58 protein-coding genes, 3 pseudogenes and 1 riboswitch (1 of these 62 only partly in view) are annotated in these 91,046 nt (G+C 72.7%); of the genes and pseudogenes, 27 read left to right on the top strand and 34 right to left on the bottom strand.

Translation table 11 applies throughout. The annotated features are described in order from the left end of the window. From EES43_RS21470 to EES43_RS21440, 7 genes are all read right to left on the bottom strand, one after another. On the bottom strand, positions 1-741 hold a 741-nt coding region (locus EES43_RS21470), incomplete at its 3' end, for an ABC transporter ATP-binding protein (RefSeq protein WP_241192492.1). Between the two features lie 6 nt (positions 742-747). Beyond that, positions 748-1,710 (bottom strand): ABC transporter permease, encoded by a 963-nt coding sequence (locus EES43_RS21465; protein WP_124270218.1) that lies wholly within the window; start codon positions 1,708-1,710, stop codon positions 748-750. Between the two features lies 1 nt (position 1,711). After that, positions 1,712-2,716: an ABC transporter permease gene (locus tag EES43_RS21460; protein WP_124270217.1), complete on the bottom strand. Its 1,005-nt coding sequence runs from the start codon at positions 2,714-2,716 to the stop codon at positions 1,712-1,714. Positions 2,717-2,800: 84 nt separating this feature from the next. Further along, positions 2,801-4,471 (bottom strand): ABC transporter substrate-binding protein, encoded by a 1,671-nt coding sequence (locus tag EES43_RS21455; protein ID WP_124270216.1) that lies wholly within the window; start codon positions 4,469-4,471, stop codon positions 2,801-2,803. A gap of 213 nt (positions 4,472-4,684) precedes the next feature. Then, on the bottom strand, positions 4,685-5,413 hold the full coding sequence (locus tag EES43_RS21450; protein WP_124272095.1) for an enhanced serine sensitivity protein SseB C-terminal domain-containing protein: 729 nt from the start codon (positions 5,411-5,413) through the stop codon (positions 4,685-4,687). A gap of 241 nt (positions 5,414-5,654) precedes the next feature. Continuing rightward, a complete protein-coding gene (locus tag EES43_RS21445) occupies positions 5,655-6,425 on the bottom strand; it encodes an enhanced serine sensitivity protein SseB (protein WP_124270215.1) in 771 nt (256 codons plus the stop codon). Positions 6,426-6,510: 85 nt separating this feature from the next. Further along, entirely contained in the window at positions 6,511-7,185 is a 675-nt protein-coding gene (locus tag EES43_RS21440) for an AAA family ATPase (protein ID WP_124270214.1), read from the bottom strand. Positions 7,186-7,346: 161 nt separating this feature from the next. Continuing rightward, positions 7,347-7,444, top strand: a riboswitch (glycine riboswitch). Positions 7,445-7,607: 163 nt separating this feature from the next. On the opposite strand from EES43_RS21440, the gene gcvT reads away from it, so the two are divergent. From gcvT to EES43_RS21420, 4 genes are all read left to right on the top strand, one after another. After that, positions 7,608-8,723 (top strand): glycine cleavage system aminomethyltransferase GcvT, encoded by a 1,116-nt coding sequence (gcvT, locus tag EES43_RS21435; RefSeq protein ID WP_124270213.1) that lies wholly within the window; start codon positions 7,608-7,610, stop codon positions 8,721-8,723. Between the two features lie 101 nt (positions 8,724-8,824). Then, the gene (gcvH, locus tag EES43_RS21430; RefSeq protein WP_124270212.1) at positions 8,825-9,202 is read left to right on the top strand and encodes a glycine cleavage system protein GcvH; all 378 of its coding nucleotides are present in this window, start codon (positions 8,825-8,827) and stop codon (positions 9,200-9,202) included. A gap of 19 nt (positions 9,203-9,221) precedes the next feature. Next, a complete protein-coding gene (gene glyA, locus EES43_RS21425) occupies positions 9,222-10,481 on the top strand; it encodes a serine hydroxymethyltransferase (RefSeq protein ID WP_124270211.1) in 1,260 nt (419 codons plus the stop codon). Positions 10,482-10,644: 163 nt separating this feature from the next. Continuing rightward, entirely contained in the window at positions 10,645-12,030 is a 1,386-nt protein-coding gene (locus EES43_RS21420) for an L-serine ammonia-lyase (RefSeq protein ID WP_124270210.1), read from the top strand. A gap of 51 nt (positions 12,031-12,081) precedes the next feature. On the opposite strand, the gene EES43_RS21415 is transcribed toward EES43_RS21420, so the two are convergent. Continuing rightward, positions 12,082-12,960, bottom strand: coding sequence for a glycosyltransferase family 2 protein (locus EES43_RS21415; RefSeq protein WP_124270209.1), 879 nt, complete (start codon positions 12,958-12,960; stop codon positions 12,082-12,084). Beyond that, complete coding sequence (locus EES43_RS21410; protein ID WP_241192491.1) at positions 12,957-13,424, bottom strand: phosphorylase family protein; 468 nt, start codon at positions 13,422-13,424, stop codon at positions 12,957-12,959. The genes EES43_RS21415 and EES43_RS21410 overlap by 4 nt, the downstream gene beginning before the upstream one ends. Positions 13,425-13,476: 52 nt before the next feature. On the opposite strand from EES43_RS21410, the pseudogene EES43_RS30730 reads away from it, so the two are divergent. Further along, positions 13,477-14,655 (top strand): annotated as a pseudogene (locus tag EES43_RS30730) (dihydrofolate reductase family protein). 179 nt (positions 14,656-14,834) lie between these two features. Here EES43_RS30730 and EES43_RS21395 read toward each other — a convergent pair. The 6 genes from EES43_RS21395 to EES43_RS21370 all read right to left on the bottom strand — a co-directional run bounded on the left by EES43_RS21395 (position 14,835) and on the right by EES43_RS21370 (position 22,262). Then, positions 14,835-16,196 (bottom strand): DoxX family protein, encoded by a 1,362-nt coding sequence (locus tag EES43_RS21395; protein WP_124270205.1) that lies wholly within the window; start codon positions 16,194-16,196, stop codon positions 14,835-14,837. A 38-nt stretch (positions 16,197-16,234) separates the two neighbouring features. After that, positions 16,235-16,948: a class I SAM-dependent methyltransferase gene (locus EES43_RS21390; RefSeq protein WP_206430098.1), complete on the bottom strand. Its 714-nt coding sequence runs from the start codon at positions 16,946-16,948 to the stop codon at positions 16,235-16,237. A gap of 65 nt (positions 16,949-17,013) precedes the next feature. Next, entirely contained in the window at positions 17,014-17,832 is an 819-nt protein-coding gene (locus tag EES43_RS21385) for an ABC transporter permease (protein ID WP_124270204.1), read from the bottom strand. Then, positions 17,829-18,815: an ATP-binding cassette domain-containing protein gene (locus EES43_RS21380; protein WP_124270203.1), complete on the bottom strand. Its 987-nt coding sequence runs from the start codon at positions 18,813-18,815 to the stop codon at positions 17,829-17,831. The genes EES43_RS21385 and EES43_RS21380 overlap by 4 nt, the downstream gene beginning before the upstream one ends. Positions 18,816-18,851: 36 nt before the next feature. Beyond that, positions 18,852-19,790, bottom strand: coding sequence for an FAD-dependent oxidoreductase (locus tag EES43_RS21375; RefSeq protein WP_124270202.1), 939 nt, complete (start codon positions 19,788-19,790; stop codon positions 18,852-18,854). A gap of 93 nt (positions 19,791-19,883) precedes the next feature. Further along, a complete protein-coding gene (locus tag EES43_RS21370) occupies positions 19,884-22,262 on the bottom strand; it encodes an ATP-binding cassette domain-containing protein (RefSeq protein WP_124272093.1) in 2,379 nt (792 codons plus the stop codon). Positions 22,263-22,420: 158 nt separating this feature from the next. Between EES43_RS21370 and EES43_RS21365 the strand changes: the two genes are divergently transcribed. The 3 genes from EES43_RS21365 (at position 22,421) to EES43_RS21355 (ending at position 26,306) form a co-directional block, all read left to right on the top strand. Then, on the top strand, positions 22,421-23,200 hold the full coding sequence (locus EES43_RS21365) for a TioE family transcriptional regulator (protein WP_124270201.1): 780 nt from the start codon (positions 22,421-22,423) through the stop codon (positions 23,198-23,200). 36 nt (positions 23,201-23,236) lie between these two features. After that, complete coding sequence (locus tag EES43_RS21360; RefSeq protein WP_124270200.1) at positions 23,237-24,421, top strand: erythromycin esterase family protein; 1,185 nt, start codon at positions 23,237-23,239, stop codon at positions 24,419-24,421. Positions 24,422-24,542: 121 nt separating this feature from the next. After that, positions 24,543-26,306, top strand: a complete 1,764-nt coding sequence (locus tag EES43_RS21355) for a non-ribosomal peptide synthetase (RefSeq protein WP_241192490.1) — start codon at positions 24,543-24,545, stop codon at positions 26,304-26,306. Between the two features lie 6 nt (positions 26,307-26,312). Here EES43_RS21355 and EES43_RS21350 read toward each other — a convergent pair whose 3' ends face one another. Then, positions 26,313-27,500 (bottom strand): cytochrome P450, encoded by a 1,188-nt coding sequence (locus tag EES43_RS21350; RefSeq protein ID WP_124270198.1) that lies wholly within the window; start codon positions 27,498-27,500, stop codon positions 26,313-26,315. Between the two features lie 63 nt (positions 27,501-27,563). Here EES43_RS21350 and EES43_RS21345 point away from each other — a divergent pair, with 63 nt between their 5' ends. After that, positions 27,564-28,382, top strand: coding sequence for a tryptophan 2,3-dioxygenase family protein (locus tag EES43_RS21345; protein WP_124270197.1), 819 nt, complete (start codon positions 27,564-27,566; stop codon positions 28,380-28,382). Between the two features lie 53 nt (positions 28,383-28,435). On the opposite strand, the gene EES43_RS21340 is transcribed toward EES43_RS21345, so the two are convergent. The 8 genes from EES43_RS21340 to EES43_RS21305 all read right to left on the bottom strand — a co-directional run bounded on the left by EES43_RS21340 (position 28,436) and on the right by EES43_RS21305 (position 50,485). Further along, complete coding sequence (locus tag EES43_RS21340) at positions 28,436-28,846, bottom strand: winged helix-turn-helix domain-containing protein (RefSeq protein ID WP_206430097.1); 411 nt, start codon at positions 28,844-28,846, stop codon at positions 28,436-28,438. Between the two features lie 280 nt (positions 28,847-29,126). After that, positions 29,127-29,339 carry an MbtH family protein gene (locus tag EES43_RS21335; protein WP_124270195.1) on the bottom strand — a complete coding sequence of 71 codons (213 nt, stop codon included), beginning with the start codon at positions 29,337-29,339 and terminating at the stop codon, positions 29,127-29,129. Positions 29,340-29,382: 43 nt separating this feature from the next. Next, the gene (locus EES43_RS21330; RefSeq protein WP_124270194.1) at positions 29,383-38,799 is read right to left on the bottom strand and encodes a non-ribosomal peptide synthetase; all 9,417 of its coding nucleotides are present in this window, start codon (positions 38,797-38,799) and stop codon (positions 29,383-29,385) included. A gap of 8 nt (positions 38,800-38,807) precedes the next feature. Beyond that, complete coding sequence (locus EES43_RS21325; protein ID WP_164493218.1) at positions 38,808-46,634, bottom strand: non-ribosomal peptide synthetase; 7,827 nt, start codon at positions 46,632-46,634, stop codon at positions 38,808-38,810. Positions 46,635-46,911: 277 nt separating this feature from the next. Next, the gene (locus EES43_RS21320) at positions 46,912-47,256 is read right to left on the bottom strand and encodes an antibiotic biosynthesis monooxygenase family protein (protein WP_124270192.1); all 345 of its coding nucleotides are present in this window, start codon (positions 47,254-47,256) and stop codon (positions 46,912-46,914) included. Beyond that, positions 47,247-48,623: an FAD-dependent oxidoreductase gene (locus EES43_RS21315; protein WP_124270191.1), complete on the bottom strand. Its 1,377-nt coding sequence runs from the start codon at positions 48,621-48,623 to the stop codon at positions 47,247-47,249. Before EES43_RS21315 ends, EES43_RS21320 begins: the two co-directional genes overlap by 10 nt. 74 nt (positions 48,624-48,697) lie before the next feature. Then, complete coding sequence (locus EES43_RS21310) at positions 48,698-49,732, bottom strand: isocitrate/isopropylmalate dehydrogenase family protein (protein WP_124270190.1); 1,035 nt, start codon at positions 49,730-49,732, stop codon at positions 48,698-48,700. Between the two features lie 6 nt (positions 49,733-49,738). After that, the gene (locus EES43_RS21305) at positions 49,739-50,485 is read right to left on the bottom strand and encodes a thioesterase II family protein (RefSeq protein WP_164493217.1); all 747 of its coding nucleotides are present in this window, start codon (positions 50,483-50,485) and stop codon (positions 49,739-49,741) included. A gap of 221 nt (positions 50,486-50,706) precedes the next feature. On the opposite strand from EES43_RS21305, the gene EES43_RS21300 reads away from it, so the two are divergent. From EES43_RS21300 to EES43_RS21275, 6 genes and pseudogenes are all read left to right on the top strand, one after another. Continuing rightward, positions 50,707-52,293, top strand: a complete 1,587-nt coding sequence (locus EES43_RS21300) for a (2,3-dihydroxybenzoyl)adenylate synthase (protein ID WP_124270188.1) — start codon at positions 50,707-50,709, stop codon at positions 52,291-52,293. A 94-nt stretch (positions 52,294-52,387) separates the two neighbouring features. Beyond that, positions 52,388-53,136: pseudogene (locus EES43_RS21295) on the top strand (lyase family protein); the annotation flags it as partial. 23 nt (positions 53,137-53,159) lie between these two features. Then, the gene (locus EES43_RS21290; RefSeq protein ID WP_124270187.1) at positions 53,160-53,357 is read left to right on the top strand and encodes a hypothetical protein; all 198 of its coding nucleotides are present in this window, start codon (positions 53,160-53,162) and stop codon (positions 53,355-53,357) included. 533 nt (positions 53,358-53,890) lie between these two features. Continuing rightward, complete coding sequence (locus EES43_RS21285) at positions 53,891-54,868, top strand: terpene synthase family protein (RefSeq protein WP_124270186.1); 978 nt, start codon at positions 53,891-53,893, stop codon at positions 54,866-54,868. 194 nt (positions 54,869-55,062) lie between these two features. Then, a pseudogene (locus tag EES43_RS31490) lies at positions 55,063-55,359 on the top strand (N-acetylmuramoyl-L-alanine amidase); the annotation flags it as partial. A 22-nt stretch (positions 55,360-55,381) separates the two neighbouring features. After that, positions 55,382-56,845, top strand: a complete 1,464-nt coding sequence (locus EES43_RS21275; RefSeq protein ID WP_124270185.1) for a carboxylesterase/lipase family protein — start codon at positions 55,382-55,384, stop codon at positions 56,843-56,845. Here EES43_RS21275 and EES43_RS21270 read toward each other — a convergent pair. From EES43_RS21270 to EES43_RS21245, 6 genes are all read right to left on the bottom strand, one after another. Further along, entirely contained in the window at positions 56,842-57,894 is a 1,053-nt protein-coding gene (locus tag EES43_RS21270) for a CopD family protein (RefSeq protein WP_124270184.1), read from the bottom strand. The genes EES43_RS21275 and EES43_RS21270 overlap by 4 nt on opposite strands. Before the next feature lie 134 nt (positions 57,895-58,028). After that, on the bottom strand, positions 58,029-58,244 hold the full coding sequence (locus EES43_RS21265) for an EF-hand domain-containing protein (protein WP_124270183.1): 216 nt from the start codon (positions 58,242-58,244) through the stop codon (positions 58,029-58,031). 99 nt (positions 58,245-58,343) lie between these two features. Next, positions 58,344-58,859, bottom strand: coding sequence for an ATP-binding protein (locus EES43_RS21260; RefSeq protein ID WP_124270182.1), 516 nt, complete (start codon positions 58,857-58,859; stop codon positions 58,344-58,346). A gap of 260 nt (positions 58,860-59,119) precedes the next feature. After that, on the bottom strand, positions 59,120-59,887 hold the full coding sequence (locus tag EES43_RS21255; RefSeq protein WP_124270181.1) for an enoyl-CoA hydratase/isomerase family protein: 768 nt from the start codon (positions 59,885-59,887) through the stop codon (positions 59,120-59,122). A gap of 98 nt (positions 59,888-59,985) precedes the next feature. Further along, a complete protein-coding gene (locus EES43_RS21250; RefSeq protein ID WP_124270180.1) occupies positions 59,986-61,230 on the bottom strand; it encodes a L,D-transpeptidase in 1,245 nt (414 codons plus the stop codon). Between the two features lie 228 nt (positions 61,231-61,458). Continuing rightward, positions 61,459-62,700 carry a L,D-transpeptidase gene (locus EES43_RS21245; RefSeq protein ID WP_124270179.1) on the bottom strand — a complete coding sequence of 414 codons (1,242 nt, stop codon included), beginning with the start codon at positions 62,698-62,700 and terminating at the stop codon, positions 61,459-61,461. Between the two features lie 154 nt (positions 62,701-62,854). On the opposite strand from EES43_RS21245, the gene glgX reads away from it, so the two are divergent. The 3 genes from glgX to EES43_RS21230 all read left to right on the top strand — a co-directional run bounded on the left by glgX (position 62,855) and on the right by EES43_RS21230 (position 68,975). Further along, the gene (gene glgX / locus EES43_RS21240) at positions 62,855-65,128 is read left to right on the top strand and encodes a glycogen debranching protein GlgX (RefSeq protein ID WP_124270178.1); all 2,274 of its coding nucleotides are present in this window, start codon (positions 62,855-62,857) and stop codon (positions 65,126-65,128) included. A gap of 101 nt (positions 65,129-65,229) precedes the next feature. Further along, complete coding sequence (locus EES43_RS21235) at positions 65,230-67,101, top strand: ABC transporter ATP-binding protein (RefSeq protein WP_241192489.1); 1,872 nt, start codon at positions 65,230-65,232, stop codon at positions 67,099-67,101. Then, on the top strand, positions 67,098-68,975 hold the full coding sequence (locus tag EES43_RS21230; protein ID WP_124270177.1) for an ABC transporter ATP-binding protein: 1,878 nt from the start codon (positions 67,098-67,100) through the stop codon (positions 68,973-68,975). The genes EES43_RS21235 and EES43_RS21230 overlap by 4 nt, the downstream gene beginning before the upstream one ends. 48 nt (positions 68,976-69,023) lie before the next feature. Here the strand turns inward: EES43_RS21230 and EES43_RS21225 are convergent, their stop codons facing one another. Beyond that, the gene (locus tag EES43_RS21225) at positions 69,024-69,851 is read right to left on the bottom strand and encodes an alpha/beta fold hydrolase (protein WP_124270176.1); all 828 of its coding nucleotides are present in this window, start codon (positions 69,849-69,851) and stop codon (positions 69,024-69,026) included. A 561-nt stretch (positions 69,852-70,412) separates the two neighbouring features. Between EES43_RS21225 and EES43_RS21220 the strand changes: the two genes are divergently transcribed. Then, positions 70,413-72,452: a M4 family metallopeptidase gene (locus EES43_RS21220; RefSeq protein ID WP_124270175.1), complete on the top strand. Its 2,040-nt coding sequence runs from the start codon at positions 70,413-70,415 to the stop codon at positions 72,450-72,452. Positions 72,453-72,557: 105 nt separating this feature from the next. On the opposite strand, the gene glgP is transcribed toward EES43_RS21220, so the two are convergent. Further along, positions 72,558-75,257: an alpha-glucan family phosphorylase gene (gene glgP / locus EES43_RS21215; RefSeq protein WP_124270174.1), complete on the bottom strand. Its 2,700-nt coding sequence runs from the start codon at positions 75,255-75,257 to the stop codon at positions 72,558-72,560. A gap of 679 nt (positions 75,258-75,936) precedes the next feature. On the opposite strand from glgP, the gene EES43_RS21210 reads away from it, so the two are divergent. From EES43_RS21210 to glgB, 4 genes are all read left to right on the top strand, one after another. Further along, positions 75,937-77,955, top strand: a complete 2,019-nt coding sequence (locus EES43_RS21210) for an alpha-1,4-glucan--maltose-1-phosphate maltosyltransferase (RefSeq protein WP_124270173.1) — start codon at positions 75,937-75,939, stop codon at positions 77,953-77,955. Then, the gene (gene treS, locus EES43_RS21205; RefSeq protein WP_124270172.1) at positions 77,952-79,658 is read left to right on the top strand and encodes a maltose alpha-D-glucosyltransferase; all 1,707 of its coding nucleotides are present in this window, start codon (positions 77,952-77,954) and stop codon (positions 79,656-79,658) included. The genes EES43_RS21210 and treS overlap by 4 nt, the downstream gene beginning before the upstream one ends. 198 nt (positions 79,659-79,856) lie before the next feature. After that, positions 79,857-81,281 carry a maltokinase N-terminal cap-like domain-containing protein gene (locus EES43_RS21200; RefSeq protein ID WP_124270171.1) on the top strand — a complete coding sequence of 475 codons (1,425 nt, stop codon included), beginning with the start codon at positions 79,857-79,859 and terminating at the stop codon, positions 81,279-81,281. 72 nt (positions 81,282-81,353) lie between these two features. Beyond that, entirely contained in the window at positions 81,354-83,801 is a 2,448-nt protein-coding gene (gene glgB, locus EES43_RS21195; RefSeq protein ID WP_124270170.1) for a 1,4-alpha-glucan branching enzyme, read from the top strand. 81 nt (positions 83,802-83,882) lie between these two features. On the opposite strand, the gene EES43_RS21190 is transcribed toward glgB, so the two are convergent. After that, positions 83,883-85,241, bottom strand: coding sequence for a cation:dicarboxylate symporter family transporter (locus EES43_RS21190; protein WP_124270169.1), 1,359 nt, complete (start codon positions 85,239-85,241; stop codon positions 83,883-83,885). Positions 85,242-85,399: 158 nt separating this feature from the next. Between EES43_RS21190 and EES43_RS21185 the strand changes: the two genes are divergently transcribed. From EES43_RS21185 to EES43_RS21175, 3 genes are all read left to right on the top strand, one after another. After that, positions 85,400-87,079, top strand: a complete 1,680-nt coding sequence (locus EES43_RS21185) for a sensor histidine kinase (protein WP_124270168.1) — start codon at positions 85,400-85,402, stop codon at positions 87,077-87,079. Then, complete coding sequence (locus EES43_RS21180; protein ID WP_124270167.1) at positions 87,076-87,750, top strand: response regulator; 675 nt, start codon at positions 87,076-87,078, stop codon at positions 87,748-87,750. Before EES43_RS21185 ends, EES43_RS21180 begins: the two co-directional genes overlap by 4 nt. A gap of 263 nt (positions 87,751-88,013) precedes the next feature. Then, positions 88,014-88,637, top strand: a complete 624-nt coding sequence (locus EES43_RS21175) for a helix-turn-helix domain-containing protein (protein ID WP_124272092.1) — start codon at positions 88,014-88,016, stop codon at positions 88,635-88,637. Positions 88,638-88,691: 54 nt separating this feature from the next. Here the strand turns inward: EES43_RS21175 and EES43_RS21170 are convergent, their stop codons facing one another. After that, entirely contained in the window at positions 88,692-89,717 is a 1,026-nt protein-coding gene (locus EES43_RS21170) for an ATP-dependent 6-phosphofructokinase (protein ID WP_124270166.1), read from the bottom strand. Positions 89,718-90,125: 408 nt separating this feature from the next. Between EES43_RS21170 and pta the strand changes: the two genes are divergently transcribed. Further along, positions 90,126-91,046 carry the 5' end (the start) of a phosphate acetyltransferase gene (gene pta, locus EES43_RS21165; protein WP_124270165.1) on the top strand. Its footprint extends 1,161 nt past the window's final position, so 921 of the gene's 2,082 nt are visible here — the first part of the coding sequence; the start codon lies at positions 90,126-90,128; its stop codon lies beyond the right edge, outside the window.

Raw genomic sequence — 91,046 nt, 5'->3', positions numbered from 1 at the left:
GGTGGGGTGGGCGAACAGCTCGCGGCGGCCCGCCGACTCCACCGCCCGCCCCGCGTAGAGGACGTTGACCTGGTCGCAGAGGCCGGCCACGACGCCGAGGTCGTGGGTGATCATCAGGAGCGCGGTGCCCTCCTGGTCGACCAGTTCCTTCAGGAGTTCCAGGATCTGGGCCTGGATGGTCACGTCCAGCGCGGTGGTCGGCTCGTCGGCGATCAGCAGCCGGGGGGCGCAGGCCACGGCCATGGCGATCAGGGCGCGCTGGCGCATGCCGCCGGAGAGCTGGTGCGGGTACTCCTTGAGCCGCCGGGTCGGGTCGGGGATGCCGACCCGGTCCAGCAGTGCGGCGGCCTCCTTGCGGGCGCTCTCGCCCTTGAGGCCGCGGTGGCGCTGGAGGATCTCGATGACCTGGACGCCGATCGGGACGACCGGGTTCAGCGAGGACAGCGGGTCCTGGAAGATCATGGCCAGGTGGCGGCCCCGCAGGTCGCGGAGTTTGCGCTGGTTCATGGTCAGCAGGTTCTGGCCGTCGAACTCGGCACGTCCGCCGATCCGTACGCCCTTGGAGGGCAGCAGGCCCATCAGGGCGAGCGAGGTCACGGACTTGCCGCACCCCGACTCGCCGACCAGGCCGACGACCTGGCCCTGGTCGACGTCGAAGGAGACGCCGTCCACAGCCGTGGAGTCCTTGCGTCCGCGCGCGGTGAAAGTGACGCTCAGTTCGTCAACAGAGAGCAGTGGCATGGGACTTCAGCCTCGCAGCTTCGGGTCGAGGGCTTCGCGCATGGCCTCGCCGAGCAGGGTGAAGCCAAGGGCCGTGATGACGATCCCGATGGCCGGGTAGGCGGACATCATCGGCTCGTTGTCGAAGAAGCGCTGTGCCTGGGAGAGCATGACGCCCCACTCGGGCACGGCCGGATCGGGGTTGCCCAGGCCCAGGTAGGACAGCGCCGCGGCCTCGATGATCGCGGTGGCGAGGCTGAGGGTGGCCTGGACGATCACGGGGCTCAGGGAGTTCGGCAGGATCTGGGTGAGCACGATCCGCTTGCGCCGGATGCCGACCGCCTTGGCGGCGAGCACGTAGTCGGCGCCGCCCTGGACGAGCATCGAACCCCGCAGCAGGCGGGCGAAGACGGGGATCTGGACGACACCGACGGCGATCATCACGGTGGTCAGCGACTGTCCGAGCACCGCGGCGATGGAGACGGCCAGCAGCAGGGACGGCAGCGACAGCATGATGTCGGTGACGCGCATGATCACGGTGTCGACGCGCTGGCCGGCCTTGCCGCCGAGGGTGGCGGCGGCGCCCGAGAGCACCCCGATCACGGCGCCGACGACCAGGCCGATGAGCATGGAGACCACGCCGACGAGCAGGGTCTGCCGCGCGCCGACCAGCCAGCGGGAGAACATGTCCCGGCCCAGGTGGTCCAGGCCGAACCAGTTCTCGCCGCGCATGCCGACGAACTTGCCCTGGTTGGGGAAGACCTCGCTGCGCCAGTTCTGCGCGGTGGGGGCGTGCGGCGCCAGCCACGGTCCGACGATCGCGACGAGCACGAACACGGCGATGATGACCGCGCCGATGACGGCCATCTTGCTGGCCCGCATCCGGCGGAACGCCTCCCGCCACAGGCTGGTGCCCGCGACGGTCTCGCTGCTCTGGGTCAGCTCGGCGAGGCGGTCGATCTTGTCTGCTTTGTTGGTCAGGATCGTCACGTCAGTGCACCCGCACTCTCGGGTCGATGATGCTGTACGCGAGGTCGACCAGGAGGTTGATGAGCACGTACACCATCGCGATGAAGAGAATGAAACCGACGAGGACCGGGTAGTCGCGGCCGTCGATCGCGGTACGGATGAAGGAGCCGATACCGCCGAAGTCGAAGACGGATTCGGTGAGCACCGCGCCGGAGAGCAGGCTTCCGGTGAGCAGGCCGACCGCGGTGATCACCGGCAGCAGGGCGTTGCGCAGCACGTGCCGGCCGCGCACGGTCCGCTTGTCCAGGCCCTTGGACTCGGCGGTGCGGATGTAGTCCTCGCCGAGCACTTCCAGGACGCTGGCGCGGGTCATGCGGACGATGACGGCGAGCGGGATGGAGGCCAGGGCGACGGAGGGCAGGATCAGATGCGTGATCGCGTCCCAGCTCGCGTCGAACTCACCGGTGAGCAGGCCGTCCAGGACGGCGAATCCGGTGACGTCGGTGGCGTCGATCCCGGTGGTGAGCCGGCCCTGGCTCGGGAACCAGCCGAGCTGCACGGAGAAGATCCCGCGCAGCAGCATGGCCAGGAAGAAGACCGGGATGCAGATGCCGAGCAGCGATCCGGAGACGGAGGCGACGTCCAGCCAGCCGCCGCGGTGCTTGGCGGCCAGGTAGCCCATCGGGATGCCGACGACCACCGCGATGAGGATCGCGGCGACGCTGAGTTCCACCGTGGCCGGGAAGCGCAGGGCGAACTCGTCCCACACCGGCTGCCCGGTCTGGGTGGAGGTTCCGAGGTCCAGCTCGAAGATGCGCTTGAGGAAGCGCCAGTACTGGACGTGGACCGGCTCGTCGAGGCCCAGTGCCCGGTTGATTCTCGCCACTTCGGCTTCGGTCGCCCGCTCGCCCAGGATCGCTGAGGCGGGTCCGCCGGGCAGCCGGTTCAGCCACAGGAAGAGCAGAACCGACAGGCCGAGCAGGGTGGGAATGAGCTGGAGAAGTCTTCTGACGACGAGTCGCAGCACCCCGCATGCCCCTTTCTCACGTGCGTAACGCGGGTCCGCCCGGCCACGTGGTCGCTGTGGCCGGGCGGTCCCGCTGATGTGCGTTTACTTGAAGGAGACCTCGGCGAAGTTCTCCTGCGTCAGCGGGGAGACCTTCGGCGGGTTGACGTTCTTGGCGAACGCGATGGCCGGCGGGGACGAGGAGATCGGCACGCCGGGGACGTACTCCATGATCGTCTCGTTGGCCTTCTTGTACGCCTCGGTGCGGCCGGCGGGGTCGGTGACCTTGGACGCGGCGTTCACCGAGTCGAAGACCTTCTTGTCCTTGAAGCCCCACTGCTTGTCCGGCCCGGCGAACCAGGTGCCGATGAAGTTGTAGCCGTCGTTGAAGTCACCCGTCCAGCCGAGCATGTGCAGGGCACAGGACCCGGCCTCGGTGGCGTCCAGGTAGTCCGGGGCCCACTTCATGGCCTTCGGGACGACGGTGATGCCGGCCTTCTCCAGGTCGGCCTTCATCAGCTCGAACATGTCCTGCGGAGCGGGCATGTACGGCCGGGTGACCTCGGTGGGGTAGCAGAAGTCGAGCTTCAGCTTCTCCTCACCGGCGTCCTTGAGGAGGCCCTTGGCCTTGGCGGTGTCGAACGGGTACGTCTTCACCTTGTCCGAGAAGCCGGCGACCGTGTCGGGCATGAACTGGGTCGCGGCCTTGCCGCCCTCGGGCAGCTGGGTCTTGACCAGGTTGTCGCGGTCGATGGCGTGCGTGATCGCCTCGCGGACCTCCCGCTTCTTCAGCGCCGGGTTGGCCGACTGGCTCATGCCCAGGTAGAAGATGTTGAAGACGTCACGGGTCGGGACCTCGTAACCCTGCTTCTCCAGCGTCGTCACGTCGGCCGGCGCGACCAGGTCGTAGCCGTCGATGTCACCGGCCTGCAGCGCCTGGCGGCGGGTCTCCTCGGTGGAGATGGTCCGGAAGACCAGGTTCTTCACCTTGGCCTTGGCGCCCCAGTAGTCGTCGAAGCGTTCCAGGGAGACTTCCTTGTTGCCCTTGTTCCACTTCACGATCCGGTACGGGCCGGTGCCGGCGACCGTGCCGGCCTCCTGGCTGTACTTGGGGTACGTGATGGCGTCGCCCTTGGCGGACGCGTTCTGCTTCGCGTACTCCTTGAGGGCCTTCGGCGAGTGGATCGCGAGGGCCTGGAGCGAGAAGCCGCCGGGCAGGTTCGCCGAGGGCTCGTTGACCTCGATGACGGCCGTGTTGTCGTCCTTGGCGGTGCAGGACTTGTAGTTCGCCTTGGGCGTCTCCGAGTCCTCGTTCTTCGCGAACCCGCCCATGATGGACTGCCAGTAGTACGAGACCGCGCTGGACTGGTAGGTGCCCTTCCAGTTGAACCAGTAGTCGTAGTTCGCGCAGACCGCGGCGGCGTTGAACGCCTCGCCGTCGTGGAACTTCACGCCCTGGCGCAGGTTGAACGTCCAGACCTTGCCGGCCTCGTCGCTCGACCACTTCTCGGCGAGACCGCCGACCAGCTTGCTGCCGCCGGGCTCGTGCTCCAGCAGCGCCTCGAACGCCTGACGGGTGACCCGGAAGGTCTCGCCGTCACTCGCGAGGGCCGGGTCGAGGGAACCCGGGTCACCGGCACCGGCGAAGACGAAGGTGTCCTTGTCGCCCCCCTTGGAGCCGGCTTCGTCCCGCTCGCTGGAACAGCCCGTGGCGATCAGACCGACAGCGACGGCTGCCGTGATCGCCCGGACTGACCGGGACTTGATAATTCGCATGGGTCCACCCCTGGTTCGCCATGTAATGAGGTTTGATGGCCGCACACTACAGACGGGGCGCACCGCAAGAGAACAGTCCGCATAACGGTGAGACCTAGTCGAGACCCGGACATCGAACAAACCGGCCAGTTCCGGGACATCCTCCCGGGTGAACACCGACGCGGCGGACTTCCGCCGCAGTTCAGAGGCGTTGCGGAGGGTGAGGGTTCTCCCTCAGCCGTAGCCGGGGGCCCCGGCGGGCGGCCGGGCTGCCGGGGCGTGCGCCTCGCGGTCGTAGAAGGGGCGGGCGTTGGCGCGCAGCCACAGGGCGACCGGGTCGTACTCGTCGGACATGGCGACGGTGGAGACGGGCAGCCCGTCGGGAACGGCTCCGACCGACTGCGCCATCATCGCGCGCACCGCCTCGACGGATTCCCGGCCGGTGTCGTAGAGGTCGAGGCCGATCGCCAGGTACGGGACGCCGACGGCGGGGTGGACCCAGGCGCGGCGCAGCGAGCGGACGGCCGGGGTGCGGTGGGCGTTCTGGGTGAGCTGGGCGTAGAACTGGGGCAGTTCGAGAGCGGGCTCGGACAGGCGCAGCGGTCCGGCGGGCAGCAGGTCGAGGCCGGTGGCGATCCGGCGCAGGTCCAGCCACGGGACGCCGACGCCGCCGCCCGGGGCGTGCGGGTTGAGCCAGAGGCCCCAGCGGTCGGGGAACAGGGCGCGGGCGATGTCACGCCCCGTCACCAGCTCGTGGGCCCGGCTCCAGCCGCTGGCGGCCAGCTCCTGGGCGGAGGTGACGCACGGGGCGTAGCCCAGGCCGTCGACCTCCATGTTGCCGTACTGGGCGTCCGGCGAGCCGGCGGCACCGTGCCAGAGCAGCATCCAGATCCGGCCTTCGGCGAGGGCGGCCAGCAGCTCCTCGTAGGCGTCGTAGCGCCCGGGAGCCACCTGGCGCAGCAGGTGCTCGACGTCTCCCCGGTCTCCCGGCTCCGCCCGAGCGGGGGAGGCCCCATGGCCCGCCGCAGTGCCTGACGCAGTCACTCTGGGTCCCGCCCCTCATCGATCCGTCCGTCCCGTGCGTCCGCTCCCGGGCGCACGCGAGCGGCCTCGCCATCAAACCAGCTTATGCTCCGCCCCTGACACCGACTTGACGCCGCGGTCCGGCTCCGCCGTGCGGTGACCGGGGCGCGGCGGAGCGCGGTCAGCGGCCCTCGCGCCGGTAGAAGGGCCGCACCTTCTCGCGCATCCAGTCGCCGACCAGGTCCTGGGCCACGTCGAGCAGGACGAGGTTGACCGGCCACGGGGCGGGCACCAGGGCGGCGGCCCGCTCCAGGGCCTCCATCGGGGCGCTCTGCCCCGCGCCGTCCCAGGTGGCGAACTCGACGCCGACGAAGAGGACGGGGTCGCCGCCCTCGATGCTGGCCAGGGCCCGGCGGGCGGTGCTCACCACGCCGGTGGCGTGGAACTCGGCGGAGACCGCGGAGAGGAAGTCGACCGGGTCGTGCTGCCAGTCCGGCTCGTACAGCCGGACCCGGCCGCCGGAGGCGGGCCCGTCCAGGGCGGTGCGCCCGGCCCGGCAGAGCTCGGCGACGGCGGGGGGCAGCAGGGGTATGCCGACCGCGCCGCCCGGGTTCACGGCGATGCCGAGCTGCGGGGGCAGGCCCCGGGCGAAGTCGCGGGCGGGCGCCACGGTGAAGGCCATGTGGCTGCCGACGCAGCTGAGGAACTGGCCCTCGGAGCTGTAGACGGGGACGTAGGCGGCGCCGTCGAGCTCCATCATGGGCAGGTCGAGGTCGGTGCTGTCGGGGCCGCCGCCGTTGGGCAGCGGCACCCAGACGGAGCTGCGGCCGAGCACCTCGACCAGGCGTCCACCCGCCTCCGGGACGCCGAGCGAGGCGGTCAGCACCTCTTCGAGCTCATTGGCCGGCCACCCGTGCTGGGGGTGGGCCTGGACCGGTGCCGGAATCTCCACTGGCTCTGCGCCCTCTCTTCACCGTCCCGGCCGCCGTCCGGCCGTCGTTCCGGCCAGCACCCTAGCGCCACCGGGGCCGGCGGGCTCAGGCGTCCGTGAAGGAGATCCGGCGCAGCGTGCTCGCCGCCTCGCGGTCCAGCAGCACCGCCGAGGTGCACCCGGCGGGCAGCAGCCCCTGCTCGGTGTCGCGCAGGAGCCGGCCCACGGCCCGCCGGTGGCGGGCGAAGGCGTAGCCGGAGACGCCCCGGCCGCGCGTCCGCTGCCCCTGGCGGGCCGTTGCGGGGTCGACGTCGAGCAGGACCAGGTGGAACGTACGGCCGCGGCGCACGGTGTGCCGGGCCAGCCAGCGGCGCACCCAGGTCTGCGTACCGCAGTCGTGCACCACGACGGACGCGCCGGAGCGCAGTACGCGCCACAGGCCGAGGTAGTGCGCGGCGCGCACCAGCGGGCGGTAGAGGCCGTAGGGCAGCAGGCCGGGCAGCGCGGCGGCCCAGCGGTCGCGGGTGTTCTGGGAGTCGACGGCGAGGCCGGCGGCGGTCCGCCGGATCAGGGTCGACTTCCCGCTGCCGGGCAGTCCGGAGACCACCACGACGTCGCCGGGAGCGAAGTCCAGGCTGTGCGGGCTCCGCCCGGCGCGCCCGCGCAGATCGCGCACCACCGGCGCGCGGGCGCCCAGCAGCTCCCGGGCGGGCGCGCCCGCCTGTACGGGCATCGCGCCGGGCGCGACGTCCGCTGTCGATGCCGGCCGCTGCAATGTCATGGCCCATCCCCCTGCTGTCGGGTCACTCACATCTGCCCTGAAGTGTAAAGAAAAGGCAATGCGGAACAACCGGCCTCGCCGTGTCCACCGGGTGGGGACCGGACGCCCCGCCGCCGCGCGCGGCGTGCGATGATGACGACGCCAACTGCATACCGGCCGTTCGAATCCGCGCGGGAGAGTTCCGGCCACAGTGTGAGCCGGGCGCCGAAGGAGCAAGATCCTCCCTTGAATCTCTCAGGCCCCGTACCGCGTGGATGAGGCAGATCTGAAAAGCGAGCCGTCCGGCGGCTCCACCCAAGGTGCAAGCCGCGCCCCGTGACAGGGCATACCCCGTCAGGGGCTACCGGCGAACCTCTCAGGTTCCGATGACAGATGGGGAGGGATCGTCCGTCCTGACGTCGTCATGCCCTGGAGCCGTATCCATGAGCACTGCCCCCCGTCTCACCGCCCTCGACGCCCTGCACCGTTCGCTCGGCGCCACCATGACCGACTTCGCGGGCTGGGACATGCCGCTGCGGTACGCCAGTGAGCGCGACGAGCACAACGCCGTACGCACCCGGGCCGGCCTCTTCGACCTGTCGCACATGGGCGAGATCACCGTCACCGGGGCCGGGGCGGCGGCCTTCCTGAACTTCGCGCTGGTGGGGAACATCGCCACCGTCGGCGTCGGCCGGGCCCGCTACACGATGATCGTCCAGGAGGACGGCGGCATCCTGGACGACCTGATCGTCTACCGGCTCGGCGAGGACGAGTACCTGGTGGTCGCCAACGCGGGCAACGCGCAGATCGTGCTGGACACGCTGACCGCCCGCGCCGGCGGCTTCGACGCCGAGGTGCGCGACGACCGGGACGCCTACGCGCTGCTCGCCGTCCAGGGCCCCGAGTCCCCCGCCATCCTGAAGGCGGTCACCGACGCCGACCTGGACGGGCTGAAGTACTACGCGGGCCTGCCCGGCACGGTCGCCGGCGTACCCGCGCTGATCGCCCGTACCGGCTACACCGGCGAGGACGGCTTCGAGCTGTTCGTCGCGCCCGAGCACGCCGAGGGCCTGTGGCGGGCGCTCACCGAGGCCGGCGCGACGCACGGCCTGATCCCCTGCGGCCTCTCCTGCCGCGACACGCTGCGCCTGGAGGCGGGCATGCCGCTGTACGGCCACGAGCTGACGACGGCGCTGACCCCGTTCGACGCGGGCCTCGGCCGGGTCGTGAAGTTCGAGAAGGAGGGCGACTTCGTCGGGCGCGAGGCACTGGCCGCCGCCGCCGAGCGCGCCGAGAGCGCGCCGCCCCGCAAGCTGGTGGGCCTGGTCGCCGAGGGCCGCCGGGTGCCGCGCGCGGGCTTCTCGGTGGTGGCGGACGGCAAGGTCGTCGGCGAGGTGACCTCCGGCGCCCCGTCCCCGACCCTGGGCCGGCCGATCGCCATGGCGTACGTGGACGCCGCCTTCTCCGCTCCCGGCGCCGAGGGAGTGGGCGTGGACATCCGGGGCACGCACGAGCCGTACGAGGTCGTCGCACTGCCGTTCTACAAGCGCCGGAAGTGACGTCCCGGAGCCCTGCGGCGCCCGCGCGGTGACGCAGTCCCGTCTCACACCGTAAGACCACCGTTCATCAGCACTCCCCCGCGTACAGGAGAATTCAGGTCATGAGCAACCCCCAGCAGCTGCGGTACAGCAAGGAGCACGAGTGGCTGTCGGCCGTCGAGGACGGCGTGGCCACGGTCGGCATCACGGAGTACGCGGCGAACGCGCTCGGCGACGTCGTCTACGCCCAGCTTCCGGAGGTCGGTGCCACGGTGACCGCGGGCGAGACCTGCGGCGAGCTGGAGTCGACCAAGTCGGTCAGCGATCTGTACTCGCCGGTCACCGGAGAGGTCACCGCGGCCAACCAGGACGTCGTGGACGACCCGTCGCTGGTGAACACCGCTCCTTTCGAGGGCGGCTGGCTGTTCAAGGTGCGCGTCGCGCAGGAGCCGGACGACCTGCTCTCCGCCGACGAGTACACCGCGTTCTCCGGCAACTGAGACCTTAAGGGACCCCCTGATGTCGCTTCTGAACTCCTCCCTCCACGAGCTGGACCCGGACGTCGCCGCCGCCGTCGACGCCGAGCTCCACCGTCAGCAGTCCACCCTCGAAATGATCGCCTCGGAGAACTTCGCTCCGGTCGCGGTCATGGAGGCGCAGGGCTCCGTCCTCACCAACAAGTACGCCGAGGGCTACCCCGGCCGGCGCTACTACGGCGGCTGTGAGCACGTCGACGTCGTCGAGCAGATCGCGATCGACCGGATCAAGGCCCTGTTCGGCGCCGAGGCCGCGAACGTGCAGCCGCACTCCGGCGCGCAGGCCAACGCCGCCGCGATGTTCGCGCTGCTCAAGCCGGGCGACACGATCATGGGCCTGAACCTGGCCCACGGCGGTCACCTGACCCACGGCATGAAGATCAACTTCTCCGGCAAGCTCTACAACGTGGTGCCGTACCACGTCGACGAGAGCGGCACCGTGGACATGGAGGAGGTCGAGCGCCTCGCGAAGGAGTCCCGGCCGAAGCTGATCGTGGCGGGCTGGTCCGCCTACCCGCGCCAGCTGGACTTCGCCGCCTTCCGCCGGATCGCGGACGAGGTCGGCGCGTACCTGATGGTCGACATGGCGCACTTCGCGGGCCTGGTCGCCGCGGGTCTGCACCCCAACCCGGTGCCGCACGCCCACGTGGTGACGACCACCACGCACAAGACCCTCGGAGGTCCGCGCGGCGGCGTGATCCTCTCCACCCAGGAGCTCGCCAAGAAGATCAACTCGGCGGTCTTCCCGGGTCAGCAGGGCGGCCCGCTGGAGCACGTGATCGCGGCCAAGGCGGTCTCGTTCAAGATCGCGGCGGGCGAGGAGTTCAAGGAGCGCCAGCAGCGCACCCTGGACGGCGCGCGCATCCTCGCCGAGCGCCTGGTGCAGCCCGACGTCACCGAGGTGGGCGTATCCGTCCTCTCCGGCGGCACGGACGTCCACCTGGTCCTGGTCGACCTGCGCGACTCCGAGCTGGACGGCCGGCAGGCCGAGGACCGGCTCCACGAGCTGGGCATCACGGTCAACCGGAACGCCATCCCGAACGACCCGCGTCCCCCGATGGTCACCTCGGGCCTGCGGATCGGCACCCCGGCGCTCGCCACCCGCGGTTTCGGCGCGGAGGACTTCACCGAGGTGGCGGAGATCATCGCCGCCGCACTGAAGCCGTCCTACGACGCCGACGACCTGAAGGCCCGCGTCGTGGCGCTGGCCGAGAAGTTCCCGCTCTACCCCGGCCTGAAGTAGTTCAGGGCCGGCGGTAGCGCACATCCGGGCGGGGCACCGCGCACACTGACAACAGTGAGCGCGGTGCCCCGACCCGTGTCCCCGCCGCTCCGCGGGCCCCACCCCGGCCCGATCCGTACCACCCGGCAGACGACGACGTCTTCCAACCCAGAGGAGTTCTCCCGTGGCCATCTCGGTCTTCGACCTGTTCTCGGTCGGCATCGGCCCGTCCAGCTCCCACACCGTGGGTCCGATGCGCGCGGCCCGGATGTTCGCCCGCCGCCTCAAGAACGAGGGGCTGCTCGCGCACACCGCCTCGATACGCGCCGAGCTGTACGGCTCGCTCGGCGCGACCGGGCACGGGCACGGCACGCCCAAGGCGGTGCTGCTCGGCCTGGAGGGCGAGTCGCCGCGCACCGTGGACGTGGAGTCCGCCGACGCCCGGATCGAGGAGATCCGGGGCAGCGGCCGGATCAGCCTGCTCGGCGTGCACGAGATCCCCTTCGACGTCGACGAGCAGCTGGTCCTGCACCGCCGCAAGGCGCTGCCGTACCACGCCAACGGCATGACCCTGTTCGCGTACGACGCCGAGGGCGCGCCGGTCCTGGAGAAGACGTACTACTCGGTCGGCGGCGGCTTCGTCGTGGACGAGGACGCGGTGGCCGGGGAGAACCCGATCGTCCCGGACGACACCGTCCTCAAGCACCCGTTCCGCACCGGCGACGAGCTGCTGCGGCTCGCCCGGGAGACGGGCCTGTCGATCTCCTCGATGATGCTGGAGAACGAGCTGACCTGGCGCACCGAGGACGAGATCCGCGCGGGGCTGCTGGACATCTGGCGCGTCATGCAGGCGTGCGTCTCGCGCGGCATGGCCCGCGAGGGCATCCTGCCGGGCGGGCTGAAGGTCCGCCGCCGCGCGGCGAACTCGGCCCGCCAGCTCCGCGCCGAGGGCGACCCGCAGGCCCACGCGATGGAGTGGATCACCCTCTACGCGATGGCGGTCAACGAGGAGAACGCGGCGGGCGGCCGGGTCGTCACCGCACCCACGAACGGCGCGGCGGGCATCATCCCGGCGGTGCTGCACTACTACATGAACTTCGCGGCGGGCGGCTGCACCGAGGCGGAGAAGGAGGACAGCGTCGTCCGCTTCCTGCTCGCCGCCGGGGCGATCGGCCTGCTGTTCAAGGAGAACGCCTCGATCTCCGGCGCCGAGGTCGGCTGCCAGGGCGAGGTGGGGTCCGCCTGCTCGATGGCGGCCGGAGCGCTGGCCGAGGTCCTCGGCGGCTCGCCCGAGCAGGTGGAGAACGCCGCCGAGATCGGCATGGAGCACAACCTCGGCCTGACCTGCGACCCGGTCGGCGGGCTGGTCCAGATCCCGTGCATCGAGCGCAACGGTATGGCGGCGGTGAAGGCCGTCACGGCGGCGAAGATGGCGCTGCGCGGCGACGGCAGCCACAAGGTCTCCCTGGACAAGGTCATCAAGACGATGAAGGACACCGGGGCCGACATGAGCGTGAAGTACAAGGAGACGGCGCGCGGCGGTCTCGCGGTGAACATCATCGAGTGCTGATGTTCAGGGCACCTGGCCAGTGCGCCTGTTCACGGTGCCGCCCGGCGCGAGTCAGGACACGGGCGGCCGGCCGGCCCTGGTGAGCCGGAGCACCGTCCGCCAGGACATGGGCTGTCTCGGGCCCTGGCCGCCGGAGATGCCTTCGCGGAAGCCGGCGAGCGTGACGCGTAGGGCCTGGCGGTCGCGGATGCGCCACAGGGTGATCAGGCACCAGGTGGCGAGGTTGAATGGGACGAGGAGTCGGGGCAGGTTCCGGCGAGCGACCCAGACGCGGTTACGGGCGTTGAGCCGGTAGAAGGTCTCGCGCCGCGCCGGGTTGGTGGCGGGGTGGTGGACGACGATCTCGGGGACGTACCGGCCGGTGCGGCCCTGGTTCCACAGCCGCCAGGCCAGTTCGACGCCTTCGTGGAACAGGAAGAACTCGCCGGGCCAGCCGCCGGCTCGGTCGTAGGCGTCGCGGCGGACCATGACGACACCCTCGGCCATGACGGTGACAATGCCGGGCCGGGTGGGGTCCGAGGCGCGCAGGCGGGGCACCCAGCGACGGAGGGTCATGCCGGTCACGGGGTCACTGATGCGCGGTTGCACGTAAGCGAATTGGGAGTCGCGGCGGAGCTCGGCGACGAGGCGGGCGAGGGTGTCGGTGTCGGGCAGGTGGGCGTCGTTGTCGAAGAAGAAGAGGTAGTCGCCCCTGACGTTGTCAGCCCCCACGTTGCGGCCTTCGGGGATGCCGACGTTCTCGGGCAGCGTGACCGTGCGGACGCCCTCGGGGACCTGTTGGGGCGCGCAGCCGTTGCCGACCACGACGACATCGAGTTCGACGCCCTCCTGGGCGAGGAGTGAGGCCATGGCCCGGGGGAAATCTTCCGGCCGGTCGTTCATGGTCAGGACGACCGCGCCGACGGTGGGAGGTGAGGCGCCGGTGCTCACAAGGGTGCCCTTCTGCTTCTGTTCACGAGGAGTTCAACCCTAGTGTTCGCCGGGGTCGGCGGTGACGCCGTCGAGGTGTGAAGCGCCTGCGCCGCTGCGGCCGGCGCCGTGTGGAGGGCGGGTTCGGTGTCCGGCGAGTGCCGGCGCGGGCGGCGGTCGACGAGGGAGTCCGCGATGGCGGCCACGGTGGCGACGGCGACCGTTCGGCAGTGGCCCACGGCGAAGACCGCGGCGGCCTCCATGTCGGCGGCCAGGACGCCGTCCGCTCCGTAGCGGGAGACTTCTGCCGCCGTCTCGCGGTACGGGGCGCCCGTGGTCCAGATCGGCCCGCGCGTGACCGGTACGTCGTACGGGGCCAACGCTTCGGTCAGGTGCTGGGTCAGGGCGGGCGATGGTGAGGCCGTACGGCCGGGCGGCAGGTAGTGGCGGGAGAGCCCTTCGTCGCGCAGCGCGCTCGTACCCACGACGAGGTGGCCGGGGCCGAGGCCCTGCTGGCGGGAGGCGGCGGTGCCGACGGTGATGATCCGCTACGTCCTGCTGTCCTCGGCCGTCTCGATCGACGGCCACCTCGACACCCGTCCGGGCGAGGCCCGGCTCTTGCTGTCCAACAAGGAGGACTTCGACCGCGTCGACTCTGTGCGGGCCGGCGTCGACGCCGTCCTCGTGGGAGCCGGAACACTCCGTGCCGACAACCCCCGTCTCCTTGTCAACTCGCAAGAGCGCAGGGCCGCCCGGATCGAAGCCGGTCAGCCGGAGCACTCGCTGAAGGTCACCATCACCGGTACGGGTGACCTCGACCCCGACTGGAAGTTCTGGCATCACGGCGGAGACAAGCTCGTTCTGGCCGTCGGCGACGCCGCCACGGCAAAGCCCGCTCCCATCTCGGTGAGCTGGCCACCGTCCCCGCCGAGGACACGTGGCCGACCGCACTCGACGTCCTCGGCGACAAGTACGCCGTCAAGCGGCTCATGGTCGAAGGCGGCGGCACCGTCCACACCCAACTCCTGGAAGCAGCGCTCGCCGACGAACTCCAGCTCGTCATCGCGCCACTCCTGGTCAGCCAGTCGGACGCGGTACGGATGCTCGGCCCGGCGGGCTACCCCGGCGGGCCCACCTCTCGGCTCCGACTTCTGGAGGCACGTCAGATCGGTGACGTGCGTACTTCTGGGATACGCCCCCAAGGACACCTCGACGGAGCCCTGATGAGTCTCATCCATTCGGCCGGCGCCCCGGGCACCGGCCGCGAGCCCAACACAGCGGATCGGGACTGGCTCGCCCTCGCATGCCGGCCGGCCGCCCTCTGCCCGCCCTCGACGACCGCGTTCAGTGTGGGAGCGGTCATCGTCGCGGCCGGCGGAACCGAACTCGCCCGCGGCTACTCCCGTGAGAGCGACCCCCCACGACCACACCGAGGAAGGCGCTCTCGCCAAGCTCCCCGCAGATGACGACCGGCTCGCTGCCGCCACGATCTACAGCTCCCTGGAACCCTGCGCCGAGCGGGCATCCCGCCCTCGCCCCTGCGCCCAGCTCATCCAGGACGCCGGCCTCCGCCGCGTCGTCACCGCCTGGAGCGAGCCCGACACCTTCGTCGCGGGCGCTGATGGCACCAAGACCCTCGAAGACGGCGGCGTGAAGGTCGTTGAGCTGCCCGAGTACGTGAACGCCGCACAGGCCCCCAACCGGCATCTGCTCTGACAGACCGGGGCAGCACAGCCCCACCGTAGGCCGAGAGAATTGCCGGCAAGCGCTTGGGAACGGAGCACGGCGTCGTCGTGGCACGTTGTCCAGGGCTGTCGACCGCCTGGATGCCGGACCGCCGAACTGACCATGAACTCGCGGCTCAAGGGCCTATCGACGGTGGCTCCGTCATACCCTCAGCGCAGGTACGAGGTGTCCTGCACCCAGCGGAAGCCTCGGCCGACCAGGGGGAACGTGTCGAGGTCGCGGCGGCTCAGGTGCAGGCGGAGGCGGTGGCCGTCGGCTTCGCCTTCCAGAACCAGCTGGTCGTCGGCCGGGCGCAGGAAGGCGAACGTCGCCTGCCACGTCGGGTCGGCCCACCTGGTCAGGGTGAGGGAGCGGGCTTCCGTGTCCATCACCGCTCCGCACGGGTCGAGCGAGTCGTCCATGTGCTGGATGGCGGCGCCGTCCGCGGAGTCCACGACGAGTCTGCGCCAGCGCCGGGTGTCGGTCGTCAGGGGCGGGTGCTCCTCGCCGTCGACCGAGAAGCCGGAGACCTCCCAGACGCCGTACAGCTCGGGCTTCTCCCGTCCGCCGCCGTGGTCCTTCCAGAACGACCAGTCGTTCCGCAACTGCGCCCACAGGAGCCAGAGTCCGGCCCCGGTCTGGAGGGCGGCGGCGATCCGGTTCGCCCGGCGGGAGCGGAAGAGGCCGGGGCGGGCGGACGGCGGGACCGGTCGGTCGGTCAGCAGCGCCTCGGCCAGGCGGGCCGAGTCCGGGGCGGCGAGCAGCAGGCTGAGCAGCAGCAGGTGGAAGGAGTGGACCTTCACGGGAACGTCGAAGGTCAGGTTGAGGATGAGCACCTGGGTCATCTCCACCGCGGACAGCAGCGCGCCCAGGGTCGCCGTCCGGGGTGCGATCAGCAGCAGCCCGCCCGCGATCTCCGCGCAGCCGAGCAGCATCTGGTACGGCTTCGAGCTGCCCGTCTGCGCCCACAGCATGCCCATCGGGCTCAGGTCGCCGATCGGCTCGACGAGCTTGGACGGCGGCAGCTGGAACTGGAGCGGAACGGCCTTGGCGGCTCCGTAGGAGAACATCTGCCCGGCGAGGCAGAAGCGGACCGCCAGCCGGAACCACTGGTCCAGCGTCGCGTAGTCCGTCCGGCGGCGGTCCAGCGCGGACCAGACCGGGGTGGCCGCGGCGGCCCCCGCCAGCCAGCACAGCTGCCCCGCCCAGGTGTACGGGTCGTCACCGCCGTCGAAGCGGTCGCCCAGCTCCCTGCCGAGTACGCGGGCGGACACCCAGCCGCGCACCGGGCGTATCGCCCACAGCTTCGCCCAGGCGTCGGCCGCCTCCTGCCGGCGGCCCATCCCCCCGCCTCGCAGGGCCAGATGGATCTGAGGGCTCGTCAGGCAGTAGAGCCCCGCGTAGACGAAGCCGAACCGGAAGGCGGTCCGGGTGGCTCCGCTCCAGCGCGGCGGCAGGCCGGAAGGGGCAGGAGTCCGGCCGGCCGGTGCGGAGGCGAGGGCCCGCAGCCAGGTGCGCACGCGCACCTTCATCGTTCATCACCTTCGCAAGGGCTGGGTTCGGCGGTCGGTCAGATGCGGCGGAATCGCCCGAGCCAGGCGTGCACGTCGAGGAGTTCCGCCGTGGGCGGGACGACGCCTCGGATGCGGGTCCCGGTGATCGACTCGACCGTCCAGCCGTCGGCGAAGCCGTCGCGCAGGTGGTCGGCGGAGCGCCGGAGGCCGGGCGACTCCGACGCGTCGTCCGGAAGCGGCGCCGGTATCTCCGCGATGGCTTCGGCGAGGCGGGCCTGCATCTCCGCGGCTCCCCGGTCGCTGATCGAGAGGATGTGCGCCAGCGCCCCCGGGCGGCAGGCCCGGTGCAGGGCCGCGGCGTAGGCGCGCAGCCTTCCGGCGTCGAAGGTGTGGGCGAGGCCCACGTCGATCACGGTGTCGAAGCGCCCTTCGTATCCGGTGAGTTCGAGGGCGTCGGCGACGTCGAAGACCGCGTCGAGTCCGCGTTCGGCGGCTTTGTCCCGGGCGAGGGAGACCGCCGTCGGAGAGAGGTCGAGGCCCGTCACCGCGTAGCCCTTGCCGGCCAGGTGGAGGGCGTCCTCGCCGGTGCCGCAGCCGGCGTCGAGCACCGCGCCGCCGATGAGTCCGGCTTCCTCCAGGGCGACGTAGACGGGCTGGGGCTCCCCGATCTCCCAGGGGGGCCGCTTCCCGAACGGGCTCTCGCCCCGGTAGACGGCGTCGAAGACCTCGGTCATCGCGCCGGGTCCGTCAGGTCCGTCGGCTTCGCTCATGCGCTCCATGATGGTGTCCCCCTCCTCGGCCGCCTCCGTCTCTTGCCGACCTCTGTCACCGGCCTTCAGCGCGTGCCGTACCTGCGGACCGCGAGCGGGGCGAACACCACGATCAGGCCGATCGACCAGGCGAGCGTCTGGAGCACGGGACTGGCCGCCGGTCCGCCGGTGAACAGGGCGCGCAGGGCGTTCACGGCCGCCGTCATGGGGCTGTGGGCGGCGTACACCTGGAGCCAGTCCGGCATGCTTCCCGTCGGTACGAAGGCCGAGGACAGCAGGGTGAACGGGAAGATCCACACCCCGCCGACCGCCTGGGCGGCCTCCGCGTTGCGCACCACCAGCCCGAGGTAGGCGGCGAACCACGACACGGCGTAGCCGAAGAGCATCAGCAGGAGCAGGCCGGCCAGCGCGGGCAGGAAGCCGTTGCGGAACCGGAAGCCGACCAGCAGGCCGACGCCCACGGTCACGGCGGCGACGCAGACGTTGCGGAAGATCTCCGACAGCGTGCGTCCGATGAGTACGGAGGTACGGCTCATCGGCATCGAGCGGAAGCGGTCCATCAGGCCCTCGCGCATCTCCGCGGCGACGCCGATGGTGGTTCCGGCGGCCGAACCGTAGAGCGCCATCTGAACGAGGATGCCGGGCAGCAGGAACTGTGCGTAGCGCTCGCCCCCGACGTCGATGGCGCCGCCGAAGACGTAGGTGAACAGCAGGATGAACAGCACCGGCTGGACGAGCGAGAACATCACCAGTTCGGGGCTGCGCAGCACGTGCCGTACGTTGCGCAGGGTCATCTGCCAGACATCGGAGAACCACCACGCCAGGTCGCCGCGCGACCGCGTCCTCGGCGTGCTGGTCTCCCGCGTCAGGGTGGTGGAGGTCATGGCCGCTCGTTTCCCTTCCCGGTGGTGCGCTGGTCGGTGCCGTTCTCGGCCGATCGGCCGGTCACCGCGAGGAAGACGTCGTCGAGGGTGGGGTGGCGGAGCGCCACGTCACCGATCGCGATGCCGGAGTCCTTGAGCAGCTGCGGCAGGTCGAGCCAGCTGCCGCCGTCGCCGAGGGCCGCGTGGACCCGCATCTTCTCCGGGACGGCGACGACCGGTTCGGTGCCCAGCCGTGCCCGTAGCAGCCGTACCGTCTCCTCGACGGCGGCCGCGTCCAGGAGGGTGATGCTGATCCGGTCCTGGCCCACCTGTGCCTTGAGTTCGTCCGGGGTGCCGCTGACGATGACCCGGCCGTGGTCGATCACCGAGAGCGAGTCGGCGAGTTGGTCCGCCTCCTCCAGGTACTGCGTGGTCAGCAGCACGGTCGTACCGCCCGCGACCAGTTCGCGCACGATCCGCCACACCTCCATCCGGCTGCGCGGATCGAGGCCGGTGGTCGGTTCGTCGAGGAAGATGAGCCGGGGCCGCGCCATGAGGCTGGCGGCGACGTCGAGCCTGCGCCGGGTGCCGCCGGAGTACGTCCGGGGCTGCCGGTCGGCCGCGTCCTCCAGGTCGAAGCGTTCCAGCAGTTCACTCGCGCGCGCCCGGCTCTCCGGCTTCGACAGGCGGAACAGCCTGCCGATCATGTGGAGGTTCTCGCGCCCGGTGAGCAGTTCGTCGACGGCCGCGTACTGGCCGGTGAGGCCGATGATCGACCGCACTCGCCGGGGATCGCTGCGCACGTCCACGCCGAAGACCTCGGCCGTTCCCTCATCCGGTCTGATCAAGGTGCTCAGGACCCGGACGGCGGTGGTCTTGCCCGCGCCGTTGGGTCCGAGCAATCCGTGCACCGTGCCTTCGGCGACGCCGAGTTCGAGGTGGTCGAGCGCGGTCAGCGACCCGAACCGCTTACAGAGTCCGACCGTTCTGATCGCTAATGGCATCTGCCCTCATCTCGTAGCGGTGGGTTCAGCGGCGGTTCAGCGACGGGCCGCGTTCAGCAGCGCCGCCATGTGGATGGCGTCGGCGGCCTCCGCGCCCGCCGCGGCGGACGCGGTGACGGACTGCTTCCACCTGTCGGCCAGGTCCCCGGCCGCGTAGAGGCCGGGCACGTTGGTGCACCGGGACGCGTCGACGCCGACGAAGCCCGCGTCGTCGACCGTCAGCTTCAGTTCGTCCACCACCCGCTCCACGAAAGGTTGTTGACGTTGTCGCGGGGTCCACACCAGCGTCTGGCGCTCCAGCATGCTGCCGTCGGCCAACTCCACCGCGTAGAGAGAGCCCTGGCGGTGGTGCAGGCGGCGGACCGTGCCCGTGACGACGTCGCCTCCCGCGCCCCGCGCGGTGGAGCGGGCGTCCTCCAGGCCGGGCATGGACTCCGGGCAGACGGCGATCGCGTCCTCGCTCCAGGCGCGGAAGGCCACGGCCGACAGCGCGGCGAGTTGCGGGCTGTCGGTGACCGTCGCCCAGCGCCGGCCGGCGTTCTCCTCGCCGAGGCAGTACGGGCAGTGGATGACGCTGCGGCCCCAGCAGGCCGCGAAGCCGTCCACCTCGGCCGGGAAGACGTCGATGACGCCGGTCGCGAGCAGGACCGTCCCGGCCTCGATGCTCCTGCCTCCGTCGAGAGCCACCCGGAAGCCTCCGGACCCGGTGGCGCACACGTTCTCGGCGTCGCCCTCCAGCCGCTCGACGGTCGGGTAGCGGGCGAGTTCCCGCCAGGCGCGGGCCCGGAATTCGGCGGGTGTGGCGCCGTCCGTCCCGAGGTGGCCGTGAACGCCCGCCGACACGCCGTTGCGCGGCGGGCGGGCGCTGTCCACGACGGTCACGGGGTGGCGGTACCGGGCCAGGCCGAGCGCCGCGGCGAGCCCGGCCGGGCCGGCTCCCACGACGACGGTCGCGTGGTCGGGGTGTGAGGGCATCGCTCGGTTCCCTTCCTCGGACGGGGGAGGACGGCCCCGCCCCCTCGACCGGGCGAGGAGGGCGGGGCGCGTCCGTGAGCAGGGCTGCGCGGGTCAGCCGCCGACGTACTCGGCCAGGTGCTCGCCCGTCAGAGTGGAGCGGGCGGCGATCAGGTCGGCGGGGGTGCCCTCGAAGACGACCTTGCCGCCGTCGTGGCCGGCTCCCGGGCCGAGGTCGATGATCCAGTCGGCGTGTGCCATGACCGCCTGGTGGTGCTCGACGACGATGACCGACTTGCCGGCGTCCACCAGCCGGTCCAGCAGGGCGAGCAGCCGTTCGACGTCGGCCAGGTGCAGACCGCTCGTCGGCTCGTCGAGGATGTAGACGCTGCCCGTCCCGGCCATGTGGTCGGCCAGCTTGAGGCGTTGCCGCTCGCCGCCGGAGAGGGTGGTGAGCGGCTGGCCGAGGCCGAGGTAGCCCAGGCCGACCTCCGTGAGCCGGTCGAGTACGGCGTACGCGGCCGGTGTGCGCGCGAGACCGGTGCGGAAGAACCGCGCGGCCTCGGCGACCGGCATCGTGAACACCTCGCTGATGTCCCGGCCTTCCAGGGTGTACTGGAGCACCGACGGCTGGAACCGCTTGCCCTCGCAGTCCTCGCAGGTGGTGGCGACACCGGCCATGATCGCCAGGTCGGTGTAGATGACGCCGGCGCCCTTGCAGGCGGGGCAGGCCCCTTCCGAGTTGGGGCTGAACAGCGCGGGCTTGACCCCGTTGACCTTGGCGAACGTCTTCCGGATCGGTTCGAGCATGCCGGTGTAGGTGGCCGGGTTGCTGCGGCGGGAGCCCTTGATCGGCGACTGGTCGACCATGACCACGCCGCCCCGGCCGGCCACCGAGCCGCGGATCAGGGACGTCTTGCCGGAGCCCGCCACCCCGGTGACCACGGTGAGCACGCCGAGCGGGATGTCGACGTCGACGCCGCGGAGGTTGTGGTCGTTCGCGCCGCGCACCTTCAGCACGCCGGACCGCTCGCGCACCGACTCCTTCACCGTGGCCCGGTCGTCCAGGTGCCGCCCGGTGAGGGTGCCGCTGGTCCGCAGCCCTTCGACGGTGCCCTCGAAGACCACCTCGCCGCCGCCCGCGCCGGCCTGCGGCCCGAGGTCGACGACGTGGTCGGCGATCAGGATCGTCTCCGGCTTGTGCTCCACCACCAGCACGGTGTTGCCCTTGTCGCGCAACTGCCGCAGCAGGTCGTTCATGCGCTGGATGTCGTGCGGGTGCAGGCCGACGGTCGGCTCGTCGAAGACGTAGGTGACGTCGGTGAGCGCGGAGCCGAGGTGGCGGACCATCTTGGTGCGCTGCGCCTCGCCGCCCGAGAGGGTGCTCGACGTCCGGTCGAGCGAGAGGTAGCCGAGGCCGATCTCGACGAACGAGTCGAGCGTCCCGCCGAGGACCGAGACCAGGGAGGCGACGGAGGGGTCGGTGAGGCCGCGGACCCAGGCGGCGAGGTCGCTGATCTCCATCGCGCACGCCTCGGCGATGTCGACGCCCTCGATCTTCGCCGACCGGGCGGTCTCGCTGAGCCGGGTGCCGTGGCACTCGGGGCAGACGGAGAAGGCCACCGCCCGCTCCACGAAGGCGCGGATGTGCGGTTGCAGGGTCTCCTTGTCCTTGGTGAGGAAGGACTTCCGCACCCGTGCCAGCAGACCTTCGTAGGTGGTGTTGACGCCCTTGACCTTGATCTTGACCGGGTCCCGGTCCAGGAAGTCGTGCCTCTCCTGCTCGGTGTAGTCGCGGACCGGCTTGGCGGGGTCGAGGAATCCGGACTGCGTGAAGGACTGCACCACCCAGCCGTCGGGCTTCCAGCCCGGAACGGTGATCGCGCCGCCGGCGAGGGACTTGGAGTCGTCGAGGAGCTGGGCGGGGTCGATGTCCGAGACGGCGCCCATGCCCTCGCAGCGCAGGCACATGCCGCCCACGACGCTGAACCCCTTCTCGATCTTCTTGCCGTTCACCACGAGGATGCCCGAGGCGTCGGCCGAGGCGACGTTGAAGGCGAAGGCCTTCTGCGTGCCGATGTACGGCTTGGCCAGCCGGCTGAAGAGGATGCGCAGCAGCGCGCCCGCGTCGGTGGCGGTGCCCACGGTGGAGCGCGCGTGGGCGCCCATCGGCTGCTGGTCGACCAGGATCGCCGTCGTCAGACCGTCGAGGACGTCGACCTCGGGCCGCGCCAGGGTGGGCATGAAGCCCTGGATGAAGGCGCTGTACGTCTCGTTGATCAGCCGCTGGGACTCCGCGGCGATCGTGTCGAACACCAGCGAGCTCTTGCCCGAGCCGGACACCCCGGTGAACACCGTCAGCTGTCGCTTGGGGATCTCGACATGGACGTTCTTGAGGTTGTTCTCACGTGCCCCGTGCACACGGATCAGATCATGGCCGGCGGCAGCACGCGCGGCGGGCGACTGGCTGTCCGGACCTGTACCGACCGTCATGGAGTCCCTTTCGAGTGTCGGACGCGGCACGCCTTCGCCGTACGGCGTGGCGACGGATTCCTCAACTTCCCGGCTCATGTGAGTCAAGCGTATACCTTTAAACTCGGTTGAGACTTGGGAACGAGAATCCCCTTTCTCTTGGGATAAAGTCTCAAACCATGAAGCACCTGCGCCCGTTCGACCTGGCTCGTGAGCACGGCATTTCGACCCAGGCGGTCCGCAACTACGAGCGGGACGGCTTCATCCCCTTCGCCGAGCGCACCGCGTCCGGCTACCGGGCCTACACCGAGAGGCACGCGACGGCGCTGCGCGCGTATCTGGCGCTCACCGGGGCCTACGGGTACGCCGTCGGCGGGCAGATCATGCGGTCGCTCAACGCGGGCGAACTCGACGCCGCGCTCGCGGCCGTCGACCGGGGCCACACCCAGTTGCTGCGCGACCGGGGGACGTTGGACGCGGTGGGCCGGGCCGTCGAGCACCTGACCTCCGGCCCCGGCCCCGTGGAGGACCCGCCCGCCGGCGGCCGGCCGCTCAGCATCGGCGAACTCGCCCGCCGCCTGGGCGTCACCCCGGCGACCCTGCGCAACTGGGAGGTGGCGGGCATCCTGAGCCCGGCCCGGGAGCCGGTCACCGGACACCGCTCGTACGGGGCGCCGGACGTCCGCGACGCCGAACTGGCCCATCTCCTGCGGCGCGGCGGCTACCCGCTGGAGCACATCGGCACGGTCGTCCGGCAGATCCGCACGGCCGGCGGCACCGAGGCGCTGTCGGCGGCCCTCGACGACTGGCGGCGGCGGCTCACCGTTCGCGGGGTGTCGATGCTCGGGGCGGCGGCGCGGCTCGCCGAATACGTGCCCCTGCTGGACTCCGCCCCGCCGACCGGTTTGAGACCTGGCGGCGCGGCCGGCCCGTCCGCACGTACGGCCGGGTCGCCCTGAGTCTCAAAGGGTCTTTCAATGATTCGATTGACAGACATGAGCAAGGACCTTCACCACCTCTCCCCGGCCACGTGCGATGTGCTGGCACTCGGGGAACCCACCCATCTGGAACACGCCTTCGGGTGGATCCGCAACGAACTCCTCGCCCGGCTGGCCCCCCTCGGCTTCCGGTCGATCGCCCTGGAGACCGACCGCGTGGCCGCGCTGCGCGTCGACGCCTACGTCCAGGGCGGCGACGACGACCTCGACCAGGTGATGGCCGGGGGCTTCTCCCACCGGCTGGGAGACCTGGAGGCGAACCGCCGTCTCGTCGCCTGGATGCGCGAGCACAACGCGGACCGGCCGCCGCGCGAGCGGCTGGCCGTCCACGGCTTCGACACCCCGATGGAGACCACCAGCGCCCCCAGCCCGCGCCGCTACCTCGAACACGCCCGCGACTTCCTGCGACTCGACCTCGACATCGCCGAGTTGTGCGGCGCCGACGAGCGGTGGAGCCGTACGGAGGCGGTGATGCACCCGGCCGAGTCCGTCGGCGCCACACCGGAGGCGGAGCGGTTGCGGCGCCTCGCGGAGGACATGTTCACCCAGCTCCACGCCCGTGCGAGCGAGCGGATCGCGCAGACCTCGCGCGCCGAGTGGCTTCGGGCCAGGACGCACCTGGCCGCCGGGGCGGCCCTCCTGCGCTACCACGGTCAGGCGGCCCAGCGCCTGGAGCCCGGTGACCGGCTGAGCCGGCTGTTCGCCACCCGGGACGCCCTCATGGCGCAGAACCTCCTCGACATCCGCAGCGTCGAGGCCCGCCGGGGCGCGACGCTGGTCTTCGCCCACAACGTGCACCTCCAGCGCGGCCCGAGCAGTTGGAGCCTGGGAGACCTGAGCGTCAGCTGGCCCGGCGCGGGCACGGTCGTGGCCCCGCTGCTGGGCGACCAGTACACCTTCGTGGCCGGCAGCCTGGGCCGCAGCGAGGCCCTGGGTCTGGGCGAACCCGATCCGGACACCTACGAGGGCGGCCTCCAGGGCCGGGCAGCCGACTGGGCCCTGGTCCCCGCCACCGCGGTGGCCGCCGCCCGGACCCGGACCGACGTCTCCCCGCAGCAGGGCTACTTCCCGCTGGAGCCGGCCACGCTGGACACGGCCGACGCGGTCCTGCACGTCAGCGACGGCACGGCCGCCGTCACCCGGTCCCGCGACGCCCTCCGGGTGCCCGCCGAGGTCGACTGAGGGCTGCCCCGCGAGCACCGGGCGCGCCTGACAGAGACGGGAAGGATTCGCCCGGCGCCCGGCGGGGAGGACGTTAGATTCGCCGTCGATCACGGACACTCGCAGAAGGAGCTGACTGCGGTTGAACACGGTCCCGGCACTGTTCGAGTCGGCAGCCGCCCGGTGGGGCGGGGAGCCCGCCCTCATCGACGAGCACGGCACGTTCGGGTACGCGGAGCTCAACACCCGGGCCAACCGGCTCGCCCGCCGCCTGATCGCTCACGGGGTCGGCCCCGACTCGCTCGTGGCCGCAGCCGCGCCGAAGTCGAACGAACTGATCGTGGCGGTCATGGCGGTGCTCAAGGCGGGCGGGGCCTACCTCCCGCTCGACCCCGCCTATCCGGCCGACCGGCTGTCGTTCATCCTGTCCGACGCCCGGCCGGCGCTGCTCCTGCGGTCGTCCCAGGTGGCTCCCTTCGGCGCGGGACTTCCGGAACTCGTCCTGGACGAAACGGAGTTCCGCGCCTCGTGCGCGCGACTGCCGGGGCATGACGTCGCCCAGCACGAACGCCTGGCCGAGCTGCGCCCCGATCACCTGATGTACGTCATCTACACCTCGGGGTCGACCGGGACGCCCAAGGGCGTCGCCGTGCCCCACGAGGGCGTGCGCGACATGGCGGCCACCCAGGCGGCCGTCCTGGGGGCCGGGCCCGGCGACCGGGTGCTCCAGTGGGCGTCGATCTGTTTCGACGCCGCGTTCTGGGACGTCACCCTGGCGCTGCTGTCCGGCGCGGCGCTGGTGATGGCCCCCGCGGAGGACCTGCTGCCGGGCCTGCCGCTGCGGGACACCCTGCGCACGTACGGCATCACCCACGCGGTGCTGCCGCCGGTCGCGCTCAGCGAGACGGACGCCGACGGCGTCCTGGCCGGCGGGACCGTCATGTCCACGGGCGACAGCTGCACGCCGACGCTGGTGCGCAAGTGGTCGCGGGGACGGCGGATGTTCAATGGTTACGGCCCGACCGAGGTGACCGTGGGGGCCACGGTCGGCGGGCCGGTGCGCGAGGGCGGTGACGTCGGCATCGGCACTCCGTGGATCGGCAACGAGGTGCGGGTACTCGACGAGCGGCTGCGCCCGGCCCCGCCCGGGGCGGAGGGCGAGCTGTACATCGCGGGCAGCGGTCTGGCACGCGGCTATCTCCGCCGGTTCCCGGCGACCGCGGCCGTGTTCGTGGCCGACCCGTTCGGGCCCCCGGGCAGCCGTATGTACCGTACAGGCGACCGGGGCCGCAGCGGTCCGGGAGGGGAGCTGCACTTCGCGGGCCGGGTGGACGGCCAGGTGAAGCTGCGCGGCTTCCGCGTCGAACTGGGCGAGATCGAGACCCGGCTCGCCTCCCATCCGGCGGTGGACGTCGCCGTCGCGGTGGTGCGGGGGGAACTCGCGGACGCGCACGTCGTCGGCTGTGTCACCGTCAGCACGCCCGTCGATCCCGGCGAACTGCGGGCCCATGTGGCGCGGTCGCTCCCCGCGCACATGGTGCCGTCCCGGGTCGCGGTGCTGGACCGGTTCCCGACGCTGGCCAACGGGAAGATCGACCGGGCGGCCCTTCCGGGACCGGGACCGGGGGCGGACGAGCGGCAGGAGGACGGGTCGCCGGTGCGGAAGGCCGTCGAGGCGGACGGCTCGGCGGCCGTGCTCTGCGCGATCGTGCAGGACATCCTCGGGATTCCGGAGGCGCGGGTCACCGACAACTTCAGTGGTCTCGGCGGGCATTCGGTGCAGGCGACGCGGCTGACCGTCCGGATCCGCGAGCGGTTCGCGATCGCGCTGCCGATCCGGACCGTGCTGGAGGCGGCGACGATCGGTGAGCTGGCCGCGGCCGTCGAGAGCCGTCTGGAGGGCTGAGGACCGTCAGTGGAAGGCGACCGGCAGGCTGTCGTAGCCGTTCAGGAAGTTCGAGTAGATCGGTCCGGGTCTTCCGCACACCTCGATTCCGGTCACCGACTCGGTGAGCGCGTTCAGCAGCGCCCGCAGCTCCGCTCGGCCGAGGAACGCGCCGACGCAGAAATGGGGGCCGTGGCCGAGCGACACGTGCTTGTTGGGCGAGCGGGTCAGGTCGAACCGGCGCGGCCGGTCGAACACCTCCTCGTCGTTGTTGGCGGACGTGTTCCACAGGGTCACGATGTCGCCCGCCCGGACCCGCCGGCCGCCGATCTCCCTGTCCTGGACGGCCGTGCGCGCGAAGTGCATGGCGGGCGTGGCCCAGCGCAGCACCTCCTCGACGGCCGAGTCGACGCCGGCCGAGCCGTCGCGCAGCGCACGCCACTGGGCCGGGTGTTCGGCGAGCGTCTTCACGGCGCAGATCGCGGACACCCGGGAGGACTCGTCGCCGCCCAGCACCAGGCTGTAGCAGTTGAGCGCGGCCTCCTCCAGGGTCAGCGGGCCGTCGCCGGCCTCCGCCGTGGCGATCATGCTGACGACGTCGTCGCCGGGGTGGTCGCGCCGGTACCGGACGAGGTCCATGAAGTAGCCCACGATCTCGTTCCGGGCCTCCAGCGAATCCAGCCGGTCGGCCGTCTCGTCGGCCGAGGAGAGCGCCAGTTTGTTCCAGCGCAGCAGCTTCTCGCGGTCCGCCTCGGGAATGGAGAGCAGATCGCCGATGGTGTTCATCGGGATGTGGTCGGCGATTTCCGCGGCGAAATCGAACTCGCCCTTCCCGGTGAAGCTCCTGACGAGCCGGGACGTGCGTTCCCGCACCCTGTCCTCGACCGCGCCGAGCACGCGCGGCGAGAAGGCGCGCAGCATCAGCGTGCGCAGCTCGCGGTGGCGGGGCCGGTCGGTGACCGCGAGCATCTTCCCGCCGGCCGAGTCACCGCCGCTCAGCAGCACGTCCAGCACCGTGCCGCGGGCGGAGCTGAGGCCGCGCGCGTCGGCGTAGCAGGCCAAGACGTCGGCGTGGCGGGCGACGACCCAGAAGCCCGGGTCCCCGTCGTGCCAGTACACGGGCCGGGACTTGCGTACGTCGCGCCAGAACTCGTGCACGTCGTTCCGTGCGAAGGAGGTGGCGTCGGTCAGGTCGAGTTCAGTCCGTATCGTCATGCCGAAAGCGTGGCAACGGCGCCTGTGGCTCCGAAGATTTCTTGCCCAGGTCTTTCTCCTTGAATGAGAGGAGAAAGAGTGCGATTCCGGAGGCCGCTTCGGTGCCATGCTCGGGGAAAGGGTCACCGGACTCACCAGGATATTCACCGAAGGCCGGATGATCGCACCGTACGAGGAGGCAGCGCCTTGAGTGATCTGACGTATGCGGATTATCTGCGGATGGAGACCCTTCTTTCGCTCCAGGAGCCGAGGGCCCCGCACACGGCCGGCCGCGCGGTGGTCCTGGCCGAGCAGTTTTTCATCATCACCCACCAGTCCTGCGAACTGTGGCTGAAGCAGCTGGCCGCGGATCTGGACGCCGCCGTCGAATCGCTCGTGCCGCCCTGTGACCCGCACGATCTGGAGCTGGGGCTCGAATTCCTGCTGCGGGCCGCCGATATCGTCCGGGTGCTCCAGCAGCAGGTGCTGGTGCTGGAGAAATTGCCGTTGCGCTGTTTCGCCGCGTTCCGGCCCCATCTGGGCACGGCGAGCGGCGCGCAGTCGACGCAGTTCCGGCGGCTCACCGCGCTGCTGGGCAACGAGCACGATCCGGGCAGCCTGTACGAGGCGTTCACGGCGGCGGCCGACTACCACGGGCAGACGGTGCCCGACGTGTGCCGGCGGGGCGTGGAGTCCGGAGTGCTGCACCGTGTCGCCGAGGCGCTGGTGGATCTCGGGAACGGGTACTGGCACTGGAAGGTGGCTCATCTGGCCCTGGTCTCCGGGATGGTCGGGGAGCAGAGCGGGACCGGCGGGTCGAGCGGTGTGGACTTCCTCGCCCGCCGCACCTCCAGACCCTTCCCCGAACTGCGCCGGTCGCGCGGGAAGGTCCGCCCGTCCTGACGGTCGCCGCGGCCCCGGCACGGGCCGGGGCCGGACGAACGGCCCGCCGCGGATCACTGGGGCGTCTCGGACTCCAGTACGTAGCCCCGGCCCCAGGCCGTGCGGATGACCAGGTTGAGCAGGGACAGCCGCCGGCGGAGCCGCATGATGTGGAGGTCCAGCGAGTTCCGGGTCGGCCGCTGTACGTGCTGTGCGAGCCGCTGGGCGAGTTCGTTGCGGTACACCACTTCGCCGAAGTGCTCGATGAGCAGTTCCATCAGTTCGGTCTGGACGTTCGAGATGGTGATCGAGTGCGGGCCGAAACAGAGCGTTCCGGCCGAGTCGAGAGTGGGAAGCTGCTGACTGTCGAGCCGGTTCTGGAGCGCCGTGACCCGGGCGTCGAGATCCTCCCGGGAGATGGGCGCGCGTACCCAGTCCTCGAAGGGGTCGTTGCAGACCGGCGGATGGGCACCTCCCTCGACCACGAGAAGGCGGGGTATGCCTTCCTTCTTACATCGGTTCCGAAGGTCGATCTGTGCCGGCCATCGGACGAACATGACATCGCTTTTTGTGCCTCTCACAGCACACGCTCCCGCTGTCACAGATGGATGGTCGCTGTCCCCGCCCGGACGACGGCCCCTTGCACGTCCGCCGTACGGGCATGAACGGCCGCAGGCCGTGGGTGTCCGTCGTCACGGCCTGCGACCGCGGAGGCCGCGTTCGCCCCTACGGCACGTTCTCGGATCCGTACCTCACGGCACGGTCTCAGCCGTTCATCGCCTCCCGGAGGCCGCGCGGCCTCATGTCGGTCCAGTGCTCCTCCACGTAGGCGACGCTCTCCGGTCTTCCCGCGGGGCCGAAGACTCTGCGCCAGCCGGCCGGCACATCGGCGAAGGCCGGCCACAGCGAGTGCTGGTCCTCGTCGTTGACCAGCACGAGGAAACGGCCGCTCTCGTCGTCGAACGGATTGACGCTCACTGGTGTCCTCCCACTCTCTCCACCGGCCGACGTTCGGTCGGGGTCACCGCGCCGCCCGGAGTATCCGGTTGACGGCCCGGCTGATCTCGGCCGCGTTCCGCGGCCAGTACATCTCGTTGTGCGCGCAGGCGATGTCGATACGCCGGATTCGGCCGTCGACGTGCTCCTGCCAGAGCACTTCCAGTTCCTCCTCCAGTTCCCGCTTGTCGTGGGTCTCCGGGTCGAGGAGTGCGTTGAAGAAGACGACGTCGCCCTGGAACCGCGGTGATGTGAACCGCCGCATCTGCTCCATCTGTCCCACGAAGATGGCGGACGCGGTGGCGACCAGGGCGGGGTACTCCTCCATTCCGGCCAGGTGTCCCATGTAGTTGGCGAGGAATCGCCGGACCATGGCTTCGTCCAGGGCCTCCAGGTCGGCGAAGTGCTTCGAGGGTGCGGCGTCCAGCAGGGCCAGGAGCGCCACCTCGTGCCCCCGGCGCTGGAGTTCGGCGGCCATGGCGTGCGCCAGGGTGCCGCCGAAGGACCAGCCGAGGAGGTGGTAGGGGCCGCTGGGCTGGACCTGGAGCACCTGGGCGAGGTAGTCGTCGACCATCTCCTCGATGGAGGCGGCCGGCGGGGTGCTCCCGTCGAAGCCGCGCGCCTGGATGCCGTAGAGCGGCCAGGCCGGGTCCACGTGCCGGGCGAAGCCCAGGTAGGGCCAGCTCAGCCCGCCGCCGGGATGCAGCCACCACAGCGGGGGCCGGGTGCCCTCGGTGCGGATCGGCAGCAGGACGGAGAAGGGGTCCTCGAAGGCGGCGTCGGTGTCGGAGGACAAGTGCGGCGCCAGTTCGGCGACGGTCGGGTACTGGAACACCGTGCGGATCGGGACGTCCACGCCGAGCTTCTCGTGGATCCGCCAGACCAGGCGGGTCAGCCGCAGGGAGTGGCCGCCGCAGGCGAAGAAGTCGTCGTCGACGCCGATCCGGTCCAGGCCCAGCACTTCGGCGAAGAGGGCGGCGAGCTCCTCCTCGCGCGGGGTGCGCGGGGCGCGGTAGTCGCCCTCCACCGGGTCCGGGTCGGGGAGCGCGGCGCGGTCGACCTTGCCGTTCTCGGTGAGCGGCAGCCGGTCGAGGACCACGATCTCGCCGGGCATCATGAACTGCGGGAGCCGGCCCGCCAGCCGCTCGCGCAGCAGGGAGGGCAGCCGGGAGGCGCGGCGGGAGACGGCGGGCACGTTCACCGGACGGCCCTGCCGGGCGGCGGCAGGGCGGTGGAGGCCGTCGCAGCACAGGGCGTCGACGTCGGGCAGGACCGCCGCCTCGAAGCAGTCGGCCGCCTGCGCCGACCAGGTGCAGTACACGGCGAGCCCTCGCCGGGCTCCCCACGCCTCCAGGTCGGCCGGGTCGAGCGTGCCGCCCGTCTCGGCGGGGGCTCCCCATTCGGCGGCCTCTCCGGCCAGCCGGGCGTTCGGCACGCGCGTCAGGCGCAGCCGGCCACCGTGCCGGGCCAACGCGGCCTCCAGGTCCCCCAGTTCGCGGACCTCCGCGCCCCAGACCTCCTCGGCGAGGTCGCCGAGGCCCAGCTGCTCAGCCGGCTCCTTGTGCAGGACGGCCTCGTAGCGGTGGCGGGTCAGCTCGTTGTGGTGGGTCCCCTGCTTGAGGCGGATGTCGGCGACGACGGGGTCCGGCCGGGACTCGGCCCAGCGGGTGAAGAAGGCGGGGTCGACGAGGAGTTCCTTCTCGCCGAGCACCGCTCGTTCGACGGCGGCCCGCACACCGGCCGGGCCGTCGTCGGGCTGCCGGCAGCGGTGGACCGCGGCGGCGAACGTGCGCAGGGTGCGGTAGTTGCGGACGTCGCCGATCACGACGCGCCCGCCGGGTGCGAGCCGGTCCATCGCGAGGTCGAGCACCCGGCTGAGGTAGTCGCCGTCGGGGAAGTACTGCACGACCGAGTTCAGGATCACCGTGTCGAAGTACCCGGCGGGAAGGCCGTCGGGGTCGTCGGCGGGCTGGCAGCGCAGGGTCACCCGGTCCGACAGCCGCCGGTCCGCGCCGGTCTGGGCCCGCAGCCGCTCGATGACGGGCGCCGAGAAGTCGGTGCCCCAGTACTCCTCGGCCTCCGCCGCCAGCGGGCCGAGGAGCAGGCCCGAGCCGACGCCGATCTCCAGGACCCGGCGCGGGCGCAGGGCCCGCACCCGCCGCAGGACCGCCTCGCGCCACTCCCGCATCTGCGGCAGCGGGATGGGGCGGCCGGTGTACGAGCTGTTCCAGCCGGTGAAGTCCTCGCCGACCCCGTCGCCGCCGGTGTCCGTGCCCCCGTACATCGTGTCGTAGATCTCCCGCCATTCGACGACCTGTTCGGCGGCGTCGCGGCCGGTGGGGGCGGAGCTGTCGGGCACCACGTAGGCGACCATGCCCTGTTCGCCGAGCCGGTCCCGACGCACGGCGACCACGGCGTTCGCCACGCCGTCCTGTTCGCGCAGCACCGCCTCCAGCTCGCCCGGTTCGACCCGGAAGCCGCGCAGTTTGATCTGGTCGTCGCCGCGGCCGACGTAGTGGAGGCGGCCGGCGCTGTCCCAGCGCACCAGGTCGCCGGTCCGGTAGACGCGCGCTCCGGGCGGACCGGACGGGTCGGCCGGGAACCGGGCGGCGGTCAGGCCCGGCCGGTCCGCGTAGCCGCGCGCCACTCCGTCGCCGCCGATGTACAGCTCGCCCACCACGCCGGGCGGCACCGGTCGCAGCCGGTCGTCGAGGACGAGGAGCCGGGTGCCGTCCATGGGCGTGCCGATGGGCAGCGGGTCGGTGCACTCCGCCTCGGACGCCACCCGGTGGCGGGAGGCGAACGTGGTGGTCTCCGTCGGGCCGTAGCCGTTGACCACGGTGGTGCCGGGGCAGGCGTCGAGGACCGCGCGGACGGCGGTCGGCGAGAGGACGTCGCCGCCCGCCCACACCTCCCGTACGGTGCGGAAGCACGCGGCGTGCTGTTCGGCCATGACGGCGAACAGTCCGGCGGTCAGCCAGAGCGCGGTGATCTCCTGCTCGGTGACCGCCCTGGCGAGTTCGGCGGTGTCGGGCCGCCCGGCGCGGGCCACCACGGCCGTGCCGCCGCCGAGCAGCGGCACCCACATCTCGTACGTCGACGCGTCGAAGGTGTGCGGCGAGTGGACGAGGACGCGGCGGTGGGCGGCCGTGGCGAAGCAGCCGTCGAGCGCCAGGCCGGCCACGTTCCGGTGGGTCGCCTCGACCCCCTTGGGGCGGCCGGTGGAGCCGGAGGTGTACATCACGTAGGCGACGCCGTGCTCGGTGGCCCCGGCGGCCTCGGGCGGTGAGTCGGGCAGGTGGCCGAGGTCCTCGTCGGCGAGGCTCTCGTCGACGGTGACGGCCGGTTCGAGGTCCGCGAGCAGCAGCTCGATGCGCTCGGGCGGGTAGGTGGGGTCGACCGGGACGTACGCGGCACCGGTCTTCAGGACGCCGAGGACGGCGGCGACCAGCAGCGGCGAACGCTCCAGTACGAGCGCGACCCGGCTGTCCGGGCGCGCCCCGCGGGCCCGGAAGTGGTGGGCCAGGCGGTTGGCCCAGTGGTCCAGTTCGGCGTACGTCCAGCTCCGCCCGGTGTCGGCGGCGACCAGGGCGGTCGCGTCGGGGGTCGCGGCGGCCACGGCCGCGAACCGCTCGTGGAGGGTGCCGGCCGCGAACCGGGCGTCCGGGCCCGCGCCGCCCCAGCGGGTCAGCGCCGCGCGCTCCTCCTCGGTGACGACGTCGATCGCCCCGATGGGCGTGTGCGGCTCGGCGACCGCCTGGCGCAGGAAGTGCAGCCAGCGCTCCAGCAGGGCGGTGACCGTGGCGGAGTCGAACAGCTCGGTCGCGTACTCCACGAACCCGTCGATGCGGGCCGGATCGCCGTCCTCGTCCCGTTCGGTGAGGCTGATGAAGAGGTCGAAGCGCGAGGTGCCCAGGAAGAACGGCTCCTCCGACACGGCGAGGCCCGGCAGGTCGAACGTGGGCCGCGCGTTGTTCTGGAGCGCCAGGCACACCTGGAAGAGCGGGTGGTGGGCGGGCGAGCGGACCGGGTTGAGCACCTCGACCAGGTGCTCGAACGGGATGTCCTGGTGGTCGTAGGCGGCGAGGCTGTTCTCGCGGACCCGGCCGAGGAGTTCGGTGAAGGCGGGGTCGCCCGAGGTGTCCGCCCGCAGCACCCAGGTGTTGACGAAGAAGCCGACCAGCCGCTGGAGCGCTTCGTCGGTGCGTCCGGCGATGGGCGAGCCGATCGGCACGTCCGTACCCGCGCCGAGCCGGGTGAGCAGCGCGGCGAGTGCCGCCTGGAGCACCATCGACACCGTGGCGCCGTTCTCCTCGGCCAGCCGCCGCACCCCGTCGGTGAGCCCCGGGTCGAGGGTGAGCGGCACCACGTCCCCGGCGTAGGAGGCGACGGCGGGCCGTGCCCGGTCGGCGGGGGGCGTGACGGTCTCGGGCAGGCCGGCCAGCGTCGTCGTCCAGTAGTCCAGTTGCCGCCGGTAGAGGCTGCCGGGGACGTCCCGGTCCCCCAGCAGGTCGCGTTGCCAGAGGGTGTAGTCGGCGTACTGCACGGGCAGCGGTTCCCAGTCGGGCGCACGGCCGGAGCGGCGGGCCGCGTACGCGGTGGTGAGGTCCTGCGCGAGCGGGAGCGCCGACCAGCCGTCGGCGGCTATGTGGTGCGCGCCGATCAGGAACACCGCCTCGCGTTCACCGGTCCGCAGCAGCCAGGACCGTACGGGGATCTCGGCCTCCAGGTCGAACGGGCGTCCCGCCGCCGCCCGCAGGGCCTCGGGCAGCTCCTCCTCGGCGATCCGGCGCTCCTCCCAGGGGACGTCGAGCGCGGCCGGTTCCAGGACGTGCTGGTAGGGCTGTCCGTCCGCCTCGCCGAAGACGGTGCGCAGCGACTCGTGCCGTGCGACGACGTCGTTCACGGCCTGCCTCAGTGCCGCCGCGTCGAGTTCGCCGCGCAGGCGCAGGGCCAGGGAGACGTTGTAGGTCGCCGAGGGGCCCTCGAAGCGGTAGATGAACCACAGCCGCTGCTGGGCGTAGGAGAGCGGCAGCCGCTCGGGCCGGGCCTGCGGCCGGAGCGCCGGGCGGACGGTGTTCAGGGTGGTCAGGTGGGCGGCCAGTCCGGCGGCGGTGGGCGACTGGAAGACGACCCGGATGGGGATCTCCACGCCGTGCTCGGCGCGGATGCGGCTGACCAGCCGGGTGGCGAGCAGCGAGTGGCCGCCGACGGTGAAGAAGTTGTCGTCCGCGCCGACCCGGTCGAGTCCGAGCACCCCGGCGAACAGGGCGCACAGCGATTCCTCCTCCGGGGTGGCCGGGGCCCGGCCGCCGCCGCCGGCCGAGTAGTCGGGGACGGGCAGGGCGCGCCGGTCGGGCTTGCCGTTGTCCGTGAGCGGTACGGCGGCGATGGGGACGATCGCGGCCGGGACCATGTACTCGGGCAGGATGTTCCGCAGGTGGGTGCGCAGGGCGGGCAGCAGCTCCGTGACGGCTCCGGCGGCCGTCGGGTCGTTGACCGGGGCGCGGTCGTCCGTGGCCGGCAGGTAGGTGCCGGCGAGGGCGGCGCCGGCCACCGGGCCGTCGCGGAAGAGGAGCAGGTCGAGCCGGTCGACCGCGTCGGCCGACCAGGTCGCCACCGCGTCCCAGCCGTGCCCGGCGGCCCAGGCGCGGAACCCGGCGGGATCGAGCGGCGGCAGCAGCGGCGGATCGGAGTCGTCCAGGCCCAGCGCGCGTGCCGCCGCGGCCTCCTCCGTCAGCCGGGCGTTCGGGACTCCGGTGATCCGCACGACCGCTTCCGGGCGGGTGCGGACCTGCTCGGCGAGCCGGTCCAGGTCGCCGTCCCAGGGCAGGCGGGGGACGCCGTCGAGCCGGTGCGGCTCGCCGTCCGGTCCGTTGCCGGGCTTGTGGAGCACGGCCTCGTAGCGGTGCCGGGTCAGCTCGTTGTGGTGGACGCCGTCCTTGACGCGCACCTCGACGCCGCTCGCCCCGGCCCGCCCCGACCAGTCCAGGAACCACTCGGGGTCGACCACCAGCTCCTTTTCGAGCAGGACGGCCTGGTCCACCGTGGAGCGCAGCACGGCCGGGGCCGCGTCGGGCTGCTTCGTGCTCCGGACGCCCGTCTGGAGCGTGCGCAGGGAGGACGCGCGCCGGATGTCGCCGAGGACGATCCGGCCGCCCGGAGCGAGCAGTGCCCATGCTCCTTCCAGGACCCGGGCGAGGTAGTGCTCGTCGGGGAAGTACTGCACGACCGAGTTGAGCACCACGGTGTCGAAGCCGCCCCCGGGCAGTCCGGTGAGGTCGTCGGCGGCCTGGCAGCGGAGCCGGACCCGGTCGGCCAGTCCGGCTCGGGCCACCTGGTCGCGGAGCCGGTCGACCGCGGGGCGGGAGAAGTCGGTGGCCCAGTACTCCTCCACTCGGCCGGCGATGTGCGCGAGCAGCAGGCCGGAGCCCGCGCCGAGTTCGAGGACGCGTCTGGGCGACCGGCACAGGACGCGTTCCACGGCGGCGTCGCGCCAGGCCCGCATCTCCTCCAGCGGGATCGGCGCACCGGTGTAGGAGCTGTTCCAGCCGGTGAAGTCCTCGCCGAACCCGTGTCCGGCGTCGTGGGAGTACGCCTGGTCGTAGACCTCCTGCCACTCCTCCACCCGTTCGCCGCCGCCGCCCGCGTGCCGCGCCGCGGCGGTGTCCGGGACGACGTAGGCGACGAGCCGGGAGTCGCCGGGCCGGTCCTCGCGGGCGGTGACGATGGCCTGGCGGACGGCGGGGTGGCGGACGAGGGCGTGCTCGACCTCTCCGGGCTCCACGCGGAACCCGCGCAGCTTGACCTGGTGGTCGGCGCGGCCGAGGAAGCAGAGGTTGCCGTCGGGGAAGTAGGCGGCTCGGTCGCCCGTGCGGTAGAGGCGGTCGCCCTCGCGGGTGCTGAACGGGTCGCGGACGAAGCGTTCGGCCGTCAGTTCGGGCCGGTTGACGTAGCCGGTGCAGAGGCAGTCGCCGCCGATGTACAGGTCGCCCTCGACGCCGACGGGGGTCGGTTCCATGTCCTCGTCGAGCACGTGGTAGCGGGCGTTGTCGATGGGGCGGCCGTAGGGGATGCTGCGCCAGTCGGGGTCGATCTCCCGCACCCGGTAGTAGTTGGACCACACGGTCGCCTCGGTCGCGCCGCCGAGGCTGACGATCTCGGCCGAGGTGAACACCCGGCGGACCTCGTCGGGCAGGGACAGCGGTGTGTAGTCGCCGGAGAGGAACACCAGGCGGAGGTCGCCGGCCCCCGGGTACGCGGTGTCGTCCGTGAGCAGCGACGCCACTTGGTTGAGGGTGGTGGGCACCGAGTCCCAGAAGGTGATCGGCTCGGTGAGCAGGACGTCCAGCAGGAGCTGCGGGTCGCGCTGCTGGACCGCGTCCGCGATGTAGACGCCGCCGCCGCAGCCGAGCAGGCCGAAGACGTCGAAGACGGAGAGGTCGAAGCCCAGCGAGGTGACGCAGAGGGCGACGTCGTCGGGGCCGAACGCGAAGGTGCGGTAGCACCAGTCGAGCAGGTTGTGCACGGGCCGGTGGGTGACCGCGACGCCCTTGGGTTTCCCGGTGCTGCCGGAGGTGAAGACGATGTACGCCGTGCTGTCCGGGCCGGCCGTCGGCTCCGGGTCGTGGTCGGGGCCGGGCCGCCCCTCGTCGAGGAGTTCGACGACGTCGACGCCCTCGCCCTCGGTCCAGCGCTCGGTGTCCGCGGTGGACAGCACGAGGGTGCACCCGGCGTCGGCGAGCATCCCGGCCACGCGGTCGTCGGGCAGCGCCGGTTCGATGGGCAGATACGCGCCGCCCGCCTTGTGCACGCCGAACACGGCGGCGATCATCGCCGGACCGCGCAGGATGCTGATGCCGACGACGGTCTCCGGCCCCACACCGCGTTCCTTGAGGTCCCAGGCGATGCGGTTCGCCCACCGGTTCAACGCCCCGTAGGTCAGGGTGCCGCCGGCCCAGCGCAGGGCGATCGCGTCGGGGCGCCGCGCTGCCTGCTCCTCGAAGAGCAGGTGGACCGGTCCCGGGCAGGGGAAGGGCCGCGCGGTGTCGTTCCACTCGACGAGGATCTTCCGGCGCTCGTCGGCGTCGAGCCGTCCGCCGGTCCGCTCGGGCTCCGCGCCGCCGGGCGGCGTCCCGCCGACGAGCGTCCGCGGGTCGGCCACGACCTCCTCGACGACCGCCGTGAAGGCTTCCGCGATCTCCTCGACGGTGGACCGGTCGAAGAGATCGGTGGCGTACTCGATCTCGCCCACGACCGAGCCGGTGGCCGCGTCGGGGGCGAGGTTGAAGAACAGGTCGAACTTCGCGCTGCCGGTGGGCAGCGGCTCCATCGTCACCGCGAGACCCGGCAGGTCCAGGTGCGGCGGGGTGTTGTTCTGCCAGGCGAACACCACCTGGAAGAACGGGTGGTGCGCGGTCGAGCGTTCCGGGCGCAGCAGCTCGACGAGCCGTTCGAAGGGCACGTCCTGGTGGTCGTAGGCGACGATCGCCTTCTGCCGGACCTGCTCCAGCACCCAGGCGAAGGACCGCTCGGCGCTCAACTGCACACGTAGAGTCCAGGTGTTGACGAAGAAGCCCACCAGGTCGTTCAGCGCCTCGTCGGTGCGGCCCGCGATGGGCGAGCCGAGAGTGACGTCCCTGCCTCCGCCGAGCCGGTGCAGCAGCACCACCAGGGCGGCCTGGAGCACCATCGACACGGTCACGCCGCGGGAGGTCGCCAGCTTCTCCACCTCGGCGAGCAGGCGGCTCGGGAGTCCGGCCGGGACCGACCCGCCCCTGAAGGTCATCATCGCGGGGCGGGGCCGGTCCAGGGGCAGCGGCAGCGGCCGGGAGACCCCGGCCAGCTCCTCGCGCCAGTAGGCGGTCTGGACCGAGAGGAGGCTGTCCGGGTCGGTTTCGTCGCCCAGCAGTTCGCGCTGCCACCGCGCGTAGTCCGCGTACTGCACGGGCAGTTCGGCCCAGTCCGGCGCGGCCCCGGCCACCCGGGCGCGGTAGGCCGTGGAGACGTCGCGTGCCAGCGGCGCCAGGGATGCGCCGTCACCGGCGATGTGGTGCACCACCAGGACCTGGAGGAATTCCTCGTCCCCGGTCTGCAGGACGCACCCGCGCAACGGCACGTCGACCTCCAGGTCGAACCAGCTGCCGGTGACGGAGGCCACCACGCCGGCCACCCGGTCGGGGGCCACCCGGCCCCAGTCCTTCCAGGGCAGTTCCAGATCGGCCGGGTCGAGGAGGCGTTGGAACGGCTGCCCGTCCACCTCGCCGAACACGGTTCTCAGGACGTCGTGGCGCATCATCACGTCGTGGAAGGCCGCCCGCAGCGCGTCCCTGTCGAGCGGGCCGCGGAAACGCAGGAGCAGCGGGATGTTGTAGGTGGAGGACGGTCCTTCGAAGCGGTTGATGAACCACATCCGCCGCTGCGCGTACGACAGGGGAGTCATGGTGGTGCCTACCTTTCGCTCGTTCTCCGCAGCGGCTTTCGGGAAGAGGCCGGCATCTGGTTCCAGCGGGAAGTGAGTTCGGCCACGGTGGGGGCCGTGAAGAGGATCCGCATCGGGATGTCGACGCCCATCTCCGAACGGACCCGGGCCACCAGCCGGGTGGCCAGGAGCGACTGCCCCCCGAGGGCGAAGAAGTCGTCGTCGACGCCGACCCGCTCCACGCCCAGGATCTCGGCGAACAGTGCGCACAGGGCCCTCTCCCGCCCCGTCCGGGGCGCTCGGTGGGCGTCGCCGCCGAACTCCGGCCGGGGCAGGGCGGATCGGTCCAGTTTCCCGTTCGGCGTCAGCGGCAGTTCCGCGAGCACCACGAACGCGGCCGGGACCATGTAGGACGGCAGCCGGTCCGCGACGGCGCTGCGGAGCGCTTCCTCGGCGGGAGGTTCGGTGTCGGTGTCGGGCACCACGTACGCCACCAGCCGGCGGTCGCCGGGCCGGTCCTCGCGGGCGACGACGACCGCGCGGCGGACCGCGGGGTGGCGCGTCAGGGTGTACTCGATCTCGGCGGGTTCGATCCGGAAGCCGCGCAGTTTGATCTGGTGGTCGGAGCGGCCGAGGTATTCCACCTCGCCCGCGACGGTCCAGCGGGCGAGGTCCCCGGTGTGGTACATCCGCGCGCCCGGCGGGCCGAACGGGCAGGCCGTGAACCGCGCGGCGGTGAGCCCCGGCCGTCCGTGGTAGCCGCGTGCCAGGCCCTCGCCGGCGATCCAGAGGTCGCCGATCGCACCGGGAGGCACCGGTCGCAGCGCGCGGTTGAGGACGAACATCCGGGTGTTGGCGAGCGGACGGCCGATGGAGGGAGGCATGCCGCAAGCGCCGGGGACCAGGTCGGCGGCCGTGGCGTAGAGGGTGGTCTCGGTGGGCCCGTAGAGGTTGACGGCCCCGGCGGCGTACTTGCACAGGGTCTCGGCGAGCGCCAGGGGCAGCGCCTCGCCCGTGGAGATCACCCTCAGTCCGGCCAGGCACTCCGGGACATGGGTGGCCAGGGTCTGCCAGAGGGCCGGGGTGGCCTGCATGACGGTGACGCCGGCCCGTCCGAGGAGGTCCAGCAGGGCCTGGGGCTGGGTGATGTCGTCCTTGTCGGCCAGCACCGTCCGGCCGCCGGCCAGCAGGGGCAGGAAGAGCTCCAGGGCGGCGATGTCGAACGCGACCGTGGCACAGGCCAGCAGCCGGTCGTCCGGCGTCAGGGGCAGCCGCTCCCGCATGCCGGTCAGCAGGGTCGCCAGGGAGCCGTGCCGGACGACGACGCCCTTGGGACGCCCGGTGGAGCCGGAGGTGTAGATGACGTAGGCGGCGTGGTCCGCGCCGACCCGGACGCCCGGACCGCCGGCCGGATGGGGAGAACCGGCGGACAGGTCCACTCCGGCCAGCCGCTCCTCGTCGAGGACCAGTACCGGCGCGCTGTCCTCGATCACGGCCCGCACCCGGGCCCGCGGATAGTCCGGGTCGACCGGCACGTACGCGCCGCCGGCCTTCCACACCGCCAGCAGCGCGACCAGGAGATCGGGCGATCGGGGCAGCAGCACGACGACCCGCGTGTCCGGGCCCACGCCCCGGCCCGCCAGCCAGTGCGACAGCCGGCCGGCCCGCTCGTCCAGCTCCCGGTACGTCAGGCACTGCCCGTGGAAGTCGACGCAGACCGCGTCCGGCGCCGCCGCCGCCCGTGCCGCGATCAGCTCGGGAACCGTCAGGCCGGGCAGCGGCGCGGCGGTGTCGTTCCAGCCGTGCAGCACCTGCTCGCGTTCGGCGTCGGACAGGACGTCCAGCGCGCCGACGGTGGTCGCCGGATCGGCGGCGAACTGCCGCAGCACCCGCACCAGCCGGTCGGCGACCGCCTCCACGGCCGTCCGCTCGAACACGTCCCGCCGGTACTGGAAGGAGACGCGCAGCAGCGGGTCGGCCGCCGCGATCACGGTCAGCGGGTAGTGCGGCGGGGCGTACGGGCGGATGCCGGTCACGGCCAGCCCCGCCGCCGACCGGCGGGACCGGTCGACGGGGAACGACTCGAACACCACGAGCGTGTCGAACAGGGCGCTCAGCCCGGTCGCCCGCTGGATGTCGGCGAGCCCGAGGTGGTGGTGGTCCAGCAGGCGGGCCTGGCCGTCCTGGAGCCGCCCGAGCACGTCCCGTACCGGGTCGGCCGCCGCGCACCGCACCCGGACCGGGACCGTGTTGATGAACAGGCCGATCATCGTGTCCACGCCCGTCAGCCCGGGAGGCCGACCCGCGACCGTGGCCCCGAACAGCACGTCCTCGTGGCCGGTCAGCTCGGCGAGCACCACGGCCCACGCCCCCTGGAGCAGGGTGTTGGGGGTGACGCCCCATTCGGCGGCGCGGCGCGCCAGCCTGGCGGCGTCCTCGCCGCTCAGCGCCGCGTCGATCTGCCCGCTGCCGCTGTCGGCGGGCTCGGCCGGGGACGCCGGGGACGCCAGCAGGGTCGGCTCCGCCACCCCTGCCAGCTCCTTCGCCCACGCCCGCGCGGAGAGCGCCCTGTCCTGCCGCGACAGCCAGCGCAGGAAGTCCCGGTAGCCGTACGGAACGGGCGCTCCGGCGTCGTGGCCGGCGTCGGCGTACAGGTCCATCAGCTCGCGCTGCATCAGCGACACCGACCAGCCGTCGAGCAGCACATGGTGGGCGGTGAGGGCCAGTTCGGCGCGTCCGGGCCCGAGCGTGACGAGGGTGAGGCGGAGCAGCGGCGGGCTGTCGGTGCGGAACCGGGCGTCCCGCTCCTCGGCGAGGATCTCCTCCAGCCGGTCGCCGGGGTCCGTCTCCCCGCTGAGGTCTGCCTGCCGCCAGGGGAGGGGGACGTCGTCCACGACGATCTGCACGGGCTCGCCGGTGGCGCTCGGCAGGAACGCCACCCGCAGATTGGGGTGCCGGTCGAGCAGGGCCTGCCCCGCGGCCCGCAGGCGCGCCGGGTCCAGGGGCCCTTCGAGCCGGAACACGAACTGCGTCTGGTACGCCTCCGAGGCCGTGCGCGCGAGCATCGTGTGGAACAGGAGGCCGTCCTGCAACGGGGTGAGCGGCCATACGTCGCCGACCCGGCCGAAGCGCCGCTGCCAGCCGTCCAGTTCGTCCTGGCCGACGCGGACCAGCGGGACGTCGGACGGGGTCAGCCCGCGCCCGCCGGCCGCGACCAGGTCGCGCAGGCCGCGCAGGGCGGCGCACCAGGCGTCGGCCAGGGCGCGGACCTCGTCGGCGGTCAGGACTCCGGTGGCGAAGGTGAACAGGGCGGTGAGCCGTGCGCCGTCGCCGACGCCGGTCACCAGGGAGTTCAGTTCGAGCGCGGACGGCGCCGGCATGTCGGCGGCGGGCGCGGCGACCAGTTCGGGGCACTCGGCCGCCGGGGTCCACCCGGCGTCGGGGGCGGCGGGAGCGGGGCCCTGGGCCGTCTCCGGGCGCTCGAAGGAGAAGCGGCCGAGGAAGTTGAAGCCGATCTCCTCCGCCGGGTAGGGCCGCAGTTCCTCGGCGGTGGCGTCGTTGAGGTAGCGCAGCAGGGTGTAGCCGATGCCCTGGTCGGGAAGGGCGCGCCGCTGCTCCTTCACCCGCCGGAGGGCGTCGCCGGCGGCCGGGCCTCCGGCGAGGGCCGCGTCGACGTCGATCCCGGAGAGGTCGAACCGGACGGGGGTGACCGTGGTGAACCAGCCGACGGTGCTGGACAGGTCCGCGCCGGGGACCAGCTCCTCCTGCCGGCCGTGCCCTTCGAGCCGTACGACCGCCGTGCCGTCCCTGACGCCCCGGCGCTGCTGGGCCAGGGCGAGGACCAGGGCGGTGAGCAGCACGTCGTCCGCGCCGCTGCGGTAGGCCGCCGGGACCGAGGTCAGGACGGCGTCGGTGAGGTCGGCCGGGAGCTGCACGCGGACGGTGTCCGTGGTCGCGGTGAGGTCTCTGCGGGGATCCAGCGGCCGGGAGCCGACGGGGGCGGCGGGAGCGGCGAGCATGTCCCGCCACAGGGCGACCTCCGCCGTGCGCTCGGGCCGGGCCGCCTCGTCGGTCAGGGCGTGCAGCCAGCGGCGCAGGGAGGTTCCGGCGGCGGGCAGGGCCGGTGTCCGGCCGCTTCGGACCTGGCGTCCGGCCTCGACCAGGTCGGACACCAGCACCCGCCACGACAGGCCGTCGACGACCAGGTGGTGGGCCGCGATCAGCAGCCGCCCGGGGCCTTTGCCGGCCGCCTCGAACCAGACCGGCCGGAGCATGCGGCCGGCCCGCGCGTCGATGTGGCGTACGGCCTCGGCGGCCTCGGCGCGCAGCAGGGTCTGCCACTCCTCGCCGTCCCAGTACCCCTCGCCGTCCCGGTCCACGGGGCGGACGACGTGTCCGAGGAGTGCGTCGGCGTCCGGATCGCCGGGCGCCCGCACCAGCAGGCCGCCGTCCGTGAGCTGTGATCTGAGGACGTCGTGCCGGTCGAGGACGGCGCGCAGGACGGCGGTGAGCCCGGGGCGGTCGAGTCCGGCGGGCACGGTCAGCACCAGCCACTGGGCGAGCCGGTCCAGGCCGGGGCCGCGCTCGGCGTACAGCCGCGCCATCGGGGGCAGGGGCAGCAGGCCGAGGCCGCCGCCGTCGAGTTCGGCGAGGGCCGCCGGGGCGGCGAGGCCGGTCGCGGCCTCGGCCAGCGCGGCGACGGTACGGCGTTCGAACACGGTGTGCGGGCTGAGGGCGAGGCCGCCGGCGCGGGCGCGGGCCACCACCTGGATCGCCCGGATGCTGTCGCCGCCCAGGGTGAAGAAGTCGTCGTCGACGCCGATCCGGCTCACACCGAGCACCTCGGCGAACGCGGTGGCCAGCAGACGTTCCTCGTCGGTCCGGGGCGGCCGGTGGGCGCGTCCGGTGAACTCCGGCGCGGGCAGCCCGGCCACGTCCAGCTTGCCGTTCGCGGTCGACGGCAGCCGGTCGAGCGCGACGAAGGCGGCGGGCACCAGGTGGGCGGGCAGCCGCGTCCCGGCGAAGCCCCGCAGCTCGACGAGGTCCAGCCCGGCGTGCAGGTCCCACTCCGTGCCGGTGGGGCCGCCGCCTCCGGCGGTGTTCGCGACGACGTAGGCGACGAGCTGTGCGGCCCGGTCGGCGCCCCGGCCGGGGCGGGCGACGACGGCGGCCCGGAGCACTCCGGGGTGCTCGGTCAGCGCGGCCTCGATCTCCTGGGGCTCCACGCGGAAGCCGCGGATCTTCACCTGCTGGTCGGCCCGGCCGGCGAACTCCAGCTCGCCGTCGGCGTTCCAGCGGGCGATGTCGCCGGTCCGGTACATCCGCGCGCCGGGCGGGCCGAACGGGCAGGCCGTGAAGCGCTCCGCGGTCAGGCCGGGGCGGTCGTGGTAGCCCCGGGCGAGCCCGGCGCCCGCGATGTAGAGGTCGCCGAGGACTCCGGCCGGCAGCGGCCGGAGCCGGCTGTCGAGGACGTAGAGCGCGGTGTTCCAGATCGGGGTGCCGATCGGTATCGTGCGCGCCCCCGGCCGGTACTGCCACGCGGTGACGTCCACGGCCGCCTCGGTCGGCCCGTACAGATTGTGCAGGGGCACGCCGAAGGCCCGGTGGAACCGGGCGGCCAGCTCGGGCGGAAGCGCCTCGCCGCTGCACACGACGCGGCGCAGGCCGGTGCCGGCGGCGGCCGTCTCCTCGGTGAGGAACTCGGCCAGCATGGACGGGACGAAGTGCGCCGTCGTGACGCCGGCCCGCCGGATCAGCTCGGCGAGGTAGCCGGGGTCCCGGTGCCCGTCCGGGCGGGCGACCACGAGGGTCGCGCCGGTGATCAGCGGCCAGAAGAACTCCCAGACGGACACGTCGAAGGAGGCGGAGGTCTTCTGGAGGACCCGGTCGGAGCCGTCGAGCCGGTAGCGGTCCTGCATCCAGCGCAGTCGGTTGACGATCGCGGCGTGCGTGACGACGGCTCCCTTGGGCCGTCCGGTCGAGCCCGAGGTGTAGATCATGTAGGCGGGGTGGTCGACGCGGTGCGGTACCGCAAGGGCGGTGTCTCCGGACGGCGGGGCGTCGTCGACCAGGACCGGGGGGACGTCCGTCGGGGGCAGCCGGTCGGCGACCTCGGCGACCGTCAGCAGCAGCGTCGGCCGGGCGTCGGCGAGCATGAACGCGACCCGGGCGGCCGGATAGTCCGGGTCGACCGGCACGTAGGCGGCCCCTGACCGGATCACCGCGACCAGGGCGACGACCAGCTCCGGGGAGCGGGGCACGGCGACGGCGACGAACCGCTCGGGCTCGGCGCCGCGCTCGGCCAGCAGGCGGGCGAGCCGCCCGGACCGCGCGTCCAGCTCCCGGTAGGTCAGCCGGGTGTCCTCGAAGGCCACGGCGACGGCGTCCGGGGTGGCGCGGGCCTGGGCGTCGAGCAGTTCGGCCAGGGTCGCGGGCGGCGGGGCCACCTCGGGCCCGGCGCACGCGGCGAGCAGCGTGCGGCGTTCGGCGGGGCCGAGCACGGACACGTCGCCGACCGGGGTGCGCGGGTCGGCCAGAGCCGTGCGCAGGAAGGCCGTGAACCGGTGGGCGAGCCCGGCGACGTCCTGTTCGTCGTACTCCGCGCTCGGTGCGTCGAAGCGGACGTACAGATCGCTGCCGGCCCCGCCGTCGGTGTAGACGCAGACCATGATCTCGTCGATCACGCCGAAGGTGCCGCCGGCGAAGCGGGCCTCGGCCCCCGCGAGGTCGAGTGACCGGACGAAGGGGATCACGTTGACGACGGCGCCGAACGGGCTGCGCGCGTCGCCGGCGTGTCCGGTGGCCCGTTTGACGAGGGAGACGTCGTGCCGGGCGTGCCGCAGGACGCGGCCCCGCTCCCGGCCGAGCGTCTCGGCCAGCTCCACGAAGTCGGCCGCGGGGTCCACCCGCGGGCGCAGCGGCACGCGGTTGGAGAGGAGGCCGAGGGAGCGGCGCAGCGGGCCGACGCGGTGGTTGACGGTGATGGTGAGCAACGGCTCGGACTGGCCGCACATATGGCGCAGGAACGCGGTGGCGGCCGAGGCGATCAGGTCGGACACCGTGCTGCGGACCGTGTCGGCCGTCCGCTCCCAGGCGGCGAGTTCGGCGGCGGGGACCACGGCGGTACGGGTCGTCATCCCCTGCTGTGCGGTGAGTCCGTCCCAGTACCCGGGCCCGTCGCCGAAGGCCCCGGCGGGCGGACGTACGCCGGTGGGCAGCCGGGCGGCCTGCGGGTCCGCGGCGAGGTAGTCGCGCCAGAACCGCTCGGCGTCGGCGAAGCGTCGCGAGGTCCGGTACGCCGCGTCCTTCGCGACCGCTTCGCCCGGCGGGGCCAGGGAGCCCTCCGGCACGGCGGATTCCGTGTGCAGCGCGCGGTAGACCTCGGCGATCCGCTGGGACAGCAGCGTGAGCACGCCGAACGCGTCGGTGAGGATGTGGTGGAAGACGAGTACGAGGAGGTGGCGGCCGGGTCCCAGGCGGATCGAGCCGATCCGCAGGAGCGCGTCCTCGGCCAGGTCGAACGGCCGCCGCACGAGGCCGGCGACGACGGCGCGGGCGGCGTCGGCGGGGTCGGGGGTCCCGCCGACGTCGAGACGGAACGGCTCCCAGTCCCCGAAGTCCCGGGCGAGCTGCCGCAGTCCACCGTCGTCCCGGCGGAAGTTCACCCTGAGTGCGTCGGCCTCGGCCACGGCCGTCCTGACGGCCGTGGCGAGCAGGGCGGCGTCCAGGTCGCCCTCGACGTCCCACAGGGTCGCCACGTTGTTCGGTACGTCCGGAGCGAGTTCCTGTGCGAGCCACATGGCTTCCTGCGCGGATGTGACGCCGGTACAGCCCATCCAGATTCCCCCCAGCAACATGATCCTGACCATCAGTCACTCACCGTGCTGATGCTTGTCTCGGCAGTGAGGCCGATCAACCGGGCTGAAAGATATTGGCTAGAGGTCGGAACAGAATTGGCCGTATCCCGAACCATGTCCGCCAATTTTTCGGGCCCGGCGTTTGTCCGGCCGCTGTTCGTCCGGTCCGTTGACCGTCCGGCCCGGTGCTCGTCCGGCCCGGTGTCCGTCCCGCCCGGCGGTGTCCCGCCCGGTCGTGCCCGGTCCGGCGGTCTCCCGGCCCGCGGGCGTACGTTCCTCAGGCCGTCGTCGTGCGCTGCTCCTCGGCCGCGACGGGCGCGGTTCCGTGTGCGCTGGTCCTCACCACCTCGGCGACGGTCAGCTCGTAGGCGGAGTACCAGCGTTCGCGGCCCAGTCGCTGCGCCACCAGGTGGTCGGGGTCGGAACGCCACTTCTCCAGGGTCTCCGCGTCCCGCCACATCACGACGGCGAGGCGTTCGCCGTCCTCCGCCGTGTACTGCTTGACGTCCACCAGGTCGGACCCGGCGATCTCGCGGACGCGCTCGCGCATCCGGTCCTCGGTGGCGTAGTACTCCTCGCCCGCCTGATCGGAGAGGCGCGACTTGAACAGGATCACGAACATCCGGAGTCCTCCAGGGTGGCTGTGCCGGTGGTGAACGACGTCGTGCAGGCGCGCACCCGGTCCTCGGGCGCCGACGCCAGATCCGTGCCGTGGCGGTCGAGCAGGTCCGCCACGAGGCGGTCCAGTCTCCGGTCGCCCCGCAGCACCGAGGCGTAGCTCTCCTCGGTGAAGGCGCACTGCTCGTACAGCGAGGAGAACCGGTCGGGGAAGAGGGTCAGGAGCCGCCCGCGCAGCACGTCGGCGGGGGTCTCCTCGCGGGGCGGGTTGGCCATCGTGAAGTAGTGGCGGTAGGAGAGCCGGGAGATCGCCTCGGCGTCCTCGGTCCGCGACTTCTCGTAGGCGGCCAGTCCCGCCGCCCAGTCCACGGTGGCGTCGAGGCAGTCGACGAGGACCCGGGCGTCCTCGAAGCCGCAGTTCATGCCGTGCCCCATGAAGGGCGCCATCGCATGGCAGGAGTCGCCGAGCAGGGCGAAGGCGTCCTGCCACACCCACCGGTCGCAGCGGACGACCGACAGGGTGGAGACGGACCGGGAGGCGAGCTGGCCGGCGATGTCGGGTATGGCCGCGGCCGGTTCGGGGAAGTGGGCGGCGAACGTCTCGTACAGGTCCCGGCCGCCGCCGACCGCCGCGTAGGAGGGGGCCGGGCCGTCGAGGCGCATGAACAGGGAGCCGGAGAAGTCACCCGACGGCATGGGGAACGCGGCGAACATCGCGTCGCCGGTGGGCCAGTAGTGCATGGTCCTGCGGTCGAGCCAGCCGCCCGGCACGTCGATCTCCTGATAGGCCAGTTCGAGCTTGCGCACCTCGGCTCGGGCGCCGCGCGCCTCCAGGGCGGCCCGGGTGGCGGAGTGCGCGCCGTCGCAGCCGAGGATCCGGCGGCACCTGAGCCGGTGCCGCCCGTGCCGGTCCTCCACCAGCACGGCCGGGTCGTCCAGGTCCACGGAGCGCACGCGCTGCCCGAAGCGGAGGCGCACGCCGGGCGTCGCCTCGGCGGCGTCCAGCAGGATGCGGTGCAGCCGTTCGCGCTCCACGGACCAGATGGGCTGCTCGTCGCGGCTGTACGGGGTCACCCGGGCCCGCCCGTCGGGCGGGTGCCCGCAGCGTCCGTACAACGGGACGCAGATCCCGCGCACCGCGTCCGCGACGCCCAGGTCCGACAGGACGCGCCAGCCGCGCGCCGACAGCATCACCGTGAGGGACCTGCCCCGGGAGCCGGGGTCGGGCCTCGGGGCCTCCCGCTTCTCCAGCAGGGTGACCGGTCCGAACCGGGGCGCCAGGTAGAGAGCGGTGACCACCCCCACCAGGCCGGCCCCGACGACGACCGTCTCGTGGTTCTCGGCCGTGCGGCCCGAGTCGTTCCCGTGCATGGCATCCCCGCCCCTGGTCCGTACTTCCTCCGACAGTTCCCCGGCCGTGCCCCCGCGCGATCGCGGGTCGGCCCTCAGGGCTGCCGCAGCCCGGCCAGGACCACGGCGCCCGCCTCCTTCGTGCTCAGGGACCCGCCGAGATCGCGGGTGACCCGTCCTGCGGCCACGGCGGCGGCGACCGCCCGGCGGACCGCCTCCGCCTCCCGGGCTCCGCCCAGGTGCTCGGCCAGCAGGGCCACGGAGAGGATGGCGGCGAACGGGTTGGCGGTTCCGGTGCCCGCGATGTCCGGCGCACTGCCGTGCACGGGCTCGAACAGGCCCCGCCCGGTGTCGGGGTTGAGATTGGCCGACGCCGCCACGCCGAGGCCGCCGGCGAGCGCGGCGGTGAGGTCGCTCAGGATGTCGCCGTAGGAGTTGTTGGTGACGATGACGTCGAAGGCGGTCGGATCGGTGGCCAGTCTCATCGCCGCGGCGTCCACGTAGAGGTGTGACGTGTCGACGTCCGGATGCCGGGCCGCCGCCTCGCGCCAGCAGCGCTGCCACAGCCGCCCCCCGTTGCGGACGGCGTTGGCCTTGTCGACCAGGCAGACCGATCTGCGGGCGACGGAGAAGGCGTAGTCCAGGATGCGCGACACCCCGTGATGCGTGCTCAGGTCCACGTCGAGGGCGATCTCGTGCGGGGAACCGGTCCGCGTACTGCCGCCGACGCCGCTGTAGAGCCCTTCGGTGTTCTCCCTGACGATCACGCAGTCGATCGCCCGGCGTGCCGGGTCGCGCAGCGGGCTGAGCCGGTCGTGCCACAGCTTCGCCGGCCGGTAGTTGACGTACAGGTCGAGTTCCAGGCGCAGGGTGGTCAGGACGCCGCGTACGTACGCCGTGTCGCCGAGCCGGGGATCGCCGACCGCGCCCAGCAGGGTCGCCCCGCTCTTCCTGACCCGGTCGACGTCGGCGTCCGACAGGGCCCGGCCGGTCCGCAGGTACGTCTCCGCGTTGACGTGGTCGAGGACGTCGGTCCGCACGCCGAGGTCGAGGGCGTCGAGGACGTCCAGCGCCGGAGCGGTCACCTCCGGTCCGATGCCGTCACCGGGAATGACGGTGATGGTGGTCAAAGCCGCTCACGCCCGTCCGTGGCTCAGCACGTCCGCGACGAGTCCCGGGACGTCGTGCTCCACGTGGAAGTGGCCTCCCGGCCGCACGGTCCCGCTGTACTCGCCGGAGGTGACGCGCGCCCACCCGGCAAGCCGCGCCTCGGCCACCAGCGGGTCGCCCTCGCCGTGGTAGCCGCGCACCGGACAGGACAGCGGCCCGGCGCCGGGCGACGGCCGGTACGTCGCGTGGGCCCGCAGGTCCGAGCGGAGCATGGGCAGGAGGAGTTCGCGCAGCTCCTTGTTCTCCAGGACGGCGGGTTCGATGCCGCCCAGCGCGTGCAGCGTCGCCCAGAACTCGTCGTCGGGGGCCAGGTGGACGTTCCGCTCGCTCATCTCTCCGGGCGGGAGCGCGGCCGACACGCACAGCGCCCGGGGTTCCTCACCGGCGTCCCGCAGCAGCAGGGCCGTCTCGTAGGCGACCAGCGCGCCCAGGCTGTGCCCGAACAGCACGCGGTCGCCCGGCGGGAGCCGCAGCAGCTCCGCCGCGGCGGAGTCCGCCATCGCGGCCACGTCGTCCACCGGCGGCTCCCCGAAGCGGTCACCGCGGCCGGGGTACTGGACGGCCATGAGCGCCGTGCCGGACGGCACCGCCGCGGCCCACTCGCCGAAGGCGATGGCAGAGCCCCCGGAGTGCGGGAAGCACACCAGGCGCACACCGGGACCGTCGATGCCGGTCAGCGACCGCACCCAGCCCCGTTCCCGCATCCGGCTCATCCGCCCCGCCCTTCTCGTCGGCCGTCGTTCCGCGGGTCCCATGTTTTCCGCTCGCCGGAATTTCACGGACTCCCCGACAGATGTCGGCAAGAGACCGGGGGCCGTACGGGGGCCGCGATGACGATGCGGAGGAGAGGGGCCCGGCAGGCGCGCCATCGCGCCCGCGCACGGACGCTCGCGCCTCCGTCCCCCCTCCGCCCGCTCCTGGAAGGGACGTCATCATGCTCGACGGATTTGTGCCCTGGCCCGAACAGCTCGGGGCGGACCTGCGCCGGACGGGTGTCTGGCCCGGCCGGCCGATCGGCGACCTGCTCCACGAGTCGTGCGAGCGGAACGCGGAGAGAGTGGCCGTGGTCTGCGACGGGCGGCGGATGACCTACGCGGAGCTCTCGCGCAGGGCGGACCGGCTGGCGGGCGGACTGATCGGACTGGGCGTCAGCCCGCTGGACCGGGTGGTCGTGCACCTGCCCAACGTTCCCGAGTTCGTCGTCGTGGTGTTCGCGCTGCTGCGGGCCGGGGCCATACCGGTGCTCGCGCTGCCCGGACACCGCAGGTCCGAGATCGAGCATCTGTGCGCCCATTCCGGCGCGGTGGCCTACGTGGTGAAGGACGAGTTCGGCGGGTTCGACTTCCGCGGGATCGCCCGGGAGATCCCCTCGCTCCGGCATGTGCTGGTCAGCGGCGACCCCCAGGAGTTCACGGCGCTGGAGTCGGTGGGCGCCGAGGACGTCCCGCTGCCCCGGGTGGACCCGTCCGCGCCCGCGCTGTTCCTGCTCTCCGGGGGAACCACCGGGCTCCCGAAGCTGATCCCCCGGACCCACGACGACTACGCGTACGTCATGGGCGCGACCGCGCGGGCGATGGAGGTCGACCGGGACGTGGTCTATCTCGCCGTCAACCCGGTCGCGCACCAGGCGGCGCTCGCCTGCCCGGGGGTGTTCGGCAGCCTCCTCCTGGGCGGCAGGGCGGTCCTCACGTCGACCGTACGGCCCGACGAGGTGTTCCCGCTGATCCGCCGCGAGGGCGTCACCGTGACCACGCTCGTGCCCGCCGTGCTGCGGCTGTGGGCCGACTCGGGACGGCCGCCCGGCGAACTGTCGGATCTGCTGATCCAGGTCGGCAGCGCCCCTCTCGACCCCGCCCTCGCCGACCGGGCGGCCCGGGGCCTGGGCTGCCGTATCCAGCGGTGGTACGGCATCAGCGAGGGCCTGCTGACGCACACCCGGCTCGACGACCCGCAGGAGGCGGTCGTGAACACGGACGGCCGCCCGATGTCGCCGCGCGACGAGATCCGGGTCGTGGACGAGTCCGGCGACCCGGTGCCCGACGGGGAGGCCGGCGAAATGCAGGTGCGGGGTCCGTACACGATCCGCGGGTACTACCGGGCTCCCGAGGAGAACGCGCGCGCGTTCACACCGGACGGCTTCTTCCGCACCGGAGACCTCGTCCGGCGCAGGCAGGACGGCAACATCGTGATCGTCGGCCGGATCAAGGACGTCATCAACCGGGCCGGCGAGAAGGTCTCGGCGGAGGAGGTGGAGCGTCAGCTGCGCACCCATCCCGCGGTGCGGGACGCGGCCGTGATCGGTGTTCAGGACACCGTGCTCGGCGAACGGACGTACGCGTTCGTCGTCCTGACCGGGACGGCTCCCGGCACCTCGGCGGTGAAGGAGTACCTGCGGGGCCGCGGCCTGGCCACCTACAAGATCCCCGACCGCCTGGTGCCCGTATCGCAGTTGCCGCGTACGCCGATGGGAAAGGTCGACAAGAAGGCGTTGCGCGCCCTGGCCGCGCCCTCGGCGCGGTGAGGAGGGGCCCCGGGGCCGTGAGGGCGGGGCGGACGGCGCGCCGGCTGCCCGACACCATGTCGGTGTAGCGGGCGTCGGCCGGCGTGGCCGTGGCGGCCGGACCCTCGCCCTCCAGGCGGTCCCCACCACGTTCGGTCTCAAGGCGGCGGGCTGGCGGGAACTGGTCCTGGCCGCGGACGAGCGGCTGGACCGGGTGCTCGCGACCGGGCTGCCGGTGCGCTCGGCAAGATCGCGGTCGACGTGCAGTCGCTGGCGCGGACCGAGGTGGCGGAGGTCGCCGAGCCGGGGCCGGTGGGCCGCGGCAGCTCCTCCGCCATGCCGCACAAGCGCAATCCGGTGCTGTCGACGCTGATCCGCAGTGCCTCGCTCCAGGTGCCGGTGATGGCCGCCGGGTTGACGCAGTGCCTGGTGTCGGAGGACGAGCGGTCGGGCGGGGTGTGGCACGCCGAGTGGCAACTGCTGCGCGAGTGCCTGCGGTTGACGGGCGGGGCGGCCCATACGGCGGTCGAGCTGGCCGGCGGCCTGGAGGTCCGCGACGGGCGGATGCGCGCCAATCTGGCGCTCACCGGCAGCGGTGTGGTCACCGGGCGGATCGCGGCCGAGCTGGCGCCGCTGCTCGGCAAGGCGGCGGCCAGGGCCGTGGTGTCGAGGTGCGCGGCGACGGCGGCGGAGACCGGGAAGCCGCTCGCGGACGTCCTGGCCGGTTCGCCGGAGCCGGCCGGCCGCGTCGGGGCGCACGAGCTGGCGGAGCTGTGCGATCCGCTCGCCTACACGGGCGGAGCCGCGGCACTGACCGAACGCGCCCTGCTGGAGGACGACTCGCGAAGAGGAGCGGCGACATGACCGAGTACCCGTAGGACTTCTCCGTGGTGGCCGTCCCGGAAGCCGGGGGCGGCCACGGTCAGCTCCCAGGGCAGGTCCATCGCGGGGTCCAGGGAGTTGATGTCGATCTGCGCGCCCGCTCCCACAGCGGTTGGCACCGCCACGTCACGCTCGCCTCGGACGCCCACGCGGTCGCCGTCCTGTCGTCCGCCGCCGACGCCCGCCCACTGCGGGCCTGCTGACCGGGGAGCGGCGGCCGGGAGCGGCGGGCGGCCGGGAGTCCGGCAGCAGGTGGCCAGGAGTCCGGCAGCAGGTGGCCAGGAGTCCGGCGGGCCTCCGGCCCCGGACGGCCGCTCCCGCCCGGACGTGCCTCCCCCGCGCCGACACGCCCGAGGCGCAGGAGCACGAACAAGCCGGGCCCATGCCCCGTCCCACACGCCCCACAACTGTGCTCAGCCGTTCAGGAGTTCAGGGCGATCAAGCAATTTCGGTCACATATGGCTTCCCTCGCACCCCGACAGGGGGTTGACTAAGGGCTGTCCCCTGCGACGCCCCGGCCCCCGGCGGAGGAGCTGACAACGATGCCACCTCACCTCGTACGGTCACCCCTTGGCCAGGGATCACGGGACAGTTTTCAGGGCTGCCGGACCCCCGACCGCCGCCTCCCACGACCCGGCTCCGGCGCGGTCCGCGGAGGACGCGCCGTTCGCGTCGTCCATCCGCACCGATCAGACGAGGGGCAGCAATGAGCCAGATAAAGTTACCGGTGTTTCACATGCCGTTCCCGAGCGCAGGCTGCCATCCGGGCTTGGCCGAAACTCGCCGGGCCGCCTGGCAATGGGCCGAATCCGAGGGGCTGATCCTTTCCGCCCCTTCGCGCAAGCGGATGATCCGCACCCGGCCCGAACTATGGATTTCCCTCATCTTCCCGAAAGCCTCCCAGCGGCATCTCGATCTGTTCTGCCAGTGGCTCTTCTGGGCTTTCCTGGTGGACGACGAGTTCGACGACGGACCGGCCGGGCGCGATCCCGGGATGTGCGGGAGCGCGATCGCCCGGCTGGTGGACGTGTTCGACGGCGCCCCGCCGCACGGCCCGATGGAACGGGCGCTGGCCGGGCTGCGCGACCGCACCTGCGGCGACCGGTCGCCGCACTGGCGTCGGCAGTTCCGCCGGGACACCGCCGCCTGGCTGTGGACGTACTACGCCGAGGCGGTGGAGCGCGCGGCCGGACAGGTGCCGAGCCGGGCCGACTTCGCGAGGCACCGGCGCGACTCGGTGGCCATGCAGCCGTTCCTCGACCTGCACGAGATCACCGCCGGAATCGATCTGCCGGAATCCGCTCGCAGCCTTCCGGCCTATATCGCCCTGCGGAACGCGGTGACCGACCACTCCGGACTCTGCAACGACATCTGCTCGTTCGAGAAGGAGGCCGCCCTGGGCTATGAGCACAACGCGGTGCGGCTCATTCAGCGCGACCGCAGATCCACGCTCCAGGAAGCGGTCGACGAGGCCGGAATACAGCTGGCGCGGATCGCCGAACGGGTGCAGCGGGCGGAAAGGGAACTGACCGAGGAGATCGACGCGGCGGGAATCACCGGCTCCACACGGGCCGCCCTGGAGCGCTGCGTACGGGACTACCGAGGGCTCGTGCGGGGCGACTTCGACTACCACGCCCGCGCCGAGCGCTACACCCGGCCCGATCTGGTGGAGCGGGACGGGCACGCGTCGCTGTCCGGGATCTTCGCCTCCTGAGAACGCCGCGGTGCGGGCCCGGGGCGCGGCAGTCTCCCGGTCCCGTACCGCGGCCGGAGACGATCAGGTCACACCACCAGGGGTCACCAGGGAACCAGGATTGGTCGAAGCCGGTCACATGGAAGACTGACCGCGCAAGCATGGCCCCGGGCCGTCCCCCACCGGCCGGGCCGACGCAACCGGCGGGCCCCGGTTACCTGGGCGGCCGGTCGTACGCGAGCAGCGCCAAGAACGCCGGTCTGACGTGGACGTTCACCGGAAGGTCAGCCGCGTGGGTGGTGTCGCGGGCCGCCACTTCGGGGCAGGCATACGTCTACGTCGACGGCAGGAAGGCTGCCACGGTGGATCTGAAGTCCGCCACCACGAAGTACCGGGACGCTGTCTGGACGGCGTCGTCGTGGCCCTCCGGTGCCCAGCACACGGTCCGGATCGTCGTGGCCGGCACGAAGGGCCGCCCCGCCCTCACCACGGACGGGCTGGTCCACCTGAAGCAGCGAAAGGGCCGATGCGCACATGTCCGGTGTCGGGGCGGCTCCGCCGCAGGTGACGACCGCGTACGGCGACGTGCGCGGCACGGTGGAGGCGGGCGTCGCGGTCTTCCGCGGCATCCCGTACGCGGCTCCGCCGGTGGGCGCACGGCGCTTCCGCGCGCCCGCGCCGCCCCGGCCGTGGCGGGGCGTGCGCGACGCGGTCGACTTCGGGCCGACCGCGCCCAAGCGGCCCTACGCCCCGCCGCTGGACGCACTGCTGCCCGATCCGGCCGTGGCGGGCGAGGACTGCCTCAACCTCAACGTGTGGACGCCCTCGACCGCTGCGGCCGGCCGGCCCGTCCTGGTGTGGATCCACGGCGGTTCGCTGCTGCACGGCTCCTCAGCGGTGCCGGTCTACGACGGGTGGGCGTTCGCCCGGGACGGCGTGGTGCTGGTCTCGGTCAACTACCGCCTGGGCGTGGAGGGTTTCGGGGTGTTCCCGGACGCGCCCGCCAACCGGGGACTGCTGGACCAGCTGGCCGCGCTGGAGTGGGTGCGGGACAACATCGCGGCGTTCGGCGGCGATCCGGACCGGGTCACGGTGGCCGGCGAGTCGGCGGGGGCCGTCAGCGTGGCGGCCCTGCTGGCGGCCCCCCGCGCGGCGGGCCTGTTCCGGCGGGCGGTGCTGCAGAGCGGCGTGCCCGCGGCCCTCACTCCGGCCGACGGCTCCCGGACGACGGAACTGATCGCCCGGCGGCTCGGCGTCCCGGCGACCGCCGCCGCGCTGGCCGCCGTCGATCCGGAGGGCCTGCTGGACGCGCAGACGGCGGTGACGAGCGGCGGCGACCCGCTGACCGGGCGGAACGGCTTCCCGATCGTGGTGGACGGCGACCTGCTGCCCACCGACCCCGACGAGGCGCTGCGCACGGGCGGGGCCGCCGGGGTGGAGCTGCTGATGGGGACGAACAGCGAGGAGTACCGGCTCTGGTTCGTGCCGGGCGGGCTGACGGAGCGGATCGGCCGGCTCCGGCTCCGGCTCGCGCTGCTGAAGTTCGGGGTGCCCGCCGCCACCGCCCGCGTCTACCGGGCGGCCCGGCCCGACGCCGCACCGGGCGAACTCCTCGGGGCGATGGCGACGGACCTGCTGCTGCGGGTCCCGGTCAACCGGCTGGCCGACGCCCGGACGGGCGCGCCCGCCTCCACCCACCTGTACGAGTTCGGGTGGCCCTCCCCCGTACAGCGCCTCGGCGCCTGCCACGCGCTGGAGCTCGGGTTCGTCTTCGACACCCTCGCCCACCCCGACACGGTCGCCCTGACCGGACCGGACGCACCGCAGGAGCTGGCGGACGCGATGCACGGGGCGTGGGTGCGGTTCGCCGCCTCGGGCGATCCGGGCTGGCCCCGGTGGGACGCCTCCCGGCCGGTGATGGGCTTCGGGCCGGGTGCCCCGGCGCTCCTGCCGGCCCCGCGCGACGCCGAGTTGCGCGCCTGGCCGCCGTACCGCTAACGCGTGGAGACCCAGTGCGGGTCAGGAGTCGCGGTGAGGATCGCCGAGGCCACCACGACGGCTCCCAGCACGGCCTGTTCGCGGCGGGCGAGGCGGTGGGCGGCGGCGGGGTCGGTGTCGCGGAGCATCCGCCGTCGCGCCGCCACCGCCAGGGCGCTCACGACGGCCATCAGCGCCAGCTTGACCAGCAGCGCGCGCCCGTACGCGGAGGTGAACACCGCGTCGAGCGGCAGGCGGCGCAGCGTGGAGGCGGTGCCGGTGGCCGCGAGGGCGGCGTACAGCCAGAGGGCGAGGCGCGCGTAGCGGCCGAGCAGGGCGCGGGCGGCGGGGTGGCCGCGCCAGAGCCACATGGTGCGCAGGACGTGCAGCAGGCCGCCGGTCCACAGCGAGGCGGCGATCAGGTGGACGACGGTGAGGGCCGCGCCGATCTCGGGGGTGTACGCCTCCGGGTGCGCGCGCAGGGCCTCGGCGCCGACGACCGCGGCGAGCGGGACGATGGCCAGGGCGGGGCGGCGGCCGGCGGCGCAACCGGCGGCGATGACCAGGCCGTTGGCGATCAGGAGGAGCAGCCCGCCCTCCCGGGTGGCGTACGTCTCGGTGAGCGCGAGGTCGCTGACGACGGCCAGGTGGACGATCTGCCCGGCCGCGGCGGCGGCCCCGGCGAGCGCGGCGGGGACGGCCCAGGCGCGCACGGCGGCGCCGGGACGGCCGGGCACCGGCCGGATCAGGCCCGGGGCGAGGAGTTCGCCCAGGTGGACGGCGAGGGCCGCGTACAGGACGGTCCGGAGCAGGGCGGTGAGCCCTGCGCCGGGTATCCGCAGCTCTCCGGTGCCGTGCGCCAGCAGCCCCGGTCCGGCCAGCGCGGTCAGCAGGGCCAGGGCGCCGCCCGCGCACACCACCGCGGCGGCCCTCCAGGACCGGTAGGACGGGGCGGCGGTCGTGGCGGCCGGATCGGCGAGCGGGGCGGGCAGTGGATCGGCGACCGGCGGCGCGCCGGGGACGCCCGGCAGCGCCGGTGCGGCCGGGTCGGCAGGGGGTCCGGAGAGCATCACGCCTCGATCCTCGCCCGCCCGGTGGGGTGCGGCAAGCCGCGCACGGCCTCATCGGCGCTGCCCGGAGGGACCGGCGGCGACGACGTGGACGGGCCCCCGGACGCGCCGCGTCCGGGGGCCCGTCCGGGGGCTCAGCCCTTGTTCCGCGCGGCCCAGAACTCCTCGAAGGTGAGCAGGCCGTCGCCGTTGGCGTCGTGGGCGTTGATGATCGCCTGTGCCACCGTCTCGGTGACGAAGGGGTCGCCGAGCTGCGCCATCGCGCTCTTGTACTCGTTCGCCGTGATGAGGCCGTCGCCGTCCCGGTCGAACCGCTCGAATACCGTCCGCGCCGACTCGATGTCCGCCACTGTTTTCGCCCCTTCGTGATGCCGGATGTCGGGGATCAGATTATCCGGCCGTTCGGGTGACGGGTGCGGGGGCCGGTGGGAGGCGTGGCTCAGGGGGTGTCAGCGGTCGGAGATCCGCATCTCGAACCAGGTGGTCTTGCCGCGCGGCAGCAGATCGACGCCCCACCGGTCGGAGAGCTTGTCGACGAGGAACAGCCCGCGCCCGCTGATGTCCATCTCCCTGACCGGCATCAGGCACGGGAGCCCGCGCGAGGGGTCGCGCACCTCGACGCGGATCCAGCCCCGGCGGCGGACCATGCGCAGCCCGAAGACCCGGGCGCCGGTGTGGCGCACCGCGTTGCCCACGAGCTCGGAGACGAGCAGGACGGCGTACTCGGCGGTCTGCGGCGAGAGCGCCCACTGCCGCAGCACCACGCAGGAGGTGAGCCGGCGGGCGGTCGCCGCCGACTCCGGGCGGGACGGCAGCCGGACTTCCGCCTCGGTCGGGTTCCCGAACAACTCCAGCGCCTTGAACGCCTGTTCGTCATCGACGGTCGACGTCCAGCGTGCCGCGGTCGCGCTGCTGCGCGGTCGCGGCTGATCCACACCCTCCAGGCCCGCCATGCGCACCATCATGGCCGCCCGTCCGGGCCTCCGGAGGCGTTCCGACGGAATCCGCACCCCGGAACGGCTGATTCCGGAGGGCGCTTTGGCATATGCCAGAGGCAGGAAAGTGCGCCGGGGAGCCCGACTGAGCTGCGGTGAAGCACCCTCTGGCGGGATGTGCCACGCGGCGGGCACGCCGGGCCCCGAGTCCGCTGCGAGGCCCGGCCGATCCGCCCACACGGATGAACTCCGCCCGGTGGTGCATCCGCGTGAGCACCACCCGGCGGCCGTCAGAGGAAGACGGCCTTGCCCGGCCCCTCCTCGACGAAGCTGCGCATGCCCCGCTCGCGGTCCTCGGTGGCGAACAGGCCCGCGAACCAGGTGCGTTCGACGGCGAGCCCGGTGTCGATGTCCGTCTCCAGGCCGGTGTCGACGGACTCCTTGGCGGCGCGCAGCGCCAGCGCGGGCCCCTTCGCCAGCTTGGCGGCCCAGGCGTGCGCCTGCTCGTAGACCTCGGCGGCCGGCACCACCCGGTCCACCAGGCCGAGCGTCAGGGCCTCCTCCGCCTTGACCATGCGGCCCGTGAAGATGAGGTCCTTGGCCCGGGACGGGCCGATCAGCCGGGACAGCCGCTGGGTGCCGCCCGCGCCCGGGATCAGGCCGAGCAGGATCTCGGGCTGGCCGAGCTTGGCGTTGTCGGCGGCGATGCGGAAGTCGGCGCACAGCGCCAGTTCGCAGCCGCCGCCGAGCGCGTAGCCGGTGACGGCGGCGACGACGGGCTTGGGGATGCGGGCGACGGCGGTGAAGGATTCCTGGAGGGCCCGGGAGCGGACGACCATCGCCGCGTGGTCCATCGCCTGCATCTCCTTGATGTCCGCTCCGGCCGCGAACACCTTCTCGCCGCCGTAGAGGACCACGGCGCGCACGTCCTCGCGCCGGGTCGCCTCCTCGGCCAGCTCCCGCAGCCGGTCCTGGACGGCGACGTCCAGGGCGTTCATCGGCGGCCGGTCCAGCAGGATCGTGCCGACGTCGTCGCGTACTTCGAGGGTTACGGTCATGGGGAGAGGTTAACCATGGCTAACGCGGGCGGACCCGGTGCCGTTGGTCACAGCACCGGGTCCGCCAGGTCCACCGCGCGAACGCGGCGGGAGGGGTCCTACTTCTTCCACTCCGCCCAGTCCATGTTCCAGCCGTTGAGCCCGTTGTCCGGCTGGATGGTCTTGTCGTCGGAGTTCTTCACGATGACCACGTCGCCGATGAGGGACCGGTTGAAGAACCAGGCGGCCGGGGTCCGGCCGTCGTAACCGCCGCGCACGTCCCGCAGCCCGACGCAGCCGTGGCTGGTGTTGGTCGTGCCGAAGATCGAGGACGCGCCCCAGTAGTTGCCGTGCAGGAAGGTGCCCGAGGTGGACAGCCGCATGGCGTGCGGCACGTCCTTGATGTCGTACTCCCCGCCGAAGCCGACGGTGTCGCCGTTCATCCGGGTCACCTTGAGCTTCTCGCTGATGACCATCTGACCGTTGTACGTGGTGGTCGCCGGGGCGCCCGCGGAGATCGGGATGTCCTTGATCTGCTTGCCGTCGCGGACGACCTTCATCCGGTGCGAGCTCGCGTCGACGGTGGAGATCTGGCTGCGGCCGATGGTGAACTCCACGGTCTTGGCCTGCTTGCCGTAGACGCCGGGCCGCCCCTCGACGCCGTCGAGGTTCAGGTCCACGGTCACCTTGGTGCCCGGGGCCCAGTACTTCTCCGGGCGGAAGTCGAGGCGGTCGTTGCCGAACCAGTGGCCCTCGATCTCGACGGCCGGCTCGGAGGTCACCTTGATGGCGTTCTCCACGGCGGCCGGATCGGTGATGCCCCGGGTGAAGTTGATGGAGACCGGCATGCCGACGCCGACGGTCGAGCCGTCCTCCGGCGTGTACTGCCCGATGAAGGTGTTCTTCGGGACCAGCGTGGTGAAGGTCGTGTCCTTCGCCGACTCGCGGCCCTTCCCGTCCTCGGCGACCGCGTGCACCGTGTACTTGGTGGCGGCGGCGAGATGGCGCTTCGGCGTCCAGCTCGCCCCGTCCGCCGCGATGGCGCCCTCGACCTCTTCGCCCTCGGGGTCGGCGACCTTCACCGTGGTCAGCTTCCCGCCCGCGGCGCCGATCTTCAGCGCTCGGCTGGTCGCCACCGACTCCGCGCCGTCCTTGGGCGCGACGGTGACCACCGCCTGCGAGGCGCTGGTGTCCTCGGCCTTCGCATCCTTGCCCCCGGCGGTTCCGTCCGCCGCCGTACTGTCCCCGCCGCACGCCGTCACCAGCAACAGCAGTGCTCCCAGGACCGGTGCCAGAAGCACCCGTCCCCCGCGCCGCCTTGCGCCCGCCCCGGCCGATGCCCCCGAAATCGGCTGCCCGTTCACTGTGGTCGTCTCCCCTCGCACGGCCTGGCATCGCCACGGCCCGCAACCCCCGCGCGCTACACCTGCGCGTCAGCGGTAAGACAATCACATGGACGATCGGCCGGGCCCCTCCGGTATGTCACCGTTCCGTCCCAAGTGGCCAGGCGGGCCGGGCGGGTGGGAGGGACATCCGGGCGACGCGGACGGCCGGGCCCGGGGGCGGACCCGGCCGCGTGCGCGGCGCGCGGGTCAACGCAGTGCCGAGCCCGCCTTCCACTTCTTCCAGCCCATGTTCCAGCCGCTCAGACCGTTGTCCGGCGAGACCTTCCGGTCCTTGGAGTTGACCACCTCGACCACGTCGCCGATCAGCGTCCGGTCGAAGAACCAGCCGCCCGGGGTGGAGCCGCCGCCGCCCTTCGCGTCGCGCAGCCCGATGCAGCCGTGGCTCACGTTCCGCTCGCCGAAGACGTCGTCGCCGGCCCAGTAGTTGCCATGCAGGAAGGTGCCGGACTCGGTGAGCCGGATCGCGTGCGGTACGTCCTTGATGTCGTACTCGCCCTTGCCCTCTGCGTTCGTGAAGCCGACGGTGGCCCCGTTCATCCGGGTCACCTCGTGCATCTCGCTGACCACCATCCGGCCGTTGTACGTGGTCGTCTTCGGGGCGCCCGCGGTGATCGGCACGGTGCTGACCAGCTCGCCGTCGCGGCGCACCTCCATGGTGTGCTTCGCCGCGTCCACGCGGGAGACCTGCGAGCGGCCGACCGTGAAGCCGACGGTCCGGTCCTGGCTGCCGTAGATCCCGGGAGCGCCCTCCACATCGCGCAGCGCGATGTCGACGACGACCTCGGTGCCCGGCTCCCAGTAGGCGCGCGGCCGGAAGTCGAGCCGGTCCTTCCCGAACCAGTGGCCGACGACCTCCACCGCCGGTTCGGCCGTCACCCGGATGGCCTTCTCGACGGCGGCGCGGTCGGCGACCGGGTGGCTGAAGGAGAAGGAAACGATCATCCCGGTGCCCACGGTCGACCGGTTCTCCGGTTTGAAGTAACCGATGAAACGGTGCTCCGGGACGATCGTGGTGAACGTGGTGTGCCGGGCCGAGCGCCGGCCGGCCCCGTCCAGCGCCACCGCGTCGACGCTGTACTTCGCCGCCAGGGCGAGCCGGGCCGCGCCGGGCTCCGGCCGCCAGGAGAGCCCGTCCGGCGCGATCCGCCCGGCCACCGTCTGCTGCCGCGCGTCCTCGATCCGCCTCACCCGCACGCTCTCCAGCCGGCCGTCGGGCACCTTCACCTCCAGCCGGGTGCGCGCGTCGACGCCCTTCGCCCGGTCCTCGGGGAAGACGCTGATCACATCCCGGTCGGAGCGCGACTTGCCGTTCAGCAGCGCCTCCCTCGTATCGGTGCAGCCGGTCAGCAGGGCCAGCACGGTCAGTAGTCCTGCCCATGTCAGCACGGCGGCCGAGCCCGCCCGTGCGCTCTTCGCTGTGTGGTTCACGCTCCCCCAACGACCGGGGCCGGTCGGGGGAAACGTGAGTGCGGGCCCCGCGCTGGGCAGAACAGGGGGGAGGACTACGGGAAGAGGGCCGCGGCCGGGACGTCGCGCGCCCCTTTTCCGGTGCCCGTCCTCATGAGCCGCGGGAGGCGAAACGGTGTCGAGCGCAGCCGAGCAGGAGGCAGTCCAGGATCCGGCGGGCACGGCGGTGGACCCCGGCGGGCCGCCGGACGGCCGGACCGGGCCCGCCCGGAGCACCGCCCCCGGCCCGCACGCGGCGGCGGCCCCCGCCGTGTGGCCCGGGGCCCCGACGCCGCTGGGGGCCCGCTTCCGGGCCGGCCCGGACGGGGTGGCGGGCACCAATTTCGCGCTGTGGGCCGGCGGGGCCGAGGCGGTCGACCTCTGCCTCTTCGACGAGCGGGGCGCCGAGACCCGCCGCCCGCTGACGGAGCTGACGCACGGGATCTGGCACGGCTTCCTGCCGGGCGTCCGGCCGGGCCGGCGGTACGGCTACCGGGTGCACGGCCGCTGGGACCCCTGGACGGGCGCCCGCTGGAACGCGGCCAAGCTGCTCCTGGACCCGTACGCCCGCGCGGTCGACGGCGACTTCACCCTCCCGCCCGAGGTGTACGGGCACGTCCGCGACTGGCCCGACCAGCACGTCGCCGACACCGTGCGCGACGACCGGGACTCCGCTCCGTACGTCCCCAAGGGCGTGGTCGTCCACGACGACGACGACTGGGCGGAGGACCGCCGCCCGAAGACGCCGTGGGCCGACTCCGTCATCTACGAACTGCACGTGCGCGGCTTCACCAGGCTGCACCCGGACATCCCGCCCGAGCTGCGCGGCACCTACGCCGGTCTGGCGCACCCGGCCGCGATCGGCCATCTGACCAGGCTCGGCGTGACGGCGGTGGAGCTGCTGCCGGTGCACCAGTTCGCCCACGAGGACCACCTGCTGCGGCGCGGCCTGCGCAACTACTGGGGCTACAACTCCATCGGCTACTTCGCCCCGCACGCCGGCTACTCCGCCTCCGGCACGGCCGGCGGGCAGGTCGGCGAGTTCAAGCGGATGGTGCGCGCGCTGCACGACGCCGGGATCGAGGTCATCCTGGACGTCGTCTACAACCACACCGCGGAGGCGGGCGAGCGGGGCCCGACGCTGTCGCTGCGCGGCGTCGACAACCGGGGCTACTACCGCCTCCAGGACGATGCGCGCCGCTACGCCGACTACACCGGCTGCGGCAACACCCTGCACGTGGTCCAGCCGCAGGTGCTGCGCCTGATCACCGACTCGCTGCGCTACTGGGTGACCGAGATGGGCGTCGACGGCTTCCGCTTCGACCTGGCGGCGGCACTGGCCCGCTCGATGCACGACGTCGACATGCTCTCCCCGTTCCTCGCCGTGATCGCCCAGGACCCGGTGCTGCGCCGCGTCAAGCTCATCGCGGAACCGTGGGACGTCGGCGACGGCGGCTACCAGGTCGGCGCCTTCCCGCCGCTGTGGACCGAGTGGAACGACCGCTACCGCGACGCCGTGCGCGACTTCTGGCGCGGCGCCCTGCCCGACGTGCGCGACCTCGGCTACCGGCTGACCGGCTCCAGCGACCTGTACGCCTGGGGCGGCCGGCGTCCGTACGCCTCGGTCAACTTCGTCACCGCGCACGACGGCTTCACCCTGCGCGACCTGGTCAGCTACGAGCACAAGCACAACGAGGCCAACGGGGAGGGCAACCGGGACGGGACCGACGACAACCGGGCCTGGAACTGCGGCGCGGAGGGCGAGAGCGACGACCCGGACGTCACCGCCCTGCGCCGCCGCCAGCTGCGCAACCTGCTCACCACGCTGCTGCTCTCCACGGGCGTGCCGATGCTGGTGGCCGGCGACGAAATGGGCCGTACGCAGGGCGGCAACAACAACGCCTACTGCCAGGACAACGAGGTCGGCTGGCTGGACTGGTCGCTGCTGGAGGAGCCCGGATGGCGCGGGCTGACCGAGCTGACGGCCCGGGTGCTGAAGCTGCGCCACACCCACCCGGTGCTGCGCCGCCGCGCGTTCTTCTCCGGCCGGGCGCAGGCCCCGGACGGTCTGCGGGACCTGGCGTGGTTCGGCCGGGACGGCCGGGAGATGACGGAGGGCGACTGGTACGCCCCGGCGGCCACGCTCGGCCTCTACCTCTCCGGCCGGGACATCCCGGGCCGGGACGCGCGGGGCGAGACTGTCACGGACGACAGCTTCCTCGCGGTGCTGCACGCGGGGGCGGAGCCGACCGGCTTCGAGCTGCCGGGGCCGCCGTGGGCAGAGCGGTACGAACTGGTCCTGGACACCTCGCGCGAGGACCAGGCGCACGAGCCCGGCACCATCCTGCGCGGCGGTACGGCCCTGCCGGTGCCGGCCCGCTCGGTGCTGCTGCTGCGGGTGGCGGCGTAACGGGCGGGACGGGCGGTGCGGCCGGGACGGGCCGGGCGCGCCGCGATCGGGCCGGAAAACCGGAGGCCCGATGTCAGTGGTGAAACGTAGGGTCGGCCCTGATGCCCGAAAAGCCTGCAGAGCACACGGACCGGTCCGCCGTGCGCTCCCTCCTCCGCCTGTGGCCCTATGTCCGACCCGTACGGGTGCGTCTGTTCACCGCCGCCTTCGTGGCGATCGTGGCGTCCTGCCTGGGGCTGGTGATACCGCTGGTCCTGAAGTGGATGGTGGACGGCCCGGTGGCCGACCGGGACCCGGGCGGGGTCTGGCTCGGCGCGCTGTACCTGCTGCTCCTCGGGATAGCGGAGGCCCTGCTGTTCGGGCTGCGCCGCTGGCTGGTGGCGCGCCCGCTGGCCTCGGTCGAGGCGTCGATGCGTGCCGACCTCTACCGGCATCTGCAACGCCTGCCGGTGGCCTTCCACGACCGCTGGCCGTCCGGGCAGCTGCTCTCGCGCGGGACCACGGACCTGATGCTGCTGCGGATGTTCCTGGCGTTCCCGCTGACCTTCCTGATCGTCAACGCCACCACGATCCTGGTCGGTTTCGTCATCCTGTTCGCGCAGGACTGGTCCCTCGGCCTGGTGCTGCTGGCGCCGGCGGTGCCGCTGATGGTCCTGTGCTCGCTGTTCGAGTCGAAGTACGCGGTGGTGGCCCGCCGGTCCCAGGACCAGGTCGGCGATCTGACCACGGTCGTCGAGGAGAGCGTGCTCGGCATCCGCGTCATCAAGGGCTTCGGCCGGCACCGCAGCCAGGCGCTCGCCTTCCGGGGCCTGTCGCAGCGGCTGCGGACGACGGAGCTCGTCAAGGCCCGGCTGCTGGCCGGGATCTGGGCGCTGATCACCGTCATTCCGGAGCTGGCGATCGGCGCGGCGCTGGTGCTCGGCACCATCGAGGTGGCGGACGGCGGGCTGTCGGCGGGCACCCTGGTCGCGTTCCTGTCGACGGCGCTCGCGCTGCGCTGGCCGGTGGAGTCGATCGGGTTCCTGCTGGCGATGAGCCAGGAGTCGGCGACCGCCACCGACCGGTACTTCGAGGTGATGGACGTGGCGGAGGAGGCCGACGCCGCCGCGGCGCGCGAGAACGCGCCCGCCGCGCCCGCCGGGATGGTGTTCGAGGGCGTCGAGTTCCGCTACCCGGACGCGGAGCCCGGCTCGCCGCCGGTGCTGGCCCGGATCGACCTGCACGTCCGGCCGGGCGAGACGATGGCCCTGGTCGGCGGGACGGGCTCGGGCAAGACGACGCTCACCGCTCTGGTGCCCCGGCTGCACGAGGTGACCGGCGGGCGGATCACCCTGGACGGCGAGGACATCGCCACGATGGAGCGTCCGCGCCTGCGGGAGCTGGTGTCGGTGGCGTTCGAGGAGCCGACGCTGTTCTCCGCGACGGTCGGCGAGAACGTGCTGATGGGCGCGGAGGGGGCCGGCGACGACGCCGTGCGCCGGGCGCTCGCGGTGGCACAGGCCGACTTCGTGCACGAGCTGCCGCAGGGCCTGGACACGCAGGTCGGCGAGCAGGGGCTCAGCCTGTCGGGCGGCCAGCGCCAGCGGCTGGCGCTGGCGCGGGCCGTGGTCGGCGAGCCGCGCTTCCTGGTGCTGGACGACCCGCTCTCGGCGCTGGACGTGCACACCGAGACCCTGGTGGAGGCGGCGCTGCGCCGGGTGCTGGAGCGGACGACCGCCGTGGTGGTGGCCCACCGCCCCTCCACGGTGATGCTCGCGGACCGGGTGGCGCTGCTGTCCGGCGGCCGGATCAGCGCGGTCGGCACGCACCAGGAACTGCTGCGCACCAGCGCCGAGTACGCCCATCTGATGTCGGGCGCCGGTCACGACCGCGCCCCGGCCCCACCGGGCCGGGTCCCCGCCGACCGGGGCCCCGCGCCCGCCGAGCGCGCCACAGCCGAGCACGCGACCGCCGAGGAGGGCGGCAGCCGATGACGACGACCGCGGACGACACCGCACGCACCGACGACGACGGCCGGCAGGCCGGCCCGGCGGTCCCTGCCGACCCGCCGGCGGCGGGCGACCCCTTCGACCAGGACGCGCTGCCCGCGCCGCGCGGAGCCACCCGCCGCCTGCTGTTCTCGCTGCTGTCCCCGATGCGCGGCCGGGTGGCGGTGGCCGCGCTCCTGCTGCTGCTCCAGCAGGCCGCGGTGCAGGCCGGCCCGCTGCTGGTGGCGTACGCGATCGACAGCGGCGTCCCGGCCTTCCGGGACCACGACTACGGTCCCCTGATCGCGGTCGCCGTCGGCTACGGGCTCTGCTCCGCGGGCGCCGGCCTCCTGCAGTACGGCTTCATCCGGGCCGCCGCGCGGATCAACCAGGACGCGCTCCTCGACCTGCGCGGCCGGATCTTCCGCCACGCCCAGGCGCTGAGCGTGGACTTCCACGAGCGCTACACCTCCGGCCGTATCGTCTCCCGCTCCACGACGGACGTGGAGTCCTTGCAGGAGCTGCTGAGCGAGGGGCTCCAGGAGCTGATCGGCGTGATCCTCTCGTTCGTGTCGATCTCCCTGGTGCTGCTCTGGCTGGACCTGGGGATCGGGTCGATCGCCGCCCTCTCCTTCGTACCGCTGTACGGGCTGGTGCGGCTGTACCGGCGGCGGGCGGCCGTGGTCTACGGGGCGCGGTCGACGGCCATCGCGGCGGTGATCGTCACGTTCGCGGAGACCATGAACGGCATCCGGCCCGTCCAGGCGTTCCGCCGGGAGCGGGCCAACGACGCCTCGTTCACCGTGCTCAACGGCCGCCACGAGCGGACCAACGGCGACGCGCTGCTGGAGATGGCCCGCTATGTGGTCGGCTCCCGGATGATCGCCAACACGGCGGTCGCCGGGATGGTGCTCTGGGGCGCGTACCGGGTGGCCGACGGGACGCTGGCGCTCGGGGTGCTGGCCGCCGCCGTGCTGTACATGCGCCGGCTCTACGACCCGATCGACCGGCTGGCGATGTTCCTCAACTCCTACCAGTCGGCGGCGGCCTCGCTGGAGAAGATCGCCGGTCTGCTCTCCCAGACGCCGACCGTCCCGGAGGCCGCCGAGCCGAGGGAGCTGCCGGCCCGGACCGACGGCCGGCCGGGCCGCGAGGTCGTGTTCGACGGCGTGCGGTTCGCGTACCGTACGGGCGGCGAGGTGCTGCCCCGCTTCGGCCTGCGGATCGCACCGGGCAGCACGGTGGCCGTGGTCGGCTCGACGGGCGCGGGCAAGTCGACCCTGGCCAAGCTGCTCGCCCGCTTCTACGACCCGACCGAGGGCCGGGTCCTGCTGGACGGCGTGGACCTGCGGGACCTGGGCACGGCCGAGCTGCGCCGGGGCGTGGTGATGGTGACGCAGGAGTCGTTCCTGTTCTCCGGGACGGTGGCGGAGAACATCGCGATCGGCCGCCCGGAGGCGACCCGCGAGGAGATCGAGCGGGCGGCGAAGGCGATCGGCGCCCACGACTTCATCGCCTGCCTGCCCGACGGCTACGACACGGACGTGCGCAAGCGGGGCGGGCGGATCTCGGCGGGGCAGCGGCAGTTGGTCGCCTTCGCGCGGGCGCTGCTGGCGGACCCGGGGGTGCTGATCCTGGACGAGGCGACGAGTTCGCTGGACATCCCCGGCGAGCGGGCCGTCCAGCGCGCCATGGACACGGTGCTGCGCGGCCGTACGGCGGTCGTGATCGCCCACCGGCTGTCGACGGTGGAGATCGCGGACCGGGTGCTGGTGATGGAGCACGGCCGGATCATGGAGGACGGCGCGCCCGCCGAGCTGATCGGCGGCACGGGCCGGTTCGCCGGGCTGCACCGGGCCTGGAAGGACAGCCTGGTGTGACGGGCGGCCGGCCGGAGCGGGTGACGCGCCCCGGCCGGCCGTACCGGTTCAGCGGGCGAGGAAGGCCAGCAGCTCGGCGGTGAACCTCTCCTTGTCCCCTGGGGCGAGCGCGATGCCGTGGGAGCCGCCCTCGTACACCGTGAGCGTGGCGCCCGGGACGAGCTTCGCGACCTTGCGGCCGGTCGCGTCGATCGGCACGATCTGGTCGTCGTCGCCGTGCACGACGAGGGTGGGCACGTCGAACTTCTCCAGGTCGGCGTGGAAGTCGGTGGAGGCGAAGGCGTCCACGCAGGCCACGCCGCCCTCGATGGTCTCGGCCATGGCCATGTACCAGAAGGCGTCCTTGTTGCCCTGGGTGACCCGGTTGCCCTCGCGGTCGGCGGAGAAGAACCCGGTCGCGGTGTCCTTCCAGAACTGCGAGCGCTCCTTGAGGATGCCGTCCTTGATGCCGTCGAACACGCTCTGCGGGACGCCCTCGGGGTTGTCGGGCGTCCGGAGCATGAGCGGGGTGATGGACGAGAGCAGGACGGCCGAGCGCACCCGGCCGGTGCCGTGGCGGCCGATGTACCGTGCCAGCTCGCCGCCGCCCATCGAGTGCGCGACCAGGGTGACGTCGCGCAGGTCGAGCCGGTCCATCAGGTCGGCCAGGTCGTCGGCGAAGGTGTCGAAGTCGTATCCGTCCCAGACCGGGGTGGAGCGGCCGTGGCCGCGCCGGTCGTGGGCGATGCCGCGGAAGCCGGCGTCGGCCACCGCCTTGAGCTGGTCCTGCCAGGCGTCGCCGTTGAGCGGCCAGCCGTGGATGAAGACGACCGGGCGGCCCTGTCCCCAGTCCTTGTAGAAGATCTCGACACCGTCGCGCGTGGTGCAGACAGGCATGCTGCGTCCTCTCGGGCGGGCGGGGCGCACGGGCGGCGGCGCGCGGCCGTCCGCCCCGCGCGGGGAAACGTGCTTCGTCGGCTCCCTGCCATGGTGTGAGCAGTTCCGCCGACCGGCAACACGAGCCGGTCCGCACCCGCCGCGTCGGCCGCGGCGGGTGCGGACGCGCCGCGCCGCCGCCCACCGGCCCGATTCGGCGCGCTGAGGCGGACCGGCCGATTCCGGTGGCGGGATCTGGCCAGAAGGCCCTGGTGTCCCAGCAGGCGCCGCGTGACCGCTTCCTGACTCGCCGTCGTCTTGTGCTCGTGACGCACCCAACCTGTGACCACCCTGTGAACACGGGACTGGGCAGACCCCGGCAACATCGCGGTAATGATCGGCGAAACGTCCGCTTAACGAACATGACCTTTTCGGCAACGGACGACATCCGGCCAAGTTCTTGACGCGCTCCTGACACGTACGGGCATCTGCTGACACTCTTCACCCCGTTCCGCGCACCGCCTGCACAGTCCGGACGGCTCATCCAGCGCCGCCGGTACCCCCCTCGCAGAAGGAGTCCGCGTGAGATCCACGCCCAGCCGTCGCACCACCGCGACCGGCGCTCTGATAGCCGCGGCAGCACTGCTCGCGGTCGGCATCCAGTCCGGCGCGGCGACCGCCGTCCCGACGGCCACCACGGCCGCGGGCGGCGTCACCGCCGGCACCAAGGCCGACCCGGGCGCCCTGCCCGCCAAGCTCTCTCCCGCACAGCGCGCCGAACTGCTCAAGGAGGCCAACGCCTCCCGGGCGGCCACCGCCCAGGAACTCGGCCTCGGGTCCACCGAGAAGCTGGTGGTCCGCGACGTCGTCCAGGACCGGGACGGCACCACGCACACCCGCTACGAGCGCACCCTGGACGGTCTGCCCGTCCTCGGCGGCGACCTCGTGGTCGCGGAGACCGCGGCCGGGAAGACGGAAGGCGTCACCAAGGCGTCGAAGGCGACCGCCGCGCAGCTGAAGGCCGTCGACCTCGCCGCCGACGTGGCCCCGGCCGCCGCCGAGAAGCAGGCCCTCGGCGCGGCGAAGGCCGAGGGCTCCAAGGCGAAGGGCGCGAGCCAGGCTCCGCGCAAGGTGGTCTGGCTGGGCGGCGGCTCCCCGCAGCTCGCCTACGAGACCGTGGTCGGCGGACTCCAGAAGGACGGCACGCCGAACGAGCTGCACGTCCTCACCGACGCCTCCTCCGGCGCCAAGCTGTACGAGTGGCAGGCCGTGACCAACGGCACCGGCAACACCCAGTACAACGGCCAGGTCACGCTGGGCACCGCGCCCTCCTACACCCTGACCGACACCACGCGCGGCAACCACAAGACGTACAACCTCAACAAGGGCACCTCGGGCACCGGGACCCTGTTCTCCGGCTCGGACGACACCTGGGGCGACGGCACGCCGCAGAACGCCGAGACGGCGGCGGCGGACGCCCACTACGGCGCGGCCGAGACGTGGGACTACTACAAGAACGTGCACGGCCGCACCGGCATCCGCGGTGACGGCGTCGGCGCGTACTCGCGGGTCCACTACGGCAACAACTACGTCAACGCGTTCTGGCAGGACAGCTGCTTCTGCATGACGTACGGCGACGGCAGCGGCAACGTCAAGCCGCTGACCTCCCTGGACGTGGCGGCCCACGAGATGACGCACGGCCTGACCTCGGTCACCGCCAAGCTCGTCTACAGCGGCGAGTCCGGCGGCCTGAACGAGGCCACCTCCGACATCTTCGCCGCCGGCGTGGAGTTCTACTCCAACACCGCGCAGGACCCGGGCGACTACCTGGTCGGCGAGAAGATCGACATCAACGGCAACGGCACGCCGCTGCGCTACATGGACAAGCCCTCCAAGGACGGCGCGTCCAAGGACGCCTGGTACTCGGGCATCGGCAACGTGGACGTGCACTACTCCTCGGGCCCGGCGAACCACTTCTTCTACCTGCTCTCCGAGGGCAGCGGCGCCAAGACCGTCAACGGCGTGAGCTACGACTCGCCGACCTCCGACGGGCTCCCGGTGACCGGCATCGGCCGGGACAAGGCGCTGCAGATCTGGTTCAAGGCGCTCACCACGAAGTTCACCTCCACCACGAACTACGCCGCGGCCCGCACCGGCACGCTCGCGGCGGCCAGTGAGCTGTACGGGGCCACCAGCCCCGAGTACACGGCCGTGGCCAACGCCTGGGCCGGCATCAACGTCGGACCCCGTCCCGGCGGCGGCAACCCCGACCCGGGCAAGGTCTTCGAGAGCACCACCGCGGTCACCATCCCGGACGCCGGTGCGGCCGTCACCAGCTCGGTCACCGTCTCCGGTGTGACCGGCAACGCGCCGAGCGCCCTCAAGGTGGACGTCAACATCTCCCACACCTGGCGCGGTGACCTGGTCGTCGACCTGGTGGCCCCGGACGGCACCGCCTACCGCCTGAAGAACTCCTCCTCCGGCGACTCCGCCGACGACGTGGTGGAGAGCTACACGGTCAACGCCTCGTCCGAGGTGGCCAACGGCGTCTGGAAGCTCCGCGCCCAGGACGTCGCCTCGGCGGACACCGGGCGCATCAACAGCTTCAAGCTCACCTTCTGATCCCGGGCCTCCGGGCCCGCCAGGAACCGAGTGCCCCACGGCCCGGGAGGAGTTCGCTCTCCTCCCGGGCCGTTCGCCGTCCCCGGCGCGCGGCGGCGGGCCCGCTCAGCGCAGGATCACGCCGGCGCCCTCGCCGGTCGCCTCGGTCGGCAGTGCCACCAGGCCCAGTTCCGCCCCGGAGGCCAGCAGCCGGTGGGCGGGCAGGACGCGCACGGTGTAGCCGTACGGGCCCGTCCGGTCCAGGGCGAGCGGACCCTCGTAGAGCCGGCGGTCCGCCAGGTCGTGGCCGCCCACCGGCTTCAGCGGGAAGACCTGGGCGTCGGCGATGGCGTCGGCGGAGTCCACCCGCCCGGCGACCGCCTGGACCTCGACGTCGTCCGGGTCGAGCCCGCCGAGCCCGACCCGCACGCGCAGCGACACCGTGGAACCCAGCTCCGCCGATCCGCCCGCGGCCCCGCCGGCGACCGACTCGACGTGGTCCACCGTGACGTCGGGCCAGGCCGCCCGGACCCTGGCCTTCCACTCCGCCAGGCCCTGCGCCACCTGGGGCGCCAGCGCCCGCCGGGACCGTGCGGCGGGGGCGTACAGCCGCTCCACGTACTCCCGCACCATCCGACCGGCCAGCACCTTGGGGCCGAGGTTGACCAGGGTGGAGCGGACCATCTCGATCCACCGGTCCGGCAGGCCCTCGGGGCCCCGGTCGTAGAAGCGCGGCGCGACCCGGTCCTCGATCAGGGCGTACAGCGCGCCGGACTCCAGCTCGTCGCGCCGGTCCTCGTCGACCGCCGAGCCGTCGGCGGTCGGGATCTCCCAGCCGAAGTCCGGCTCGAACCACTCGTCCCACCAGCCGTCGCGCACCGAGAGGTTGAGGCAGCCGTTCAGCGCGGCCTTCATCCCGCTGGTCCCGCACGCCTCCAGCGGGCGCAGCGGGTTGTTGAGCCAGACGTCGCAGCCGGGGTAGAGCTTCTGCGCCATGCCCATGCCGTAGTCCGGCAGGAAGACGATGCGGTGGCGCACCCGCGGGTCGTCGGCGAACCGCACCAGCTCCTGGACCAGCCGTTTGCCGCCGTCGTCGGCGGGGTGCGCCTTGCCCGCGACGACGATCTGGATCGGGTGCGTGGGGTGCAGGAGCAGAGCGCGCAGCCGGTCGCGGTCGCGCAGCATCAGGGTGAGCCGCTTGTACGACGGCACCCGGCGGGCGAAGCCGATCGTCAGCACGTCCGGGTCCAGGACGTCGTCGATCCAGCCCAGCTCGGCGGTGCCCGCCCCGCGCCGCCGCCAGGAGGCGTAGAGGCGGCGGCGGACCTCGCCGACCAGCTGCCCGCGCAGGTCCCGGCGCAGGTCCCAGATCTCGCGGTCGCCGATCCCGCCGACGGCGTCCCAGCGGCGCGGGGTCCCGGCCGCCGCCTGCGCGTCGCCGCCCTCCTGTCCGCCAAAGAGGGCGGCCCCGTCCACCGGCGCCCCGGCCAGGACCTGGCGGGCCGGTCCGTCGCCGACCTGCCGGGCGCCGAGCCGGAACACCTCGGGGGCGACCCAGGTCGGCGCGTGCACCCCGTTGGTGATGGAGGTGATCGGGACTTCGGCGGGATCGAATCCCGGCCAGAGTCCGGAGAACATCTCCCGGCTGACGGCCCCGTGCAGGGTGGAGACGCCGTTGGCCCGTTGGGCGAGCCGGAGCCCCATGACGGCCATGTTGAACAGCTCCGGCTCGCCGCCGGGGTAGGTCTCCCGGCCGAGCGGCAGGATCCGGTCGACCGCGACGCCGGGCAGTTCGGCGTCGTCGCCGAAGTGCCGGGCGACCAGGTGCCGGTCGAAGCGGTCTATCCCGGCGGGCACCGGGGTGTGCGTGGTGAAGACGGTGCCGGCCCGGACCACTTCCAGGGCGGCGTCGAAGTCGAGTCCGGTGGCGGCCAGCTCCCGGATCCGCTCCAGGCCGAGGAATCCGGCGTGCCCCTCGTTGGTGTGGAACACCTCCGGCTCCGGGGTCCCGGTGAGCCGGCACCAGGTGCGCACCGCGCGCACTCCGCCGATGCCGAGCAGCATCTCCTGGAGCAGCCGGTGGTCGCTGCCGCCGCCGTACAGCCGGTCGGTGACGTCGCGTTCGCCGGGGGCGTTCTCCTCGACGTCGGAGTCGAGCAGGAGCAGCGGCACCCGGCCGACCCGGGCCAGCCAGACGCAGGCGTGCAGCGAGCGCCCGCCGGGCAGGGCGAGCACCACCCGGGCCGCGCTGCCGTCGGGCTCCCGGACCAGGTCGAGCGGGAGTTCGTCGGGGTCCAGGACGGGATAGTGCTCCTGCTGCCAGCCCTCGCGCGAGAGGGTCTGGCGGAAGTAGCCGTGGCGGTAGAGCAGGCCGACCCCGACGAGCGGGACGCCGAGGTCGCTGGCGGCCTTGAGGTGGTCGCCGGCCAGGATGCCGAGGCCGCCGCTGTACTGGGGCAGCGCGGCGGTCACACCGAACTCGGGTGAGAAGTAGGCGACGGCTGAGGGGAGTTCCGCTCCGGCGGCGAGCTGGTCCTGGTACCAGCGGGGGCCTTCCAGGTACTCCTGGAGATCGGCGGACACCGCGGCGAGGCGTCCGAGGTACTCCTCGTCCCGGGCCAGTTCGGCGAGCCGCCCGGCGGACAGGGAGCCGAGCAGGCGTACGGGGTCGGCGTCCACGGGCCGCCAGCCCTCGGGGTCGGCGGACCGGAAGAGCTCACGGGTCTCGGTGTGCCACGACCAGCGCAGGTTGCGCGCGAGGTCGTGGAGGGGTCGCAGGGGTTCGGGGAGGACAGGACGCACGGTGAATCGACGAATGGCCTTCACGTACTCCACCTTTACAGGCGACTTGCGCATCCGAGCGGACGCACGACGGTGTGCGCCCTTCCGTCACCCTCGACGGTAGCGGCCGTACGCGGCGCGCTGCCACGGCGCGCGGACGGCTCACCGGGTCCCCGGCGGCAGGCCGCGCCCGCCCCGCACGTCCCCCTCAGGAGCCCCGCCGCTCCCACGCGTCGCCCCTCGCCACTCCGTTCACCTGGGGGTTTGGCCGATTCACCCCCGTACGCGGCCTTGTGGACCACTCCGTCACAGGGAAGGCTGCCGTGTGGCGCCGCAGAGCGGGTACCCGGAACCCGCGGAGGCGCTTCGGGCTCCGGATGCCCGTCGCGGCGCACGCCGGGCGCGGACGGCCGGCCCACGACCGAGGAGTTAACACGGCGCCGGATTTCCCACCCGCGAACGCGGGGAAGGCTTTCCCGGTAGCCGGTCCGACCCGGCCCGCAGACGTTCTCCGTGCACGCTGAAACATGTGCGAAACCCCCGCGACCCACCCATTCGAGTGCCATTCGAGTGAACGCGGACAGGAGCGGCCATGCCCACAGCCCGTCAGCAGACAGCTGAGCAGCTACAAAGGACAGATCCCCATCATCGCGGCACGCGCGGTCGGTCCTCCGCATCCGTGCCGATTCCCGTGCACACCGAGCTCCAGCCCCCAGGTGATTCCATGATCGGTCGAATTCCCGTCCTGGACGTCCGCCCTCTCGTCGACTGCGGCAGACGGCCGGCGAAGGCGGTCGTCGGTGAGACCTTCCAGGTCACCGCCACCGTCTTCCGCGAAGGCCACGACGCGGTGGCGGCCAACGTCGTCCCGCGCGACCCGAGCGGCCGGGTCGGCCCGTGGACGCCGATGCGCGAGCTGGCTCCGGGGACCGACCGGTGGGGCGCGGAGGTCACGCCGGGGACCGAGGGGCGCTGGACGTACACGGTGGAGGCGTGGAGCGATCCGGTCACCACCTGGCGGCGGCACGCCGCGATCAAGATCCCGGCGGGCATCGACACCGACCTGGTGCTGGCGGAGGGTGCGGCCCTGCTGGAGCGGGCCGCCGCCGGGGTGCCGAAGAAGCACGGCCGCGAGGCGGTGCTCGCCGCGGTGGACGCGCTGCGCGACGGCGGACATCCGCCCGCCGCCCGGCTGGCCGCCGCGCTGACTCCGGCCGCCGACGCCGTGCTCGCCCGCCATCCGCTGCGCGAACTGGTCACCCGGGCCAAGCCGCTGGCGGTGCGCGTGGAGCGGGAGCGGGCGCTGTTCGGCTCGTGGTACGAGCTGTTCCCTCGCTCCGAGGGGGCGAAGCAGGTCCCGGTGGACCCGTCCGACACCCGGCCCGACGCGCCGACGCGGCTGGTCAGCGGCACCTTCCGGACGGCCGCCGAGCGGCTGCCGGCCGTCGCGGCCATGGGCTTCGACGTCGTGTACCTGCCCCCGATCCACCCCATCGGGACCACCCACCGCAAGGGCCCGGACAACACCCTGACGGCCGGTGAGCACGATCCGGGCGTGCCGTGGGCGATCGGTTCGGCGGACGGCGGGCACGACGCGGTGCACCCGGAGCTGGGGACGCTGGAGGACTTCGACCACTTCGTGGCGACGGCCCGCACGCTGCGGATGGAGATCGCGCTGGACTTCGCGCTCCAGTGCTCGCCGGACCACCCGTGGGTCGAGGAGCATCCGGACTGGTTCCACCACCGCCCCGACGGCTCCATCGCGTACGCGGAGAACCCGCCGAAGAAGTACCAGGACATCTATCCGATCGCCTTCGACAAGGACATGCGCGGCCTGGTCGCCGAGACGGTGCGCGTCCTGCGGTTCTGGATGGACCGCGGGGTGCGGATCTTCCGGGTCGACAATCCGCACACCAAGCCGGTGGTCTTCTGGGAGAAGGTGATCGCCGAGGTCAACGGCGGCGACCCGGACGTGGTCTTCCTGGCCGAGGCGTTCACCCGACCGGCGATGATGCACGCCCTGGCCGCGATCGGGTTCCAGCAGTCGTACACGTACTTCACCTGGCGCGAGACCCGGCAGGAGCTGACCGACTACGTCACGGAGCTGGCCGGCGAGGCCGCCTCGTACATGCGGCCCAACTTCTTCGTGAACACCCCGGACATCCTGCCGGGCCACCTCCAGCACGGCGGGCGGCCCGCCTTCGAGGCGCGGGCCGTGCTCGCCGCCACCCTCTCCCCGTCCTGGGGCGTCTACGCCGGATTCGAGCTGTGCGAGAACACCCCGGCCGCGCCGGGGAGCGAGGAGTACCTGCACTCGGAGAAGTACGAACTGCGCCCCAGGAACTGGGAGTCGGCGGAGCGCGAGGGCCGTTCGCTGAGCCCTCTGATCACCGCGCTCAACCGGATCAGGCGCCGGAACCCGGCCCTGCGGCAGCTGCGCGACGTCCACTTCCACCAGGCCGACAACGACGCGCTGCTCGTGTACAGCAAGCGTTCGGGGTCGAACACCGTCGTGGTGGTCGTGAACCTCGACCCCCACCACACCCAGGAGGCCACGGTCTCGTTGGACATGGAGCGGCTCGGCCTGGACCGGCACGAGCGCGTACCGGTGCGCGACGAGCTCACCGGCGACACCTATCACTGGGGCAGGACCTTCTATGTGCGCCTGAAGCCGGGCGCCACGCCCGCGCACATCGCGGTTCTGCGACCGTCCCCGCCGACCGGAGGGTCACCCACACCATGATCGTCAATGAGCCCGTCCACGACACGTTCGAGGACACCCCCGCCAAGGACCGCGATCCCGACTGGTTCAAGCGGGCCGTCTTCTACGAGGTACTCGTCCGGTCCTTCCAGGACTCCAACGGCGACGGCATCGGAGACCTCAAGGGCATCACCGCCAAGCTGGACTACCTCCAGTGGCTCGGCGTCGACTGCCTCTGGCTGCCGCCGTTCTTCAAGTCGCCGCTGCGCGACGGGGGTTACGACGTCTCCGACTACACCGCCGTGCTGCCGGAGTTCGGCGACCTGGCCGACTTCGTGGAGTTCGTGGACGCCGCGCACCAGCGCGGCATGCGCGTGATCATCGACTTCGTGATGAACCACACGAGCGACCAGCACGAGTGGTTCCAGCAGTCCCGCACCGACCCGGACGGGCCCTACGGCGACTACTACGTCTGGGCCGACGACGACAAGCAGTTCCAGGACGCCCGGATCATCTTCGTCGACACCGAGACGTCCAACTGGACCTTCGACCCGGTGCGCAAGCAGTACTACTGGCACCGCTTCTTCTCGCACCAGCCCGACCTCAACTACGAGAACCCGGCGGTGCAGGAGGAGATCCTCGCGGCCCTGCGCTTCTGGCTGGACCTGGGCATCGACGGCTTCCGGGTCGACGCGGTGCCCTACCTCTACCAGCGCGAGGGCACCAACTGCGAGAACCTGCCCGAGACCCACCACTTCCTCAAGCGGGTCCGCAAGGAGATCGACGCCAACTACCCGGACACCGTGCTGCTCGCCGAGGCCAACCAGTGGCCGGAGGACGTCGTCGACTACTTCGGCGACTACGAGGCGGGCGGGGACGAGTGCCACATGGCGTTCCACTTCCCCGTGATGCCGCGGATCTTCATGGCGGTGCGGCGCGAGAGCCGCTACCCGGTCTCGGAGATCCTGGCCAAGACCCCGGCGATCCCGAAGAACTGCCAGTGGGGCATCTTCCTGCGCAACCACGACGAGCTGACCCTCGAAATGGTCACGGACGAAGAGCGCGACTACATGTACGCGGAGTACGCCAAGGACCCGCGGATGCGCGCCAACATCGGCATCCGCCGGCGGCTCGCCCCGCTGCTGGACAACGACCGCAACCAGATCGAGCTGTTCACCGCCCTGCTGCTCTCCCTGCCGGGCTCCCCGATCCTCTACTACGGGGACGAGATCGGGATGGGCGACAACATCTGGCTGGGCGACCGGGACGCGGTGCGCACCCCGATGCAGTGGACGCCGGACCGCAACGCCGGCTTCTCCTCCAGCGATCCGGGCCGGCTCTACCTCCCGACGATCATGGACCCGGTCTACGGCTACCAGGTCACCAACGTCGAGGCGTCGATGGCCTCGCCGTCCTCGCTGCTGCACTGGACCCGCCGGATGATCGAGATCCGCAAGCAGAACCCGGCGTTCGGTCTCGGCGCGTACACCGAACTGCCCTCCTCCAACCCGGCGGTGCTGGCGTTCACCCGCGAGTACAAGGACGACCTGGTCCTGTGCGTGCACAACTTCTCGCGGTTCGCGCAGCCGACGGAGCTGGACCTGCGCTCGTTCAACGGACGCCATCCGGTGGAGCTGATCGGCGGGGTGCGCTTCCCGGCGATCGGGCAGTGGCCCTACCTGCTGACCCTTGCGGGACACGGCTTCTACTGGTTCCGGCTGCGCAAGGACGCGCCGCCGGCCTGAGGCGGCGCCATCGGGTGCGGGGCGGTTTCCGCCGTCCCGCACGGGGCACTTGGAGCTACATCGGGCCTTCGCGGTTCCGCCGTTCGAGTCCGTACGGACCCTCCTCTCCCGACACGTCCCGCACAGCCGGACAGCCATTGCCGCAATCCGGGACACTCTTCGCATCCTGTGGTGTGCCCGGGGAAAGGACGCGATGCCATGTCGGAGGCTGCATCCACTCACGTCGCCCTGGCGAAGAGCACGAGGAACAGCGCAACGGCAAGCGGTACGGCGGACGGAGCCCTGCTCCCGTCCCTCGCTCCGCTGCTGCACGAATGGCTCCCGCGACAGCGGTGGTTCGCCGGAAAGGGCCGGCCGGTCACCGGCTTCTCCCTGGTCTCCGCCACCGAGATGCTGCCACTGGACGGCTCGGCCGGTCCGGGCCTGCTGCACCTGCTGCTGCGGGTCGAACAGCCCTCCCGGTCGGCCCGCCCGACGGACGACGACTGCTACCAGCTCCTGCTCGGCGCAAGAACGTCACTTCCGCCGCTGCTCGCGCGGGCGTCGGTCGGCCGGGTGGAGCGCGGACCGCTGGCCGGGCGCACGGTGTACGACGCCCTGCACGATCCGCGGCTGGCCGAACTCCTGCTGGAACGGTTCCGCCGGCCCGGCGTCCTCGGCCCGCTGCGGTTCGAGCGGACCGAGCAGATCCCCTCCGGGCTGGCGCCCCGGGTGCTGGACGCCGAGCAGTCCAACTCCTCGCTCGTCTACGGCGACGCGTACATCCTCAAGATCTTCCGCCGGGTCTTCCCGGGCACCAACCCGGATCTGGAACTGCCGCTCGCACTGACCCGCGAGGGATGCGGGCGGGTGCCGGCCCCGGTCGCCTGGTTCGAGGCGGGCGGTCCCGAACCGCTCACCCTCGGCGTGCTCCAGCCCTTCCTGCACGGGGCCCGGGACGGCTGGCAGCTCGCGCTCGCCGCCCTCGCCGCCGGCCGCGACTTCGTGCCCGAGGCGCGGGCGCTCGGCCGGGCCACCGCCGAGGTGCACACCTCGCTCGCCGCCGCCCTGCCGACCCCGGCGCTGCGCGGCACGCAGACCCGGCAGCTGATCGCGCAGATGACGCAGCGGCTGGAGGCGACCGCGCAGGCGGTCCCCGCGCTCGTGCCGTACGTCCCCGGGCTGCGCGCCGCGTTCGAGGCGGTGACCGCCCTCGGTCACCGGGGGCACGGCTGGGCGCTGCAACGGGTCCACGGCGACCTCCATCTCGGCCAGACCCTCCGGAGCGGCGACGGCTTCTGGTCGCTGATCGACTTCGAGGGCGAGCCGGCCCGGCCGCTCCCCGAGCGCCGCCGGCCGCAGCCGACGGTGCGCGACGTGGCGGGCATGCTGCGCTCGTTCGACTACGCGGCCCGCTCGCACCGCCCGTGGAACGCCGAGTGGGCGGCCCGCTGCCGCGCGGCCTACTGCGAGGGCTACGGCCAGGTCTCGGGGGCCGATCCGCGCGGCGAACCGGAGCTGCTGCGCGCCCACGAGACCGACAAGGCGGTGTACGAGGTGCTCTACGAGGCCCGGCACCGCCCCGACTGGCTGCCGGTACCGATGGCGGCCATTCACCGGCTGGCCCGGTCCGCCGCCGCCTGACCGGGCCGCGGCGGCCCGCGTCCCCTCCACCTCCGTGCACCTCCCCCTTCACCCTCCGAGGAGGCAGTCCCCGTGACCGCCCGCAAGCCCTCCCGCAAGGGAACCCGCAAGACCGCCGACGCCGGGGCCGTACCGCCCGCGACGCCGTCCGCACCGCAGCCGGCACCGCGGTCCGCCGAGACCGCCGCCGCGGCACCCGCTCTCGCGGCTCCGGCGGCCGAGGCGGCCGAGGCGACCGCCGCGCCGTCGGAGGCCGCCGAGTCCGCCGCCGCACCCGCCGCCCGGCGGCCCCGGCGCGCGGACGCCGCTCCGCCGCGCCCCCGGCAGGGCGGCGACGAGCACGCCGCCCGCCCCGCACCGGCCCTGGACGGGGCGGACCGGGGACGGCTGCTCGCCGGCGACCACCACGCCCCGCACGACGTGCTGGGCGCGCACCCGATCCCGGGCGGGGTGCTGGTGCGCGTCCTGCGGCCGTTCGCGCGTTCCGTCACGGTGCTGGCGGCCGGGGTGCGGGCAGAACTGCACGAGGAGGGCGACGGCTTCTTCGCCGGAGTCCTGCCGGTGTCCGAGGCGCCCGTGTACCGGCTGCGGATCGCCTACGACGACAACACGATCGAGGTCGAGGACCCGTACCGCTTCCTGCCCGCCATCGGCGAGCTGGACCTGCATCTGATCGGCGAGGGCCGCCACGAGGAGCTGTGGCGGGCCCTGGGCGCGGAGCCGATGGAGCACCAGTCGGTGGCCGGGACGCGGTTCACCCTCTGGGCGCCGAACGCGCGCGGTGTGCGGGTGTGCGGCGACTTCAACTACTGGGACGGGCGCGGCTTCCCGATGCGCTCGCTCGGCTCCAGCGGGGTGTGGGAGCTGTTCCTGCCCGGGGTCGGCGAAGGCGCGCTGTACAAGTTCGACGTCTGCCGCCCCGACGGATCGCACACGATGCGGGCCGACCCGATGGCCCGGCACACCGAGGTCCCGCCCGCCACCGCCTCGGTGGTCGCCGCCCCGCACCACGAGTGGCGCGACGCCGACTGGATGGCGCGCCGCGGCGAACGCCCCGTCCACGAAGCGCCGTTCTCCGTGTACGAGGTGCATCTCGGCTCCTGGCGTCCGGGTCTGACGTATCGCCAGCTCGCGGATCAGCTGCCCGCGTACGTCAAGGACCTGGGCTTCACCCACGTCGAGCTGATGCCGGTCTCCGAGCACCCGTTCGGCGGCTCCTGGGGCTACCAGGTCACCGGGTTCTTCGCGCCGACCTCCCGGATGGGCACGCCGGACGACTTCCGGTTCCTGGTGGACGCGCTGCACCGGGCGGAGATCGGCGTGATCATGGACTGGGTGCCCGCGCACTTCCCGCGCGACGAGTGGGCGCTCGCCGAGTTCGACGGCCGCCCGCTGTACGAGCACTCCGACCCGCGGCGCGCCGCGCACCCGGACTGGGGGACGCTGGAGTTCGACTACGGGCGCAGGGAAGTGCGCAACTTCCTGGTGGCCAACGCCACGTACTGGTGCGAGCAGTTCCACATCGACGGTCTGCGGGTGGACGCCGTGGCCTCGATGCTCTACCTCGACTACTCGCGCGAGGACGGGCAGTGGTCGCCCAACGAACACGGCGGGCGGGAGAACCTGGACGCGGTCGCCTTCCTCCAGGAGATGAACGCGACGGTCTACCGGCGCAACCCCGGCGTGGTCACCATCGCCGAGGAGTCGACCGCCTGGGACGGCGTCACCCGCCCCACCGACCACGGGGGCCTCGGCTTCGGGCTCAAGTGGAACATGGGCTGGATGCACGACTCGCTCCAGTACATGGCCAAGGAGCCGGTGCACCGCAAGTACCACCACGACGAGATGACGTTCTCGATGGTGTACGCGTACAGCGAGAACTACGTGCTGCCGATCTCGCACGACGAGGTGGTGCACGGCAAACAGGCGCTGGTCGCCAAGATGCCGGGCGACTGGTGGCAGCAGCGGGCCAACCACCGGGCCTACCTCGGCTTCATGTGGGCCCATCCGGGCAAGCAACTCCTTTTCATGGGGCAGGAGTTCGCCCAGGGGGCCGAGTGGTCCGAGGGGCACGGCCCGGACTGGTGGCTGCTGGACCCGGCGTACGAGGCGTCCGGCGACCACCGCGGGGTGCGCACGCTGGTCGGCGACCTGAACGCGGTGTACGGCGCGGTGCCCGCGCTGTGGCAGCGCGACACGGTGCCGGAGGGGTTCAGCTGGGTGGACGGCGGGGCGGCCGAGGACAACGTGTTCGCGTTCCTGCGCTACGACGCGGACGGCTCGCCGCTCCTGGCGGTCTCGCACTTCTCTCCGGCGGTGCGCCACGACTACCGCCTCGGCGTACCGGAGGCGGCGGAGGGCTGGGCGGAGGTGCTGAACACGGACGCGGCCCGCTACGGCGGCGGTGACGTGCGCAACGAGGAGCCGCTGAAGGCGGAGTCGGTGCCCGCGCACGGCCGGGGGTCCAGCATCGCGGTGACGCTGCCGCCGCTGGCGACGGTGTGGTTCCGCCCGGTCTGAGCGGCCCCGCTCCGGCCCGTGACGACAAGGAGCCGCCCCCACCGTCGCGGTGGGGGCGGCTCCGTCGGTTCACGGCCGGGCTCAGACCTTGGCCGGCTCCTCGGCGCTCTCCCGCTGCTCGGGGAGGTCGCCGCCGGAGGAGTGGCCGTCGTCCACGAGCGTGCGCTCGTCGAACGGGATGCGGCCGGCCAGGACCTCGTCCACGCGGCTGCGGTCGATCTCCTTGGTCCAGGTGCCGACCAGGACCGTGGCGACCGCGTTGCCCGCGAAGTTCGTCAGGGCGCGGGCCTCGCTCATGAAGCGGTCGATGCCGACGATCAGGCCGACGCCGTCGACGAGTTCGGGGCGGTGCGACTGGAGCCCGCCCGCCAGGGTCGCCAGGCCCGCGCCGGTGACTCCGGCCGCGCCCTTGGAGGCGATCACCATGAAGACCAGGAGCGAGATCTGCTCGCTCGCGCTCAGCGGGTCGCCCATGGCGTTGGCGATGAACAACGAGGACATCGTGAGGTAGATCGCGGTGCCGTCGAGGTTGAAGGAGTAGCCGGTCGGCACGGTGATGCCGACGACCGGCTTGCTGACGCCCAGGTGCTCCATCTTCGCGATGAGCCGCGGCAGCGCGGACTCGGAGGAGGAGGTGGACAGGATCAGCAGGAACTCGCGGCCCAGGTACTTCAGCAGCGAGATCAGGTTCACCCCGGCGACCAGCCGCAGGAGCGCGCCGAGCACCACGAAGACGAAGAGCGCGCAGGTGACGTAGAAGCCGATCATGATGATGGCGAGGGACTTGAGGGCGTCGAGCCCGGTCTCGCCGACCACGGCGGCGATGGCCCCGAAGGCCCCGACGGGCGCGGCCCACATGATCATGGCCAGAATGCGGAAGACGAGCCGCTGGATGTGGCCGATGCCGCGCAGCACGGGTTCGCCCGCCGAGCCCATCGCCTGGAGCGCGAAGCCCGCGAGCAGCGCGACGAGCAGCGTCTGGAGCACCTCGCCCGCCGTGAAGGCGGAGACGATCGTGGTCGGGATGATGCCGAGCAGGAAGTCCACGGTGGATTCGCCGGCGCCCGCGGCCTGGCTCTCCCCGGCCTCCCGGGCGGCCTCGGTGATGTGCAGGCTGGAACCGGGCTCCAGGATGTTGCCGACGAGCAGGCCGATGGCGAGGGCGACGGTCGACATGACCAGGAAGTAGCCCAGCGCCAGACCGCCGACCGCGCCGACCTTGGCCGCCTTGCGCACCGAGCCGACGCCCAGCACGATCGTGCAGAAGATGATCGGCGAGATCATCATCTTGATCAGGTTCACGAAGCCGGTGCCGATGGGCTTGAGCTCGACGGCGACTCCGGGGGCCACAAAGCCCACCAGGATGCCGAGCACCACGGCGGCGATCACGGCGATGTACAGGTAGTGGGTCTTGTCCCGCTGTTTGGCTGCCACTGCCACGGTGGGCTCCTCGGCTCGGTCACGGCTGCACCCCCGTCCCTGGGGGCTCCGGCGACTATCCACCGGCCTGTGACCCGGGTCACCCTTGCGTTCATATCGTTCACGGGCGATTTTCGGCCACTGGGAGAGGTCCGGTCCGGCGAGGCAGACTGTGGGGTATGCGCCTTCCCCGTACCCGCCCCCGCAGCCTGGCGGGCCAGCTCTTCGCGATGCAGGTCGTGCTCATCGCCGCGGTGGTGGCCGACTGCGCCGTCTTCGCCTACGTCTCGGGCAGCGCGCAGACGGAGCGGACGGCGGCCCGGCAGGTGCGGGCGGTGGCCGTGACGGTGGCCGATTCTCCCTCGGTGCGTGAGGCCATCCGTACCCCGGACCCGTCCGCCGTACTCCAGCCGTACGCGGAGCAGGTGCGCGAGGACAGCGGGGTCGCCTTCGTCACGATCATGGGCACGGACCGGGTGCGGTGGACGCATCCGGACGAGTCGGCGATCGGCGCGACCTTCCTCGGCCACACCGCCGAGGCGCTGCGCGGCGAGACGTTCACCGAGACGTACACGGGCACGCTGGGCCCCTCGATACGGGTGGTGACGCCGGTCCGGGACGGCGGGCGGATCGTCGGCCTGGTGAGCGCGGGCATCACGGTGGAGCGGGTCTCCTCGCAGGTGCGCGAGCAGTTGGGGGCGCTCGCGCTGGCGGCGGGCGGGGCGCTGGCGCTCGGCGGACTGGGCACGTACGTGATCAACGCGCGGCTGCGGCGGCACACGCACGGGATGAACGCGGCCGAGCTGAGCCGGCTGCACGACTACCATCAGGCCACCCTCTACGCCGTGCGCGAGGGGTTGCTCATGCTGGACGGGCGGCGCGGGATCGCGCTGATCAACGACGCGGGTCGGGAGCTGCTGGGCCTGGAGCCGGACGTGCTCGGGCGGCGGATCGACGAGCTGGCGCTGCCCGCCCCGCTGACCGGGGCGCTGCTGGCCCCGGAGGCGCGCGTGGACGAACTGCACCTGACGGCGGACCGGGTGATCGTGGTCAACACCCGGCCGGTGGTGGGCGGCGAGCGGCGGGGCACCGTGGTGACGCTGCGGGACCACACCGAGCTCCAGGCGCTCTCGGGCGAGCTGGACTCGGAGCGCGGCTTCACGCAGGCGCTGCGCTCCCAGGCGCACGAGGCGGCGAACCGCCTGCACACGGTCGTCTCGCTGATCGAGCTGGGCCGGGTCGAGGAGGCCGTGGACTTCGCGACGGCCGAGCTGGAACTGGCCCAGGTGCTGACCGACCGGGTGGTGGGCGCGGTCGAGGAGCCGGTGCTGGCGGCGCTGCTGCTGGGCAAGGCGGCCCAGGCGAACGAGCGGGGCGTGGAGCTGGTGCTCGCGGAGGACAGCCTGATCGACGACGGGGCGCTGCCCGACTCACTGGCCCAGCGCGACCTGGTGACCGTTCTCGGCAATCTGATCGACAACGCGGTGGAGGCGGCCTTCGAGGCGGGCGACGCCGGGCCCGGGGACCCGGCGGCTCCCGCGCGGCGGGCCCGGGTCACGGTGACCGCGCTCGCCGACGGCGGCGAACTGATGCTGCGGGTGGCGGACACCGGCGCGGGCATCGGGCCGGACGAGGCCGACGAGGTCTTCCGGCGCGGCTGGTCGACGCACGGGCCGGGCCGCGGTCTGGGGCTCGCCCTGGTGCGGCAGGCCGTGCGCCGCAACGGCGGCACGGTCGAGCTGGACCGGGGGCCGGAGGGCGGCGCGCGGTTCACGGTGCGGCTGCCGCTCGGCGAGCCCGGCGCGCCGCACGCGGGCCCGCGTGGGCGCGGGCGGCGGACCGAGGCGGCCGGGACGTGATCCGGGTGCTGGTGGTCGAGGACGACCCGGTGGCTGCGGACGCGCACCAGATGTACGTCGAGCGGGTGCCGGGGTTCACGGTGGCCGCCGTGGCGCACACCCGCGCCGCCGCCGTACGGGCGCTGGAGCGCGCCCCGGTGGACCTGCTGCTGCTCGACCTCTACCTGCCCGACGGGCACGGGCTCCAGCTGCTGCGGTCGCTGCGGGCCGCGGGCCACGGGGCGGACGTGATCGCGGTGACCTCGGCGCGGGACCTCGCGGTGGTCCGGGAGGGCGTGTCGCTGGGGGTCGTGCAGTACGTGCTGAAGCCGTTCACCTACCCCACGCTGCGCGACCGGCTGGTGCGCTACGCCGAGTTCCGGGCGGCGGCCGGGGAGGCGAGCGGGCAGGAGGAGGTGGACCGGGCGCTGGGCGCGCTGCGGATCGCGCACCCCGCGTCGCTGCCCAAGGGGCTCAGCGGCCCGACGCTGGAGGCGGTCACCCGGGTGCTCCAGCGATCGCCGGACGGGCTGACGGCGACGGCCGCCGGGGAGGAGCTGGGGATCTCGCGGATCACCGCGCGCCGCTATCTGGAACACCTGGTCGGCGTGGGCAGCGCGGCACGGCGTCCACACTATGGACAGGTCGGCCGACCGGAGCTCCACTACCGCTGGCTGCCGGCAGGCCGCTGAGGCGCGGCCGAGCGCCCTGCGGGCAAGCGCTTACCACCGGGCGGGTGCGGCGGGCCGGCACGTGTCACGGACGGTGGCAGAAAGCGCTGCGCCCGGGGCGAATGCGTACCGCACGCCCGGTTCGCCCCTGGAGGTTCGTACGAAGCGTGATCCGGGGGGAACGTACCGTAGCCAGGGCGGGGCCGGACTCCTACGGTGGGGCCGTGCATCCCACCCCGCCCTTCAACGCCCCCGCCGCGCGCCGCCTCCGCGAGGCCCTGGGGATGGCTCCCGGACATGTCGCCTACGGGCTCGCCGCGCAGTACGGACTGCGGATCAGCACCGAGACGATCGTCGCCTGGGAGCGCGGGACGGCCATGCCCGAGGCACGTGAACTGACCGCTCTGGCCGGGGTCCTGTGGTGCGCGCCCGGCGAGCTGACGGCCCCCGCCGCGACCCTGCGCGAGCACCGCGTGGCCCGGGAGCTGTCGGTGGACGAACTGGCCCGGCAGCTCGGCATGAACAGCTCCTCGTACCTGCGGATGGAGGAGTCGGGGCGGTGGCGCGGCAACGAGCGGCAGTCCGCCGCCCTGTGCCGGGCGCTGGGGCTGTCGGCCGCGCAGCTCCTCACGGCGACGGGCCGTGACGGGGAGCTGGCGGATCTGCTGAGCAGCGCCGTCACCACGCGCTGGCAGGCGTACGTGCGCCCGGTGGCCAAGCTCGTCCCGCTGGAGCGGGCGCTGGTCCAGGAGGCGCTGGAGCGGCTGCACGCCGACTACCAGGCCCTCATGGTGTCGACGCTGAGCTGGAGCGGCGCGGGCCGGGAGCCCTCCGCGGCGGGCGAAGACGCGGGGCGGGCGTTCCTGGCCCGGGTGGTGGAGCAGTTCTGGCGGTCCGCCGGGGTGTGAGCGGGCGCGCGGCGTTCCGGAGGGCGGACTCGGCCTCCTGCCCGCGGGGCGGCCTCAGAAGACGGACTCGGCCTCGTACATCCGGTCCGCGGGCACGGTCTTGAGCCGGGCGACGGCGTCGGCGAGCGGCACCATGGCGATCTCGGTGCCGCGCAGCGCGGTCATCCGCCCGAAGTCGCCGCGGTGCACCGCCTCCACCGCGTTCCAGCCGAAGCGGGTGGCGAGCACCCGGTCGTACGCGGTGGGCGTGCCGCCGCGCTGGACGTGGCCGAGGATGACCGGCCGGGCCTCCTTGCCGAGCCGGGCCTCCAGCTCGACGGCGAGGCGGTTGCCGATGCCCTGGAAGCGCTCGTGGCCGAACTGGTCGATCGCGCCCTTGGCGTACGGCATGGAGCCCTCGGCCGGGTGCGCGCCCTCGGCGACGCAGATGACGGCGAACTTCTTGCCGCGCGCGAAGCGCTCCTCGACCATCTTGACCAGGTCGTCGACCTGGAAGGGCCGCTCGGGCAGGCAGATGCCGTGGGCGCCGCCGGCCATGCCGGACTCCAGCGCGATCCAGCCGGCGTGCCGCCCCATGACCTCGACGACCATCACCCGCTGGTGCGACTCGGCGGTCGTCTTCAGACGGTCTATGGCGTCGGTGGCGACGCCCACCGCCGTGTCGAATCCGAACGTCCGGTCGGTGGCGGAGATGTCGTTGTCGATGGTCTTCGGTACACCCACGACGGGCATGCCCGCCTCGGCGAGCATCCGGGCCGCGGTGAGCGTGCCCTCGCCGCCGATCGGGATGAGCGCGTCGATGCCGTAACGGCGGGACAGCGCCTCGCAGTTCTCGGCGGCCTCGCGCAGCCGGTCGCGCTCCAGCCGGGCGGAGCCGAGGATCGTGCCGCCGCGGGCGAGGATGCCGCTGACCGCGTTGAGGTCGAGCGGGCGGAAGTAGCCGTCGAGCAGCCCCTTGAAGCCGTCCTCGAAGCCGATGACCTCGTCGCCGTGACCCACGACGGCCCGGTGCACGACCGACCGGATCACTGCGTTCAGGCCGGGGCAGTCTCCGCCCGCGGTGAGGATTCCGATACGCATCGTGCTGTTTCTCCTGCTCGCTGAGAGGTGTCCGGGGGTCGGGCGCGGACCGGGCCGCGGTCCCCCGGACGCCCCCCGGGTGCCGTGTCGTGCGGGGGCCGGCCGAAGCGTCCCCCGTACCGTGAGCCGGCCTCGATTGTCCCACGCCCCGGGCGCCCCCGGTGCTCACGGCTGCGAGGGGCCGGGAGCGGGTACGAGGTTCCCGGGCCCCGGGGGCGGTCCCGTGGCGGTCCCGTGCCCCGTAAGCACTCCGGCGGGCGGTATAGCCTCCGGCGCAGGTATCGTCAAGAGGAAATGTCGGCCAAATACCGCGGCTGCGGAACGCGGCTCCGGGACGGGGACGTACCGCGGTCGCCGGACGTTTCCCGGGTGCGGGGGCGAACACCGGACAAGGACGGGAGAGCACGCGTGGCGCGCAGTGTGTACGTGACCGGAATCGACCGGGGAGACGGCCGCCAGGTCGTCGAGCTGGGAGTCATGGAGCTTCTGACGCGCCAGGTGGACCGCGTCGGGGTGTTCCGGCCGCTGGTGCACGACGGACCCGACCGGCTCTACGAGCTGCTGCGGGCCCGCTACCGGCTCTCCCAGAGCCCGTCCTCCGTCTACGGCCTGGACTACCACGAGGCGTCCACCGTGCAGGCCGAGCAGGGCACCGACGAGCTGGTCTCCCGGCTCGTCGACCGCTTCCACCGGGTGGCCCGGGAGTACGAGGCGGTCCTCGTCCTCGGCAGTGACTTCGCCGCCACCCAGCTCCCCGACGAGCTGGCGCTCAACGCGCGGCTGGCCAACGAGTTCGGGGCCTCGGTGATCACGGTGGTCGGCGGCCGGGACCAGAGCGCGGAGTCGGTGCGGGCGGAGACCCGCAACGCCTACCGCGCCTACGCCGGACTCGGCTGCGACGTGCTGGCGATGGTGGTCAACCGGGTGGCGCCCGAGGATCGCGAGGCGATCGCGGACCGGCTCGCCCTCCGGCTGCCCGTGCCCGTCTCCGTACTGCCGGACGACGCCGCCCTGTCGGCGCCCACCGTCGCGCAGATCACGGCCGCCCTGGACGGGACCGTGCTCCTCGGCGACGAAGCGGGACTGGCCAGGGACGCGCTGGGCTTCGTGTTCGGCGGGGCGATGCTGCCGAACCTGCTGAACGCGCTGACGCCGGGCTGCATGGTCGTGACGCCCGGCGACCGGGCCGACCTGGTGATCGGCTCGCTCGCCGCGCACAGCGCGGGCACCCCGCCGATCGCGGGCGTGCTGCTCACCCTGGACGAGCGCCCCGGCGAGGAGATACTCACGCTCGCCGCCCGCCTCGCCCCCGGCACGCCGGTGGTCTCG

Origin of the sequence: Streptomyces sp. ADI96-02 (assembly GCF_003846185.1) — a bacterium.
Taxonomy (GTDB): Bacteria; Actinomycetota; Actinomycetes; order Streptomycetales; family Streptomycetaceae; genus Streptomyces.
Note: the sequence above shows the minus strand (reverse complement) of the source record. Positions and strands in the feature narration are given on the sequence as shown.

What these genes read in the sequence shown, in the direction of transcription:
- EES43_RS21455 (WP_124270216.1), bottom strand. Translation starts at nt 4,471, where the DNA reads ATGCGAATTATCAAGTCCCGGTCAGTCCGGGCGATCACGGCAGCCGTC.
- EES43_RS21440 (WP_124270214.1), bottom strand. Translation starts at nt 7,185, where the DNA reads ATGACATTGCAGCGGCCGGCATCGACAGCGGACGTCGCGCCCGGCGCG.
- gcvT (WP_124270213.1), top strand. Translation starts at nt 7,608, where the DNA reads ATGAGCACTGCCCCCCGTCTCACCGCCCTCGACGCCCTGCACCGTTCG.
- gcvH (WP_124270212.1), top strand. Translation starts at nt 8,825, where the DNA reads ATGAGCAACCCCCAGCAGCTGCGGTACAGCAAGGAGCACGAGTGGCTG.
- glyA (WP_124270211.1), top strand. Translation starts at nt 9,222, where the DNA reads ATGTCGCTTCTGAACTCCTCCCTCCACGAGCTGGACCCGGACGTCGCC.
- EES43_RS21395 (WP_124270205.1), bottom strand. Translation starts at nt 16,196, where the DNA reads ATGAAGGTGCGCGTGCGCACCTGGCTGCGGGCCCTCGCCTCCGCACCG.
- EES43_RS21390 (WP_206430098.1), bottom strand. Translation starts at nt 16,948, where the DNA reads ATGAGCGAAGCCGACGGACCTGACGGACCCGGCGCGATGACCGAGGTC.
- EES43_RS21385 (WP_124270204.1), bottom strand. Translation starts at nt 17,832, where the DNA reads ATGACCTCCACCACCCTGACGCGGGAGACCAGCACGCCGAGGACGCGG.
- EES43_RS21380 (WP_124270203.1), bottom strand. Translation starts at nt 18,815, where the DNA reads ATGCCATTAGCGATCAGAACGGTCGGACTCTGTAAGCGGTTCGGGTCG.
- EES43_RS21375 (WP_124270202.1), bottom strand. Translation starts at nt 19,790, where the DNA reads ATGCCCTCACACCCCGACCACGCGACCGTCGTCGTGGGAGCCGGCCCG.
- EES43_RS21370 (WP_124272093.1), bottom strand. Translation starts at nt 22,262, where the DNA reads ATGACGGTCGGTACAGGTCCGGACAGCCAGTCGCCCGCCGCGCGTGCT.
- EES43_RS21365 (WP_124270201.1), top strand. Translation starts at nt 22,421, where the DNA reads ATGAAGCACCTGCGCCCGTTCGACCTGGCTCGTGAGCACGGCATTTCG.
- EES43_RS21360 (WP_124270200.1), top strand. Translation starts at nt 23,237, where the DNA reads ATGAGCAAGGACCTTCACCACCTCTCCCCGGCCACGTGCGATGTGCTG.
- EES43_RS21350 (WP_124270198.1), bottom strand. Translation starts at nt 27,500, where the DNA reads ATGACGATACGGACTGAACTCGACCTGACCGACGCCACCTCCTTCGCA.
- EES43_RS21345 (WP_124270197.1), top strand. Translation starts at nt 27,564, where the DNA reads ATGAGAGGAGAAAGAGTGCGATTCCGGAGGCCGCTTCGGTGCCATGCT.
- EES43_RS21330 (WP_124270194.1), bottom strand. Translation starts at nt 38,799, where the DNA reads ATGACTCCCCTGTCGTACGCGCAGCGGCGGATGTGGTTCATCAACCGC.
- EES43_RS21325 (WP_164493218.1), bottom strand. Translation starts at nt 46,634, where the DNA reads ATGTTGCTGGGGGGAATCTGGATGGGCTGTACCGGCGTCACATCCGCG.
- EES43_RS21320 (WP_124270192.1), bottom strand. Translation starts at nt 47,256, where the DNA reads ATGTTCGTGATCCTGTTCAAGTCGCGCCTCTCCGATCAGGCGGGCGAG.
- EES43_RS21315 (WP_124270191.1), bottom strand. Translation starts at nt 48,623, where the DNA reads ATGCACGGGAACGACTCGGGCCGCACGGCCGAGAACCACGAGACGGTC.
- EES43_RS21305 (WP_164493217.1), bottom strand. Translation starts at nt 50,485, where the DNA reads ATGAGCCGGATGCGGGAACGGGGCTGGGTGCGGTCGCTGACCGGCATC.
- EES43_RS21300 (WP_124270188.1), top strand. Translation starts at nt 50,707, where the DNA reads ATGCTCGACGGATTTGTGCCCTGGCCCGAACAGCTCGGGGCGGACCTG.
- EES43_RS21285 (WP_124270186.1), top strand. Translation starts at nt 53,891, where the DNA reads ATGCCGTTCCCGAGCGCAGGCTGCCATCCGGGCTTGGCCGAAACTCGC.
- EES43_RS21275 (WP_124270185.1), top strand. Translation starts at nt 55,382, where the DNA reads ATGTCCGGTGTCGGGGCGGCTCCGCCGCAGGTGACGACCGCGTACGGC.
- EES43_RS21270 (WP_124270184.1), bottom strand. Translation starts at nt 57,894, where the DNA reads ATGCTCTCCGGACCCCCTGCCGACCCGGCCGCACCGGCGCTGCCGGGC.
- EES43_RS21260 (WP_124270182.1), bottom strand. Translation starts at nt 58,859, where the DNA reads ATGATGGTGCGCATGGCGGGCCTGGAGGGTGTGGATCAGCCGCGACCG.
- EES43_RS21255 (WP_124270181.1), bottom strand. Translation starts at nt 59,887, where the DNA reads ATGACCGTAACCCTCGAAGTACGCGACGACGTCGGCACGATCCTGCTG.
- EES43_RS21235 (WP_241192489.1), top strand. Translation starts at nt 65,230, where the DNA reads ATGCCCGAAAAGCCTGCAGAGCACACGGACCGGTCCGCCGTGCGCTCC.
- EES43_RS21230 (WP_124270177.1), top strand. Translation starts at nt 67,098, where the DNA reads ATGACGACGACCGCGGACGACACCGCACGCACCGACGACGACGGCCGG.
- EES43_RS21225 (WP_124270176.1), bottom strand. Translation starts at nt 69,851, where the DNA reads ATGCCTGTCTGCACCACGCGCGACGGTGTCGAGATCTTCTACAAGGAC.
- EES43_RS21210 (WP_124270173.1), top strand. Translation starts at nt 75,937, where the DNA reads ATGATCGGTCGAATTCCCGTCCTGGACGTCCGCCCTCTCGTCGACTGC.
- treS (WP_124270172.1), top strand. Translation starts at nt 77,952, where the DNA reads ATGATCGTCAATGAGCCCGTCCACGACACGTTCGAGGACACCCCCGCC.
- EES43_RS21200 (WP_124270171.1), top strand. Translation starts at nt 79,857, where the DNA reads ATGTCGGAGGCTGCATCCACTCACGTCGCCCTGGCGAAGAGCACGAGG.
- EES43_RS21185 (WP_124270168.1), top strand. Translation starts at nt 85,400, where the DNA reads ATGCGCCTTCCCCGTACCCGCCCCCGCAGCCTGGCGGGCCAGCTCTTC.
- EES43_RS21175 (WP_124272092.1), top strand. Translation starts at nt 88,014, where the DNA reads ATGGCTCCCGGACATGTCGCCTACGGGCTCGCCGCGCAGTACGGACTG.
- EES43_RS21170 (WP_124270166.1), bottom strand. Translation starts at nt 89,717, where the DNA reads ATGCGTATCGGAATCCTCACCGCGGGCGGAGACTGCCCCGGCCTGAAC.